Annotated in this window: 81 protein-coding genes and 1 riboswitch (2 of these 82 cut by a window edge); of the genes, 34 read left to right on the top strand and 47 right to left on the bottom strand. The window is 38.9% G+C overall.

Annotation, left to right across the window (positions count from 1 at the left end; translation table 11 throughout):
* Positions 1-2,642, bottom strand: the 5' portion of a protein-coding gene (gene ligD / locus R2Q70_RS12015; protein ID WP_316807822.1) for a DNA ligase D. 58 nt of this gene lie to the left of the window's left edge; 2,642 of the gene's 2,700 nt are visible here — the first part of the coding sequence; it begins with the start codon at positions 2,640-2,642; the stop codon falls past the left edge of the window.
* Positions 2,643-2,652: 10 nt separating this feature from the next.
* Positions 2,653-2,826: a DUF3606 domain-containing protein gene (locus R2Q70_RS12010; protein WP_316807821.1), complete on the bottom strand. Its 174-nt coding sequence runs from the start codon at positions 2,824-2,826 to the stop codon at positions 2,653-2,655.
* A 646-nt stretch (positions 2,827-3,472) separates the two neighbouring features.
* Between R2Q70_RS12010 and R2Q70_RS12005 the strand changes: the two genes are divergently transcribed.
* Positions 3,473-3,694: a DUF3606 domain-containing protein gene (locus R2Q70_RS12005; RefSeq protein WP_316807820.1), complete on the top strand. Its 222-nt coding sequence runs from the start codon at positions 3,473-3,475 to the stop codon at positions 3,692-3,694.
* An 8-nt stretch (positions 3,695-3,702) separates the two neighbouring features.
* Positions 3,703-3,903: a hypothetical protein gene (locus tag R2Q70_RS12000; RefSeq protein ID WP_316807819.1), complete on the top strand. Its 201-nt coding sequence runs from the start codon at positions 3,703-3,705 to the stop codon at positions 3,901-3,903.
* A gap of 40 nt (positions 3,904-3,943) precedes the next feature.
* On the opposite strand, the gene glgX is transcribed toward R2Q70_RS12000, so the two are convergent.
* The 3 genes from glgX to R2Q70_RS11985 all read right to left on the bottom strand — a co-directional run bounded on the left by glgX (position 3,944) and on the right by R2Q70_RS11985 (position 7,814).
* On the bottom strand, positions 3,944-6,070 hold the full coding sequence (gene glgX, locus R2Q70_RS11995) for a glycogen debranching protein GlgX (protein WP_316807818.1): 2,127 nt from the start codon (positions 6,068-6,070) through the stop codon (positions 3,944-3,946).
* Between the two features lie 127 nt (positions 6,071-6,197).
* Positions 6,198-7,328: a serine hydrolase domain-containing protein gene (locus R2Q70_RS11990; RefSeq protein ID WP_316807817.1), complete on the bottom strand. Its 1,131-nt coding sequence runs from the start codon at positions 7,326-7,328 to the stop codon at positions 6,198-6,200.
* 39 nt (positions 7,329-7,367) lie between these two features.
* A complete protein-coding gene (locus R2Q70_RS11985; protein ID WP_316807816.1) occupies positions 7,368-7,814 on the bottom strand; it encodes a VOC family protein in 447 nt (148 codons plus the stop codon).
* Between the two features lie 170 nt (positions 7,815-7,984).
* Here R2Q70_RS11985 and R2Q70_RS11980 point away from each other — a divergent pair, with 170 nt between their 5' ends.
* A complete protein-coding gene (locus R2Q70_RS11980) occupies positions 7,985-8,956 on the top strand; it encodes a hypothetical protein (protein WP_316807815.1) in 972 nt (323 codons plus the stop codon).
* Here the strand turns inward: R2Q70_RS11980 and R2Q70_RS11975 are convergent.
* The 4 genes from R2Q70_RS11975 to R2Q70_RS11960 all read right to left on the bottom strand — a co-directional run bounded on the left by R2Q70_RS11975 (position 8,953) and on the right by R2Q70_RS11960 (position 13,007).
* Positions 8,953-10,680 carry a serine protease gene (locus R2Q70_RS11975; RefSeq protein WP_316807814.1) on the bottom strand — a complete coding sequence of 576 codons (1,728 nt, stop codon included), beginning with the start codon at positions 10,678-10,680 and terminating at the stop codon, positions 8,953-8,955. The genes R2Q70_RS11980 and R2Q70_RS11975 overlap by 4 nt on opposite strands.
* Before the next feature lie 10 nt (positions 10,681-10,690).
* Entirely contained in the window at positions 10,691-11,638 is a 948-nt protein-coding gene (locus R2Q70_RS11970; protein ID WP_316807813.1) for a hypothetical protein, read from the bottom strand.
* A 297-nt stretch (positions 11,639-11,935) separates the two neighbouring features.
* A complete protein-coding gene (locus R2Q70_RS11965) occupies positions 11,936-12,682 on the bottom strand; it encodes a competence protein CoiA (RefSeq protein ID WP_316807812.1) in 747 nt (248 codons plus the stop codon).
* A 10-nt stretch (positions 12,683-12,692) separates the two neighbouring features.
* Positions 12,693-13,007, bottom strand: coding sequence for a hypothetical protein (locus R2Q70_RS11960; RefSeq protein WP_316807811.1), 315 nt, complete (start codon positions 13,005-13,007; stop codon positions 12,693-12,695).
* A 361-nt stretch (positions 13,008-13,368) separates the two neighbouring features.
* Between R2Q70_RS11960 and R2Q70_RS11955 the strand changes: the two genes are divergently transcribed.
* Entirely contained in the window at positions 13,369-15,498 is a 2,130-nt protein-coding gene (locus R2Q70_RS11955; RefSeq protein WP_316807810.1) for an HRDC domain-containing protein, read from the top strand.
* Positions 15,499-15,517: 19 nt separating this feature from the next.
* Here the strand turns inward: R2Q70_RS11955 and R2Q70_RS11950 are convergent, their stop codons facing one another.
* Positions 15,518-15,973 carry a hypothetical protein gene (locus tag R2Q70_RS11950; protein WP_316807809.1) on the bottom strand — a complete coding sequence of 152 codons (456 nt, stop codon included), beginning with the start codon at positions 15,971-15,973 and terminating at the stop codon, positions 15,518-15,520.
* Positions 15,974-16,199: 226 nt separating this feature from the next.
* Here R2Q70_RS11950 and R2Q70_RS11945 point away from each other — a divergent pair, with 226 nt between their 5' ends.
* The 6 genes from R2Q70_RS11945 to R2Q70_RS11920 all read left to right on the top strand — a co-directional run bounded on the left by R2Q70_RS11945 (position 16,200) and on the right by R2Q70_RS11920 (position 22,260).
* Complete coding sequence (locus R2Q70_RS11945; RefSeq protein WP_316807808.1) at positions 16,200-16,541, top strand: hypothetical protein; 342 nt, start codon at positions 16,200-16,202, stop codon at positions 16,539-16,541.
* 358 nt (positions 16,542-16,899) lie between these two features.
* Complete coding sequence (locus R2Q70_RS11940) at positions 16,900-17,244, top strand: hypothetical protein (protein WP_316807807.1); 345 nt, start codon at positions 16,900-16,902, stop codon at positions 17,242-17,244.
* Between the two features lie 116 nt (positions 17,245-17,360).
* Positions 17,361-19,754 carry a TonB-dependent receptor gene (locus tag R2Q70_RS11935; RefSeq protein ID WP_316807806.1) on the top strand — a complete coding sequence of 798 codons (2,394 nt, stop codon included), beginning with the start codon at positions 17,361-17,363 and terminating at the stop codon, positions 19,752-19,754.
* A gap of 38 nt (positions 19,755-19,792) precedes the next feature.
* On the top strand, positions 19,793-20,503 hold the full coding sequence (locus tag R2Q70_RS11930) for a DUF4625 domain-containing protein (RefSeq protein ID WP_316807805.1): 711 nt from the start codon (positions 19,793-19,795) through the stop codon (positions 20,501-20,503).
* A gap of 10 nt (positions 20,504-20,513) precedes the next feature.
* Positions 20,514-21,002 (top strand): DUF4625 domain-containing protein, encoded by a 489-nt coding sequence (locus R2Q70_RS11925; RefSeq protein WP_316807804.1) that lies wholly within the window; start codon positions 20,514-20,516, stop codon positions 21,000-21,002.
* 19 nt (positions 21,003-21,021) lie between these two features.
* On the top strand, positions 21,022-22,260 hold the full coding sequence (locus R2Q70_RS11920; RefSeq protein WP_316807803.1) for a hypothetical protein: 1,239 nt from the start codon (positions 21,022-21,024) through the stop codon (positions 22,258-22,260).
* 39 nt (positions 22,261-22,299) lie between these two features.
* On the opposite strand, the gene R2Q70_RS11915 is transcribed toward R2Q70_RS11920, so the two are convergent.
* Positions 22,300-22,986, bottom strand: coding sequence for a DUF4142 domain-containing protein (locus R2Q70_RS11915; RefSeq protein WP_316807802.1), 687 nt, complete (start codon positions 22,984-22,986; stop codon positions 22,300-22,302).
* Between the two features lie 162 nt (positions 22,987-23,148).
* Here R2Q70_RS11915 and R2Q70_RS11910 point away from each other — a divergent pair, with 162 nt between their 5' ends.
* Positions 23,149-23,514 (top strand): response regulator transcription factor, encoded by a 366-nt coding sequence (locus R2Q70_RS11910; protein WP_316807801.1) that lies wholly within the window; start codon positions 23,149-23,151, stop codon positions 23,512-23,514.
* A gap of 31 nt (positions 23,515-23,545) precedes the next feature.
* Here the strand turns inward: R2Q70_RS11910 and R2Q70_RS11905 are convergent, their stop codons facing one another.
* From R2Q70_RS11905 to R2Q70_RS11895, 3 genes are all read right to left on the bottom strand, one after another.
* Positions 23,546-23,800: a hypothetical protein gene (locus R2Q70_RS11905; protein WP_316807800.1), complete on the bottom strand. Its 255-nt coding sequence runs from the start codon at positions 23,798-23,800 to the stop codon at positions 23,546-23,548.
* A gap of 203 nt (positions 23,801-24,003) precedes the next feature.
* Complete coding sequence (locus R2Q70_RS11900; protein ID WP_316807799.1) at positions 24,004-25,437, bottom strand: SusD/RagB family nutrient-binding outer membrane lipoprotein; 1,434 nt, start codon at positions 25,435-25,437, stop codon at positions 24,004-24,006.
* A gap of 10 nt (positions 25,438-25,447) precedes the next feature.
* Positions 25,448-28,621, bottom strand: coding sequence for a SusC/RagA family TonB-linked outer membrane protein (locus tag R2Q70_RS11895; protein ID WP_316807798.1), 3,174 nt, complete (start codon positions 28,619-28,621; stop codon positions 25,448-25,450).
* Positions 28,622-28,952: 331 nt separating this feature from the next.
* A riboswitch (SAM riboswitch) is annotated at positions 28,953-29,055 on the bottom strand.
* 126 nt (positions 29,056-29,181) lie between these two features.
* Here R2Q70_RS11895 and R2Q70_RS11890 point away from each other — a divergent pair.
* The 3 genes from R2Q70_RS11890 to R2Q70_RS11880 all read left to right on the top strand — a co-directional run bounded on the left by R2Q70_RS11890 (position 29,182) and on the right by R2Q70_RS11880 (position 34,147).
* Positions 29,182-30,453: a TlpA disulfide reductase family protein gene (locus R2Q70_RS11890; RefSeq protein ID WP_316807797.1), complete on the top strand. Its 1,272-nt coding sequence runs from the start codon at positions 29,182-29,184 to the stop codon at positions 30,451-30,453.
* A gap of 330 nt (positions 30,454-30,783) precedes the next feature.
* Entirely contained in the window at positions 30,784-33,498 is a 2,715-nt protein-coding gene (locus R2Q70_RS11885) for an outer membrane beta-barrel protein (RefSeq protein WP_316807796.1), read from the top strand.
* A gap of 295 nt (positions 33,499-33,793) precedes the next feature.
* Entirely contained in the window at positions 33,794-34,147 is a 354-nt protein-coding gene (locus tag R2Q70_RS11880; protein ID WP_316807795.1) for a response regulator, read from the top strand.
* A gap of 78 nt (positions 34,148-34,225) precedes the next feature.
* Here R2Q70_RS11880 and R2Q70_RS11875 read toward each other — a convergent pair whose 3' ends face one another.
* Entirely contained in the window at positions 34,226-36,715 is a 2,490-nt protein-coding gene (locus R2Q70_RS11875; RefSeq protein ID WP_316807794.1) for a PAS domain S-box protein, read from the bottom strand.
* A 102-nt stretch (positions 36,716-36,817) separates the two neighbouring features.
* Positions 36,818-37,312, bottom strand: coding sequence for a hypothetical protein (locus R2Q70_RS11870; protein ID WP_316807793.1), 495 nt, complete (start codon positions 37,310-37,312; stop codon positions 36,818-36,820).
* Between the two features lie 286 nt (positions 37,313-37,598).
* Between R2Q70_RS11870 and R2Q70_RS11865 the strand changes: the two genes are divergently transcribed.
* The gene (locus R2Q70_RS11865; protein WP_316807792.1) at positions 37,599-37,769 is read left to right on the top strand and encodes a hypothetical protein; all 171 of its coding nucleotides are present in this window, start codon (positions 37,599-37,601) and stop codon (positions 37,767-37,769) included.
* Positions 37,770-37,814: 45 nt separating this feature from the next.
* Here R2Q70_RS11865 and R2Q70_RS11860 read toward each other — a convergent pair whose 3' ends face one another.
* Together R2Q70_RS11860 and R2Q70_RS11855 are read right to left on the bottom strand one after the other, a co-directional pair.
* On the bottom strand, positions 37,815-38,891 hold the full coding sequence (locus R2Q70_RS11860; RefSeq protein WP_316807791.1) for an ionic transporter y4hA: 1,077 nt from the start codon (positions 38,889-38,891) through the stop codon (positions 37,815-37,817).
* Positions 38,892-38,919: 28 nt separating this feature from the next.
* Positions 38,920-41,268, bottom strand: a complete 2,349-nt coding sequence (locus tag R2Q70_RS11855; RefSeq protein WP_316807790.1) for a mechanosensitive ion channel family protein — start codon at positions 41,266-41,268, stop codon at positions 38,920-38,922.
* A 281-nt stretch (positions 41,269-41,549) separates the two neighbouring features.
* Here R2Q70_RS11855 and R2Q70_RS11850 point away from each other — a divergent pair, with 281 nt between their 5' ends.
* The 3 genes from R2Q70_RS11850 (at position 41,550) to R2Q70_RS11840 (ending at position 44,207) form a co-directional block, all read left to right on the top strand.
* Entirely contained in the window at positions 41,550-41,909 is a 360-nt protein-coding gene (locus tag R2Q70_RS11850; RefSeq protein WP_316807789.1) for a response regulator, read from the top strand.
* 147 nt (positions 41,910-42,056) lie between these two features.
* Positions 42,057-43,691 carry an ArnT family glycosyltransferase gene (locus R2Q70_RS11845; protein WP_316807788.1) on the top strand — a complete coding sequence of 545 codons (1,635 nt, stop codon included), beginning with the start codon at positions 42,057-42,059 and terminating at the stop codon, positions 43,689-43,691.
* A gap of 96 nt (positions 43,692-43,787) precedes the next feature.
* A complete protein-coding gene (locus tag R2Q70_RS11840) occupies positions 43,788-44,207 on the top strand; it encodes a response regulator (RefSeq protein WP_316807787.1) in 420 nt (139 codons plus the stop codon).
* A gap of 65 nt (positions 44,208-44,272) precedes the next feature.
* Here the strand turns inward: R2Q70_RS11840 and R2Q70_RS11835 are convergent, their stop codons facing one another.
* Positions 44,273-44,779, bottom strand: coding sequence for an RNA polymerase sigma factor (locus R2Q70_RS11835; RefSeq protein ID WP_316807786.1), 507 nt, complete (start codon positions 44,777-44,779; stop codon positions 44,273-44,275).
* Between the two features lie 287 nt (positions 44,780-45,066).
* Positions 45,067-45,261: a cold shock domain-containing protein gene (locus R2Q70_RS11830; RefSeq protein ID WP_316807785.1), complete on the bottom strand. Its 195-nt coding sequence runs from the start codon at positions 45,259-45,261 to the stop codon at positions 45,067-45,069.
* A 233-nt stretch (positions 45,262-45,494) separates the two neighbouring features.
* On the opposite strand from R2Q70_RS11830, the gene R2Q70_RS11825 reads away from it, so the two are divergent.
* The gene (locus R2Q70_RS11825; RefSeq protein ID WP_316807784.1) at positions 45,495-45,758 is read left to right on the top strand and encodes a DUF3072 domain-containing protein; all 264 of its coding nucleotides are present in this window, start codon (positions 45,495-45,497) and stop codon (positions 45,756-45,758) included.
* Between the two features lie 163 nt (positions 45,759-45,921).
* Here the strand turns inward: R2Q70_RS11825 and R2Q70_RS11820 are convergent, their stop codons facing one another.
* From R2Q70_RS11820 to R2Q70_RS11790, 7 genes are all read right to left on the bottom strand, one after another.
* Entirely contained in the window at positions 45,922-46,515 is a 594-nt protein-coding gene (locus R2Q70_RS11820; RefSeq protein WP_316807783.1) for a sigma-70 family RNA polymerase sigma factor, read from the bottom strand.
* A gap of 167 nt (positions 46,516-46,682) precedes the next feature.
* A complete protein-coding gene (locus R2Q70_RS11815; RefSeq protein ID WP_316807782.1) occupies positions 46,683-47,426 on the bottom strand; it encodes a hypothetical protein in 744 nt (247 codons plus the stop codon).
* A 111-nt stretch (positions 47,427-47,537) separates the two neighbouring features.
* A complete protein-coding gene (locus R2Q70_RS11810; RefSeq protein ID WP_316807781.1) occupies positions 47,538-48,434 on the bottom strand; it encodes a metallophosphoesterase family protein in 897 nt (298 codons plus the stop codon).
* Positions 48,431-48,703, bottom strand: a complete 273-nt coding sequence (locus R2Q70_RS11805) for a CBU_0592 family membrane protein (protein ID WP_316807780.1) — start codon at positions 48,701-48,703, stop codon at positions 48,431-48,433. The genes R2Q70_RS11810 and R2Q70_RS11805 overlap by 4 nt, the downstream gene beginning before the upstream one ends.
* Positions 48,704-48,714: 11 nt before the next feature.
* A complete protein-coding gene (locus R2Q70_RS11800) occupies positions 48,715-49,950 on the bottom strand; it encodes an alkaline phosphatase family protein (RefSeq protein WP_316807779.1) in 1,236 nt (411 codons plus the stop codon).
* Between the two features lie 12 nt (positions 49,951-49,962).
* Positions 49,963-51,762, bottom strand: a complete 1,800-nt coding sequence (locus tag R2Q70_RS11795) for a RagB/SusD family nutrient uptake outer membrane protein (protein WP_316807778.1) — start codon at positions 51,760-51,762, stop codon at positions 49,963-49,965.
* A gap of 10 nt (positions 51,763-51,772) precedes the next feature.
* Positions 51,773-55,009 carry a TonB-dependent receptor gene (locus R2Q70_RS11790; protein WP_316807777.1) on the bottom strand — a complete coding sequence of 1,079 codons (3,237 nt, stop codon included), beginning with the start codon at positions 55,007-55,009 and terminating at the stop codon, positions 51,773-51,775.
* Positions 55,010-55,143: 134 nt separating this feature from the next.
* Here R2Q70_RS11790 and R2Q70_RS11785 point away from each other — a divergent pair, with 134 nt between their 5' ends.
* The 3 genes from R2Q70_RS11785 to R2Q70_RS11775 all read left to right on the top strand — a co-directional run bounded on the left by R2Q70_RS11785 (position 55,144) and on the right by R2Q70_RS11775 (position 57,542).
* Complete coding sequence (locus R2Q70_RS11785; protein ID WP_316807776.1) at positions 55,144-55,740, top strand: TetR family transcriptional regulator; 597 nt, start codon at positions 55,144-55,146, stop codon at positions 55,738-55,740.
* Between the two features lie 26 nt (positions 55,741-55,766).
* Entirely contained in the window at positions 55,767-56,603 is an 837-nt protein-coding gene (locus R2Q70_RS11780; RefSeq protein WP_316807775.1) for an AraC family transcriptional regulator, read from the top strand.
* A gap of 147 nt (positions 56,604-56,750) precedes the next feature.
* Positions 56,751-57,542 carry a glucose 1-dehydrogenase gene (locus R2Q70_RS11775; RefSeq protein ID WP_316807774.1) on the top strand — a complete coding sequence of 264 codons (792 nt, stop codon included), beginning with the start codon at positions 56,751-56,753 and terminating at the stop codon, positions 57,540-57,542.
* Positions 57,543-57,714: 172 nt separating this feature from the next.
* Here R2Q70_RS11775 and R2Q70_RS11770 read toward each other — a convergent pair whose 3' ends face one another.
* Complete coding sequence (locus tag R2Q70_RS11770) at positions 57,715-58,434, bottom strand: DUF92 domain-containing protein (RefSeq protein WP_316807773.1); 720 nt, start codon at positions 58,432-58,434, stop codon at positions 57,715-57,717.
* Between the two features lie 240 nt (positions 58,435-58,674).
* Here R2Q70_RS11770 and R2Q70_RS11765 point away from each other — a divergent pair, with 240 nt between their 5' ends.
* From R2Q70_RS11765 to R2Q70_RS11710, 12 genes are all read left to right on the top strand, one after another.
* On the top strand, positions 58,675-59,052 hold the full coding sequence (locus R2Q70_RS11765) for a nuclear transport factor 2 family protein (RefSeq protein WP_316807772.1): 378 nt from the start codon (positions 58,675-58,677) through the stop codon (positions 59,050-59,052).
* Positions 59,053-59,227: 175 nt separating this feature from the next.
* Entirely contained in the window at positions 59,228-59,671 is a 444-nt protein-coding gene (locus tag R2Q70_RS11760) for an SRPBCC family protein (protein ID WP_316807771.1), read from the top strand.
* Positions 59,672-60,285: 614 nt separating this feature from the next.
* Positions 60,286-63,498, top strand: a complete 3,213-nt coding sequence (locus R2Q70_RS11755; protein WP_316807770.1) for a TonB-dependent receptor — start codon at positions 60,286-60,288, stop codon at positions 63,496-63,498.
* A gap of 68 nt (positions 63,499-63,566) precedes the next feature.
* A complete protein-coding gene (locus R2Q70_RS11750) occupies positions 63,567-65,534 on the top strand; it encodes a RagB/SusD family nutrient uptake outer membrane protein (protein ID WP_316807769.1) in 1,968 nt (655 codons plus the stop codon).
* 289 nt (positions 65,535-65,823) lie between these two features.
* Complete coding sequence (locus R2Q70_RS11745) at positions 65,824-66,822, top strand: family 43 glycosylhydrolase (RefSeq protein ID WP_316807768.1); 999 nt, start codon at positions 65,824-65,826, stop codon at positions 66,820-66,822.
* A gap of 9 nt (positions 66,823-66,831) precedes the next feature.
* Positions 66,832-69,786, top strand: coding sequence for a glycoside hydrolase family 2 protein (locus R2Q70_RS11740; protein WP_316807767.1), 2,955 nt, complete (start codon positions 66,832-66,834; stop codon positions 69,784-69,786).
* A gap of 29 nt (positions 69,787-69,815) precedes the next feature.
* A complete protein-coding gene (locus R2Q70_RS11735; protein ID WP_316807766.1) occupies positions 69,816-71,483 on the top strand; it encodes a GH39 family glycosyl hydrolase in 1,668 nt (555 codons plus the stop codon).
* Positions 71,480-73,081 (top strand): family 43 glycosylhydrolase, encoded by a 1,602-nt coding sequence (locus R2Q70_RS11730; RefSeq protein ID WP_316807765.1) that lies wholly within the window; start codon positions 71,480-71,482, stop codon positions 73,079-73,081. Before R2Q70_RS11735 ends, R2Q70_RS11730 begins: the two co-directional genes overlap by 4 nt.
* The gene (locus tag R2Q70_RS11725) at positions 73,081-74,496 is read left to right on the top strand and encodes a family 43 glycosylhydrolase (protein WP_316807764.1); all 1,416 of its coding nucleotides are present in this window, start codon (positions 73,081-73,083) and stop codon (positions 74,494-74,496) included. The genes R2Q70_RS11730 and R2Q70_RS11725 overlap by 1 nt, the downstream gene beginning before the upstream one ends.
* Positions 74,497-74,502: 6 nt before the next feature.
* Positions 74,503-76,878, top strand: a complete 2,376-nt coding sequence (locus R2Q70_RS11720) for a glycosyl hydrolase 115 family protein (protein WP_316807763.1) — start codon at positions 74,503-74,505, stop codon at positions 76,876-76,878.
* Between the two features lie 14 nt (positions 76,879-76,892).
* Positions 76,893-78,491 carry a glycoside hydrolase family 43 protein gene (locus R2Q70_RS11715; RefSeq protein ID WP_316807762.1) on the top strand — a complete coding sequence of 533 codons (1,599 nt, stop codon included), beginning with the start codon at positions 76,893-76,895 and terminating at the stop codon, positions 78,489-78,491.
* 14 nt (positions 78,492-78,505) lie between these two features.
* Positions 78,506-79,495 (top strand): polysaccharide deacetylase family protein, encoded by a 990-nt coding sequence (locus R2Q70_RS11710; RefSeq protein WP_316807761.1) that lies wholly within the window; start codon positions 78,506-78,508, stop codon positions 79,493-79,495.
* Between the two features lie 143 nt (positions 79,496-79,638).
* On the opposite strand, the gene R2Q70_RS11705 is transcribed toward R2Q70_RS11710, so the two are convergent.
* From R2Q70_RS11705 to R2Q70_RS11615, 19 genes are all read right to left on the bottom strand, one after another.
* A complete protein-coding gene (locus tag R2Q70_RS11705) occupies positions 79,639-80,481 on the bottom strand; it encodes an alpha/beta hydrolase (protein WP_316807760.1) in 843 nt (280 codons plus the stop codon).
* Between the two features lie 8 nt (positions 80,482-80,489).
* Entirely contained in the window at positions 80,490-81,743 is a 1,254-nt protein-coding gene (locus R2Q70_RS11700) for a glycoside hydrolase family 28 protein (RefSeq protein ID WP_316807759.1), read from the bottom strand.
* A 675-nt stretch (positions 81,744-82,418) separates the two neighbouring features.
* Positions 82,419-84,164 (bottom strand): RagB/SusD family nutrient uptake outer membrane protein, encoded by a 1,746-nt coding sequence (locus R2Q70_RS11695; RefSeq protein WP_316807758.1) that lies wholly within the window; start codon positions 84,162-84,164, stop codon positions 82,419-82,421.
* A gap of 24 nt (positions 84,165-84,188) precedes the next feature.
* Positions 84,189-87,449: a SusC/RagA family TonB-linked outer membrane protein gene (locus R2Q70_RS11690; RefSeq protein WP_316807757.1), complete on the bottom strand. Its 3,261-nt coding sequence runs from the start codon at positions 87,447-87,449 to the stop codon at positions 84,189-84,191.
* A gap of 28 nt (positions 87,450-87,477) precedes the next feature.
* The gene (locus R2Q70_RS11685) at positions 87,478-88,920 is read right to left on the bottom strand and encodes a fasciclin domain-containing protein (RefSeq protein WP_316807756.1); all 1,443 of its coding nucleotides are present in this window, start codon (positions 88,918-88,920) and stop codon (positions 87,478-87,480) included.
* A 60-nt stretch (positions 88,921-88,980) separates the two neighbouring features.
* A complete protein-coding gene (locus R2Q70_RS11680) occupies positions 88,981-90,792 on the bottom strand; it encodes a fasciclin domain-containing protein (protein ID WP_316807755.1) in 1,812 nt (603 codons plus the stop codon).
* A gap of 4 nt (positions 90,793-90,796) precedes the next feature.
* Entirely contained in the window at positions 90,797-92,272 is a 1,476-nt protein-coding gene (locus tag R2Q70_RS11675) for a RagB/SusD family nutrient uptake outer membrane protein (protein ID WP_316807754.1), read from the bottom strand.
* Positions 92,273-92,283: 11 nt separating this feature from the next.
* Positions 92,284-95,562 (bottom strand): SusC/RagA family TonB-linked outer membrane protein, encoded by a 3,279-nt coding sequence (locus tag R2Q70_RS11670; protein WP_316807753.1) that lies wholly within the window; start codon positions 95,560-95,562, stop codon positions 92,284-92,286.
* Between the two features lie 5 nt (positions 95,563-95,567).
* A complete protein-coding gene (locus R2Q70_RS11665; RefSeq protein ID WP_316807752.1) occupies positions 95,568-97,793 on the bottom strand; it encodes a fasciclin domain-containing protein in 2,226 nt (741 codons plus the stop codon).
* A gap of 356 nt (positions 97,794-98,149) precedes the next feature.
* Positions 98,150-100,921, bottom strand: coding sequence for a glycosyl hydrolase (locus R2Q70_RS11660; RefSeq protein ID WP_316807751.1), 2,772 nt, complete (start codon positions 100,919-100,921; stop codon positions 98,150-98,152).
* Between the two features lie 5 nt (positions 100,922-100,926).
* Positions 100,927-101,235: an L-rhamnose mutarotase gene (gene rhaM / locus R2Q70_RS11655; protein ID WP_316807750.1), complete on the bottom strand. Its 309-nt coding sequence runs from the start codon at positions 101,233-101,235 to the stop codon at positions 100,927-100,929.
* 210 nt (positions 101,236-101,445) lie between these two features.
* Positions 101,446-103,893 (bottom strand): glycoside hydrolase family 31 protein, encoded by a 2,448-nt coding sequence (locus tag R2Q70_RS11650; protein WP_316807749.1) that lies wholly within the window; start codon positions 103,891-103,893, stop codon positions 101,446-101,448.
* 20 nt (positions 103,894-103,913) lie between these two features.
* On the bottom strand, positions 103,914-105,041 hold the full coding sequence (locus tag R2Q70_RS11645) for a glycoside hydrolase family 88 protein (RefSeq protein ID WP_316807748.1): 1,128 nt from the start codon (positions 105,039-105,041) through the stop codon (positions 103,914-103,916).
* Positions 105,042-105,083: 42 nt separating this feature from the next.
* Entirely contained in the window at positions 105,084-107,990 is a 2,907-nt protein-coding gene (locus tag R2Q70_RS11640; RefSeq protein ID WP_316807747.1) for a sugar-binding domain-containing protein, read from the bottom strand.
* A 155-nt stretch (positions 107,991-108,145) separates the two neighbouring features.
* The gene (locus R2Q70_RS11635) at positions 108,146-108,940 is read right to left on the bottom strand and encodes a rhamnogalacturonan acetylesterase (protein WP_316807746.1); all 795 of its coding nucleotides are present in this window, start codon (positions 108,938-108,940) and stop codon (positions 108,146-108,148) included.
* A gap of 98 nt (positions 108,941-109,038) precedes the next feature.
* Positions 109,039-109,806, bottom strand: a complete 768-nt coding sequence (locus R2Q70_RS11630; RefSeq protein WP_316807745.1) for a rhamnogalacturonan acetylesterase — start codon at positions 109,804-109,806, stop codon at positions 109,039-109,041.
* Between the two features lie 20 nt (positions 109,807-109,826).
* Positions 109,827-112,163, bottom strand: coding sequence for a glycoside hydrolase family 2 TIM barrel-domain containing protein (locus R2Q70_RS11625; protein ID WP_316807744.1), 2,337 nt, complete (start codon positions 112,161-112,163; stop codon positions 109,827-109,829).
* Positions 112,164-112,172: 9 nt separating this feature from the next.
* Entirely contained in the window at positions 112,173-114,029 is a 1,857-nt protein-coding gene (locus R2Q70_RS11620; protein ID WP_316807743.1) for a rhamnogalacturonan lyase, read from the bottom strand.
* 28 nt (positions 114,030-114,057) lie between these two features.
* Positions 114,058-115,343, bottom strand: the 3' portion of a protein-coding gene (locus R2Q70_RS11615; RefSeq protein WP_316807742.1) for an MG2 domain-containing protein. The gene runs 1,138 nt beyond the window's last position; the window shows 1,286 of its 2,424 coding nt (coding positions 1,139-2,424); its start codon lies off the right edge, out of view — the gene reads right to left on this strand; the stop codon is at positions 114,058-114,060.

The raw sequence follows: 115,343 nt of genomic DNA, 5'->3' as shown, positions 1-115,343 counted from the left end.
AAAACCCCTTTAAAAAGATCGCCTTCAACTTTTAACCGGTTAATGGCATTAAAAATATTAAAATCTATCATTTTTAACCCGGGTTTTACCTCATCCCAGTGTAAGGGCATGGATACTGTTGCCCCAATTTTTGGCCTTAAAGAGTATGGTCCGGCAATGGTTGCGCCCGGCCTGTTTTGTAAAAAATCGAGGTACATTTTACCTTTTCTGGCAGAAATCATTCTTTCAAGCGACGTGTATTCAGGTATTTGCTCATGAACCAGATTCACCACAATTTTAGCGAACATCTGACTTTGTTCATAACTGTATTTTGCGTTTAATGGAATGTAAATATGCATTCCCGTTGATCCCGATGTTTTGCAAAAACTAGGTACCTCAATGGCATCGAGCACCTTTTTGGTTTCGAGTGCAGCTTCCACTACCTGATCAAAGGTATGTTTGTCAGGATCCAGATCAATGACACAATAATCCGGATTATCAGGGCTTTGCACCCTGCTAAACCAGGGGTTCATTTCTATGCAGCCCAAACCTGCCATCCATAGTAATGAAGCTTCATCGGTACCAACCAGATATTCCTTTTTTTCACCCTCACCATTTTCATAAGGGAAAGTTTTTGCCCAATCTGGCGCTTTTCCTTTTACATCCTTTTGATAAAAGCTTGGTCCGTGAATGCCGCCGGGAAAACGGTTTAGCGATTGCGGCCGGTCTTTTAGATAAGGAAGTATATATTCGGCCACCTGATAATAATAGTTAAACATATCACGCTTTGTAACTTTATCTTCTGGCCAGTAAACCTTACTCAGGTTGGTAAATTTGAGCTCGTGCCCTTTAATTTTCCGAACCTGTGTTTCGTCTTTCGGGTTTAATAATGTTTTCTTGCCTTTTTCAGCAGGTGGTTTAATCGCCTTGGTATGTTTATCGTCAGTCTTGGTTACTTTATCTACCACGGCCTCTGTTGCGATCTCCTTTTCTCTTTTCACATCTTTAGCCTTTTTATCATCACGCATCCCTTGAAATGAAGGGTGGCGGAATACACCATCATCGGTAACTTCGGTAAATGCTACTTCGCAAACCAGTTCTGGTTTTAGCCATGTGGCTTTCGCCTTCGGCGGATTGGGTCTAAATCTTGAAGGTTTATTAACATCAGGCAGCTCATCAAAAGGGCTTTTATCAATCACCAAAGGCTCAAATTGTTTTACCATTTCTTTCTGCATTTTGTCAGAAAAACCCGTTCCAACTTTACCAACATACTGTAGTTTGCCTTTCTCATACACGCCCAATAACAGTGAGCTGAAAGATTTTGAGGTATCTTCATTTTTGGTGTAGCCCGCAATTACCACTTCCTGCCGCTTGTGCACTTTAATTTTCAACCATTCTTTTGATCGGCGATCTGTAGCATAGGTACTGTTAATTTTCTTGGCAATAATTCCTTCGAGCCCCATCTTTTCGGCAGCTGCAAAAAAATCAATACCACTGGCGTTGAATACCTTTCCCAACCGAACACGATCATCATCGGTAGGAAGAATGCTGTTCAAAATTGCCTGACGCTGCACAAGTGGAAGATCCATCAGGTTTTTACCTTCATACCAAAGCAAATCAAAAACATAAAACACCAGCTCTCCATCTGCTTCGCTGCGCCAATTTTGTAAAGCGCCAAAGTTAGAAATGCCTTTCTCGTTTAAAACAAGAATTTCACCATCGAGTACAGCATTAATTTTCCATTCCTTTATCAGGTCATAGATTGGATAAAATTTCTCGTTGAAAGATTTATTGTTTCGTGAAAGTAGGTCTATCTTTTGCTTATTGATGAAAGCCAGGGCCCGATAACCATCCCATTTTACCTCATACTGCCATTCATCATCATCAAAAGGCTCGTTAACCAAAGTAGCGGGCATGGGCTTTATGTTTTTTGGAATAGTAGATTTTGGCGCTTTTTTAAGGATTTCCTTCGGATCAATTTCAGTCTCCCCACCTACTTCACTAACTCCCTTTTCTTTACTTTTTACCGGACTTTTTTTTTCAGGCTTTATTTTTTTGGCCTTCCCATCCTCCCACACTTTCTCAGAAGTTTTGGCCATCGCTGCAATGGTTTTACCCGAGAGAACAGATTTTTCTTCTTTGGTGATATCTTTTAGAGAAGCGTAATCATCTTTATGTTTAATTAATAACCATCCATTTTCTCCCATTCCGTGGGTTTTCACCAAGGCAAATTCTCCGTTCAGTTTCTCACCATGGAGTTTAATTTTTAGTGAACCATCTTTCAGTTGTTTGAGTAAATGCTTTTCCTGGGCGGCTTTACCTTTAATGTCTTCAATTGGTTCATAGGTTCCTTCGTCCCAAACAATTACGGTACCACCTCCGTATTCTCCCTCCGGGATAATTCCCTCAAAATTGCGGTAGTCGAAAGGATGATCTTCCACCATCATCGCCAGGCGTTTGGTTTTCGGATCTGTAGACGGACCTTTTGGAACAGCCCAACTTTTCAAAACCCCTTCCATTTCAAGTCTGAAATCATAATGTAAACGAGATGCATCGTGTTTTTGTATCACGAACATCAACTTAGTTTTACTCTTGCTTCTTCCGGCTTTCGGCTCAGAAGTTTTAGAGAAATCGCGTTTAGAAGCATATTTTTCCAGACCCATAAATCAGCTATTACTTTTTTAAAAATTCTTCAACTTCAGCAACAGACGTGCCTACCGTTTGCACAGCAGCTTTTAGTTTATCTTTGCTTACGCCAAATTTGTTTGCCCAATAATCTACCTCATAACTTTCATTGATGTTGATTTTACTCCGATCAGCACCGCCAGTTTTTGTTTTATCATCCATAATATGATTTGATTAGATATTCGTTAAACAGCTTAAAAACAAAAAAGGTTTTGATAACTATAGGTACATCAAAACCTGTAAATGAGGGTATAAGCCATTGTTAAGCGGTAAACGTTATTACATCTTTTTTTTAAGAATTTATATCCTAGGTGTGTGGACAGTTACAGCCTCCTGAGCAACACAAAAAACAATACAGGGAGCAGGCCATTTTCAGCTAAGCGATTTCCTTGATGTCTAAACAAACAATAGCTGATAAGCCAACAGCGGTACAATCATTAAATTTTAATGAGTAGGGTTATGAAGAACTTAGGATAATTATTTTTCTGTACGTAATAATTTTATTACAAAAAATTGCACCTCTTAAGAGTTTCTGGGGAAATGCATTTAAAAATAATGCTTACTCAACTTCTATTCAATATTGATAATGCACTCAAGGTCAGTAAATTAAATTTTAAAATCACAAATTAAGACCTATCAAAATCAAATAGGTCTCTAAGGCGAACTTTAAGCCTAACAGTAAAATATTTATCTACGATTGGTTGAATATTTAGATGGAAATTAACTTTTGATAAAAATTATTAAAAATATCAAAACCAAATGATTTGAATAAGTGTTTTTATCTTATTTGTAACCAAAATATAAACCGATGGAATACCAAAACATTTCGACAACAGCAAGAAAAGAGGTAGTTGAGATTGCCGACGAACAGGATCGCAATTACTGGGCAACACGATTGGGAGTAAGCAGTGAAAAGTTGAAATCTGCAATAAAGGCAGTTCAAAGCATGGAATTTTCCAAATTGAAGGATTATATCAGTATGGAAAGAATTAAATCTGCCAGTACTTACCAGCGTTTTGCAAATCAATAATTATTTATATGAGCAATGAAATTGTGAACGAAGAGAATAAATTAAATGCTGAGCATACAATCATAGACTGTGCGCATTTAATAGACATACCTGCATCTGAAAATACTTTTTCACATAAAATTAAAGGTAGTGTGATCAGTAACCCAAAGGCAACCATTAAAATATTATCCGTTATTTACCCGAAGAATGGGTTAGCCAATTTACTTTAATTGATTCAAAAAGCTCGGTTTTAAAACACACGAGCTTTTTTTATTCCTCAGATTTTAAGACCAGCACCGACCTTCCTGCCACGCTAATATCCTGGGCGGCTTCATAAACCTCTAGTTCATTTTTTGATATCTCTCCACTAGCTGTATCTAAAATTTTCCGCCATCTTTTACTATAATCCGATTTCGGAAGTTTATAGGCCAATGCTTCGTAATGCGCATTGAAAATGATAAAAAAGTGGTTATCTAAGATATCTTCTCCCATGGGCCCTTTGCTCTGTATCCCTTCACCATGGAAATAAATTCCGATGGACCGGGCAAAGTCTTTCTCCCAGTTATGACCTTTCATTGGATTGCCATCGGGTGTGAACCAGGCAATATCCTTTACGCCATCGCCAACGTCCAAACCATTAAACCATTTTCTACGCCTTAAGCTAGGATGGTTTAAACGCAAGCGAATTAACTCTTTTGTAAAGTGCAATAGAGCGTGGTCTGCATTTTCCCAGTCAATCCACGAGAGTTCATTATCCTGACAGTAGGTATTGTTATTTCCATGTTGTGTTTTACCAATTTCATCGCCCGAAACCAGCATTGGAATACCCTGAGACAGAAACAGCGTAGCCAGGAAATTTCTTTTTTGCTGCATTCTTAAACTGACAATTTCTTTATTATCGGTTTCTCCTTCTATACCACAATTCCATGATTTGTTATGATCTTCGCCATCATTGTTGTCATCCAGATTGGCTTCGTTATGCTTATGGTTATAGGAAACTAAATCATGAAGGCTAAAACCATCATGTGCGGTAATGAAATTAATACTTGCTGTTGGCCGTCGGTAATCGCCCTCATACAAATCCGGACTTCCCAAAAAGCGTTGCGCAAATTCGCCGAGCATATTCGGATTTCCACGCCAGTAATCACGCATTACATCGCGGTACATCCCATTCCATTCAGCCCAATCTGGCGGAAACTTGCCTACCTGGTAACCGCCTTCCCCAACATCCCAGGGTTCGGCAATTAACTTCACCTGCGATATTACCGGATCCTGATGGATGATATCAAAAAAAGCGCTTAACCGGTTAACCTCATGTAACTCTCGGGCCAAGGTTGAAGCTAAATCGAACCGGAATCCATCAACATGCATTTCTAAAATCCAGTATCGCAAACTATCCATGATAAAACGGAGCACATTGGGCAGCCTCGAATTTAGCGTATTTCCGGTACCGGTATAATCCGTATAATAACGCTTGTTCTCTTCTAAACGGTAATAAGAACTGTTATCGATGCCTTTGAAAGATAATGTTGGACCAAGCTGGTTACCTTCGCCAGTATGGTTGTATACCACATCCAGAATCACTTCGATGCCGGCTTTATGCAAAGCCTTAACCATATCTTTAAATTCCCGCACTTGTTCTCCACGAATATCAGATGAGGCATAGCGGGAATCGGGTGCAAAAAAGCCAATGGTATTATAGCCCCAATAGTTAGTTAGCCCTTTTTCTTCCAGGTGATGATCTGAAATGAACTGGTGAACCGGCATCAGTTCTACTGCAGTAACGCCTAAAGTCTTTAAGTAATCTATAGCAACAGGATGCGCTAAACCTGCATAAGTACCTCGGATATTTTCAGGAATGTCGGGATGAGTTTTGGTAAACCCTTTAACATGCATCTCATAAATAACTGTCTGATTGTAATTAATTTTCGGATGCTCATCGTGTTCCCAATCATAAGCAGGATCTATCACTACTGATTTCGGAATAAAAGCAGCATTATCTGCCTCATTAAAACTTAAATCAAGCTCATCTGAGCCTAATTGATAGCCAAAAAGTGCTTCGTTCCACCTAATGTTTCCGGCAATTGCCTTTGCATAGGGATCCAATAAAACCTTATTTCCATTAAAGCGATGGCCATGGTTTGGACGGTAAGGCCCATAAACACGATAGCCATATAATTGTCCGGGCTTTATTTCGGGAATGTAGGCATGCCAGATTTGATGCGACCTTTCCTGAATATTAATTCTGATGGTTTCAGTTTCTGCATGTTCATGATCAAACAAACATAAATCTACAGCGGTAGCATTTTCTGCATATAAGGCAAAATTAACGCCTGCTCCATCCCATGTGGCTCCCAACGGATATGCTTCTCCAGGAAATTGTAAATATTCAGGCATTCTATAAGGGTTGAACGTGAGTTTAATCGTTATTTCCGTGTTGCCTTATAAATCATTTAGCGGTGCAAAAGTTTTAAAAAAGAAAAAATGAATGCTTTTCAAGAGAAAACCACCTGTTTAAAAATCATTACTTCCCGATGAAATCCTGATATAAGCTATTAATCGCTGCCCTGCTGAAATCGGGGAAATCATCTGTATAGGTAGCATTTATGCCGTTGGTAATAATAACTATCCCAAATTTTTCTTTTGGATTAAAAAACATGGTGCTGTACAGGCCATAAGCAGAGCCAGTGTGACCTTTTAGCGCTACGCCTGGTATCAAGGTGTTCGAACTCCTAATGGCTAAACCATATCCTTCGTCATCTGTTAGGGCAGTTTGCATTAATCTGGCACTTTTTTTCGAGATGATCCTCACGCCATTTGATGCACCAAAATTCATGTGCATGATCATATATTTGGCCAAATCAGTAGCTGAAATTTTCATTCCACCTGTTGGAGAAAAAATTGGTGTACTGTAACCCATTACATAATTTTGAATTTCGGTTCTTCGTGGCGCATAGGCCATAGTAGCAAGTGCAAATGTTTTATCCGTAGCATTATATTCATAAAGTTTGGCGAACCTCGTGCTATCAAGCGAATCTACACAATAGCCCCCGTAAAGCCCCAAAGGCTTTAGCACATGGTTTTTTACATAGTTATCAAACCTTTCACCCGATTTTTTTTCGATGATGGTACCAATAATGTTAAAATTTAAATTGCAGTAATTAAATTTTGTTCCGGGTGCATAGTTATTATAACATTTTGCCCAATTGGGGTTTTTATCCGGATTAATCAGGTCGAGGTTAAGGTAACCTTGAGAATCATTTAAACTGGAAGTATGGGAAAGTGCCATCTTCAACGTAATTTTTTGATCTGGAAACTTTGGATTTCGGATTTTGAACCCAATTAAATCTCCAAAATCATCATCTAAAGATATTTTACCTGCCTCTACCAATTGCATAATCGAAGTTGCAGAAAACGACTTTGAAATAGATGCAATCCTAAAAATATCCTGATTAGATAATTCAGTTTTATTTTCTAAATCTTTTAAACCAAATGAATGTGTGTAAACGATTTTTCCTTTTTTAACTACTGCAACCGAGGCACCTACGGCATTGTACTTTTGCATGATAGCTTTAAAATCAGTTTCAGCTTTTTCATTCTGTGCAAAAACATTTGAGCCTATAAGCAATAATGCGATGAGTATATTTTTTTTCATAATGGGATAATTAATAAATACAAGCTTGAACTGTTGTTACTATTTTGCATCATTTACTTCCAGCCAGTGTCCATCAGGATCTCTGAAATAAATTTGCTTCACGCCATCAACACGCAAATTTATTGCGCCTACTTTTCCAGCCCAGTCTTCAAACGGAACATTTCTGCTTTGCAGAAGCTTAATAAACTCATCAATAGAAGAAACGCTAAAACATAAATGATCGTTCCGATCGAAAGTTTGATTGGTTTTTGCACCCTCTATTAAATGAAGTGCACCCGCTTTACCTATGTTAAACCAGGTATGTTTCCCATCCTTAAATGGCTCAGGGATAATTTTCAGACTAAAAACATTTTGATAAAATGAGGTCGATTTACTTAAATCGCTAACGTATACAGCGATGTGATTTAATACAGCAGGGCTTTGTGCCATAGATTTTTGAAGAATGAATATGGAGAACAAAAAGGTAACAATAACTATTTTTTTCATCTTTAAATATCATCAAATATGTTTAACAAGCAGCAAAACCAGAAGATTTATTCTGCAACAAAGTTATAACGCAACCTAAAACAAGAAACACTGAAATTAATTCAATTTACTAACTATTAAGTATTTACAATCAAATCGAAAATCATTATTTTTATTAAAAACCAAATCTTATGGGAGTCTTTACCACCAGCAACAATCAGCTTTTTAACCAGGCCGAATGGGAAAGCGCAGTAACAACTGAAGAGAACACCAAAAGTATTTTCGAAAATGCCGGAACTGACATTGCTGACCCGACGCAATTCATCTTGCTACAGCTTGCAGATGGAGATAAGCGGGTATTAAATACCAGTGAAGTTGCGCCAAGTTTAACCGGAACCTCAGAACGACCTGACATTAATATGCTGCTTGATTTTGAAGGATTCAAAATTGGCAGCAACGAAGATATTGATCGGGATACGAAAGCGACCTTACAGCTCCAAATTGGTCAGGAACAGAAAATTGGTGCATTAGAGAAACTTTTCTATTGTATTAATGGTGGGCTTGATTTATACAATGAGATAAAAAGTGCCAAATCTCAATCAAAAGATTTTAAAAAAAGTACGGAACAGGCTTTAGGGAACAAACCCATTTCTTTACCTGGTGGCATTGGGCAAATTTCATTAAAAGTGGTAAAACATGAAAAACCACGCTGGTGGAACCAAGTATTTTCTTTTGCAAAAACCGATGCGGCAAAAGAACTTTTTTCCTTAATTGGATTTCCAGGTATCACAGAAACAGCGGTAAACTGCATTAGCGGCATGTTAGATAATTTATTTGACCGGGCGCCCGAAGTACTTTTTCAAAGCCAGCCCGTTAAGCTTGGTTTTACACAAGCTGCCAAAACTGAGCTAGGCGGTGGCTTGAACACCAATTTTGTGAGCTGCCTGAATCCCGGATTTTGGTTAATGGTTAGAAAATCTGATTACAACACCATTATCAATGCCAAGCCGATTTATTATGGTGGATATGGCATTTTAGCGCCAGATGGAATGAATGAAATCGATGCTGTAAGAGATGCGCCTAATAACCTATTTTCTCAAATCACTTACGCAGTAATTCGGGCGAGGATGAAAGAAGTAGATTTAAAACAAGGTTTATTTTAATTATTTGGCTGATCGGCCCTGGTTTCTAAAAATTTTGAAAATGCTCTTTTGATGGATTCTATCCAAATCCCTTCATTGGCCTCATATTCTCCCGGTTTGTTATTTAAACAACGCATTTCAGAACTTCCAGCATGATGTAATCCAATTAAATCCCATTGTTGGTTAAATACCGGACTGCCCGAACTTCCCCCTTCGGTGGGTGTGCGATAATGAATTTTGGGATCTTCATGATCGAGCAGAATATTATCTTGAAAAGAAAGTTGCAACGTACCTCCGAAAGGGTGACCTATGATATAAATTCTTTGCGAATCACTCTCAGGATCGATCACTGGTAAATATTGCGAAACAGGGTAAATTTCTACTTTTCGGGTGAGTTTTTTCAGGCGTTGCTGTTCTGCCGGGCTAAAACGCAAAATACTTACATCTAATGCGGTGCTCGGCGACGACCAGATAATCTCAAGTGGCTTAAATTCTTTATCCCGGTCTAAAGCTTCGAAAATCACAACAGCCTCTTCAGGGCGAAGTGCCTTCTCTGCCGGATCATTGCTGATGACATGAGCGTTTGTGAGCAATACCAACTCATCGCCCAAAGACTCATGTAAGGCTTTCCCCTTTAACAAAAAGCCTGTACCGAAACCCTTCGAACTGTCGCGTCCTAACCTCGCCACTGCCAAACACCGGTCTGATCCTTTTGCGTACCACCTATATGTTCTGAATGAATCTTCGCCGAAAACCTTCTCTAGGTGAATGTTAGATTTGCTGCTTTGCGTATTCTTTTTAAACTCCTTATACTTTTGAAGAATATTTTTAGCTTCATTTTTTTGGTTCATCAAATTGGCGGCATCAATGATCATGCTTCCACCCTCTTTTTCTACAAATTTCGAACGCAAAAGTGGCAGTAAAAGTAATCCGGCTTCCGAATCGAGTGTTAAACGCCATACCTGTTCCAATTGCCTTAATGAGCTGCCCAACTGAAATGAGGTAACGTAAGGCATACGAACATATCCGCTCATCCATTCCAGCGCATCCTGAGGTTTATTTAATGCAATACAAGCTTCGGCAGCAGTAGAAAAATCCCAGGCATTGGCATTTTGGCTGTCGTATTGCGCTTCTATGATCGTTAAAATATCTTCTGCCAATGCATGTTCATCTGGAAAACCAGCAAAGTTTAATCCATCTGCCTTTGCACGGGTAAGTAAGCTTACCACATTTATGGCATGGTACGTATTCTCATTCGGATTAACAAGATAGCCATCGTAGTAATACTGGATTGCTGTTTTAAGGAAATTTTGATTTTGCAGTTTTTTAGGATTATCGGCATTAACGTAAACCTGTTTGTAAACACGGCCCAGTAATCCTTTACATTCCAGGTTAATGCTTTGATTACTTCCGATGGCGTAATCCTGCGTTTCAAACTCAAGGTCTTTTAAAATGCTAATGGCCGAAATCAGGTTATTCTGATCAATCAAAGCCTGCGCATATTGCGATTTGATTCTGTTCGATGACCGCTCTGTTTGAATCAGTGCATTGCCAACGTGTTGCAAAAGGGCAAACAAACGGTTATCTCTTAATTCCTGGATAATCTTTTCTAAATCTGCAATATCAAAAACATCGTCGGTTTTATACAAAACCATCACTAAATCATTACAGATTTTATCCACTGCTTTTAAATCGTAGGTTTTTAAAGCTTTTTTTATCTGAACATAATACGCCGCAGGCTCCATAATTTTAAGGTTATATTTTTAACATCAATTTAAGTGCAGCCCGCAATTTTGGCCCGCTTAAATAATTGGTAATGTCATGTCGCCAGGCACCCCAGTTTTGTTCATTAATTACTTGGATAACTTCTGTTCCATTCTGTTTATAATCATTGGCAATATCTCCATCAAAACCTGCCACTGGGTCTAGAGAATCATAAATATTAATCCATGGTCCTTTGATTTTTTCCGCAAATCCATTCTCGCGGTTCCACTCAGGCGCAAATTTATCTTGTACCTCATCTATTCCCAGCGGACTACCAATAGTCATCAAGCCATCAATTGCCGGGCAATCGGCCACCCTTTTTAAACAATCGTAAATGATCACAGTGCCCATGCTGTGGCTGATCACAATGTGCAAATCGGTTTTTACATCGTTTAATTTGTTTAGTACCCGATTGCGGATCTCATCCTGAACGACAAAGCTTTCCCCCACTCTCGGACTGAATGTTTTGTTGAATAGATAATGATGGACATCTTTTAACAACCATTTCATTAACCTGCGTTTAACAAACCAAGGCAAAGGAATCCTTTCCAATGTTTTAGCCATCTCTACTTCTGTAGGAACGGCATCATCATTCATCAATACATCAAATGAGAGTTTTGCAGCCAGAGAATCAACCAGCTTTTTTTCCTCACCGCTAAGTCCTTCCCTCCAGGCCATATCAGGATCTTTCGCTGCTTCAGAGATTACCGCCTCACTACTTTCATCATCACGTATACTTTCAAAAACCTCATCTTCTGCTGGCTTATCATATAAAACATCCGCCCAGTAAATCATCGATGATGTTATTCCAATTGCACCAAGATCAATGGCGTCATCATTATTCAGCAGATCATTTGCCAGTGCATCGAGCCAGATTTTTTTCAGCTTTTTTTCGTCTGGTTTGTTGGCTATTCCATGAATGAAGGTTACGTGTGGCATTTTAAAGTAAAAGTTTAGTTAAAAGATATTTTCCTATTTTCAGAAAAGAAAAATCTCCTTTGGCCAACAAGCCGCAGGGCAATTAGGAGAATGGCTAGAAAGCATTTATACTTTCGAGGGGTATGATCTTGATTGGCTACCCAATAATAAGAAAAGCAGTTTCAGTTTAAAATACTTAATACTAGGTATTTAAATATAGATGTAAACAAGAAACAAACCTATAGGAGGTGATGAAAACAATGATATTAATGGAAAATTAAGTATATTAAATGAGATAAAATTAAGATGAATGCCGATCTACTTCCCGTTATACTTTTTAATAAAATCCTTCTTATTTACAAGTTGTAAATAGCTATAATTTGAGGAAATTTGATGTCGTTTTCTTAAGCGATATAAGAAATGGCCGCCCAGATCAATGAAAACTGGACATGAAGCATTTAACCAGGCTTGATGTGGATTTCGCCAGCTGAAAGAATAAAATGCGGTGGAGAAAGCAATGTTTTTCAGTTCCTCATGATGAAATGTAAGCATTTCGGGATGGAGTTTCTCAGCCAAAATATCGTTTTTGCGAATTAGCGACAAATGCTCTGAAATGCAGAACTCATAGTTTTGCATTAAAGGATCGAGCGGATTTGGAATAGATTTAACAATCTTAAAACCTTTAAACTTTAACCCGTTTACTACCCAGATAAGCTTTGGATAAAAGCGTTCTCTCGACTGAAGTTCATCGCTATTCATCGAAGAATTCTGAAATTCTATGGTGATTCCATTGCTTGTATGTATATCTGCCCGATGAAATTCCTGCCTTGTATCGTCAAAGAAGCTAACTTCACGACATTCGGCGGCGAAATTTCTTTTCCATTCGCGATGCCACAAAGTTTCGCTTTCCCACCACGAATCGCATTGATTGAGCGAAACATGCGCCCAATGGTGAATTTTTACTGAGCCACATTTAGCAATAACTTTTTGCCCACAGCCAATACAAGTTCCAATTCCTCTCTTTACTGCTTGCTTTCGTTCTCCATTAAACAATGCATACTGCATAACGGGCAGTCTATTCGTTTCCCTTAAAAACGTTCATAACAGCAGTTTTCCACTGAATGTAACCTAAATCACCGCAGACTTTGGCTACAAAACCCTCCACATCATGAGGTACATCATTCACAATACGCCACCTGATTTTATATTTCGGATTATAGCTAATATAAACAACAACATCATCAGTGCGTTGCCCAACAGTTTCCAGGGCTTGCAAATGTATATCTCTTAAATCGTCAGCGGCAACTTTCAATCTTTCATTCATAATTTTACCTAAAGAAAGATCCGGTTTAAAATCTGTTTCTAATATTGCTAAAACTGTAACAGTCATATCACTCCTCTTCGTTTGAAAGCTTAAAACAAGCTCTCCTGCTTAATTATTTAATGTTTCGCACATTGCGAACAAAACAAATTTATACTAAAATAATTAGCAACCAAAAATTAATACTGTTATTTTTGTCGTGAAAGAACTAATACATTTGAACATATTGATAACCAGAACTATAAAATATGCATAAAAAACCGCACAATAAAAAAGAGATTAAGTTTTACATTAATCTTTTTGACTGTTAATCTAAATGCCTAATAAACTTTCCAAATAATATCATTTTAAAATGTGCATAAATCAGGTTTAATTTAAGGCATTGTTTAGGCGCTTTCTGCGCATCTTTGCACGACATATTGAAGATTTAATGCAAGATTTACCGAATAAGATGAACCCAACCAGCCCTACCGATCAAGATAATCAACTTATTCTCGACTTTATTAAATTCACCAATCAACCTATTTTTTTAACGGGCAAAGCGGGAACAGGAAAAACCACCCTTTTGCGAAAGATTAAGGAAACAACACAGAAAAACTTTGCAGTTGTAGCGCCCACTGCGGTAGCGGCAATTAATGCCGGCGGTGTTACCATCCATTCTTTTTTCCAAATGCCTTTTGGACCAATTATTCCGGTTACTGGCGATCAGCAGTTTAAAGAAGTAAAATATAACGAAGAAAAAACCAAGCTTTTAAAATGCCTTGAATTATTAATAATTGATGAGATTAGTATGGTTCGGGCAGATATGATCGATTTTATTGATCAATCGCTGAAAAAGGTAAAAGGATCTAACATGCCATTTGGCGGCGTACAGGTATTGATGATTGGTGATTTGTACCAGCTCTCACCCATTGCGCATGATGCCTGGCACATTTTGAAAGCGTACTACCTCAGTCCCTATTTTTTTGATAGCCAAATTTTAAAATCAATTTCGCTCATCACTTTTGAGTTAAAAAAGGTTTTCCGGCAATCAGATCCATTATTTCTTGATATTTTAAACCGGATAAGAGAAAATTGCTTAACTCCAGCGTTGCTGGATAAATTAAACGAACACTTCGATGCGAGCTTAAATGAGGTTTGGAAAGATGAATACATTACATTAACCACGCACAATAACCTGGTTACGCAAATCAATCAGGATTGCCTTGATAAACTGGATGGTGAACTTCATGCTTTTACGGCCAAAGTTATGGGCGATTTTCCGAAAGATGCTTACCCTGTTGATGAAGTTTTACAGCTTAAAGTTGGTGCCCAGGTGATGTTCATTAAAAATGATTCATCTGGCAAAAAACAATATTATAACGGTAAGGCGGCGAAAATTGTAAGCATTGCGAATGATCGGGTGAGTGTTCAGTTTTTAGATGATGCAGTACATTTTGAAGTGGAGCGAGAAGAATGGCAAAACCTTAAATACAATCTCGATCAGCAAGAAAATAAAATTGAGGAAGTAAATACAGGATCTTTTTCACAGTATCCGTTTAAACTGGCCTGGGCAATTACCATACATAAAAGTCAGGGTTTAACTTTCGAAAAAGCCATTGTAGACATCAGCTCATCATTCACACACGGGCAAGCCTATGTTGCCTTAAGCCGTTGCAAAACGCTGGCAGGCCTGATACTTAAATCTCCGGTGAAAATGGAAAATATCATCACCGATAAACGCATTATCGGATTTACTGCTCAGGCTGTAAGTCAAATTCCAACGTCCGAAAGCCTTGCTCAATATAAAAAAGAATATGCCTGGAACTTGATCGATGATTTATTTGATTTTACATCATTAAAAGCAAGCTGGATAAGTATCGGGCAAGCTAAATTTAGTGCATTCGATGAAAATGCAGCCTTCCAAGCCATGCTTGACCTTAACACAAACATCCTGAACAAAGATTTAATTCATGTGGCTTTAAAATTCAGGACTCAGGAAGTGGCTAAAATTTCTAAAGATGCGCTCCTGGCTGACGAAAAATTTCTTGAGCGTTTAGGCAAGGCATCAACCTATTTCAACCCGAAAATAATGATGGTGATTTCAGAAATCTCAAAGTTTACTGCTCTGAAATTATTAGCCGATGAAAATTCAGAAAAAACCCTGGCCCTATTAATTTCAACTTTAAATACCTTAAATGTGAAACTGGCTTTATTTAATTTCGATTGGAAAAACTTCTCCATTGAGGAATATACACGCACTTACTTAGCGGCCAGTAATAAATACGAATTAACACAAAGAAAAAACTTCACGAGTAAAATAGAACTTCCAAAAGAAATCGTGAATCAAAAACTGTATCAAAGCCTGGTTAACTGGAGAAACAGCGTAAGCAAAAAAAGAAATGTGCCAGAACATACTGTTCTTTCGGATGTAGCTTTATTAAATATTGCGGCTAAACCACCAAAAACTACAGATCAACTGGCCGCAATTAGGGGTGTAGGGATTGGGAATGCAGTAGATTTAGGGGGAGAAATTATGCCAATTGTGAACAGTTTTATGGGCGCCAGCACTTTATTTTAATTGCCTAATGCTACAAAAGCTAATGAATAAAAATAAAATAAGAGGCTGTGAGGATAATTCCAAGCAATAGAAAGCCGATACGGGCCAGCCATGTATTTAATATATTTTTCCCTTGTTCTGTAATACTTTGCTCGAGGTTTTTTAGCAGCTTTTCCTGTTTCTCTAACTTTTCCTTGAGGTCGAGGTTTTCGTTTTTTAAATCGAAGATACTTTTCCCGGTATCTTCTTCTAACTTATTTAACGCATAACGCCTTTTAAAACCGCCCTCACTAATAAACATATCCACACCGGCTTGTTTACCAACCATGGCCGGCAATGGTACGCCATCAACCTGGCCTACCAAAATTACGAGGTTCATCTGAACCAAAAGATCCAGGTAATCTGATGCAAGCGTACCATTTCCTCTGAATATTTTGAGTACTCGATCAGATTTGATGTAAACTTCTTCATCAAACTCATTGAGTATATTGTCCAAAAGCTCACATTTAGCTGGAGTTAAACTTATGGAAAGATTTTTCATTTAGGCGAACGTGAATTATTCGGCAAGAAAGCAAAAATAAATCTAACCTAAAAGTTTTATCGAAAAATAACAGCTAATTAACATTACAATGTTGTAAACGCTTTTAATATTTGATGTCTTTATAATTCTTTTTAAAAAACTTATTCCTGATCGATGATGTTGTAAAATTAAAAATCATACTATGAAAAATCCAGATCAAGAACCACAAGAAAACGAAGAAATTCAGAATATTGAGCAATTTCAAATTGACCGTTCTGGCGCAAAATCAGCTGAAGGTTATGCAGAAACAGAAGAAGACGATACGTTTTCTGCCACAGCAGCACCTGATCCATTAGATGAAGATGAAGACTTGGAAAACGGCGATGAAAGCTACACAGAAGAACCTGATGAGCTAGATGAAGAATTGGAAAGCGACGATGAAGGCTATACCGAAGAAGAAATTCCCTTTGCCGACGGCGAAGGTACCCAGCTCGATGAAGCCATTGATGAGCAAGACGAATCAGAAGAAGATGAAGAAATTTAAAATGAAAAAAGAGCGTTCAATTATTGAACGCTCTATCAATGTTAATCTAAATCGTCCCGTTGATTTAATTCTAACATTTCAAACTTGTTACTTTTTCATTACTTAGTCAATACGTATCAGGGTGTAATTTTTATTTGTACCATACTGTCTGCTAAATTAGTATACAGTAAAACTTAAAGCGTTACCTATCAGTTAAATAACCAATTAATAACGTAAAATTTCGCTTCATTATGTTAAAAACTTCTTGTATAAATTAAACGATTATTAAGTCTGCCGAATAAAACTTCAACAACATTTTCATTTTTTTTTAAAAACCGCTATTGTATTTTAAAGAATTAAATGCAACTTTGTGGCGTAAATGAGAATTAACAAATCAAATTGGGTAACGGCATGGGTAAAAGCAATCAGCTTTTTATTGGTGTTTACTTTTTTGTTTATTTCTTTTGTTCAAATCATCCATGCGCATAGCAAAAATGAGATTGAGCATGTTTTTGATCAAAAAGAAAACATTTCTTTCTCAGAAAAATGTTCCGTTTGTGATTACATTTTTCATAAACATGGAAAAGACATCGTGCTTCCACTACCCTTTTCTATTTCATTTCCTCTTCCAAAAGGAAACATTTGCAATACCGGCGTATTTGTAGGCAATTACAAATTTACACTTCAAGGCTTTACCAATAAAGGCCCACCTGTAATCGCTTAACAATTGCGATTGGCATTTTGCCATCTTTCTATACCACTTTCTTCAATTTTTAATGCGATGAGTTACAATTAATCTGATTGTGCTGATCATTTAGCCATTGGCTTCGGCCATTTGTAATGCGTAAAATTCTTTTCTTATTTCTTTGCCTTATTGGGTTTAAACAGTTGTATGCCCAACAATTTCAACTTAGCGGTGTCGTTTTAAATGGCCAAACACCGGTAAAACACACCACAGTTTATATTGAAAATACTTCGTACAATACCATAACTGATGATGGTGGCAAATTCAATTTTGCGGCATTGCCTAAAGGCACCTATAAGTTAATAGCAAGTGCAGTTGGGTTTAGCAAAACCATCATCAAAGTTGAAATCAAAGATCAGCAGGTAATTAAAAACATATTGCTGAACAAAGAAATCAGACAACTGAATGATGTTACCATAAAAGATGAGCATGTTGAGGATCGCCGGAAAGCAGAATCGATGAACATCGAAGTTCTAAATCAGGATTTTATTCAAAGAAACCTTGGTGGTAGCCTGATGAAAAGCCTGGAACGCCTCCCGGGAATTAAAATCATTGGCATTGGTTCGGGTCAGTCGAAACCATTGATAAGAGGTTTAGGCTTTAACCGGGTGGTAGTGGTTGATAAAGGTGTTAAACACGAAGGACAGCAATGGGGTGCCGATCATGGGCTGGAAATCGACCAGTTCGCTACCGGCGAAATTGAATTGATTAAGGGCTCTGCCTCATTTATTTATGGCTCTGATGCCATTGGTGGAGTTATTGATATTCTTCCGGTATCCATCCCTACTGTAAACAGCATGGGCGGCTCAGTCGATTTAATTGCGAAAAGCAATAACAATCTTTACGGCACATCGACCAACTTTTATGGCCGAAACAAAAAATGGTTTTTCGATTCGCGGTTTACCTACCAGAACTACGGCGATTATCGTGTACCCACAGACCAGGTTTTTGTATACGATTATGCCGTAAAATTATATCAAAATCATTTGCGGAATACCGCAGGGCGTGAAACGGGATTTCATTTCAATACGGGCTACATTGGTGAAAAATTCCGATCCATATTTTACCTCAGCAATACTTTTGCCAAAAGCGGCTTCTTTGCCAATGCGCATGGGCTTGAACCCCGACGTGTAAATGAAGATCTTCACGACGGTTCAAACAGAGATATTTTACATCCTTATCAGTCGGTTAATCATTTTAAATTAATCAACAAGTCAAGCTATCAGTTGCCGAATCAGAAAATCGAACTTGAATTAGGTTATCAGAAAAACTTCAGGCAGGAATTTAGCCAGTATGTAAATCATGGTTTTATGCCTTCAAATTATCCCGCTACTTTACAAATCCCCAGCGATTTGGAGCGGGAATTTAACAAAGTAGTTTATTCAGGAAATTTAAGAGATAGGATAACCATAGATGCGCATGAATTATCTGTTGGAATAAATGCTGAGGTTCAAACCAACGATATTAATGGGTGGAGTTTTCTAGTTCCGGCATTTAAGCAAAAAACAATTGGAGCCTTCGTTTATGATAAATTTAAGATCAATGAAAATTTATTATTGCATGGTGCATTACGCTATGATCGCGGACAAATCGAAATGTTTCAGTACAACGACTGGTTTCCGTCAGACCTCACAATAAACGGATCGGTAACACAGCAAAACCTGCAACGTGCCGCCAATTTAAACCGAACCTTTAACAGTTTGGTATGGTCTGCCGGGTTAAACTACAACCTTGAAAAATTCAGTTTAAAGTTTAACTTGGGCAAAAGTTTCAGGATGCCAATTGCGAAAGAACTTGGTGCAAATGGCGTAAATTATCACTATTTCAGTTACGAAAAAGGAAATCCAAATTTATCGCCTGAAAAATCGTATCAGGCCGATTTAAGTCTGGCGTGGAATGATGAACGTTGGTCTGTTCAGTTAAGTCCGTTTTACAATTATTTCCCTAACTACATCTATTTAAACCCGACTTCCGGACACGACTATGCTTATGGTGCAGGCAATCAAATTTTCGAATACGCACAAAGTAGCGTACAGCGGTTTGGTGGAGAGCTTCAGCTTAAATATGAAATTTTTAAAAACTTAAGCACTCAGTTTCTAGGAGAAATTTTACAGGCTAAACAATTATCTGGAGAGAAAAAAGGCTTTACCTTACCATTTTCTCCACCCGCTTCTGCCCTGATAAATTTAACCTACTCTCCTCAAATAGGCAGGCAGTTATCAAATACTTATTTCTCCATCGATTATCGCTTGACAAGTAAGCAGGATAACATTGTTCCACCAGAAAAGAAAACTCCGGGTTACCAGGTAGTGAACATACAAGCCGGAACAAAACTTTTCCTTTACGGTAATCCGCTCCAGTTAAGCCTGCAAGTTCAAAATCTGTTTGATACAAAATATTTAAACCATACCAGTTTCTACCGTCTTATCGAACTTCCTGAAGCAGGAAGAAATCTAGTGCTTTCATTAAAAATCCCTTTTGGAAAATAATACAATTCAAATATACCCATCAACAAAAAACATCCACAATGAACAAAATTACAAAACCCTTTTTAGCCCTGCTGATTATTGCAGCAACATTTACGGCCTGTAAAAAAGATGAAGTTATTACAGATCTACCAACGATTACGAATCTGGAGGTAGGCACTAACAACAACAAAACTGCCTATCCGGGAACAGACATTCATTTCGAAGCCGATCTTTTTGCTGCAAGTAACTTGGCTAGCGTTGATTTAAGTATTAAACCAAAAACAGGTACCGGATGGAATTTCAACCAAAAATATACTGAAGGTTTTGCAAATGTAAAAAATGCAAATTTTCATAAACATATTGATGTACCAACAACTGCTGCACTCGGCAATTACATCGTAACGATTAAAGTGACTGATCTGTTGGGGAGAACAACTGAAATTACCAGCGATTTGGAAATTAAATACGACCCAACAATGCCCAATGCCACCGGATTTGAGGTTGGCTTAAATACAGCTGGAAATGATCTGCATGTTGAAGCTACAGTTGCTGCGATTAACAAAATTGCCAGAATTGAGGTGGAAGTTCATGGCGCTGCATGGGAAAAAGATTTCCTGTTTACCGATGCTGCTATGGTTGGCTTAACCAGCTATAATTTCCATAAACACCTTGATGTTACCGCAGCGCCTAAAGGCCACTATCATGTGCACCTCAAAATTGTAGATCAGTTAGGTAAGGAAAATGAGTTTGAAGAACATTTTGACAAGTAAATCGATAATTATGAAAAATAAATTCAATCCAGTTAAAACAGGTTTTATTGGCTTATGTGCTTTATCCGTTTTATTGCTGAGCAATTGTAAAAAGGAAACGGAAGATATTGACACCACTTACCCTGAAATTATTTCAAATGCTACTTCTTTTCCGCAGCAATGTAGTGTAATTAAACGTGGAGAAACATTTACGTTTAAAACACAGGTAAGCGACAATGTAGAATTAGGATCAATGAGCATCGATATCCATCACAATTTTGATCATCATTCTCACAGTACTGAAGTAAACAGTTGCAATATGGAGGCCATTAAAACTCCCGTAAAGCCCTTTCTGCTTATCAGAGAGGTAAGTATTCCCGCAGGGCAAAAAAAATATGAAGCCACGGCATCAGTAAATGTGCCTGCAGATATTGATCCAGGCGATTATCATTTTTTAATCAGAATAACTGATAAAGCAGGCTGGCAAACCATTAAAGGAATTAGTATAAAAATTAATTAATCAATAAAAATCAAACCTAATGTTATCTAAAAACAATTTTAAAAAAGCAGCAATGATTGTTGCTGTTGCTGCTGTATTTGCAGCCTGTAAAAAAGACAGCGCACAACCTGAGGAAACACCGACAACAGCTGCAAAAGAATTTAAGTATGTAAGGTTGCTTACTTCAGATGAAACCTCGAACAAACTTACTTTGGTAGATCCATCAACAGCGGCAATAACTGCTTTCGATGCTAAATTTCCTTTAGCTAATCTTTACGCAACCTCATCAGGTAGATACGCTACGGTGCTTTATGGTGCCCAAAATTTAGTGGAAGTTTTTGATAGTGGCCTTGCTTCTCACGTAGATCATGTAGATGTGCTAAACAGTCCGAAATGGGCAAGCATTACTGCAACAGGTATCAAGCCAACGCATTTTAAAACCAAAGCCAATGAAAGTTTAATTTTTAACGATGGTGATGGAACGTTGAGCCGGGCTGTAGAGAGCGATTTTAATACAGCCGGAGCAAAATTTGCTACGGTTAACGCAGGTTTGTTGCCGCATCACGGAGCAATGGCACAATTTACAAACGGAACTTATGCAGTAACATCAACAGCTGTTTCCGGAGCATCTCCAAATCGTGTGCTTGTAATTGATAAAACAGGTAAAACAGTTTATGCTTCTACGCTTGAAATCGGCGCCATTCATGGAAACGCAAGCGATGGAACAAACGCTGTTTTCGGTGGTTTTAGCAGCTCTGCAGCAACTGCGGGAGGTGTTTTAGTAGTTAAATCTACAGGCGAACAAAGGTTAATTCCGAATCCTGATGGTTTTGGTGCATTTAGATTGGCCAGCATCTATTACGCAGAATCGGCGAAAAAGTTTATCGGTTATGTGGCAACAAAAGGTGCTTACCTGATCGATATTGCAACAGATAAAATTACACCCATTTACAGCGGAGCTGACGCCTTTCAATGCAAGGTTGATTTTGCAGGAAAAAATTTATTGGTTTTAACTTTAGACGGAAAATTGAGAGTATATGATTTAACAACAGGTACGTTGAAAAAAGAAGGATCGGTGATTGCTGCAACCTCAAGTACAGATACCTATAAACCTGTACTTGAAGCAACTGGTAAATTTGCTTATATCGCAATGCCAGCTTTGGGCGAGGTACACCAAATCAATCTATCAACTTTTGCTGTTACAGCAAAACATAAAGTTTCTGCTAAGCCAGTACGTTTAGCAATTTTTGGTTTTGAAAGCGATGCTTCTCATAACTAATTTTTAATCATCAAGGCAGTTGATTGAGCTGCCTTGATGTTATTTTGCCTTTAACATTGCATTTAGCTGCGTTAAATGTGTTTTAAATTTAGGAAGATATTTTTTCGCATATTTCTTTACCGCCGCATCGGTTGATTTTGAACCTGCTTCGAAAAGGACAATTAAATTCTGGTGATCCTGAATACTGGAAGTAATATATGCCTGATCAAAATCCTGCCCTTTGACATCCTTTAATTTATTTACCGATTGCTGAAGATCAGCATTTCGAAGCATTGCAAATCCATTTAACATTACACCTTTCGGCTGCCCCGTATTTCCAGCTTCTCCCTGATTTTGGTTTCTAGAAGTATCCTGCAATGTTGTTGGAGCCGAATCAACTCTACCATCTGGTCTTTGCCCTTCTTCATTTTTACTTGCTGTTAAAGTGATGTTTTTACTTTTGGCTAACGCTAAAAGTTCTGTATTGGCCTGAGCATGTGCATCGAGTATCGTTTGAGCAAAACCCTTCACTTTCTGACTTCCATTTTGCGCTGCTATGCCGCTCATTTGCGTCGCCTTTAATCCATAAAGCAAAGCTTGATTCATAAATACTTCCGGTGGTAAAACCTCTTGTATCATGCCCGATTCAGGCTGCCTGGGCATATCTCCTAAAATATCGTGTGCATATAAATTATTGCCTAAAGAGATTGTTAAAAGAATTGCAAAAGCTGTTTTTATGTTTTTCATGGCTGTAATAAATGATGTTATTAATCAACCACAAAAGCATCACAAAAGTTTGCTGTAATTCCATTTGATTTTTTAAAAGGTTGATAACTCTTGTGATGTGAAAAACTAAGCTAAACATCTGATAACGATGACCGTTAAGCCTATATACAAAACATAAAGCTTATGAAAAAGTGCATATATGTTGTAGAAGATAATCCAGGTATCAGAGAGATTATCGAGTTCTTACTTACTGAAGAATTGTATGAAGTAAAGGCTTGCCGAAACACCAGCGATTTTTGGCAACAAATGCGGCAATGCATTCCAGACATGGTCATTCTAGATATTATGCTGCCTGACGGAAATGGCATCGATATCTGCACACAGCTCAAAACGAATATCAAAACACATGATATCCCCGTAATGATGATGTCGGCAAATAATCATTTAAACGCTGTGAAGGCCAAATGTACCGCTGAAGATTTTATCAATAAACCTTTTGATTTGAATGATTTCGCAAGCCGGGTAGAACGCTATCTACCCGCCAGTTAAACCATTTTAAATTTGTTAAGCGAAAAATGATCTAAGCATTTTTTGAAGCAATCACTTTTTTTAAGGAATTGAAATTGAGTAATAAGGGAAGTAATGTTAATGGAGATAAACATACTGGAATAAGTGCAATTGAAACTTTACTTAAGCCTTTTGTAACCGCAAGATAGACCAGGATACCAAATGCGACAAGGTATACAATACCCAAACCCAACATCACTCCTCTTAACAAGTCTTTTCTTTTGATTAGTACTTCAATACTTTCTGGTTGTTTTAAATTTTGCTCCATTGATACGTTGGTTTGGTCTGATTAATTAGTTGTGATTTGCAAAAAGGTGCTAGTCACTTCCATTGATTTAGGATTTTCCTGCAATTTGCAATTTTTTAGGATCATCATCAAAAAATTAAGCATTTTCAAAGCGATATCATAAAAAAAACGCCCCTGAAAATAAATTTTCAGGGGCGTTTTTAGCTAATGTTTTTTATTCATCGTTAATTTACATCAAACCAAAGCTTTGTAGTTAACAAGTCAGCACCCTGACTAGCCACCGCGTTTTTATAACTTTGTCCGTTTAACGATTGCTCCGTTCCAGGGTAAATGAAACGTACCGGAATCTGGCCATTTAATACTGTATTTACTGACGCCGTAAGTTGCGGATAATCTAAACGGCGACGCTCTGCCCAGGCCTCTAAACCCTGACCAAACAGCGCCAGCCACTTTTGCTCACCAATTGATTTTTTATAATTTGTGGCATCATATTGAACCGATGCCTGCGCAAGATAGCTTGTCGCGGCAGCATCTGATAAGCCAAACTGTTTTATTGAAGCCGTTATGCCTTGTTTATAAAGATCAGCAGCATTTTCTGTGGTCAAACCCCTTGCCGCCGCCTCTGCCCTGTCGAACAATAATTCTGCATAGCTGAAAATTACAGCTGGAGATTGCGGTGCCAAAAAATAGGTTCCTGGTTTCGAGGTTCTTGCAAAACCAAGATTACTGGCTTCCGAATTGGTTAATCCATTTGGTAAGCCAACATACTCCTGAGGGGTTGCAGTTTGTGTTTTACTGGCATAAACCGGCAAACGTGGATCATTCAGTAAGAATAATTTATCAACAATTGTTTTACTAATGCGATAATCATCACGTGTATCGAATTGTGCACTTACTGGATTTTGTTGTGGAGAAATTTGATATATCAGCTGCGCTATATCGGCATTATCACTAATATATAAATCGCCGTCAGCCTTAATCTCATCTAATACTTGTTTTGCTTTTGCAGGCTCTCTGTCTGCAATTCTTAAAGCAATTCTCAGTCTTAAGGCATTGGCAAACTTTTTCCATTTGGTGATATTTCCACTGTAGATAATATCACCTGCAATGGCTTTCCCGGCAGGATCGAGTGCATTTTTAGCCGTTTTTAAATCTTCCAGCAGACCGAAATAAACATCTTTTTGTTTATCATAAGCTGGGGTAATAAATTCATTCAGTTTTCCTGCCTGACTATATGGAATATCGCCATAAGCATCTGTAAGCAAAAGAAACGACCACGATCTTAAAGTTAAAGCTACCCCACGGTAATTCGGGTTTGCAGTGGTATTTCCAATTTCGATGATTTTATTGAAACCGGTGATACTTTGCGAATACAGTGTAGACCACAAAGATGTAAAACTGCTGTTTGAATAAATAAAGCGGTCTTCTTCGGTGTATTGAACCTTTGCCCAATGCTGCACAAAAAGCAGGCTGGAGTTCATATTATTGGTGGTTCCCCAATATGCATCGGCCGTATTTTTAATTGCAGCGGTAAGTAAATAATCGGGTTGTGCATTCTCTGTTGCGTTCGGATTGATGTTTACTTCATCAAGTTCTTTACTGCAAGATGCTGCTAATAGCGAAACAAAAGCAATGATATATAGAAATTTCTTTTTCATGGGGATAGGATTAAAATCTGATATTTAAGTTGATACCATAAGTGCGGGTCGTTGGATTCGATAGGCTTTCTAAACCCTGACCGTTGCCAGTGTTGAAGGCTACTTCCGGATCGATATCGTCTACGTTGCGGTGCAGGATGGCCAGGTTTCTACCTACCAGCGACACCGACACGCCCTGCAAACTTAAAGGGCGAGTCCATTTTGCAGGAAGATTATAACTCAACTTAATCTCACGGAGTTTTACGTATGAAGCGTCGAATATATTGGCCTCATCAATGGTACGAAACGATTTATAATAGGTTTGTGCAGGAAGTATTTTTTCATTGCGTTTTCCATCGGTCGTTACGCCATCGAATATGATACCATCATCGTAAACAGTTACACCCGCCGGCGCTGCAGCACCATCAGCCAGTCTCACTGTTCCGTTCGCTTTCACATTTCCGGGATAATAATAGGAAATGCCACCAAATTCTGCAGCCCTGCCTGGCAACGTTGATGCCAGAACACCTGTGTAAGTTCCTGTTGCGTAGGTACCATTGTAAATCGAGCCACCAAAGCTGGCATCAATTAAAACACCTAAACTCACGCCTTTATAGCTGAAGGTATTCGATATACCACCAATCCAATCTGGTGTATATTTACCTAAAACCCTTTTGGTAGGATCGGTTTGTGGTGCACCAGTTGCATTTACTACGATATTTCCGTTGCCATCTCTTAGAAATGCATTTCCGAAAAGCGTTCCGTAAGGTTGGCCAACAGCTGCAATTACCTGTGCAGAGTTAGTTGCAACAACATAATTTTGCAGCAAACCTGCTTTATCCAGCTCAATTACCTTACTTCTGTTTGCCGCATAGTTGACATCAATATCCCAGGTAAGTTGTTTTTTAACGGGAGTAACACCCAATTGAACCTCTATACCTTTGTTGTTGATTTTTCCGGCGTTCAGCAATTTCGACCTGAATCCCGTACTTTGGCTTACATCAACACTCAAAATCTGATCATAACTGTTTGTATTATATAAACTCACATCAAAACGAAGGCGTTTGTTAAATAGAACTGCCTCTGCCCCCAACTCGGATGATGTAGTGGTTTCTGGTTTTAAATCAGGATTCAGATCTGTAGTAGATGCCGTAAGTTGAGGATTACTTCCAAACGGTGCGCTGAACGAAAAGGTGTTAATCAAACGATAAGGATCAGCATCCTTACCAACTTTAGACCAACCCCCACGAATTTTGGCATAATCCAACACCTCACTTTTGATATCAAAGGCTTCCGTCAACACCAAACTTCCGTTAAATGATGGGTAGAAATAAGATCTGTTTTGTGCCGGCAATGTCGACGACCAGTCGTTACGGGCGGTTATGTTTGCAAAAAGGTAATTTCTAAATCCAATTTGTGCCGATGCGTAACCACTGTATGATTTTAGTTTACTGTAATTGTTAGAGGAAGTCAATGGATCTCTCGAATTACTCAAGGTATATAAACCTGCAACGGCAAGTCGTGGCGCACTCTGATCATTTTGTTCGATATATCTCGATCGGATATTCGTTCCAAGTAAAGCCTCAATACTGAAATCATCATTAAGCTGTTTAGTATAATTTAATGTTGCATCGGTATTATTTTCGTTTACAGTAAACGCACTTTCGCTATAAGATCCAAATGGGGTTCCGTTGGTGCCATAAGCAATTCTGATTTTACGACGATCATTGTAATAATCTGTTCCTGAACGGAAGTTGAAATTTAGCCCATCAGTAATTTTATAATTCAAACCAATATTTCCAATAATTCTGTTCCGGTTTTGCGATACTGTATTTTCATAAGCCACCCAGTAAGGATTACTGTAATAGCTGTTGTTCCAGTTAAAAGTGTTCCCGTTTTCGTCGAGATAGTTTTTCAGTTGGTTGATATCTACCTGTCTTCCAAACCAGGTAAACTGAAGCATGGTACTCGTCGACCTTGAACCACCCGTTCCAGGTAAATTATCTGACCCAAGTTTACTGTAATTTGCGTTGGCGGTAAGGGTTAATTTCGGTGTAATTCTTAAAGTAGTGTTCAACGCGAATGAATTTTTGTCTTGCCCGGAGTTTGGCACCACGCCTACCTGCTTTAAGTTATTGTAAGATAAGCGATAATCGAATTTCTCTCCAGCATCTTCAACAGCAATACCATTAGAAAGTGAATAACCGGTTTCAAAAAAATCACGTACATTATCAGGGTTGGCTACAAATGGAACAGCTACTCCTTTCGAAAAAAACTGAGGAATTAATCTCCCATCCATTCTTGGTCCCCAACTTTCATCCACACCATCATTTGTGCCGGCGCCCTTGCCGTCTACATAGCTAAATTTACCTTCAGATCCCTGGCCAAAAACATCCTGATATTTCGGAAGGGTAAGTAAACTTTCAATTACTCCGTTAGAATTGAAGGTAACCCCTAAACCTTTTTTAGATTTACCTGATTTGGTTTTGATAATGATTACACCAGCCGCCGCTCTCGATCCATACAATGCAGCTGCATTTGGTCCTTTAAGCACACTGATCGATTCGATGTCATTTGGGTTGATATCAGAAATCGTATTGGCGTAATCTCTTGCGCCGGCAGAATTAAGTTGCGAGTTATCTACTGGAATACCATCCACCACAAAAAGCGGCTGGTTATTACCTGATATGGAAGTTTCTCCACGGATGACTACTCTTGACGATCCCATATCGCCCTGGCTATTGGTTACACGAACACCGGCAACCTTACCCGCCAGTGCATTTACTAAATTACTTTCTCTGGCTTCGGTCAAGCTCTCACCTTTAAGTTCCTGAACGGCGTAACCTAAAGATTTTTTTTGCCGGGATATGCCCAAAGCAGTAACCACTACTTCATCTAATGCATTATCGCCATCGTTTAAGATCACATCCAGCACTTTGCTGTTTTCAGATACCTCGACCTCTTTTGTAGCAAAACCAATATAAGAGAATACCAAGGTACTTTTGCCGGCAACAGTAATGGAGAAACTACCTGTTCCATTACTGGTTACAGCCTGCTTGGTACCTTTTACAAATATAGAAACGCCAGGAAGTGTTTCTCCTGATGAACTTTTTACCGTGCCTGAGATAGATAGATTTTGTGCACGTACAAATGGGGAAAGCAAAAGCAAAAACAATATTGCCGGTAGCTTAATTTTTTTGAACATAATAGGAATTGATGATTAGTTAAAAACTGATGTGAAAAATATAGGCAAAGCGATTCCACCCCGCTTTTAGCGATTATTTTTTCACACCCTGATATTAAAATTTTAGTTGGAGATGGTATTTGCTGAAATTACTTCAAACAGATACCCTAACACATTCGGCCCCGCCAATACATGTTAAAATTGTTAAACTGAGTAGATTCTTGCTCGTTAGTTTTTTTCATTTTTTTTCTAATAGATCTATACTTATCAATTGTGGAAATCTGCCTATAAAAAAAGCACCCCCGTAAATCAGGAGTGCGCTCATATATTATTAATGATTTGGCCTTCAACTGACTTAACTACCCCAAACAATTTTGGGATGGAATTAGCACCATACCTTAAGGCTGGTTGCTAAGGTTTCACAGGGCCATTCCCTCCACCTTTCTTGATAAGTATTTAAAATAACTGGCGCAAAGATAATATAAAAATCATATTGTCTAGTAATTCTATAGATTTTATTGAAATATTTTTTTCTTCACACAAATCATGGTTACATTTGTCGCATCAGTTGATATCATCCCATGAAAATAAAATATATCGCAATAGTTGTGGCCACATTGTTAACACAGCAAGTTGCAGCGCAAACAAAAATTAAAACATACACGAAAAACGTAAAGCTCCAAAATTCCTTCCAGGCGAATGGAATTTGGCGAGGTGTTTTTAACATCAGGCCTGGCGTTGAGGTTCCGTTTAATTTTGAGATTAAAAATCGAACTGGCAATCAGCCCTATCTCAGTTTTTTAAATGCCGATGAACATTTCGATGGCGGATTTGTGAAACAGAAAGGCGATTCATTATTGATTAACCTCGATCAGTTTGATAATGTGCTGGCTTTCAAAATCCAGGGTGATTCACTTGTTGGTGTGTTAAAAAAGCAAGATGAATCTAGCAAAGCATTGTCGCTATCAGCGAGCAAGGCAAATCAATACCGCTTCAAAACGAGTGGTCAAAAACCAGATGCAGATTTTTCAGGAAAGTATGATGTCGTATTTAAATCGTCAGATGGCAAAAATGAAAACGCCGTTGGAGTTTTTAAGCAGGCAGGAAACAAAATTACAGGCACATTTCTCCGCATAACCGGCGATTCCCGCTATCTTGAAGGCAGCGTAGATGGCAATCAATTTTACCTTTCGGGCTTTATAGGTTCCAGTCCTTCTTACTACAGAGGCACATTTTTGAAAGATGGAACAATTGTAGGTGAAGTAGTGAGTGCCAGAGGAAATACGCCATTTACCGGAAAACAAAATGAAAATGCGGCCCTTCCCGATGCTACCAAATTAACTTTTTTGAAAGATGGATACAAAACCCTAAACTTTTCTCTTCCGGATGTAAACGGCAGGAAAATTTCATTGAGTGACGAGAAATTTAAGAATAAAGTAGTCATTTTAACCATTACCGGTACCTGGTGCCCTAATTGTGTAGATGAAGCATCGTTCATCTCGCCATGGTATAAAGAGAACCGCAAGCGTGGCGTTGAGGTTGTAGGTATCCACTACGAGCGTCAGCTTGATTCCGCTTATGTAAAAAAGGCGCTGGGCAGATTTCGTGATAAGTTCGACATTCAATATGATCAGGTAATTGCAGGTAAACCTGATAAAAAACAAGTTGCCGAGTCGCTTCCGGGTCTCAATAATTTCCTGTCATTCCCTACGATGATCATCATCAATAAAAAAGGTGAGGTTGCTCAAATCCATACCGGTTACAGCGGACCGGCAACCGGAAAATATTATACTGATTTTGTACACGCATTCAATGAGGAAATTGATGGGTTGCTTAAACAAACCAATTTGTAGCGCAGCGCTATTTCCTCGTCAATGCCATCAACAATAACTAATCTGTAATATCATCCCGATCGAATCTTGAAGATCGGGATGATCATTTCTGTTTTACAATCCAAAAAAAAGCCTGTTTGCTAACTGATTTTTCCAGGTGTAGCTAATTTATTCTTGTAACAAACATTTTTCATTGCAATCTCATACCTGAGGAGCGTTATTTAATATTTTACTTATCTTGGTAAATCGTTTTAACATCACTTAACATCCGGTATCCAATTGGAAATGGTGTTTCGCTGTTGACACATTATTTATTTAACCAACAAACCCCTCAACTCTCATCACATCTAAATGCTCAAATCAATTTTCTCGCTGCTCCTCGCATTCATTTCTCTGCAAGCTTTGGCGCAAAACAAAACAACTGTTAAAGGAATTGTTGCCGATTCTGCATCAAAAGCGCCAATGGAATTTGCAACAGTCGCCATTGTTAACGCAAAAGACACCTCATTAATATCTTACACTTTAACCGATAAAACCGGAGGCTTTAAGCTTGCTGGTATTGCGGTTGACAAGCCTGTTAAAATTATCATTTCATTTGTTGGTTATAATACCATCCGCCAAAATCTGCACTTGCAGAAAGAATTACTAACGGATTTAAAAACCATTTATTTAACTGGCAATAATTTATTGGATGTAGTCATCACGGGTGAAAGATCGCCGGTAACCATTAAAAAGGATACTGTAGAATTTAACACTGAAGCTTTTAAAACCAGGCCGAATGCAGTAGTTGAAGAGCTATTGAAAAAACTTCCTGGCGTTCAGGTAAATGTTGATGGTTCGATTCTGGTTAATGGAAAACCGATAAGTAAACTTTTAATTGACGGGAAGCAATTTTTTGGCGACGATCCGAAAGTGGCTACAAAAAACCTGGATGCGGATTTGGTTGCTAAAATTCAGGTTTACGATGACCGGGAAAACGATCCTGATCACCTGGTGAGCAATTCTGAAGTTAGCAAAATCATTAACCTGAAACTTAAAAGCAAGATTAAAAAAAGTACTTTGGGCAAAATTTATGCTGGTGGCGGAAGCAGAGATCGTTATGAAGCGGGAGGCATTTTAAGTAATTTCAGAGATACGCTCCAGGTAAGTTTAATTGGCCTGGCGAATAATTTAAACCGCACTGGTTTTTCAGGTCAGGAATTATATACAATGGGCGGTTTCGACAGGTCTGGCGGTGGCGGACAAATTTACGATGGCACTTTTGGGGGCCGGGGTTATGGCGGCATTGAAAGCGTAGCTTCGGGTGGCATAAATGTTAATAATAACTATGGTAAAAAACTTAAGCTTAATCTCACCTATTTTTTCACCCACAGCGACAACCTTTACAATGGCACAAATTACATTGAGCAAACTGTAGCGAATACCACCTTAATTAATAACTCCAGAAATGTTAGCAATAATAAAAACAATAAACATGCTATTGGCGGATTGGTAGAATGGGTTCCGGATACAATGAGGCGCTTGAGGTATGAACCCAGGCTAAACCTATCTTACCAAGATAACAGAAACGAAAATAGCAATAGCAGTTCCAACTCCTTGCTGCCCCGTTTAAGTGAAAGCGCCGGATTAAATACCTCAAATGCGAATAACAGTGGTTTCTCACATAACTTTATGTACTACCGAAGGCTAAAGAAAAAAGGAGAATCGATTAACATCACCCATTCGCTCCAATTGAACAGCAACAATAATGACGATTTTAACAAATACCGGCTCGAATCTTTTTCTGCGGAAGTGAGATCAGAAATTCAGGATCGTTATCGGGAAAGCTGGAATAAATCAAACTCCGGAGATTTATCAGTAACGTACAATTATCCCCTGGGTAAAAAGCTTACGCTCGAACTGAATTCCGGAACGCGTTTTTCGAGCAATATAGATCTGGCAAGTACTTTCGAATACAATCAATCGACAATGCTTTACGATTTTTTCCTGACCAACCTAAGTAATGATTTGCAGCGTAACGTTTTCATTCAAAGCCTTCGTCCGCAGTTTTTTTATAAAATCACTAAAGATTATAGTTTAAGGGTATCGGTTAAGGGGGAATATCAGGATGTACGTAACGAATTTAATTTCGGTTATGAAGATATCAACCGAAAATATTATAATTTTTATCCATCCTTCAGGTTTGATGCACCAAGTTTTTCACTGAGTTATGATGAGCGTTTGGATCTTCCCGGAATTTCCCAGATGCAACCCATTGCCCGCCAATTCAATCAGTTATACACCACTATAGGAAATCCCGATCTGAAGGCAAACCTGGTACGTACAGTCAATCTGAACGTTTATAAATATAGCCACGCCAAGCAAATCAATTTCAATTTATACTCTGGTTTCAACTTTAGCAATAATGGTGTTTTGCAACGCAGCAATGTAAATAGTTCTGGTGCTACCATAGCAAGTTTTGTTACACGTGGTGGTTACCGATATGGTTATTTGGGTATGAATATCGGTAAGCAATTTAAAAAATCGCAAAAATGGCAAGTTGGTTTGAATACCTCTGCAAGAACAAACATCAACCAAAGGCCATTTATCCTTAACGCCGACGAAGGCTTTCAAAATTCGCTGGATATTGGTTTTGGAGAAAACATCAACCTGAACTATGGCGATTTGCTGAGCCTGAATGCCAAGTATGATTTCTATAAACAAATGACTCGTTACAAAGATGTTGATTTCGCCAAAGTAAATACTTACACCCACTCTGCCGGTGGAGATTTTAGCCTGAGGTGGCCAAAAAGAATAATTGTAGATGCTAACTATACATTTTTTTACAATCCTCAAATTGGGCAGGGTTTTCAACGCAGTTCGCACCAACTCAACCTTGCACTTTCCATTCAAATGCTAAAAAAAGATCGCGGGCAGCTCAAACTTTCAGTTTACGATTTATTTGATCAAAACATTTCGATTAACCGTTACGCCTTTAATAATGCTATAGGCATTTCCGATCGGAATATTCTAAGACGTTATTTTCTGGCTACCTACCAATATAAGTTGAATGTGTACAAAAAATAACAAAAAGCTGTTTACTTTACTGGGATCATTTTCCCTTGAACAACAGTAATTTACAAAGCGAAAAATGCGTTCATCATATAAATTTATGCAGATTTTTTTAATCCAAAAACCAAAATAAAAAACAGGTGTTTATACCTATAAATTTAAAATCCTCATCACTAAAATAACAGTTAGAACCGAATGGAGAACAGACTATATTGGTTGATTACCTACCAATATGACCTTCTATATTTTAGCTGATTTGAAGGAGATACCTCATATAAAAATAAGATAACAAAAAAATCAGTCCCAAAACATGCGTAAAGTTCTAATTATTGAAGATGACATTGACATTTTGAACGTAATGACCACAATTTTAAAAGATAATTATCAGGTACTTCCCATTTCTTCTCCACGCCAGTGGAAAAACGATGTCGAAGAATTTCAGCCAGATATTGCAATCATTGATGTGCACCTGGGAGACGAAGATGGAATTAATATCTGCAGGGAACTAAAATCAGATTCAAAAACTTCACACATCAAACTTGTAGTAACAAGTGCTTTAGTAATTCAGCCTGAGCGTTTAAAAGAATACTGTGATGCTTATCTAGAGAAACCTTTTGAAATCGATAATTTTACGGAGATTATTGAAGATGTACAGTTAAAATGATTTGATCAGCATGATTTTGCAATCATCGCAGTGATGAATACCTAAAAATTTCCCTGGAAATATTGGGTGGTGCATTGCTCAGGAGTGGAGTGGTAAGGACACATAAAACGTTGAACCTATGCCGCGTACACTTTCTACCCAAATTTTTCCGGAATGACTTTTAATGATTTCTGCCGAAAGATAAAGCCCAATTCCAAATCCTGCAATATTTCGGGTATCCAGGTTTTGAACCCTGTAATATCTATCGAATAAATGCGGAATGTCTTCTTCAGGAATACCCTCACCCTGATCTTTCACACTGAAAATGAGTGTATTGTTAGCTGTTGTACAAGACAGTAATATTTCGGAACGGATGGGTGAATATTTTACCGCATTGCTGAGCAGATTATTTACCACGTGTCCAATTTTATCGCGGTCGCCATTTAAAATAATTTCTGTTGAAGGGCTGAATTGAATATGGTGCGTAGAAACAATGTGCCTGTATTCATCTTCAATATCAGCTAGTAGATCAGAAAAATTAAAAAGCTGGCGATCGAGGTGAATTTTTCCAGATTCCAGTCGGGAAACATTCAGAAATCCGTTAATCATGGTAGTCATTTTAGTTAACTGCCGTCCCATTTTATCAAGCACTGAACCCGTAAAATCATCTTCGGTATTTTTGAATAATCGTTGCAGCACCTGCAAATAACCTGTAATTGATGTTACCGGTGTTTTTAGTTCATGACTTACCATGGCAATGAAATCATTTTTCCTTTGTTCATCCTCTTTTTGAGGCGTAACATCCATTACTACCGCATACACACTTTCATTTACGCCATCAATATCCTGATTTACTTTACCTACCACCCGCATCCATCTGCGTTCACCGCTGGTTAAATGACGGATAGCGTAAGTACTATCAACCGGAGTACCGAATTTTATTGCATTCTCTAACACTTTATTTACCTCGGGTATAAATTCTGGCTCAACAGATTCCAGTACCATTTCCCAGGTAATTTCACCATTTATGGGAAGGCCGTAAAGTGACCGGTACCTGCTCGACATGTCTGCAATACCGGTTTTTAAGTCTAAACTGCAACTCCCTAGTTCTCCGGCATTAAATGCCGATTGCAAATTTTCTTCGCTAAGCTTTAGCTTAATATTAGCTTGCTGCAACTTTTCATTTATGAGGAATTGACTTTCGTTAGCTTCGATCAATGCTTTATTAACAGATTGAATTTCTAACAGATATTGTTTCTCTTCCGTTACATCTAAACTCGAGCAAATAAATCCATCAAAATTCCCTTCTCCGTCAAAAATTGGATTTCCTTTAATTCGTAACCAACGATATTCCCCTGTTTTGTTTAGAATTCTAAATTCATTAAAAAATGAGGAATGCGCTATTAGTGCATTTGCAAAAATTCCTTCAACTTCAGCTCGTTCATCTGGATGAACGAATGACGACCAGGGAAAATTTTCCAAATCTTTGGTATGCCATCCCGTAAGGTTTACCCAGGCATGATTCAGATAATTCAGATTTCCTTTAGCGTCATTTGTTGATATTAAAATATCACTGGCCTCGGCCATGGTACGGAAACGCTGCTCACTTGCCGCAAGCGATCGTTGTGAACTTACCTGATGGGTAACATCGAGTGCAATACCCAAAACGCCAGATATTTTACCCAGCTCATATACAGGTCGATATATTACGTCGTAAAAACCGGCAACTTTCTTGCCATCATGTTCCAAAATCACCTCTTCTGCCATAAGTTCAAATGGAGCGCCGGTGCGATAGACATTATACAAAACATCAACAATTGGCTGGCCAACAATCTCTGGTACGCCTTCGAACAGTGGTTTACCAATAATATCTGGTCCTTTGCCTAAAAAGGCTAACATTGCTTCATTAACAACCTCCAAAACCATATCTTCTCCTCGAAAAACCTGCATCGCAACCGGACTTTGTTCAATCAGGTTGCGGTATTTTTCTTCGCTAAGCTTTAATGAATCCGTACGGCGTTTAACCTTTTCTTCCAGATAGAGATTTGTTTCTTTAAGCTCATCTAATGTTCTGGTCAGCTTTTTATCCATCAGCTCCCGCTCATCATTAAGCTGTTCAATTTCAACTAGGTTTTTCTGCTGATCTATCTTTTGCTGCTTTACTAAGTTACTTTCTAACACCAGCTGAGTAACTTCTTTTACCAACTGTATAATGTAGCTCAGTTGCCCTTCTGCATCAAAAACCGGTGTGTGGCTAATGCTCCAATATCGCTCAACAAACTGATGAGTATGCAAATCTTCGAGATCATACCGAAGTATGGGCATGGTATTCGGGGAGTTCGTTTGAACTACATCAACTAACGCTGTCCTTAATATTTCAATTGCTCCAAATCCGGCATCATCAGGATTATCCGGAAAGATGTCGAAGACATATTTACCTTCAATTGCAATTCTGGATCGATAGGTTGAAGATAAATAAAGATCACTTGCGGTGAGGATATGAAAACTTGGTGATAAAACCAGGTACATTTCAGGTAAAGCGTGGAAAGTATTTAAGGTTTCTGCAGACGGTGGGGAATAAATTTTCATTGAAATACCTGGTTATAAGCCAAACAAAATTAAATATTAAATACCAGGTATGAAGTGGTTTTTTCACAACTAATCGTGGTTAAAAATGACATACTGATCAATTTAAAATACACGAACCACAAAATCTTCATTAAAACCGGCGTCATATACTTTAAATTCTATGGGCCACTCATCTTCCACCATATGCCCAATATACTCAGAGAAAAATTTTTTGAAACCTGAAAAATTAATATCCGGAGCGGTAACGATAAGGTATTCACTATCACTTTTAACCACTACTTCGGCTACAAACTCTTCCCAATGTTGTTTTATTTTGGCAGGCAAGCGGTTAAAATGCTGCTGATCGATAAAACTGCCTATTTTCAGTATACTCTCGATATCAATAGCAGCACCACCAAGCGCATCCCATTTACCATCAGTTTTGAAGAGGACGGCAATAAGCAAGCCACTTGAGATTACCTGCCAGGCGCCACCTTCAGCATGCCTAATAAGTTGGTAAGCCGTTAACTGGTCTTCCTGATTAAACAGATAGTCGAGCATCATCATGTTTGACCCTGCCACCAACTCACCATTATAAGCATGCTTATTTTCCTCCATAATTAATTATCCATCAATACCATTTCCAAATATGATATTACCGAATTCATAACCAATTATGACACTTTATGGTTTTACTAATAGGTAAAAACTCGTAATTTTTTTTAGGAAATCCGTATTTTATTCCCGCTGCCATTCTGGTCTTTCGTATGATATATCAAATAACAAGAAAACCATAATACTGACTTTTTTAGTTGAAATGTCAGCTTAAAGAAATATTGATTGTTAAATCGATTTTCACATTGAAACTGGATTAATTTTTGACCTGTGTTATAAAAATCATCCCATGAAAAAGTTTATCCCATTTCTATTTGCTACCGGAATCTCTATTATTGCTGTCCTCTCCTCTTTTACGCTAAATGATCCTGAACTAGGTGTGTCTACAGCAGTACTGAGCTGGATCGCCTGCTTATGGCTTGTTTCAGGAAATAAGGATTGCGAAGGCTGTTTGTCTTAAGCTTCAAAAAGAATTAATACTTGTAAATAAATCTGGTTGCACCTATTAAGGCACAACCGTGTAAAAAAGATAAGAGGCAAATATTACCAGTAACACCACGCCTTGTTGCACATTGGTTTTCCCTGTAGCCAGCGAAAACATTATCGTAATCATTGAAAGCAACAGCAGAACCGTAGAACTCATATCAATTCCTAGTGTAATGGGCATTTCGAAAATGATCGAAACCGCAGCGACAGCCGGAATCGTTAACCCGATACTGGCCAATGCCGAACCTAAAGCCAGGTTTAAACTGGTTTGTAACCGATCAGATTTTGCTGCCCGATAAGCGGCCATGCCTTCTGGTAGCAGCACAATGGCCGCGATAATTACACCAACCACCGATTGAGGTGCACCTAAATCGATTACCATCACCTCGATATCTTTAGAAAGCAACTTAGCCAATACCACTACTGCAAATAAGCTTATCAGTAACAATACCAAACTGGCAATTGCTGTTAGTTTAGTGGGCGCCTCCATGTGATCATCTTCAGAACTCGAATTTTTTGGCAAGAAATAATCCCTGTGCCGAACCGTTTGCATAAAAATAAAACCACCGTATAAAACAAGAGAAACCAGCGAAACAAAAATGAGCTGGCTGACGGTATACTCACCTATTTTCGCACTTAATGTATAATTTGGAAGTATCAGTGTAAGTACCAAAATGGATGCAAGGGTAATTAAAGCCGCATTTACGCCCTGAAGTTTATAGAGTTGCTCTTTAAACTTAATTCCACCCCGGAGCAAACAAATGCCAACAATTGCGGTGAGAATAATCATCACCGCAGCAAATACGGTATCTCTGGCCAGTTCGCGGGTATTTTCCCCACCAGCTAACATAAGCGATACGATTAAACCCACCTCAATGGTGGTAATGGCCAAGGCAAGAATAATGGTACCAAAAGGTTCTCCAACCTTATGCGCAATTACCTCAGCATGATGTACAGAAGCTAAAACACTACCAACCAATAAGGCGGCCAGAATAACCTTTACAACCACTCCAGAATCAACACCTGTAAAAAAATAGGCTACTGCACTTATTAGAGGAAGTGCAATGGTCCACTTCGGTAAGTCAAGATTTTTCATATTTATTAATTTTCCACAATTTAAAAACTTATATTAATTTAATACCTGCTTGTTGAAAAGCAGTCATTAGGCGTAGTAACGTATCGCTTTTAAAAGCGGCTTCTACATAAACATTATTAATCCATACCAGGATTTTGAGCTCAATACTATCCGCAGCTAAATTATTAACCAGTATCTCTGGCTGAAGATTGGTTACAACGTGTGCCGATTCCTTTATTACCGATGTGATAATTTGTTGTACTTGCTGCATATCAGCAGAAGAACCGATTTTGAAAAGCAGCTCCGATTTAAGATAATCATTACTCAAGGTCCAGTTTACCAATCTGCCTGAAAGTAAATCCCCGTTGGGAATGATCACCTCCGAACCCTGGGGCGTTAACAATTTGCTCGACCTGATGCCTATATCCTGAACTTTGCCTTTTTTATCTGCAAGCTCTACGTAGTCTCCAATCCTGAATGGTTTTTCAAAAATTAAAATAATGCCCGAAACAAAGTTGTTGACAATATTTTGCATACCTAAACCGATACCCACGCCAAGCGCCCCTAAAACAACAGTAAGCTTATCCATCGGAAGTCCGGATGCGGTAAAGGCGAGCAGCAGCCCAATTACAATAATAATTAACCGAAACAACGCAACTTTTGAACCCTTGTGGTCGCTTGCACCATCGAAACTAACTCGTTGCTCGCCAAAAAGTATGGGAACATGTTTTTGCAGTTTATTGGAAATGTAAATGATGACCACGAAAAACAGCACATTGCCCAAAGAGAAATGAATACTGCCAAAGGTACGCTCTTTGGAAAGTAACGCATTCAGCAAACTGGTTATGCCGGAAGTCATGCCCAGATTATTAAACAAAACCATTACCCAAATGATAAAACTAAATACCGCGAGTACTTTTTTAAATTTAGATTTTAAGGTGTCAGGATTGAGCCTGGAGAAAAAACCTTTTTTAACCGAGCTGATTTTGATTTGAAGTTCCAGTGCATCGATCAGGATCTGTACAAAAACTGCCAGCGAAATAATTTGCGTTAAACTGATCACTCCTGCCAGTCCGAAAACTTTGGCTAGACTAATTCTTCCAAAAATGTTCAGGATGATGGCGAGGCCAGTCATAAACACCAAAGCTGCAATTGCAACTTTAAAAAATCTTTTTGGAAACTGTGGAATTTTTACAGAACGATACATTTTGATACCAAGCAACAGGAAAAGCAGGTGAATGCTCAACAAAAAGATGCGTGGCAAGAACGCTTCACTAATCAGGCTGGAAGAGAAAATCAAAAAAATGAATCCGGCAAGCATTAAGAACCAAGTTTTTAAAGCGCTGTTTGATAACGTTTTTCTCAAATGGATGGTAATCACCACCACTAAAACTAATTGTACCAGTTCAATATATATAGATGGCGCATCGGGCTGAAACACCGGCATTACGCAAAGTAAAACAATTGTGCTGGCCATCACCGGATAAGCACGCAGATAGTCGAATTTAAGTTCTCCGATTTTTCTTTTGACAGACAAACGGCCCGCGGTGATGAAATTGCGGTGAACCCATACAAAGAAAATCGCGATAAATATCAGCACCATTAATGCCGTATCCCAGGTTGAATTTAAAAAGTATTGCAGAATTTCTCCCTGACCCAGGAAAGCATCTGACAACCTTAAGCTGAGCTGGCTAAAGTCGAAGAAATTCCAGGGTGCGGCCCAAATGTAGGGCACCTCACGGTTGGCGGCAATTTTACCAGACTTTTCCAGCTGCTCATCTAGCGCAACCTGCAAATCGTTAACCTCAATACCCATAGCGGAAGATTTTGCCAAAAGCTCCCCTACCTGCGAGAGATTTCTCCCCGTAACCTCGCCTACTTTTTGTAATCGCAGTTTAATTTGCAACAATTGAGGCTTATACAACGCTTTCTGCGCATCCTGATCATTTATGAGTAGCAGTGAGTCGGAACTGAGTTCAACCACTTGCTGCGACATCCGCTGCAAATCAGCATTACCTTTCATCATTCGGGTGGAAAGTGATGACAGTTCGGTTTGTATGTCTTTAAGGATTAATTTATAGCTTACCAGGCTTCTGTTTTCGGCACTCTCTTTTCCGGTGTTAAAATCTCGTTTTACCGAAGCAATACTTGATGCAAGTACCTTTAATCTTTCTTTCGTTTCACTAACTCCATAGCCTTTTTTGTTGGCTGCATTAATCTCTGTAATGGCTGCCTGTGCCGTTTGTATCCTAAAAAGTAAGGTATCTGGAATCACCTGGATGGAATCTTTAACTCTTTTTAAAGAATCTTGTGATTTTACCGTACCGGAAAAAACCAATATAGAAAGAGCGAGGATAAAAAGCGTACGTACGTGAAGCAAAGGCAAAAAATTATACATATTTATAAACCGATTTAATTTAAACCCATTTGCTGCCATATGGGTTGTAGTTGATTCGAGCTTTTAAGGTTACCTGTGTTTAACACATAGATGGTCGATTGGTTTAAATATTTGTTCATTAATCTATAAACAAGTCCTGCTGAAAAACTTCATTTAAATTTATTGTACTGCTTTATCGTTTTAAAACACTACTTTTTGAGTTTCATCATATCAATTATGAAATAAAAAATAAAACATTCAGGCTAAATTATGGCTTGTTCAGATACACACAAATGATAGTTATGGCAAAAAGAGTATTTTTATTAGAAGACGACGAAGGCATTAGACAAGTGATTGAGCTAATCCTAAATTTAGAGAATTATGAAGTGACCAGCTTTGAAAATGTAGAAAAATTTATGGCAGCCAATACCAATGACGTTCCCGACCTTTTTATATTAGATGTTATGTTACCTGATGGTAATGGGATCGAAGTTTGTAAAGAGCTGAATGCGTTACAACAAAACGTTCCGATACTTATGATGAGTGCCCATTTTACTTCTGCCGATGTTGCCTTATCCTGTTCAGATGCATCCTTTATTCCAAAACCCTTTGACCTAAATACCTTAATTGATACGGTTAAGCGACTCATTGGCGACAATTAACCTAATAAATACTTATTTTCGTATTACAATATCTAAATCAATTTACCCACATTTTTGTTGAATAGATTTAATTACCATGGCCGGATATGCGCATAAATTATACAGTCCGAAAAAATCTAATCCTATAATTATAATTAGCTGCATTTGATGAACCATATTCGCTTCACAGAACTTGAATCAGCAGATCAGCGTCCGCTCCATTTCATTATCCTGGGTTTTGGATTAATAAAAATGCTGATTCATATTTTTACCCTGGAGGGATATGGATTGCATGCAGACGAACTTTATTACATTGAGTTAAGCCGGCACCTTTCCTGGGGCTACCTCGACATTTCACCATTTGTAACCTGGGTTGCTTGGATGTCAGAATTGTTTTTCGGCAACGCCACATTTAGTTTCCGACTTATTCCCTGTCTCTCTTCGTCGGCAACAGTAATATTAACTGGTTATCTTACCACACTTTTGGGTGGAAAGAAGTTGGCAATCACTATTGCCTGTTCAGCGCTAATTTGCTCTCCATCATTTCTCGCAACTTCATATCTGTTACAACCAGCTGTTTTTGATCAATTTTTCTGGACACTGCTTATTTTCGCAATTGTGGCCTATCAGCAGTATAAAAAAACATCCTACTTGTATCTTGCTGCAATATCACTGGGTTTCGGAATGCTTAACAAGTACAGCATATTGTTATTGGCTGCATCGGTTTTAATTTCCATCCTGATTATTTCACCAAAATCAATAAGCCGCAACATTAAAAAGCTTTCAGGCCCCGCTGTTTTATGTTTTCTCATCATTATGCCAAACCTCATCTGGCAATGGTTTCATGGCTTACCTATTTTTCACTACACCGCTAGCGTAGGTAAAAGCAATTTTAACATAGATTTCGGGGACTATTTGCTGCAGCTCTTTTTCTTCCATGGAGCCAGTGTTGCCATCTGGACAGCTGGACTAATTTATTTATGGTTGGAGCAAAAAGATACTAAACAATTAAGATACTGGCCAATTACATTTCTAATCATCATTATTTCCCTCACTTTTTTAAAGGGAAAGCTTTACTACGGGCTGGGAGTTTTTCCATTATTATTTGCAGCGGGCGGTTACTGTTGGGCGCAAATGTTGATTCAAAAACGACTCGCTACAAGGATGTTTTTTATCGGAATGATTTATTTTTTCGCTATACTCAGTCTGCCTATTGTTATACCCATTTTCTCGACGGATGTGTGCAGGGCTTACAGTAAAAAAATGATTGCGTTAACCAACTTCTCCAGGCCACTACGTTATGAAGACGGTAAACAAGGTAGCATTCCTCAATTTTTTGCTGATATGACTGGATGGAAGGAATTAACCGCCAAAGTTAACAGTCTTGCCGGCACTCAATACGTTCAAAATGATCGAGAAATTTCCATCCTGACAAATAATTATGCCATTGCCGGCGCACTAAAATTCTACGGACAACCAAATATTCCGCAAGTGATTTCTCCGGATAATAGTTTTTTGCTGTATTCTCCTGATCAATTAAACATGCACATCATAATTTATCTGTCCAAAGATTCGCCCTTAAAGGTTCAGAGATTGGCAAAAGATGTAAAACTTCTTGGAAAATTTGATACGGAGAATTCTCATATCAATGGGTTGTATATTTATAAATTAAGCGTTCCTTCGATAGCCATGAAACAGAAATATGTGATGGACAGAAACAAATTTTATCCTAACTATGGAAAAAACATTGACTTTTTGCATAACATATCAACATCAGGGTCATCACCTGTTCTCACAAATTAGTCAACAAGACATTACCTCAATAAAATCAAAATTAGCTGATTTGGCTAATCTATGAGGTCAAAACAAATGTAAACATCGTACTATTATCGAAACATAATGCCCAGGAAGAAAATCATAATAATAGAAGATGATCTGGTATTACTTGAAACCATTCAGGAAATACTTTCTTCTGAAGGATATGAATGCCTGGCTCTGTCTGGAACAGGGCATGTATTTAGCAAGATAGAGGCATTCATGCCTGATCTTTTTTTAATTGACTACATGCTTACAGATTGGAATGGCGGAGAATTAAGCGGTGCCATCCGTGAATTAGATAAATTTAAAAAAACACCCATAATTCTGATGTCTGCCTATGTGAAAATCATTTCTTCTATGGATGAGTTTGGCTGCAATGCCATACTGGAAAAACCATTTGACATTAACTCGCTATCCAGGCTAATCAAATCGCTCCTGAATGAACCAATACGTAAAAGTGGTTTATTTCCAAAAATCAAAACCATAATAAGGAAGCGTTAGTAGCAAAATACGCCCACCCTTTTCAGGTACGGACGTACAATTTTACCCTATGAAGGTAGTTTAAGTTAATCGCGATATTGTTTCAAACATTTTTTGAGGCTTATCCTCGCCTGATGGATATGGGTTTTAACTGTTCCGAGGGGAATATCCAGTTCTTGTGCAATTTCTTCATACTTATAGCCCTCAAAATATAGCTGAAAAGGCACCCGGTATTCATCTCTAATCGAGTTCATTGCGCTAGCAATATCTTCCATGGCAAAATTATGCTCGCAACCATTACGCGTTGAGCTTTGTACAAGTTGGGCACTACTAAGTTCTTCTTCAACGCTGATTACATCTTTCTTCTTTCTGGTCCTATTAAAATCATTAATAAATGTATTGCGCATGATCACAAAAAGCCATCCTTTTAAATTTGTTCCGCTATCAAATTTCCCACAGAAACGAATGCCCTTGATTAGTGTTTCCTGAAGCAAATCTTTCGCATCATCCTCATCCCTGGTAAAATTAAGCGCATGAGTTAATAACTGTTTAGCATGTACATTAATAGCTGCCGCAAATTCGGTGTGTTCCATAAGATAATTAGGTTAGACAATTTCAGTTAATCGCTGTAATTATCCACCTAACAGGCAAAAAAAATATTGGTTTCTGGTAAGTTTAAAACAGGTACAAACCTCCAATCGGGTTAGGTAATTAACCTCAATAGTTAATATTCTACTGATGAATATAACGAATCGCCGGGGGTAGCGAACGCTTTTTTTTGATGTAAATCCTTATTGTGGTGCGATTTGCACCGTGACTGTTTGCTTTATGGCAATGATCGAAAATGTGGCCAACAAACCTGACCACATTTAGCATTTAATTAGTCGACAGCGATTCTAACATCAACCGCATTTATACCTTTTTTGCCTTCTTTAGTTTCGAAAGTTACTTCATCACCCTCTTTGATATTGTGTACCAAACCAGAGGCGTGAACAAAGATTTCCTCACCTGTGCTTGACTTGATGAAACCAAAACCTTTAGTTTCATTAAAAAATTTTACTGTTCCTTTTTGCATTATTTTTTTTTCGCTAAAATAATATTTTATAGAATACTGCGAAACTGAATATTTTATAAAAAATTAAAACTTTTAGTAAGTATAGATACGATTTTCGCACTGCGATCCCAGCCCATTTAAGGGCATCTAATAAGAAGGAAATACATCAAATCTTCCAAATCAACTCTTAAAAAGAATAAAGTTAAACATGATTGATTTTGAACTGTTGCTATAATGGAATAAATACAAAGGACATGACAAATAATCAAGACGACAATGCGCCACAACAGCAGCCTTCAGGTGTAGCGGGCGAAAACGAATTAAAGGGTTCTAATACGGTAAAAAATCCAGATGACTGGACCACTGGCGACGAGCCGATGACTGGGGCTCAAAGTTCTTATTTAAAAACTTTGTCTGATGAAGCCGGAGAGCCTTTTGATGAGCATTTATCAAAAGCGGATGCTTCAAAAAGAATTGATGAATTGCAGCATAAGACTGGTCGCGGATTAGATACTTAAGCATAATACACAATCTGGAATTGAGAAATTCTTCAATTCTAGATTGCATTTCAATTGATCGAATGTTTCTCCAGAAATGGTCGCTTAAGTTTGTTAGGAATTTGAGCGATATCGTACCAATGGCTGATCTTGTAGCCAACTGTATTACATTAAAAATTTACGGCTAACACTCCCCAAATATCACCCTCAGGCTTATAATTGCCTGGCGTAGAGAGGTTTTTACGCTTCCAACCGGCATGCTTAGCCGCTCTGCAATTTCTTCATGGGTATAACCTTGATAATAGGCAAGATCGAGCACAAGTTTTTGTTTTGGAGATAATTGTTCCAGGAGTTTTTTAATTCCTATTGCATCGGTATTCATAGAAAACGTATGCGCTTCTAGTTCGATAGTAACATCTTCAAAAAAAACATTCGTTTTCTCTTGCCTGTAAGACTTTTTGCGTAAGTGATCAAGTGCTGTATTACGGGTGATATTAAGCATCCAGGTGAAAAGACGAGATTTTTTCTCATCGTATGTATGCAATGATTTTCTAATTTTCAAAAATACTTCCTGAAGCAAATCCTCGGCTGTTTCCTGTTGATTAACAATTTTCATGATCACACCCATGAGGTTTGGTGCGTACATTTTATAAAATTTATTAAAAGCTGAGAGGTCATTTTTTAATAAATCGTTAACCAATAAATGCTCTGCCGTAACAATAGATGGCACATCAATTATTGATTTACTATTAGGCTTGGTTAGTATAAATGCAATCATAAAATTTTGATTCAAACCAATAACATTAGCTGCACCAATATGTTTACGATATTCCGTAAAGCTATCGCTTTATTTATTTTCAGTTTTTTTTATTAACCGAAACCTTAACTTGTTGAATTGTCGAGTATAGATTTGCTGTATAGCTAAATTTTACGCAACATTAATCGCTATTCTAAGAGCGTCATTTCCATTTTCCGATTGCCTGCAGAAATTTCCTGTTTATAGAGTTGACGGGTCAATTTGTCAATATAATAAAAACTTGTTGCGCCATTTGCACCACCAATTTCATCTTTAACTTCTACAATCCACGCCGATCGCTTTCCTATCTTTTTGCTTTGGTAAACGCCCTCAGCAACACTCAATATGCTGGCTTTCATTAGTCCAGTTTTACCGTTTGGATTATAGTCAAAAATGGCGATATCAGTTTTTAAAGATAGATTGAGCGGCAGCCAGTTGATTAGCATAGGATAAAAGTTGCTATCAAAATAACCGGGCGCTACCTGTTCCGAAATCTGTTTCTTTTCCCCTGTCTTCTTATCATGATAATATCCGGTAATTGTTTTTCCGAAATAAATAATCATGTCTCGCTGCGCATTGAAAGACGAATGATAAACCGGTGAAAGATCTGTTTTTTTAACAATGGTAGAGTCTATCCAACCAGCTGTTGCTCCTTTCAAATGAACCGCAGTAACAACCAGGATATCTTTTTTCGAAACGATAACGTTGGTTTTAACGGTTCCTATGTCTAATCTGTTGGTATCGCGAAGCATGGTCCATTTCATCTCATAATTTGTATTATGAATCCACTTTGATTCAACAATATTATTTTTTGGGACAATACTTTGCTGGCTATAGTTTTTCAAAGCTATAAAACAGAAAATCAGGGTAAAAACAAGGCGGTTTGGATTCATGATTTTGGATTTCTGCTTGTTTGATAACCGTAAATAATATTTGTTACAATCGCGGTAAAATCCCTCCAGCCTTAATCTCTATTTGAAAGACGAAAATGAAGCTAAGCCTTCTTATAACTTTTCCAGGGCGATGTATTGATTTTCTACGCTTCCATTAGCATAAAGATTTAGGAGGGCATAACCCGGCGGCGTTTCCTGATAATAATATTTGCCTGCCGACTCTTTATCGCCTTCACCCCACCAAAAACCACTCAATGAACCATTACAAAAGTAGGAAGTGCCATTATAACTTACCTCATCTGCCAAGTGCTGGTGACCACTAAGGCAAACTTTTACTTTGTCTTTATGTTGAAAAAAAAGCGACTTTAATTCCTTGTAATCTCCATGCTGGCCGCCACTCCAGGCGCATGTTGAAGAAAGAATAGGATAATGAGACATGATCAGAACCGGTGTGTTTGCGGGTAATTTAGCTAAATCATTTTTGAGCCAATCCATCTGAATAACATCCAACCTGGTACCTTTTTGATTACCGTCCAGAATAATAAAGTGCCAGCCTTTTTGATCAAAGCTATAATAGCGGTATGGCATTTTTAATCGTTTTGCTGCATAATCAAGTCCATACATTGCATCCGATTCAGATGGTGCTTTCCACCAGGGATCATGGTTTCCAATGCAACTATAGACCTTTAAATTCGTATTGCTGATAAACTCGTCCCAAACTGCCCACTGCTCGGTAACCATTTCTCGGGTAACATTTTCATACGATGCATCAAAAATTGCATCTCCCCCATTTAAAATAAAATCAACATTATTAGCGGATAAAGCTTTTTTTAAATATTGAGCTGCTCTTGCAGGTATGCTGTCGCTAGCTTTAATATGTACGTCGGTAATGTGGGCAATTCTCAAAACCGGCATTTGCTTCTCAACTTTACCTACATTAACTTTTGTAAGCATTCCACCTATCCCAAGAGACAGTGCGTTCTGAATGAAACCCCTCCTTTTCATCATGATTTGAGTTTATTATTTTTTATTTGATCGTTGTACATGCCATAACCTGCAATAATTGCCCAGGCAAGGTTAACGAATGTTGCAGGATAGGAAGCATCATAAAGTGTGCTCGCACTTAATAAAACACCTCCCAATATATTACAAAGGTGAAAAGCAAAAGAGGTAGCTAACCAGCGTTTGCTAATGAGCAGAAAATAAGAAATCAGGAAAAGCAATGCACCAATCCATCCTATGGTATCAAAAATTAAATCTAAAGTGAATTGATGCATGGCTTATAAAATTATTTTTTATTAATGATCCAACGGTTTACCGTGTTGTGTGTTCCCTCAATGATAACCTTATAAATATCGGATTTAGGATATTGGCTTAAATCAATATCAAAACTACCCTTATTTACAGGCACTTCTGCCAATAAAGTATAGGCATCAGCTTTTCCCGTCTGTTTATAATTATTGGTATGCGCTAGCGATATTTTCACCTTTCCAGTATCTTCTCCAATTAACCATCTCAAATTTACCTTATCATCTGTTCGTTTAGCCTCGACATTGTAAAGCGAAACTTTTCCCAGCAGACTTACCCCATCCAATTCACGTTTTTGATCATCTGAAAGCGAGATACCTAAATGAGTTGCCAGGGTTGGCAGAATATCAACAACACTGGCTTTTCCTTTTTGGGCATAAACATTTAAAGGCTTGGCATCAGTTGCAATCCAGGAAGAACGTTCCCGATCAGACTGGCCACCGTGACCACGACCGGTTTTTGGATCACGGCCATGATCAGTAGTCACTATAATAATCCAATCTTCATTAAACTGCTTTTCACGTTGCTTTACAGCTGCCCAAATTTGCCCAATTCGCTTATCGGCAGCGACAACGGCATCATTATACTGTTGGCTGTCGCCAAAAGCATGCCCCATATCATCCGTAAATTCTAAATAAACCCATGATAAGTCTGGCGCCTGCTCACGAATGCGGCGAGCAGCTTCATCCGTTACTGCCTGATCTATTTTAGCCATAAACTGGCGGGCCTTATCATGTGGGTATTTAACGGTATCAAGTTCCAAACCATCAAACTTATAATCTACCTTTATATTACCAGTTTGCGTTAAACCATCGCCAACAAGTTTAGTCCGGTTATCTTCCCAGCTGGAAAAAATACCAACTGTTTTATCAGGATATTGGGTTTTAAAAAAACGAAATATGGTTGGATAGTAATAGTTCGGAGCTTTAATGCTGTTATCAGGAACGTTATGTTTGTTAAACCAAACCCCTGTAAGCACATTGTTGTAACCCGGAGCGGAAATAGTTGGTGTTTGATTATACTCGCCACGTTCTCCTCCCTGGTAAGCGCTAATTAATGTTCCTTCTTTGGCAATCGCGTGAATGTTTGGCGTTGCCAGCTTCTCGATCACATCTTTTCCTACCCCATCAATGATGATGAATACCGCTTTCTTTTTTTGAGCATTTACACTTAGTGCTACACTTGCAAAAAGTGCTATTAAAATTGATTTTCTCATATAATGAATCGTTTACCAGCCGAATATTTGTTTTAAATTAGGATTTAGCAATACCTGACTTTGAGGAATTGGTCTGTAATAATATTTTGGCTCCAGGAAAGTACCATTATCGGCAATGGTTTGCACCGTTCCTGAAGTTCCGTTTTTCAAAAATACTCCAGCGTCCTGTCCAATGGTTCCGGTGCGGTAATAAATAAAATCTTTACCTAATGCATTTTTTTCCTTAACAGCGGGAATAGACTCATTATTCGCCAGTAAAATAATATCAGGAACATTATCACCAGTTAAATCATGTTTGCCCAAGCCGGAGAAATATATCCCTTCCTGTTCTTTTTCCAACAATTTTCCTGCATTCCAACGCATTAAATCATCAAAGCGGTAACCTTCTAAAGCCATTTCAATTCTGCGTTCTCTGCGTATCTCTAAAATAGCAGCTTTTTGTGCCCCAGAAACATTCGGATATCGGCTATTTTGTACCGGATCGATCGTTGGGTTCAAAGACATTGCCGGCATGCCTGCACGGGTGCGGATTAAATTGATACTTTGATCAAGGTCTGATTGAGTCAATTCACCAAGTTCTGCTTTCGATTCAGCAAAGGTTAACAAAATCTCTGCATATCGAAGAATTGGCACATCTACGGTTTGCATGGCAGCCGTTGTAGGGTCATTTACAAAGCCTTTTACCTGATGGTAGCCTGTAAAGTTTTTAGCCAGTTGTTGCACATACAAACCACCACCTTGCGAGTAAGTACGCACATTTGCAAGGTTAAAACCCGGATAAGCGTAGGTTTGGCTTAACCGAGGATCGCGGTTTTGAAACTCCTGTACAAATGAAAAGGTAGCATAACCGGCTTGATTGGTATAGTAAGTTCCATCTTTCATCAGGTAATCCTGCAATAAGTCTTTTGCCGGAGAAACCTCGTAATTACCAAATACTGTTTCGCTCCAGCCACTGTTGCGAATGCCGCTTTCGTTATAAACAGCCAGTAAAACTTCAGGATTGTTGAGTAAACTGGGTTGGATAAACAGGTTCAGATAATCCTGAGCTGGATTGCCGGTACTGTATAGTCTATACTTGGCGCTTGTCATGATGTCGCGTGATACATCCCTGGCAACCTGGAGAAATTGTGGTGCAGTGCTGGCCAGGTTCAACTCGCTATGATAACGTCTGTATGTTCCCTCATAAAGTGCAAATTTAGCTCGGTAAGCTTTCACAATGGCACGGTTTATGGCGCCGGTTTCAGCTGTTTCTCTCACATATTGCGCTGCAAAGGCATAATCTTCCATGATTTTATCCACAACCGTTGCACGGGGATCCCGACCTTTCATCAACAAGTCGTTATCATTGGTAGCTATTGTTTTATCATAAAAAGGGATATCTGAATAACGTTTTAATTTTGCCACATAAAATTGTGCCCTGAAAAACCTGGCCAATCCTTCGTAATGATTCAGCACTTCAGCACTTAAGGGCGCTTTTCTGAAATTATCCAGAAAGTCGTTGGCACTTCGCAATTGCCCCCAATCCCATCCGGCTGTTATGGTTGATGGACCAGGATTCCCGACCATCATGGTTTTAATTTCCACATTACCGGTTGTGGCCGCATTGTCTGTTGCCCGGTCATCATTAAAGATGCCCACGCCTGCAAAGTTGTATAAATTAGTAATGTATAGCTTCAAATCCTGCTCATTGTTAAAAAAGTTATCGCTACCGATTGAAGTTTGTGGTTGTCTGTCTAAAAAGTCTTTTTTACAGCCACTTAAGCTCAGCGTTGCCAAAGCAACACTAACAATATATTTATTAAAGTTTTTCATTTTGCTTTGTTTAAAAGTTAAGATTTAAACCCACTGAGAATCTTCTTTGCCATGGATAAGCATAGCCATTTCCAGCACGGTTGGTGTTTGTTGCCTGTGGGTTGAGTACATCATTTACATTGATCGATTCAGGATCGTAGAACTTTTTAAGTGCAGACCATTCATAAATATTTTCTCCACTAACATAAAATCTCAGGTTCGAAATGTGCCATTTTTTGGTAATGGAAGCTGGAATGGTATATCCAATAGTCACGTTTTTCAAACGCAGGTAAGAACCATTAAGCATGTAGCCTGTTTGCGGAATAGCGAGTCCTTTAGCATCGCGAATGTTTGTACCTAAGTTCACGTCCGCAAGCCACGACTGCAAAATCGGATATCGGGCGTTAAGATTCTGATTGGCCAGGCCTGCATTGATGTAAGCCTGCGAATGTTTCGCCATATCCACAGCACTGTCATTGTTCGGGCGATAGAAATCCAGCAAATGTGCATATCCTCCCGCATATGGCTGCTGATAGAATCCCCAGTAAAGGTAATCCAGCGGATAATAATCTCTCTTTGCAACCCCTTGGAAAAATGCCCTTACATCAAATCCTTTCCAGCTGGCGTTAAGGTCTAGTCCAAAACGGAACCGAGGTGCAGAGTTACCAATGATTGATAAATCTTTTGCTGCATCAGCAGTTAAACCTGTTTCAATTTTTCCGTTTCCGTCCTGATCGATATACTTCGGCCATCCCGGCACAATAGAAAGCGCACCCCAGGGAATAATGGAAGACTGATCTAAAGCATTAATTTCTGCCTGGTTTTGGAACAAGCCATTACTTTGCAATCCCCAGATTTCTCCAAGTTCCATCCCTTCGCGATATTGCGTTAAACTCTGGTTTGGGTTTTCAAATCTGGTGATATATGATCTGCTGTCAGACAATAAGAACCGGGCATTGAAATCAATGGGATCTTTAGCGGTTTTAAAACTTGTTTGGTAAGCGAGCGACAATTCCCAACCACGGTTGCGTAAATCGGCAGCATTTTCTCGGGGTTCTGTTGCGCCAAGTACATCTGGTAAATCTCGTCCATTTGCGAGCATGCCTTTGGTATTACGCTCATAGATATCGAAGGTTAGATTCACCTTATTGTTGAACAAACCAATGTCAGTACCAAGGTTTGCCGTATTTACCTTTTCCCAGGTATAATCTGGACTTACCAGGCCTGGTGTAGTAACCGTTAATGGAAGGGAACCACCGATGAGGTATCCGGAGCGTACAGGGTTGAAGGTAGAAATGTAGCCGTAGTTTGATGCAGCCTGATTACCTAAAGAACCATATGAAGCACGCAATTTGAGATTACTGATTACAGGGCGTAAACTTTGCATAAACGCTTCCTGATCTATACGCCAGGCAGCAGAAGCAGAAGGAAAGAAACCCCATCTTTTATCAGTTGGGAAACGCGAACTTCCATCATAACGGCCATTAAGCTCTAAGATATACTTATCATTAAAGATGTAATTCAAGCGAAAGAATAAACCTTGTACTGCCCAATCATTAATTGATTGCGTGGCAGAAAGTTCACCTGTAGCCAGGCCTATTGTTGGATACGATGCGGAAATCAAATTCGTTCTCCTGGTATCATTTTCCTCTTCGCGGAAGTACTCCTGGTTGTAACCTAGCAAGGCAGTAAAATCATGCTTTTGCCAACGCTTGTTGAACGTTACATAAGCATTCAGTACGGTATAGTCTTCAAAACCTGTCCATTTACGGGCATAACTATTTCCTTCTTCTCTTACATCATCAGGACCAAAGCCGATTTTATAAGGCACCGTATTTTCGTCATAGTTCGTAGCTCCCCTACGATAAGTGAAATCTGTATTAAATTTCAACATGTTTTTAAATAATGAAGCTTCGGCATTGAACTGGGTTTGAAGACTAAAATATTTATCACTGGCTTTTCCGCCATTTGTAAGTTGTGCGCCAGTGCGGCCTACAGCATTATTTGCCCATGTTCCATCTGGATTTTTATCATAATCAGTAGGAAAAAGATTATAAATACCTGTGATGGAATATTGGCTGGGATTTTCCCGCTGTGTTTTGGTTAAAAAAGTATTGTTTCCAAAACTCAGCCAAGGTGTAACCTGATAATTTACTTTGCTACGCAGATTATAGCGGTCAAAATAATCATCAGCAATTTTCAGCATCCCGTTTTGCTTATTATAATTTCCAGAGATGTAGTACTGTGCCTTTTCAGATTTTCCGCTTACCGATAAGGCATGGTCATGCGAATAGGTTTGGTCGTTTAAAAAATAACGTGTCCAATCCTGGTTACCCATATATTCCCAAAGTTTATTGTCACTGGGATTGATCCGCACTCCCGGAAGATCAGGATTATCTGACCTTTCTTTGGCATATTGGTAAAACTGGTCGCTATAATTTACATTATCCCATGGGGTATTATTGGTTGAAAGTTCTAATAAACGCGAATAGATATAAGGGTCAGTAACCTTATCAGGAATAACGGTCGGTTTATTTAACGAGACAAAATTACTGTAGCTAACGGTTACGCCGTCTTGAGTGCCGGTTTTGGTTTTAATTAGAATTACCCCAAAGGCTGCCCTTGCACCATAAATCGCAGAAGCAGATGCATCTTTAATCACCGAAATGTTCTCGATGTCTTGCGTTGCCAAACGATTGAGTTCTGCTGCATCAGAAGGCACATTGTCAATCAGGATGAGCGGATCTCCCCCATTGATGGATGTTATACCGCGAATATTAATTTTTGCCGTAGCGCCAGGTGCTCCGGAACCAAAATCGATGTTTAAGTTTGGCACTAAACCTTGCAAACCCTGAGCTACGTTTGCAATTGGCCGGCTGGCTAATGTTTTGGCATTGACTTGATCTACAGCACCAGATAGATTTACTTTTTTCTGTGTTCCATAACCTACCACAACCACTTCGCTCAGATCAGCGTCGTTTTTCTTTAAAATTACATCAACAGATTTACGGCTTCCAATCGCAACCTCCTGTTTAATGTAACCGATGTAGGTGAAAATTAATACCGCATCAGGATTACTTACGGTTAATGTGTAATGTCCGTCTACATCTGTCTGTGTACCGTTTGGTTTTCCTTTTTCTTGTATGGAAGCACCAACCAGCGTTTCACCAAGGTCATCTTTTACCGTTCCACTTACTTTTTGCTGTGCAAAAACGTTAACAGAGCCAAGTAAAAAACATACTAATAGGGATAAGTAAATTTTTTTCATGTTGTTTGATTTATGCTGCAAAGGAACCATCGGAATGTTAAGGCATCATAAAATATTTATTAAATAAATTGACCATTCAGTAAATCTATTTTAAAACATGTTAATTCGCAGAAAATTTATAGTTTAGAATTTGTATGGGAAGAAAAAGCTTAAAGGAAGGCCAGCAGAAAAAAATTATACAGGCCTTTTATGACATTGCCCGAATAGAAGGAATTGAAAATGTTTCTTTTGGTAAAATTGCCAAAGAGCTTGATATGCACCAGAGCTTAGTGGTACACTATTTTTCTAATAAAGATGAAATGTTGCTGGGCCTGATTGACTTTATCTTAACTGGTTACCAAAATGTATACGAACCTCAGGATGAGTATCAGGATCCGCTAAGCAAACTAAAAGCAGTGTTGGAAAATATCTTTTCGAGAAAGTGGAACAGCTATGTAGACGATAGTATTTTTTACAACTGCTTTGCACTTATTTTCAGAAATGAGAAGATTCGGGATCACTTTCGAGACCTACATGTATTGTTAAGAAAGTGGCTCGAAAAATTAATACAAAATTGTATTGATCAGAAACTGATTATTACCCAGGATGCAGAAGAAGCAGCGGATATTATCTTTGTGATTTCTGACGGTGCATATTATTACCTTAGTATGATTGCTGATCAGGACCTTTATAACAAGCATTTGGAACGGTACAAACGTGAGGCTTTCAAAGTGCTGGGTTTTTCATCATAACCAAAAGCATCAAATTTAAAAGAACCATGAAGGAAAAAGAATTGCTACCCGTACATGTTCTTCCCGATACCCCATTTATGGTATCAGAAGAGAAGGTGGCATTTGGTCAACATTTTCTTCACCACCGCATTCATTTTTATGCAATCATCTGGTTTACAGAAGATCAGGACATACACTACATTGACTTCGAACCTTACCCGATTAAAAAAAACACCATTTACCTTCTGGCAAAAAATCAGGTACACGCCATTCCCTCGCAAAGCCTGCCAAACGCCAGGGTAATCGTTTTTTCCAATGATTTTTTTCACGCCATAACCGAAACGGCGATCAACCAACTCTTCCTGCCGTTTGAAAATAATGGAATTGTGGTTCCACCAGACAAACTAACTGAACTGAACCATTTGTTTTTACTGTTACAATCCGAATTTCAGGGAGAATCTGACATGAAGTTACTGGAAATGTATACCAAAGCTTTCCTGCTAATCCTTCACCGATTCTCTAATGCACTACCCCTCAGCTTTTCTCATAAAGATGAAAGAATAATTCGTTTGCTGCAACTGATAGAATCAAATTTCAAGACACAGCAGCCAGTAACATTTTATGCTGCTCAAGTTGGATTGTCACCAAAAAGGATGAATGAAATACTTAAGGAAAGTCTTGGGTTTACCCTAAATCAACTTTGCAATCAATTGTTGTTACTGGAAAGCAAGCGTTCCTTACAGGAACCCGGGCAGTCGATTAAACAAATCGCTTATCAATTGGGATTCTCTGATCAGTCCTATTTTTCCCGTTACTTCCGCAAACATGCCAATATGAGTCCAGAGCAGTTCAGGGCTAATACAACACAAAACACTTCATTGTAAAAAATTGCCGTAAGTGTTCAAATAATGCTTACAAAAGTCCCGAAAGTGCTAATTATACCAGCTCAGTTTCTCCAACTTTGCTAATCAAGGATTGTTAATATCCTTACAACTGGAGAATGCCTGTCACATTCCCTTAAGTACAATCATATGGAAAAGTTAAAGAATAAAGTAATTATTATTACCGGTGCCGCAATGGGACTCGGACTTGCAAGTGCATTAGAAGCAGCCAAAAATGGCGCCTTATTGTCTCTGATAGATTTTAATCCCGAATCATTGGAAAATGCAAAAAATGAAATTAAGTCTGGTTATCCAGACACTCAAATACTGACCACCGTAGCTGATGTTTCAAATGAGGAATCAGTTAAAAGTTTCGTGGAAGATACCCTTAAGGCGTTTGGACGCATTGATGGTTTTTACAATAATGCCGGCATAGAAGGAAGACAGGCACCCTTGGTTGATTATGACCTGGAAGTATTCAAAAAAGTGGTTGATATTAATCTGATGGGTGTTTATTTCGGACTCAAATACATTATTCCTGTGATGCAAAAACAAGAATATGGCCGTATTGTAAATGTCGCATCGGTGGGCGGAATAAGAGGCGTGATGAACCAGACACCTTATGTTGCAACCAAACACGCTGTAGCTGGCATAACCAAAACGACGGCATTGGAGTATGGAAAATTTGGTATCCTTGCAAATGCCATTGCACCCGGAGCAATCTTAACGCCAATGGTGGCAGAAGCTTTTAAACAGGTTAATCCAAGTAATCCGCAGGCAGCCGAAGACGAATACGCAAAGGCTAATCCAACAAAAAGACTTGGCAGACCAGAAGAAGTTGCTAAACTGGTTGTCTTCTTGCTCAGCGACGATTGCAGCTACGTTAACGGACAGGTAATCGCCATTGATGGTGGACAATCAAATGCCTACGGAAATGTTTAATCACTGAGCGATTAAGCTCAAATAGCCTGAGTCATTTTCCTGCGTTGGTTATTGTCGCAGATCTGAATGAAGATCAAAATAAACGATGGCTTAATCCCATTCTAAATTTTGTGATTTGAATGGGGTTAAGCCATTGACGCTTGCTGGATGATAATTTTAAACACCGATTAGCTCAAATTACTGCGCCCAAAAGCAGTGCGATTAGTCCCGCTGATAGGGTGCTAAGAAAGTTGACGGCGTTGTTACCTATCAACCCTTTCCGTTCAAAAACAGCGCCCAAAATCGAATCCAACAGATTACCAAATGTTCCTGCAAGCACAATCCAAAAAAAGCTCAAATGAAAGCCGTAACCTATTGCATGTACCAATGCAATCAGGCAGCTGCCAATAAAACCGATTACCGAACCTTCCAAACTGATCACCCCATCCCTGCCGCACTCATCAGCTCTAAACGTTTTGATGTTGAAAAATCTGGTACCATAAACCATTCCGAGCTCAGATGACAAAGTATCTGCTGTGGCAGAAGCGAAAGCAGCCGCCATCGCCAGCAAAAGTAAATCAGTTTGCCGGGGATAAAAAAGAATTAATAGCCCAGCTAAAGCGGAAACACCCGCATTGGCCAAAACTTGAGAAACTTTTCTACCGGTTTTGTTTTCAGGGGTATCGACAAATTTATTTTTAAGTTCCTGTTTCCAGGATGTGGCCAGCGAGCCCAACAGGAAAAAGGCAGTCATCATCGCTACACCAGTTAGTCCGGCAGCCATAAATATGGTGATGGCCAATAAGCCTCCAATACAAGCGGCAGGCACGGTTAATTTTTTCGCTACAATACTATAGGCCATACCACCAATGATGATGATAGGCACTAGCATCATTTCAATTACACCTCCCATAAAGCATTAACATTCATTCCCCAAATCTAGCTTTTTCAACGTCAGGATAAAGATTAAATCATTTGATATCTAGAAACATTTGCATTAACCGATACATTGAGCGAAAACTTTGAAATTGAAAATATTACGACCTGTTTACACTGATGATCGATTCTTTATCATTCAGCACATTTATTTCCTAATTTCACCATATTAGAATGGGAAGCGGATTATAATTTGTAAACATTTAATTTTTGCATCATGAATAATATTTCGATCACAAAAACAAACATCTTAGCTCATGAAGAGCAGCTGTACACTGCCATGAAAAATGGTGATATCAATGTGCTGGACGAGCTCTTGCACGATGATTTATTGTTTATTATTCCTAGTGGAGATGTAATCACGAAAGCAATTGATATGGATACCTACCGAGAAGGAAAATTAAGAATTAAAGAACTCTTCCCTAAAATTGAAAACTTGAACATAATCCATGACACTGCTATAGTAACCGTAATCATTGAGATAAAAGGAGAATATAACGAACAAAAATTTGAAGCAAAATATCGCTACATCCGATTCTGGAAACAATTTGATGATGGCATTAAAGTGATAGGTGGAAGTGGAATGGCCATTTGATTAACTCAAGAGCCGACCAACAATTAGGGAAAAGTGATCTAAATTCTGAAAAATAACGTTTTGAAGATATCAACATTGAGCATCGAGCGATCAGACAATTAGCAGATTGATTACCAGAGAAAAAAGGGAACCTTTTAACTTGAATGCTGTTGTATTTATAAATCCCTATCATATTATGAAAAATGAACCTATCACCATCACCAAAAATTTTAAGGTTAGTGCAGCTGAACTTTTTAAAGCCTGGACGGAAGCGTCTGCACTGAAAGCCTGGTGGAAACCAGCCGGCCGAACCTTGACTACCTTAGAGAATGAGATTGAAGACAGCGGTAAAATACTTTACAAATTTGAAGACGAATCGCAGGAAGGGCAACTTACTATTGAGGGAGAATATCAAAGTGTGTTACCTGAAGAAAAATTAGTGTATACCTGGAATTGGATTATGGACAACCAGGCGCTGGAAAATGGAAACTATCTTTTAACCGTCGAATTCAAAGATGCAGAAGATGGGTCGCAGCTCATCGTCACACAAGAAAATCAGAGCGAGCATGAAGGAATACATCCCCACCAGGAAGGCTGGGAAGATGCGTTAAATTCTCTTAAAAGTTACCTGGAAGATTAGCCTAAATCTGTTAACTATCTTTTTAAATATTGCATTGGTCGCTAAAAAACTGGCCAATGCAATTATTGCGTTTTTAGCGCCACTGCTAAATGCCCACCGTTTTTTTATTGTCTTCGTTTTATTGCCGAATAAAAATTCTCCCAATTCCTCGAAAACATCTTCTCTTAGCTGAGCAGTATCAGCTTTTATAATCAATTCTAGAACTTCCAAATCATAACATTTTCAATGAATCAGGGAAGTTAATCTCACCACAAGCTTGTCAGAATTTTTGAACCAAATTGCTCTAATCTGATCTTTTTGTGAGCCTCATTCTAACCTCAGGTATTAGCCTCCATAATCTTTCAAAGAAATTTAAATATATGCTATTTTGAATGCCCTGAGAAAATTTAAACACCTTTTACAGGATAGAACAGGATGGAATAATTATTTAAATCCGCTAATCTCGTATAAAATTCAACCAAATATATAAACGGTATCAGTGACTAACTTCGAGCTTATCGTAAGTAATGCGCTTATTTAATTACAAAAGCACCAAGTTTAAGCGCTAAGTATGTAATAGATATGCCACTCATTGATTCCAAAACACTAACCGAATATTAATTAAAATCATAACCATGTATTTGAATTTCCAATCAAAATCAAATCATCGGCTAAATGCGTCGAGCAGAAAAAAGTTCCTCATTATGGGTGCCTCTGCTTTGTCATTTATGCTCATGAGCACAACCGTTTTTGCGGCAACAGATGCCGAAAATGTAAACGTGTTTTTCGAAAAGAATAGCAAGAAGCTTGATGTAACTTTAAAAGGAAAAATTACCGACGATAAAGGAGAAACCCTCGTTGGCGTAGTGATCAAAGTGAAAGGAACTTCCGTGGTTACTACAACTGATGCGAATGGTGCTTTTTCAATCAACATTCCATCAACAGTTACTGATCCGATATTAGTGGTAACTTATGTTGGCTACGTTACTCAAGAGGTTCCCGTTAGCGGAAAAACCACCATCGCCGTTCAATTAAAAAGTTCCATTAATGATCTTGATGAAGTTGTAATCGTGGGGTACAACGCTGTAAAGAAAAGTGATTTAACGGGATCAGTAGTAAGTGTTGGTGCGGAGGAGATTAGATCAAGACCGGTAACAAATGCATTGCAGGCTATTCAGGGTAAGGCAGCAGGTGTTGATATCACTTCAAATGAGCGCCCGGGCCAATTAGGAAGTATATTAATTCGTGGAGTAAGATCAATCAACGCAAGTAATGCGCCCTTATATGTTGTAGATGGTATTCCCTTGCAATTTGGCGGAATAGATGCGATTAATCCAAATGACATAGAAAACATTGACATTTTAAAAGATGCATCTGCAACAGCGATATATGGATCACGCGGTGCAAATGGCGTAATTCTGGTTTCGACAAAAAAGGGTAAAACAGGTCGTTTAACCATGGACTATGTAGGTACAGCAACAATTGAAACCCTGCAGGATAGAATGGAAATGATGAACTCAGAACAATATGTTCAGTTCAGAAGGGATGCCTACCGACGTGTTGGGTTTTTAAATCCTAATGCAGCAGCAAACTCTACCTATCCAATAGTACCAACATTGGCTGATGACAGAAGAATTTTCGCAGGCGATAACTATACGCTTGAGAATATACAGAAAGGTTGGGCAAATGGTACTTATGATGGAAGCTTAATTCCAACCACTGATTGGGGCGATTTGGTAACGCGAACAGGTGTTACTCAAGATCATGTATTAAGCGTAAGCGGTGGTACAGATAAAATTAAGGCCTATGGTTCATTTGGTTATTTAAATCAAACAGGAACCCAATTAGGGCAGGATTTTGAAAGATATAGTGGGAAACTAAGTGTTGAAATTAACCCAGTAAAATGGTTTAAAATGGGACTAAATTTGAATGCAACCTATGGACTGCAGAATTACGGTTTCCAGGCAGCGAGCGCATCTGGCGCTGGCAATATTTACGCTGCAGCTCGTGGAATGTTACCTTTGGCCATTCCATTTGATCCTAATGGAAATAGAATTAACCTGCCCGGAGGTGATATCAATATTCAGAATCCTGTTTTAGAAGCAGATTACAATATCAATTTGCGTAAAACACTTAGAACTTTAGGCTCTGCTTTCGCTGAAATCAACCTGATGAAAGGTTTAAAATACCGTATTAATTTCGGACCTGACTTTTCAAACTTTTACAATGGTAGGTATCAGGATGCCCGTTCTGTAAATAGAGATGCCGGCGTACCTGGATCTAATAACAACTATGCTCAACTAGATCAGAGTAATAAATTTGCCTATACATTAGATCATTTAGTATATTATGATAAAACTATAGGCAAGCATAATTTCGGGGCAACATTATTACAAAGTTCGTCATATAATAAAGATGAGTCTTCCTCAATGCGAGGTAGCCGAATCAATCTGGCAGCACCACTTTGGTATGGATTGAGAAGTGCCAACATTACTGCTTTGGATGGTTTTGATACTAACCTTTCAGAAACCAATCTCGAATCTTACATGGGAAGGATTAATTATACCTTTGATAATAAGTATTTGTTAACCGCATCTGGCCGTTGGGATGGTGCCTCACAATTGGCAGCTGGTAATAAATGGGATTTCTTCCCTTCTGCTGCATTTGCGTGGCGTATAGATCAGGAAGATTTCATGAAAGATATTAAGTGGGTTAATTCACTTAAAGTTAGGTTAGGTGTGGGTAGCACCGGTAACTCATCAGTACAAATCGGTAGTACACTCGGTTTATTACAACCCCTCACCTATACTTTTGGTAGTGCTGCTCAGGTAGGATATGTTGCTTCTGATGCTTCATTAGCGAATCCTATTTCTTTCCCAAATAAGCTACTTAGCTGGGAAAAAACTTTGCAATATAATTTAGGTTTTGACTTTGGATTATTAGGCGGCCGAATTTCTGGTTCCTTGGATATTTATAAATCAAGAACTACTGGCCTGATTTTATTAAAAGACATTCCGATTATCAATGGTTATGGAACTTCTTTCGATAACATAGCCGAAACTAAAAACAGAGGTTTGGATTTAACTTTAAACACGATCAACCTGAAAACGAAAGATTTCACTTGGGAATCAACATTGAATTTTTCAGTAAGTAAAGATGAAATTGTAAAACTGAATACTGGAGACATTATTGCAAATCGTTTATTCCTTGGCCAAAGAAATGGTGTAGCGTACGACTTTGTAAAAGAAGGCATTTGGCAAAATACGACAGAAGATTTAGCCGAAATGGCAAAGTTTAGAGCTAATGGCGCCAATTTTAATCCAGGAGACATTAGAGTAAGAGATTTAAATGGTGATTATAGAATCGATGCAAATAATGACCGTCAGGTAATTGGCCACTATAACCCAAGTTGGACTGGGGGATTAACCAACACATTTGGTTACAAAAATTTTGATTTATCGATTTTCATCGTAGCCCGATATAATTTCTTAATAGAAACTGGTGCAGAAGCATTACAGGGTCGTTTTGCGCAGCGAGTTTTAGATTATTGGACACCTACTAATCCTACAAATGACTACCCATCACCAAATTACGCCAGCGCAGCTGGAGACCAGTACAAGAGCTCTATGAATTATCAGGATGGATCTTTCATTAAAATCAGAAACATATCATTGGGTTATAACTTTGCAGAAAATATCGCGAAGAAATTAACTTTATCCAGATTAAGAATTTATGCACAAGCAGTTAATCCAGGTTTAATTTATTCCAATATCAAATGGATTGATCCTGATTTAGGAGGTTCTACTTTTAACAGAGGTGTAGTATTTGGCGTTAATGCAAGTTTCTAACCTATAAATTGATTTTAAAGTTTACGTAATCTAATTATGTAAGCTTCACTTCATAAAAAAATATTCATATGAAAAAGATTATAAAACTAATATCAGGTGCTGCATTAATTGGAGGCATAATGGTTTTGCCTACTGCCTGCAAAAAAAGTTTCCTTGATGAAAATATCATTAATGCCAGAACAACTGCTGATTTCAAAACCACGGGTGGTCTTGAAGATTTGGTTGTAGGAATGTATCAATCCTTAAAATTTCACTTCAATTATACTTGGGCTTACACTACAACCAATTATGGTGTTGATGAGTTTACAGTTGGCGGAGATAGAACCGAACAAATGTGGAACTCCTATGATGGAACCTTAAATTCTTTTAATAGTGATGTACGGGCCATCTTCGATAATATGTATGCCAATATCAATTCGGCAAACATCGTAATCAAGAATGTTCCAGTTTACTACGAAGGTGCAAATAAAAATGCCCGTTTAGGTGAAGGCTATTTTATGCGTGCGTTCGATTACTTTAAGTTAGTAAAGCAATTTGGCGGGGTGCCACTACAGCTTGAATCTGCAGAAATAATTCAAGAGGAATTTCCCAGGAATTCAGCTAAGGAAGTTTACGACCAGGTAATTAAAGATTTTACTCAAGCTTATGATTTACTGCCTGCCACACCAGGCCAAAGTGGAAGAATTACCAAATGGGCAGCTGCACACTTTTTAGCCAAAGCTTATTTGTTCCGTGCCAGCGAACTTTATAATGATTGGAATAGTGATACAAAAACTGTAGATCTTCAAAATGCTATTAAATATGCTGACTTAGTGATCAATAGTGGCGCACACACGTTAGCAACTAACTATAGCGATCTTTGGAATTTCACTACCGTTGATGGCCCGAATGAAACCAATAGAGAAATTATTTTAGCAGCACAGTTCTCTAATAATACAGCTACGCAAGGTCGTTATGGTAATCAGGTACACTTATACTACCCATCAATTTATCAAACTCAACCAGGCATGGTACGTGATATCGCTGGTGGACGTGAGTTTCAAAGAATGAAGACAACTGATTACGCAATTGATGTTTTTGACCGCGTAAACGACTCAAGATTCTGGAAAAGTTTTAAAACAAGGTATATCGCTAATAATGCCAATAATTTGCCTAAATGGACCGCTGCTAACGCACCAACGCCGGCTTTGGTAAATCAAAATAAGTTTAATGTTGGTCAGGAATCGATTCTTTATATTGTTAATGATGCCGGCGACACCCGTTATACCAGTACGAACATTGGCTTAAGAGCGCCAACCATGTTTGTAAGATATTTTTCAGGACAGGCGCAAAGCTATTTAAACGCTCATGGAAATTATGGTGTGAGCCAATACGTAGCTTTATCTAAGTTTATGGATGGTTCCAGAAATTTGGTGGCTTCACAATTTGGTCAGCGTGATGGTATTTTGGCAAGATTGGGCGAAACTTATTTAATTGCTGCCGAAGCTGCTGGGCGACAAGGTTTATATGCTCAGGCAATTGGGTATATCAATAAAGTTCGAGACCGTGCCGCTTATAAAGATGGTGAAGATCGTGCTGCCTATGTTGATGGTGGTGTATCTTACAAAACCAATCCCGCGGTTACTAACCTGAACACCTCTTATTCAGATAGAAATACTTATTTCGAGTCGAACAATATTGCTGTTACAACAACGAATACTTTAACCACAATGCACTTAAATAGCGAAGCTGATATCTTTAATTCAAATAAAGATTTTTACGATAAAATTGGTGCAACATCAAATGCTGATAAATTCACTGCTTTTATCTTAAACGAACGCTCGAGAGAACTAATGGGAGAACTAGTAAGATGGGAAGACCTTGCCCGTACTAAAACATTAGTTGCAAGAACAACCGCATTTAACTTAGAGGCTAAACCGCTGGAAAACAAACATTATTTGCGACCACTCCCTCAATCCTACCTGGATGTAATCAAAATCAATGGAGCCGCATTAACACCTGCACAAAAGCAAACGATGCAAAATCCTAATTGGTAGGTTTTACCTTTCATAATCTTCAGGGGCAATTAACTTTTTGTTAATTGCCCTTTTTTTACCCATTTTTCAGCTCAGGAGTTGATATTTTTTTTTCAAACGATTGAAATGAAAATCAATACCTTATTAAACCACTTAAACGCATATTTGACAGGATAGAACAGGATGGTTTACCAGCCAAAAAACCGTAAAATCGTATAAGCATTTAACCAAATATATCTCAGTTTTAAGATCAGTTTTTCGCCCTTTGTAATGGCATCAAACACCTTAATCTTGTACTAGCCAACTATCGATGAAACGAATTATCCTTGCCTGTTTACTTTTTACATCACTAATTAGTTTTGCTCAACAAAAAAACAAACTGCTAATTGATAAGCCACTTTTCAGAGATCCGGTTTATGATGGTGCGGCTGATCCGGTGGTAATCTGGAACAAAGGAGAGAAAAAATGGTTCATGTTTTACACCAACAGAAGGGCCAATGAGAAAAATTTAGATGGCGTAAGCTGGGTTCACGCCACCAGAATTGGCATTGCAGAATCAAAAGATGGCGTGAAGTGGAAATACCGCGATACCTGCGATATCCAATACCGCTTAACGGATTATACCCATTGGGCTCCAGAGGTTATCGAAAACAAAGGTATCTATCACATGTACCTTACCTACGTACCCGGCGTGTTCAAAGATTGGCGTCATCCCCGGTACATCGTTCACTTAACCAGCAAAAACCTCATCAACTGGAAATTCGAATCGAAATTAGAATTAGCTTCTGATCGATGTATCGATGCCTGCGTATTCAAACTTCCCAATAACCAGGGTTGGCGAATGTATTACAACAATGAAATGGCTGGAAAATCTATTTTTTATGCTGATAGTAAAGATTTATACCATTGGGAAGATAGCGGAAAACGCATCGTCGGCGACAGGGGTTGCGAGGGTCCGAAGGTTTTTTACTGGAAAAACACCTACTGGATGATTGTGGATAATTGGAAAGGCCTTGGTGTTTACGCTTCTACAGATTTACTAAACTGGAAACGACAGGAGAAAAACATTCTGCAGGAACCTGGCAAAGGTACAGACGATGGTGTAATGGGTGGACATTGCGACGTACTGGTAAACAATGGAAAAGCTTATGTTTATTATTTTACCCATCCTGGAAAAACACCCGAAAACAAAGGAATTGATAATTATACAACCAGAAGAAGTTCTATCCAAATGGCCGAACTGAAATACAACAACGGCGAAATTTCATGCGATAGAGATGAGCCGCTTTATGTAAAATTGACCCACTAACCAAATACAATGAAATACTTCTTCCTTTTTATTTTTTGCAGCTTGATCGCAGCAAACCTCCAGGCACAGAACACCCGTAAAACATACAATTTTAATCCTGGCTGGAAACTTTTTGTTGGCGACAATGAAAATGCTTCTGCTACCGATTTCGATGATCAAACCTGGAAAACCATTACCCTTCCTCATGCCTGGAATGAAGACGAGGCTTTTAAAAAATCGATTGAGCAATTATCTACAGGAATAGCCTGGTACCGCAAACATTTCAAAGTGGCTGATGCAAAAGATCAAAAAGTATTTCTCGAATTTGAAGGCATCAGGCAAGCCGGAGAATTTTATTTGAATGGCAAATTTATTGGTCGTCATGAAAACGGAGTTACCGCTTTTGGTTTTGATATCAGCGATTTGATTGACCCGAAAAAAGACAACGTATTGGCCGTTAGAATAGACAATGCCTGGAATTATAAAGAAAAAGCAACCAATTCGGGCTACCAATGGAGCGATAAAAATTTTAACGCCAATTACGGCGGCATCTCAAAAAATGTTCGTTTACATGTAACAGGCAAACTTTATCAAACGCTACCCTTAAACGCCCTGTTAAAAACGACTGGGAATTACATCTACGCCAAAGATTTCAATATCACCGGTAAAAGTGCCATTGTGGTTGCTGAATCGGAAGTTAAAAATGAAACCGGTGAAACTAAAAAAGTTCAATATGAGGTAGAAATTGTTGATGCAGATGGCAAAAGCATTAAAACATACAGTTCATCTATTCAGGATATTGCACCTGGTAACATCATAACCTTAAAGGCAGAATCATTAGTGAATGGTTTAAACTTCTGGAGCTGGGGTTATGGTTATCTCTACACGGTGATTTCGCGTTTAAAAGTAAGTGGCATTGCAGTGGATGAGTTAAAAACCAAAACTGGTTTTAGAAAAGGAGAATTTAAAAACGGGATGGTTTATTTGAATGATCGCGTTTTGATGATGAAGGGTTATGCACAACGCACCAGTAATGAATGGCCGGCAATAGGTTTATCTGTACCGGCATGGTTAAGCGATTACAGCAACGGTTTAATGGTGGAAAGCAATGCAAATTTGGTTCGCTGGATGCATATTTCGCCATGGAAACAAGACGTTGAGTCTTGCGACCGTGTGGGTCTAATTCAGGCGATGCCAGCTGGCGATGCGGAAAAAGATGTTACGGGAACCCGTTGGGATCAGCGTAAATCGGTAATGACCGATGCCATTATCTACAACAGAAATAACCCCAGTATTTTATTTTACGAATGTGGAAACGAATCCATCAGCGCCGCACACATGGACGAAATGAAAGCCATTCGCGATCAATATGATCCTAACGGCGGAAGGGCAATCGGATCGAGGGAAATGTTGGATATTCCTGCTGCAGAATATGGTGGTGAAATGCTTTACATTAATAAAAGTGCATCAAAACCTTTATGGTCGATGGAATACTCGAGAGATGAGGGGTTACGTAAATATTGGGATGAGTTCTCTCCTCCTTTTCATAAAGACGGTGCCGGACCATTGTACAAAGGTGCTGATGCAAGTACCTACAATAGAAACCAGGATACGCATGCCATTGAAAATGTGGTGAGGTGGAACGAATATTATAAAGAACGACCAGGAACTGGCACCAGGGTAAGCTCGGGCGGTGTAAACATAATTTTTTCTGATTCTAATACGCATTACCGAGGCGAAGAAAATTACCGCCGCAGCGGAGAAGTTGATCCAATGAGGATTCCAAAAGATGGTTTTTTTGCGCACAAAGTAATGTGGGATGGTTGGGTTGATGCCAAAAAAACAGGCATTCATATCGTTGGTCATTGGAATTACAAAGCCGGAACGAAGAAAAACGTTTATGTAATTGCTTCAGGCGATAAAGCCCAGTTGTTCCTTAACGGGAAATCGCTTGGTTTTGGAACCAAAAGAGATGGATTTTTGTTCACCTTCAAAGATGTAAATTTTCAAGCAGGGGTTTTAAAAGCTGTTTCTTACGACAATAAAGGCCTTAAACTTGCAGAAACACAACTAAAAACTTCCGGAGAACCTGCGGCCATAAAATTAACTAAAATGCATCATCCAACAGGCTTTAAGGCTGATGGTGCTGATTTGGCTTTAGTGCAAGTTGAAGTAGTAGATGCAACAGGTAATCGCTGTCCAATTGCTTTAAATATGATTGATTTCGAAATTGCTGGTCCTGCTGAATGGCGTGGTGGTTTGGCACAAGGCCCAGACAACTATATCTTATCAAAACAATTACCTGTAGAAGGCGGTGTCAATCGTATTTTGATCAGATCAACAACCGAAGCAGGGAAAATCAAGATCACAGCAAAATCAGCTGGTTTAAAATCGGGAATGATCGAATTGACAACACTTCCGGTAACCGTTCAAAATGGTTTAGCTTCTCAGTTTCCTGCAGATGGTTTGAAGCCAAGTTTAAAGAGAGGTGCGACACCAGCAGCACAAACCTATCAAATCAGTAGAAAAACGGTGAAAATAATTGCGGCTACTGCCGGCGCTAACGCTGATAAAGCCAATTTAAGTTATGATGATAATGAACTGAGCGACTGGGTTAACGATGGTAATTTGAATACTGCCTGGATAAAATATAATCTGGAAAAAGAAACCACGGTAACACAAGTAGAACTTAAAGTAAACGGCTTCAGAACCAAGGCTTATCCCATCAGAATTCTGGTTGATGATAAAGAAGTTTTCAAAGGAACTACCATCCCTAGCCTGGGTTATTTTACGGCCATTTGCAAGCCAGCCAAAGGGAAAACCGTGACCATCCAATTATTAGGCTCAGGTAAAGAAACTGTTGAAAGTGGTAAAATTGGTGTAGAAGTAAATGGAAAAAAATTAGATGATGGAATCGAGCGGGCAGAAACTAAATCAAAAGGTGGTTTGAGCATCATTGAAACTGAAATTTACGAGGCCAAATAATAATTAAAACACAAATAAAACTTTCTACCATGGGTGTCAGGTTCAAGCTAAGTTTCGTTTTCCTGTTTTATTGCATTTTTCATTTGCCTGTCAACGCACAAAACAAGGCTGATGTTACTGTAAACTTCGATAAAAAGATTTCAGAAATGAAACCCATTTGGGCATGGTTTGGCTATGATGAACCGAACTATACCTATATGAAGGATGGCCAGAAGCTGTTGACTGACATTTCGAAACTGAGCCCTGTTCCTGTTTATGTAAGGACACATAACCTGCTCACTTCGGGCGATGGGACACCAGCGTTAAAATGGGGATCGACCAATGTTTACACCGAAGATGAAAAAGGAAACCCGGTTTATAACTGGACCATCGTCGACCGCATATTCGACACCTACATCAAACGAGGAATGAAACCTTTGGCTCAAATTGGTTTTATGCCAGAAGCATTATCTACCAAACCCCAGCCCTACCAACATAAATGGAAACCGGGAACTCGCTATGAAGAAATTTTAACCGGATGGGCTTATCCGCCAAAAGATTATACAAAATGGGCCAACCTGGCCTATGAATGGGTGAAACATTGTGTGGAGAGATATGGTAAAAAGGAAGTGGAGAGCTGGTATTGGGAAGTTTGGAATGAAGCCGATGGCGCCTATTGGAAAGGTACACAGGCAGAATTTTTCAAATTATATGACTACGCAGCAGATGGCGTAAAAAGGGCATTGCCTGCGGCCAGAATTGGTGGTGCCAATGTAACGGGTGGCGGAAGCAGGTATTTAGACGCATTTATCAAACACTGTTTACTTGATACAAATTATGCAACAGGCAAAATCGGATCGCCCTTAGATGCTGTTTTATTTCATGCCAAAGGTTCGCCAAAAGTAGTTAATGGAACGGTAGTGATGAATCTGCGTACCGAGCTTCGCAATGTAGAAGCCAACTACAAAGTCATCAATAAATATCCTCAACTAAAAAACATCCCGGTGATCATTGGAGAGTTCGACCCCGAAGGTTGTGCAGCCTGCGGAATGGCAACCAACCCGGAAAACGCTTACCGTAATGGTACCATGTATTCGAGCTACACTGCAGCTTCTTTTGCCAGACTTTATCAATTGACAGATCAATACAACATCAATTTACTCGGCGCAGTAAGCTGGTCTTTTGAGTTTGAAAACCAGCCCTGGTTTGCAGGATTTAGAGATTTGGCAACAAATGGCGTTAACAAACCCGTTTTAAACGTATTTAAAATGTTCGGTATGATGAGCGGCAATCGCGTTGAAGCCACCAGCAACCAAATGTACCCTTTACAAACCGTGTTAGATTCCAGCATTAGAAAACCGGTATCTGACATTGGTGTGCTGGCAGCAAAATCACAAAATGCTGCTACCGTAATGATTTGGAATTATCATGATGAAGACAAGAAAGGAAATATCGACCAGGTAAGCATCTCCCTGAAAGGTTTAGATAAAAAATCAGTAATTATCACGCGATATTTAATTGATGATGAAAACAGCAATTCTTATGAGGCCTGGAAAAAAATGGGTTCGCCGCAATCGCCAACAGCATCGCAAATCCTTGAGTTGGAAAAATCCAGTGAGCTGAAATCTGTTGGTAAACCCATCAAATTTAATCTGGATCAGGGTCCATTTCAGTTTGAATTAAGCAGGCAGGGTGTTACATTATTAAGTATAAAATGAAGGAAAAAATCAAATCTATCACCAGGCTTTTATTGATTGTTATTTTTTGTCAGCATCTAAATCAGGCAAAAGCACAGACAAATAATATTAAAAACGATTCGTTCTGGAAAACACAAAAAGGTGAGCCGATCTACAGCCAGGGAGGCGGGATTTTCCAGTTCATCGATGCTAAATCTGGCATTAAGAAATATTTTTGGTATGGTGTAAAATACACGGAGGCGGAGCTTTATCGTAAGGATCCTTCCATAACTTATCCAAATGCTACATTTGAATCGGTAACATGTTACAGCTCAACCGACTTAACAAACTGGGCTAGCGAAGGTGATGTTTTAACCAAAACTGAAATCAGCAGAGTGCCCAAAACCTGGGTTGGTCGTTTAGGCGTTGCGTATATCAAAGAACTAAAGAAGTATGCGATGTTCGTTCAGCATGGCAATCAGGTATTAATTACTACTGCAGATACTCCTGTTGGACCATTTACATGGCACCAGAGAATTAATATGGAGCCTATCATTGGGACTTCCAATACAGGTGACCAAACAATTTTCACAGATGAAGACACCGGAAAATCCTATCTGGTTTATTCATATGGCAGGGGGCGCAACAAAATTTATGTATCTGAAATTGGGGTTAAAGACGGGAAAGTAAACCTTCTGGATTGTACGGAGATTTTTAAAGGCGAAAGCCGCGAGGGGAATTGCATGTTTAAATACAAAGGCAAATATTACATGTACGCCTCCAACATATATGGTTGGGATGGTTCACTGGCGTATTATTTAGTTGCAGATGATGTTAGAGGCCCCTATTTACCCACAAATAAAATGCTCGTAACGGATGGAAGTGAAAATGATTATGCACATGTTTCGCAAACCGGTTTTTTTGTAAATGTTAAAGGAACGGAAACAGAAACCGTTATTTTTTGTGGCGATCGCTGGTCTGATTTTGCCGGCAACGGTTTAGGCTACAACCAGTGGTGCCCAATGTCGTTTAATGGAAGTACTCCCTATTTCAATTCACTTCATTCATGGAATTTGGATGCAAAAACAGGCAACTGGAACGTTGCTTTAGACAATGATTATGTTAAAAACGGAAGTTTTGAAGCAGACAGGAGAAGAATCCCTAGTGAGGTAAAACCCTTACAATTGGTACTTACCGGCTGGGATACGCAAATTATAGCTGGTAATCAGGTGAGTTTAGATAGTTTAACATCGCCCAACCTGAACCATTTCAACACCGCCACTGAGCGAAAAATTGTTATCGGCGAAAAGAGTTTAAACATCAGTGATAAAATAGATTTCAAACGAAAAGTTTCACAATTGATTGCCTCATCAGGTCAGGTAAAATTAACCGACGGGCTTTATACCTTGACCGCAAAAGTGAAAAACAGCGCTGGTTTCAATAACCTGGAAATTTATGCCCTTAGCGATAACAAAAAACTTAGTCATCATTTTGAAAAGGAGAATAAAGATTGGATAAACGTTGTGCTAAAGAATATTAACGTATCAAAAGGAAAACTAGAAATTGGGTTTATGGCGGATGGAAATGCAAATGCATTCTGTTTAGCTGATGACGTTTCATTGGTAAAATCAACTAATTAATGAAAAAGCACAGGTTAACCATCTTTATTTTTGCCCTGATGCTGTTGCAATGCGCAAACATTTTTGCGCAACAAGCCGGAAAAACAGATGCTATTTATTCCGGATTGCCATGGTATGATCAAAATGGAAAGGTAGTAAGCGCTCATGGAGCCAATATCGTTCAGGAAAACGGTAAATTTTATTTATTTGGAGAAGCACATAGCGATACCAGCAATGCATTTGCGGGCTTCAATTGTTATTCATCGAAAGATTTATACAATTGGAAATTCGAGAGCGTTGCACTTCCTGTTCAAAAGAATGGAAAGCTAGGAGCTAATCGCGTTGGGGAAAGGGTAAAAGTAATGAAAAACCCCTTTTCTGGTGAGTTTATCATGTTGATGCATGTAGATACCCTGGGCTATAAAGATCAGTTTGTAGGTTACGCTACCGCTAAAAATATTGCCGGCCCCTATCAGTTTAAAGGCCCGTTACTTTTTAAAGGGAAGCCGATCAAAAAATGGGATATGGGCACTTTTCAGGATGATGATGGAACGGGATATTTACTCACTCACGGTGGCATGATTCATCAGTTGAGTAAGGATTTCAAATCTATTATTGCAGAAATCAACCCCGCAATAACCACAGGATTTGAGTCTCCTACCCTTTTCCGTAAAAACAACACCTATTATTTCATTGGTTCACACCTTACTTCCTGGGAGAAAAACGACAATTATTATTATACTGCAAAGTCGCTTTACGGCCCATGGACTGCCCGTGGATTACTGGCACCAAAAGATAAACTGACCTGGAATTCGCAAGCTACATTTGTATTGAAAATTAGCGGAACGAAAGATACTACGTTTATGTTCATGGGCGATAGATGGTCTTTCCCGAAACAATTATCTTCAGCTACGTATGTTTGGCAACCCATCACGTTTAAGGGTGATTCTATCTCCATTCCTCAATATTTAAACGCCTGGACGATAAACTTAAATACTGGCACAGCAAATCCAAAATCAATTATTCGCAAAACAATTTTACCTGGTGACCAAACAATTAGTTTAACTGGAAACTGGAAATATTCAACAATCGATTCCATTTCCATCATCAGATCTGACGAAACGAAAGCATCGCTATCTTTTAAGTTCAATGGTAAACAGATTGGTTTGTATGCTGTTCTTCTACCGGATAATGGTTATGCTAAAGTTGAAATACGCGATAAGAAAGGAAAAACCATCATGAGTAATATCATTGATCTCTACTCAAAATCACCAATGCTTCAGCTTGCGTTTCTAAGTCCAGTGCTTCCGAAATCGGATTATAATTTAACCGTGTCGGTTTTGGGCGAAAGGCCAAACTGGTCTGATAAACGAAAATCTTTATACGGAAGCACAGGCAATAACATTACGATCGCTAAATTAATTATTCAAGAATAAACATAAATGGATTTAAAGAAAACCATCACCATAATCATTTTTGCTTTCATTACTCCTTACCAGGTTTTTGCCGATTTTATTTTTCGCAAAGGAGAAAACATAAATGTATCGGTATCAAAAGATGAAGCAGCGGTTGTACATACTGCACTTGATATTTTTGGAAGGGATTATCATGCGGTGTTCGGTGGCAATTTATCCAAAGGGATGAACTCCCAAATTTTTGTGGCGACCACTGGAAATGGAACCGCTGCAGAAAAAGAAATTGATCAAAAATCCCTTGCTGAATTAAAATCTCATCCGGAGGGATATCTGCTATTGGTTAAAAACAATAAAATATATGTTGTTGGTAGCGATAAAAGAGGTACTGCTTATGGCATTCTCGAATTATCCCGTCGCATAGGCGTTTCACCATGGGAATGGTGGGCAGATTCATCAATCGCTAAACAAAATTCAATATCGCTTAAAAATGGCTTCCGCTTATTCGAATATCCTTCGGTTGCACATAGAGGAATTTTTATTAATGATGAAGATTGGGGACTGACGCCATGGAGTTATAAAACACATGAACCGTCGAAAATTAAAGGACAAATCGGTCCGAAAACCCATGCCCGCATTTTCGAATTGCTCTTGCGTTTAAGGGCGAATGCTTTCTGGCCGGCCATGCATGATGTTTCAGTTGCTTTTTTTCAAACCCCAGGGAACAAAGAAATGGCAGATAAATATGGGATTATTGTAGGCGCATCGCATTGCGAACCCATGATGCGCAGTGCCAATACGGAATGGAAAATTGATGGTAAAGGGAATTACGATTATGTACACAATAGGGAAAATGTGCTCAATTTCTGGGAAAGCCGGTTAAAAGAACTTAAAAATTCAGATAACATTTATACGCTTGGCATTCGTGGTGTGCATGATGGTAAAATGCAGGGTGCAAATACACTTCAGGAACAATTTGATGCGATTACATCACTTTTTAAAGATCAGCGGGAATTGATCAGAAAAAACCTGAACGCTGATGTGACTAAGGTTCCGCAGGTTTTTATTCCCTATAAAGAAGTATTGGAAGTTTATGATATGGGATTAAAAGTTCCCGAGGATGTTACTTTGATGTGGACGGATGATAATTATGGGTATATCCGCCACTTCCCCACTGAGGCGGAGCGAAACCGCAAAGGAGGAAACGGAATTTATTACCACATTTCTTATTGGGGCCGGCCGCATGATTACCTGTGGCTATCAACCAACCATCCTGCTCAAATTTATACCCAAATGAAGCTGGCTTATGATAAAGGCGCTAAAGACATGTGGATTTTAAATGTCGGCGATATTAAGCCTGGAGAATATTTAACAGAACTTTTTCTGGATATGGCCTGGAACATCAACGCCATTGCAGATAATAAGGCAGGTCTGGATCAACATTTGCAAACCTGGCTGGCAAGGGAATTCGGAGCGCAAAAATCAGCAGCATTAACAGACATTATGAATGAATACTATCGCCTGGCTTACATCCGCAAACCGGAATTCATGGGCAATAGCCGAACCGAAGAAAAAGATCCGAAATTTAAAGAAGTGTCTGATCTGCCGTGGAGTGAACAGGAAATCAAAAAGCGCATTGCTGAATACGATAAAATTGCAGAAAAAGTAATCCAACTTTCAAAATCTATTCCGGTTGAAAAGCAAAATGCCTGGTTTGAACTAGTTGAATATCCGGTACGTGGTGCCGCAGAAATGAATAAGAAAATTTTGTATGGGCAACTGGCCAGACATGGTCTCGCAAAATGGTCTGACAGTGATGCCGCATTCAATACCATTGAAAAACTCACAGCAAAATACAATGCATTGGCCAATGGAAAATGGAAAAACATGATGGATGACAAGCCGAGAAATCTGGCGGTTTTTCAGAAATTACCACAAGTAAAATCCGTTACTCCATTAATTCAATTTAAAACTCCGTTTGCAACAATCGATGGAAATCAGTTTACAACATTTGATGGTGATAAGCCGGTTGCACATGGTTTGGGATATGAAAGTGCGGCTGTAACCGTCAAAAAAGGAAATGTTGCGAATTATCAATTTAAAACCACCAATACTGATTCTGTTTACGTCCAAGTGGCGATGGCACCAAATCATCCCGTAGAAGGCAGACTGATCCGCTATGAAATCACCATTGATGATGAAAAACCAGAAATTGTAGATTTCCATACCTATGATCGAAATGAAGAATGGAAAGTAAATGTATTGACTAATCAGGCTGTTCGTATAAGTAAAGTCAAATTAAAAAAGGGCAATGGCGAACATAAACTCTCCATTAAAGCGATTGATGAAGGTGTGGTATTAGATCAGATTAAAGTTTATAATGAACCAATAAATTTACTTAGGTAATGGTGTTAAAGCGAATGAATGGGCTGAATTTGAGGATAGCTATACTTTTTATTTGCTGTGCATCTTTAGCAAAAGCACAAACTTCTCCCTCAACATTTCGCAATCCAATTTTAGCTGGCTTCAGTCCTGATCCAACAATTTGTAGAGTTGGCGACAATTATTATTTAGCCAATTCATCCTTTATATGGTTTCCGGCAATACCAATTTACCATAGTAAAGATTTAGTAAATTGGAAACTGGTTGGTCATGGAATTAGCAATCCAAATTTATTGAAATTTGAAGGCTTAAGGGACAGAGCTGGCATTTGGGCCGTGACTATGCGTTATCACGATGGCCTATTTTATCTGATCACAACTGCTTCAGAAAGTGGAGGCAACTTTTACATTACGGCTAAAAAACCTGAAGGACCCTGGTCTGATCCCATATGGTTGAAAGATGCACCAGGCATTGATCCTTCCCTATTTTGGGACGATGATGGTAAATGTTATTATACCGGAAATAGCTGGGATTTCAAAAAATCATGGCCAGGACAATGTGCCATTTGGATCCAGGAGCTCAATCTGCAACAGAAAAAACTTGTTGGCGAACGTAAAATATTAACTTATGGGCATGCCAATAATGCAGCCTACGCAGAAGGGCCACATTTGTATAAAATTAAAGGAAGATATCTTTTACTTAGTTCGGAAGGTGGTACCGATCAGTTTCATGCCATTACCGCCCATCATAGCAAAACGATTTGGGGTCCTTACCTATCCGATAAAACAAATCCCGTACTTTCTCACCGTCAGTTTGGATCTAAATATCCACTACAAGCCATTGGGCATGGAGATTTGGTAGAAACACAAAATGGCGAATGGTGGGCAACAGTTTTAGGCAAAAGATTGGTAAATGGAGAGGTGCCGCTTTCTAGAGAAACCTTTTTAACCAAAGTTGAATTCGAAGATGGAACGCCGATATTTAACCCAGGATTTGGTAAAGTTCTATTTACCCAAGAACGGCCTAATTTACCTTGGTCGCCGTTTCCTGAACAAACTACCAAAGATCAGTTTGAAACATCAACATTAGACCCAATTTGGCATACTGTACGAAGCCCAAAAGTTCGACCATACCAACTAATAAATGGGCATTTCAATTTGAAAATACAGCCCCAAATAGTAGATAGTTTAGTGAATGCTGCGCTCTATATTCAGAAAATTAAACACCATCAGTTCTATGCCAGTACCAAAATGGATTTTACAACCACAAAAGACAATGAGCAGGCTGGCTTAATTATTTATAGAACTAATGAAAATTACTACAGCTTACTTAAAGAAAAGGCGAAGCTTGTATTAATTAAAAAGTTTAATGGCAAAAAAGAAGTGATTGCTACCATCCCTTATACAAAAAGCATTGTTCATTTTGCTGCAAAAGGCAATAATTTGGATGTAGAATTTAGCTTTGGCGAAACAATAGAAAAGATGATGCCAATTGGCATTAAACAGAGCTTAGTAGTTATTGCAGAAAGTAATTTAAATAAATTCAATGGTCCTGGTATTGGGATGTATGCCACCAGCAATGGACAATCAAGTACCAACAAAGCGAAGTATGATTGGTTTGAGTACAAAAAAATTTAATATACTAACACTTCATGAAATCTATCAACTTATTTTACCTTAAAGTATATGTAGAACTAATCTTCCTATCATTTTTAGGATTAAGCAACACAATATGTTTTGCTCAAAACCCTATCAGCATTGCAAAATTTAAAGACAATAAAACAGCTGCCATTAGTTACACTTTTGATGATGGCTTGAAAGAACATTATACTTTGGTTACGCCTTGGTTAAAACGGCTAGGTTTGAAAGCAACCTTTGTGGTGAATGGCAGCAATATCAATAAAGACAATAAGAACATTAAAGATAGTACCAGAGTGACATGGCAAGATGTGAAAGAAATGGCGGCTCAGGGTCAGGAGATTTCTAATCATGGTTGGGCACACAAAAACTTTGGGAGGTTTCCAATGGCAGAGATAAAAGAAGACATCCTTAAAAATGACAGTGCAATTCTTGCCAATACCGGTATCATACCACGTACTTTTGCCTACCCGAATAATACCAAATCTAAAGATGGCGTACAATTTGCGTCGCAAAATCGAGTGGGTACAAGGTTATTTCAACGTTCAATTGGAGGCAAATCAACTCATCAAAACTTGGAAGAATGGGTAAACAAATTAATTGCCGACAAAGATTGGGGTGTAGGCATGACACATGGGATTACCTATGGATACGATCATTTCTCTAAACCTGATATCCTTTGGGAACACCTTAAAAAAGTGCAAGGTAGACAAAATGAAATCTGGGTGGGCACTTTTAAAGAGGTAATGGCTTATGTAACCGAACGCGATTCTACTATTTTACAAATTCAACAATTACAAAATGGAAATTATCGCATCACTCCTATTTGCAAGTTAGATCAAACCATATATACTGAACCCTTAACTGCAATCCTGATGATTAATGAAGGCAAAAAAGTAAAGATTAAACAGGCAAATAAGATCTTGAAAATCACGATAAATGCTGATCATGTGCTTTTTAATTTTGATGCATTTGGAGGAGTAATTGAAGTTATTGTAAAGTAGATTTTGTATAACATGGGCGACCACCAATTGGCAATGGAGCTTTGGGATACCAAACAGTTTTTTACTCGACAATTAGCCATTCTCATTATACGTTAAAGAAGAAAGGCACGAGATGTAGATCAATTTCCTGATTGATGTTAAAATTAATCTTTGTTCAAATATTTCGATAAAAACGCAATCATCACACTATCCATTTTAGGTGTTTCCACATCTCCGAAATTACCATGTTTACCGCCTTTCACAATATAAAGTTGTGTAGGCGAACCTTCGCTTTTCAACAATTGATAAAGTTTTTCTGATTGTTGTATCGGCACCGTTTGATCCTGATCGCCATGAATGAATAATACCGGAATTCTGTTTTTGGAAACATAATTCACCGGCGATAATGATTTTACAAAAGCAGTATCATTCTTTCTTGCCGCCAGCCAGGCCGAAGAAGCACTTCCTTGCGCTGTAGCAGGTTTCCAGGTCAGCAAATCTGTCGGACCATATTTACTGATGATGGCAGCCACCTTAAACTTTTGTTTATTAAAAATTTTATGCTGCGCTTGTAAACCTGCAAGCAAAGCCAGGTGCGCACCGGCAGAGCCTCCCATTAAAACCAATTTATTTGTATCAAAATTTAGCGTCTGAGAATTTTTCAAAAGGTAATTAATCGCCTCATTTACATCTTTAATTGCAGCAGGAGCGGGCGCCTGGTTGGCCAACCTGTATTCTATATTGGCCACCGAGTAGCCATTTTCGATAAACACCTTAATTTTATCGTATTCTGCATCCTTGTTACCATGAACCCAGCCACCGCCATGAATATATATCACCAAAGGTGTTTTCTTCTTCGTAGTTTGCTGGTAGTAATCAAGCTTACCTTCCCACCCATTATTTACCGTATAAACGAGGTTTAGCTTTTGCAAAACACCTGCAGGCACCTGAGCAAAAACGGTGTTAAACCACAGAAATAAGACAACGATGAAAGCATTTGTTTTCATAAGGAAAATCATTTTTTTACCACCAGCGGTTCTCCGTTTACCACAACGTTATCAAATTTAACGTCGTCATATCTGTTTTTAAGTACCGGATTTTTCGTAGCAACCTCAAGGTTTTTGAAAGTGAACTCCGAAAGTTTATCCAAAGGATTTCCATTCATCTCCCCAAATTTATTGGCTTCGACTTTAATGTTCGTCATTTTGATATTCCTGATGGTACCAAATGGCTTTTCTGTACTTCCGGCTAAATCAAAAAATTGTTTCCAGGGGTTTAAACTGATCACCGATCCACATTTACCCTTAATGTTATCAATAGTGATATTTTCGTAAAGCTGAAAAGTATCTCCTCTCATTTTAAGGTTTAAAATTGGGCAGTTGTTATCTACCACGCAGTTACGTAGCGTAATATTATTGGCATGTACGCACTCGCTGCCCAATGTTAATACGGCATGGGCCACTCCAAAAGTGCAATTTTCAATTAAAACATCTTCTACAACACCATTCTCCGGCAATTTATGGGCGGTTGGTCCTTTCCCTCCTTTAATGGCAATCGCATCATCATTAACAGAAATGTAACAGTTTCTGATGATCACCTTTTTGCACACATCAAGATCAATACCATCTGTACTTGGCGCCGGAATGGGCAAATATGGTGAACGGATATCCGTATTTTCGACTAATATGTTGTTGCACTGGTAAAAATGTGTGGTCCAGAAACCTGCGTTGCGCAATTTTACATTTTGGATTTTTACGTTATCGCTTCCCCAGATAAAAATTAATCTAGGCCGGCTCACTTCCAGATTGGTACTTTCTTTACCAATTTTTCTAAGCGAATCACGATGTGACCAGAAGGTTTTCCAAAATTTAGATCCATTACCATTAATGGTTCCCGGCCCTTCAATACTGAAATCGTTTACCTGATAAGCATTAATGAGTGCTGCAAAATATTTCAAACTTCTGCCTTCCATCCTCGATGCGATAAAAGGATAATTTTTGATATCATCAGATCCTTTTAAAACCGCTCCTTCTCTTAAAACGAGTTTGGTTTTTTTCTTAAAAAATAAAGCGCCGCTTAAAAAAGTACCTTTCGGGATTACAATTGCGCCACCACCTTTGGCTGCAGCACGATCAATTACCTTTTGTATCGCCTGAGTTTGAATGATGTTACTATCAGCCTTTACGCCGAATTTGGCAATATCGTATTCCTGAGCATTAAGCTTTGAAAATAGCAATAGCGAAAAAATTGAGATCAATAAGTATTTCATATCTGGTTAGGTAGCAGGCTAGTGATCGCCTGTATCAAATATCCACAATGCCATAACGAAATGCATCCTGTAGCATCCTGTTGCTTTGCAAAGCTATTCGAAATTAAAAGTTTAATTAATGCTTGTCATCGAATATATATATTTTAAAAATCGCTAAAAATAAGAAAGGACAATCCATCCGGAATTGTCCTTTTTTCTAACCAAATATATACCTGTTATGAGCCAGATAATTTTTTTAATGATCAGCCTTTGCTGAACAATGAATTTCTTTATGTAATGATATATTGCTTTAAGGCAAATGACCAGCAACTTATTAAGGTGTTTGAATAATTATAGATTGAACTCATCAATGAACAATTCATTTTTTGATTTACCTTTTAAAGCAATCAAAAAATAAAACCGACGACTAAATAACTTGATATGGGTTATTACTACTCTAATATCTGGTTAAAAAGCCTTTGATGAACCGGATGCTACACGCTAAATCATCTTAACTTCAATGCTTGAACAAATTTAAATCATACATTGAGCTATACCGTTATGCACTGTCTTGTATTTACTAATAAAAACGATATTTATATAAAAATAATTTTAACCACTCCTTTTTTACCAGTTCAAATAAATAATAATTAAAAAGGCTTCTACTCTTAAGGAGTAAAAGCCTTTCCAATTTTATTATTTCCATTCAAACGGTAAATACCAATTTGCAGGGTTTAAAAGTTTTGCTCTGGCTGCACTTGCTGTCGGATCGCCATCCTTTAACAGTTTTTGATAAACCCGATCAGCTAAAAATGCCGGGTTATTCTGGCGACGGGCAATGCGAAGCAAATCTGGCCAGCGGTTACCTTCAAAAGCCAGTTCTAAGGCACCTTCATCAATTAACTTTCCTTCTAATCCAAGCATATCGCTTTGCAGGCTGATATCTAATGCAGTAATACCCGCACGATTTCGGATACCGGTATTGCGGTACCACGGACTTTTGTAATCAGCGTTGTTTCTTGCATCTAGATAATAAGGTGCAGGGTAAGGTGTTTGCATGGTATTAATCTCATCAAATGAAGCGGGTGTTGGTGAACCTGAAGATGATCGTGTACCCGTGTAAAACGTATTTGCAACACCTATATTTAATAAAGCCCAGCCTAATTTGGTTTTACCATCACGGTTAGCTGCTTCAGAATAACGTAAGTGTAACAAGGCCGCACGATAAATTCCCCATTTTCCACCCTTATTTAAGTTGCTTACTGGAATTACATTATCTGTTAATTTAGTGATAGCGGGGCCTGAAGCAGTTGTTTCATACGACAATTTTCCTCTGGCATCATAAGGAATACCGCTGTTTTGTCTTTGTGCATTCCAATTATCTATTGCTGCCTGAGATGGTTTAATTAAATATTTACCGTACAAAGGAGAGCAAAATTCGATCATTGGGTTGCCTGGTTTAAAGCTTGAGCTGTAAGGAATACCCCAGAAAAATTCAGAGTTCCATACGTTATTGGTATTTTGAGCGCTAAACATGGTTTTCCACCCCTGATCATATAACAAACTGTTTTCATCCTGATACCTGGCATAACGTACAGCCTGATCATTATACGCAGAACCTCCCGAATAAACTACTTTGTAAGCATCAAAAGCAATGTTGATATTGGTATTGTTGTTTTCAATATTTAAGATCTTGCTGTAATTTTCAGCAGCTTTAAGATAATTGTTGTTCCATAAATACAAATCGCCCAAAACAAAAGGTTTACAAATAAAGATTTTTTGCGTATTGTTCCCATCAATAGTGATCACTAAAGGGTTTCCTGTAGGATAAGCATAAACCTCCTTGTATGGCAATTTTTCAGTAAAATCAATCAGCCTGGTTAAAAGTTCTTCAAATGAAATGCGGGGGAAAGCAGATAAGTTTTTAATGTCATCAACATTTTCAACCGGATCTGTAATGTAAGGAATGCTACCGTATTGAATACCCAGCTGCAAGTAAATCCAGCTTCGTAATGCACCAATATCCGAATAATGCTTATTGTAATCATCTACACTCATACGGAAATCATCACGCATCAGCTGAAAGTTCTTCAAAGCATCATTACAATTTAGTATCACTTTGTAATACGGTCTTGGATCGATGTATGGATTGTCTTTTGTGATGCTGTGATTAGCCAGCTGCTTCAAATAAGGATCGGCATTTGCCGTTACATTCACTAAATCGGCCCTCAATTCATTTTGAAGGATATATGTTTTCTGTAAGCCTAAAAATTGCCCGTAAATTCCAATAACAGCAGCATCAGCATCTGTTGAGTTTCGGTAAGCGTTTGATATATCCAGTGTTGACTCAGGAGCTTCATCAATTATTTTTTTGCAAGACCATGAACCTGTTGCAAGCATGGCTACTGCTAAAAGGGCAATAACTTTTTTATTAAAATCCATCTTCATCTTTTTATCAATTATCAATTATAAACCAATTCTAACGCCCAATTGAACCGATCTGAACTGTGGCTCTAAAGTCGTATCTACACCTTGCGTAAAAATGCTGCTGGTTGCACTAAACTCCGGATCATACCCCAAATATTTTGTTAAGGTGATCAAATTATTACCGGTAGCATATATTCTTGCATATTTGATGGCCTTGATTTTCAAAGGCACATTGTATGTTAAGTTAACAGAACGTAAGCGCAAGTAAGAACCGTCTTCAATCCAACGATCGGAAAACTGTGCATTACCCATCGGATCGCCAAAACTTGCTTTTGGTACATTGGTTACCTGTCCCTCGCCTCTCCAGCGGTTTCTCATAATTTCCGACTGATTGTAATAAGCGTTTCCAGATTCTAATACCGAACGGGTATAATTGTAAATATCATTCCCTAACACAAAGGAAACCAGTACATCCAGCGTCCAGTTTTTGTAGGCAAAAGTGTTGTTGAAACTTCCAAATAGATCTGGATTTGGGTTACCAATTACCACCCGATCTGCACCGTTGATAATCTTATCTCCGTTGGTATCAATAAAGCGCATATCGCCACCTTTAAACGGCACCGTAACACCAGCACTGTTCACTATTGCCAAACCAGCAGCAGCAGCTTCCGCATCAGTAGCATAAACTCCGTTTGTGCGTTGCCCGTAGAATAAATTGGCAGCCTGGCCAACTCTGGTTAAATAAGTACCATTGGCATAAGTGGTAACGATATCATTTCCACCTGCCAAACTTTGAATCTTATTTCGGTACAAGCCAAGGTTTACACCCAGATCCCACTTAAATTTTTTATTTAACACACGGGCGTTCAAGCCAAAATCAAAACCATTGGTTTGCATGCCGCCCTGGTTATCAATGTAAGAATCAATCCCGCCAACAGAAGTAACTGGTATGTAGTTTAGCATTTTGGTAGTGGTATGTACATAATAATCGAAACTCATGCTTAAACGCTCATTAAAAAAAGAAGCATCTATACCGGCATTAAACTTGGCAACACGTTCCCATTGAATATTTGGATTTGCCAAATTGCCACGAACCAACCCCTGTAAACCCAACAAATTCTGAGAAACGTAATACTGCCTGTTGTTATAATTACCGATGTCGTCATTTCCTACAATACCATAACTGGCCCGCAGTTTTAACAAATCTACTTGTTTATAACCCTGCATAAAATCTTCTGAAGAAACAATCCATGCGCCGCTAAGTGCTGGAAGTAATGCTGTTTTTCCGCCAAAAAGGTTTAATCCATAACCTTCTGTACTTGCTGAAGATGAACCGTTTTTTCTGCCAAAACGCGATGACGCATCTGCTGCTACCACAAGACTTAGAAAATATTTGTCTTTGAAGCTATAATCGGTTGTAAAATATGTATTTAACGAGTTCCATTTACCAATATCTCCGCCAAAAAACCTTAATGCTGCATTACTATTGTTAATGCTGATTAACACATCTGTTGCAGAATTGTAACCAATGGCAAAATCCTGCTCGCTTGAGTTTTGCGAATATCTGGTACCTAAACTCAAATTAAGATTGTGATCTTTAGCAAATGTTTTATTGAATGCAAAGCGTAAATCGTTAAATACGTTCGAATAACGAATCACCTGTGAGCCCAGTTTGCTATCGCCAACGGTATTTTCTAATACTTCATTGGTTACACCTTTGCGTGGAATAAATAAAGTTTCCTGCGTTTTATCGTAGGTAAGACCTGTTAAATTCGATACTTTAAAGTTTTTATTAAATTCATAAACGAAATTGATATTTCCAAAGAAGCGATAGGCTTTCTTTTGGTTCAGACCTTTTTCGATGAGTGCACGGGGATTACTTACGCCTAACGTATCTGATTCTGCAAGATTTGGTGATACCGCACCCGTTGAGCTAATTTCGTTCTTCGCCAGAAACGGCGCTTTAACCAATGATAGAAAAATAGGATTTGTGCGTGGCGCAATGCCCTGATCTTTTAAACTTTGCTCTGTATAACTGAAAGATAAATTGGTATTAGCCTGCAGTTTTTTGGTTAAATTCAGGTCACTATTAAAACGCATGTGGTAATTCGTATTATTTGTAGAATCGATTACACTTTTATTTTTTGAATAACCTGCTGAAAGCGCATATTTCGCGATATTATCTCCTCCGCTAACTTTTAAGAAATAATTTTGATTAAAACTGCGTTTGAAAACCTCTTTTTGCCAATCGGTATTTTGATGATACATGGCGTAAGTTGGATTTGTGGTTTGATTGGGATCATCGTTCATATAAGGCAACGCTGCTATTGCGCTGCTACTTAAACCCCGACTTTGCAATACATCAGAAAGGTATGTTCTGAAATCGCCACTATTCATTACCGAAAGCTGGCGGGGAACAAAGTTCGCACTGCTGTAAGCTGCAAAATCAATCTGTGTGGCTAAATCTTTAGCATGATTGGTGGTAATAAGCATTACACCATTTGCTGCCTTTGTGCCGTAAACCGCAGCGGCTGCAGCATCTTTAATTAAACTAATGCTTTCAATATCGTGAACATCGATAAATTGTAAAGGATTATTGCGGTGCCCGCTTGTGAGCGACATTCCGTATGAATTGGCATCGTAAATCATCCCATCAACCACATACAAGGGTTGATTGGTAGCATACAGTGATGAAAATCCCCGAACAAAAAGATCTGCACCAATGCCTGGCGTTCCTGATCTTCTGATGGAGTTTACACCTGCCATTCTACCCTGCAGGTAACTATCCGGCGTTTCGGCATTGGTTGTCCATCCACCAAAAGGACTGGCAAAATCGACTGCGGATAATGTTCTTGCAAGATTTTTTGTACCTGAAGGCAAAACGATTTCGGTAAATACCGAGGCATAGCTGTTCGGATAAATTTTAATTGTTGCCAATTTCCCTTTGTGCACTGCCAACAATTTAGTATGGTAGCCCGTGTTGCTAATGATCACCGTAGCATTATAATCAGGTACGATAATGGAAAACCGACCTTTATCATCGGTTAAAGCCCCAGAGAAATCAGTAACGGTTAATTTAACGCCGTTTACCGGTTTATTTGTAAAGCCATCTACCACGATACCCGTAATTTTTTGCCCGACAAGTTTTTTCTGTTTAACCTTAACAGTTGTGGTATCTGTGCTATACTTACTGGTATCTGTGGTGGTGGTATCTGTTTGCTGCGCAAAACCCGCAACGGTAAACAATAGCCCAAACAGCGCCAGCGAAATTCCTTTTTTTATGATGGTAAAATTATACATAGTCAATTATTAATTCAGAAGTATTTGATTAAGGAAGGATAGGTTCAAATCTCAAATAATCCAATATGAGTGTACTAACGCCTTTCGTAGTGCTCGCTGCACTGGTTAATCTCAGATCGAGTAAACCAAATTGTTTTGGAGTATATTCTCCCAGGTAAACCTCATCATAATTTAAGAGCGTAACATTATGGGTAGCAAAAAGATCATAAACCGATGCTGTAGGCGTTGATGTTAATGAATTATAGATGAAGTAGCGCTGTGTAAATGCTGAAACCTGGGCGTCGCCCGCTGCACCAGCTACGGCTCTGGCATAAACTTTATATTTAACCATAGGAACACTGCTTTTCACATATCTAATGTAATATTCCGATATGCTATGATCATACACTTCGATATCTTTATACAGGATGCCTTTATTGTCTAATTTTGTTCTGTAAAAAGTATTTCCGGTTCTGTCTGCTCTGAAGCTGAACGGCAATTCGCCTTCAATTTTAAACGTTGGCACTTTATCCTTAATTCTAAATGGCAATGCACTCACAACGTGAACAATTCCATTGCTGGCACGGTAAGATTTCACAACGGCTGCTTTGGTTAGTGGAATTTTAACGCCACGTGTAGAAAGTAACGTATCCGGCAATTTATCAACCGGATAAAGACCTTTTACCGTGAAATCACTTACCAGGCCTAACTTATCGTTAGCAGCATAGTATGGTGTAAGTTTCGCGGTTTCGCTGCTAAAAGCAGCATCCTGCAACATGAAAAATGTATACTGTTGATTTTCTGTTCGAAGATCCGCGACGCTTGTCCAGTATAAGTTTCTGGAAACCATTGGCGGGTTTGGTGCATAAATCGGAGCACCAGAGTTATTGTATCCAATGATGGTAGCATTGGCGCTATCAATAACCATTGTAGAAATATTGCTGATGTAATTGCTTTGTAAGGGTGCATCAGTACTGCTTAACATAAACTCCCAAACATTTAACTTGGTTGGCACTGGCTTATCAATGGTGTAAATTGCGCCATTTTTAACAAATTGCCCATTACCGGTAACCCCTGCTTCTTCGAAAGTTTTACCAATCAGCGTTGCAAATTTTTTGTTTAAAAGTTGAACCTTTAAGGTATCAGCAGACGACTTAGGAGCAGCAATGGTAGTTAAAGCAATATGATTTGCTACAAAATCTTTAAGTTTTGCAGGATCAGCGGATATAGATGCATCCAAAGTTGCCAGCGCTTCATTTGTAGGTGCCCAAACCGTATAGTTTTGCGATGACACCAGTAGTTTATCATAGCCTGTGCTTCTGATGTAATCGCTGAACTTACTTAAATTAGGCTGGGCTGCTAACTTTTGGAAAACATCAATCGTATTATCAGCATTTATAATTTCGGTATGCTCATCCAACACATCTTTGCAGGCACTTAGCCAAAACATGGCGCTTAGCAGCAGTAAGGTGTAGTATATATTTTTTTTCATTGGGGTATTCTTTTTGGTTAGAATGATGTGCCGGAGTTTTAACACTCCGGCTTTTATATTTTATGGGCGATTAAACACGGTCCCGAAGGTTGAGAAACGAGGGTAGTTCTGATCTGCGTCTACAGGAATGAAATGTATCATATCCAGGTAGGTTGCGTTGTTACTTCCTGCATTACTCACTACGGTAAGCCTTACCCAATGCCTGTCTGTTGTCTGAATGTCAGCTGTACCCGCCAAACGTCCAACAAGCTGATCCCAGCCGGTCCCATTTACCGAAACTTCTCCCCTCGCCGTTCCTTGATAATCAGCTGTAGTCGCCATATAGCGTTTATAGCCATTGGTTAACATAAGGGCATCTGCAGATGGTAATGTAGCCGTAGTTGAGGTAATACCCGACGAGCCCAGATATTGTCTGAAATCGACGAGGTTTGGCAGGATCTGCTCCCCTGGACGACCTACATCCACCCCAACCTGAAACAAATTGGAACTTCCATTCTGGGCATAACAGATCCAGATTTTATATTTTCCCTTTACCAGCATTGGCGTTCTGATATCGATGTATTGAATCCTTGCTGTACTTGCACCCATCGATAAATTAAAGAAATCGTTATAGGCGTATTTTCTTGTCGCATTGGGCACAATAACACGTTCATAATTATTTGGCTGACTTACTTTTGAAAGATCATTTCCGAACATTAACCCGTTTACCGTACTTAATCCATTCGCGTTCAATGGTATCGTACCTGCTGCGGCTCCTCTCCATTTTGGGTTTATTCTTAAATCAGCGTGATCGGAAACATCAAAATATACAGCTGTTTGAACACGTACTTTGATGGCGAAAGGTTTTTTGACCTCATGCGCTACACCATTTGAAGCCGTAACGTCACTGTAGGTTCTATTAATCTCTACACCTGGCTCTACTACGCCATTAAATTCATCTTCATTGAGCAAAATTCTCTGACCGGCGAATTTTGTGGTGATGATTTCTTTTGGTGCCAACGTATAAATTGCTGGTGAGGTAATGATATCCGGCGTGTAAGAAGGTCCGGTAGAGATGTGATAGGCCATGTATAACCATAAACTATCAGCGTGATTTTTTGGATCTCCTGTTTTTGAATACCTGTTTTTAAAGCTGGCATAATTAGAGTAGCCTGCAGCTTTTAGTGCGGAGTCAGATTCTAAGATGAGTGTTTGAAATCTTCTTGTGGTATCCTTTGCAGCAGCACCATCGATATTTAGCGAGTCATAAAAACCGGTTTCTTTTAAGGCTTGTGTAAAATAGCTGTAACGTGAATTTGCTTCGATGCTTTTAGCCAGCGTTAAGGTAGCTGGACTTAATACATGATCCAATACGTGAATAATGCCATTGCCTACCCTGATATTTGATTTTATTACTTTCGCTAATTTATTTACCACATAGCTACTTACCCCACCCTGGTTTACCGCACCTGTTTGAAGGTACTGACCATACAAAGTAATTTGCGGCAATTTTCCATCTGTAAATCTGTTTGTAGCTACGGTATCAGGAAGCAGGTGAAATTTAATCATATCCCTGGCTTCATCAACTGTCAAATCTGCAACGGCAGATTTTCCTTTAGCTTTTAGCCATGCAGTTATCGCAGTATTATCTGGTGTAAATAAGGTGTATTTTCCATAAGCACCTAAAAACCCCGTTGTTGCCGAACGATCCATAATTTGTTTCATCATCGAAAACTGTTCAGGATAGCGATCCAGATAACCGGTGATGTTTACGTCATCAGTAGTTGTTAACGTTAAAGACTCTCTTTTACAAGCATTTATAAATACAAATGTAAAAACGACAACAATCATGGTGATGATTGTATTGCGGACATTTAGTTTATTTTTCATCATGCTATTATTTAGTATAAAATGGATTTTGAACAAGTTGAGGATCAGCAAAAAGTTCTGCCTCATGAATAGGGAAATAGTGGCTGTCCACATCTCTGAATTTGGTAATCGCCGATTGCTGCACTGCTGGATTAACCGTTTGCGCCACTACGTTTAACAAAATATCTAACCTGCGGTAATTTTCGCGTTTGGCAACACGGAGAAGATCAAACCACCGTTTTCCTTCAAAAGCAAACTCGCGGGAACGTTCAGCCAAAATATAGTCACAAATCGCATCTTTGTCGCCTTGATCTGGTGTTTGGGCGGTAGCGGCTACTGCACCTCTTTTTAACCTGATTTCTTCAATTAAAGCAATCGCATCTGCGCCTTTTTCTGTCATCGCCAGAGCTTCTGCCTTCATTAGCATGATATCAGAAATTCTATAAACCTGCCAGTTAATGTATGATACAGCATCATTACCCCATTTGGTAATGGCTAAATCCGAACCACGATAAAATGCTTCTTCCCTGATATCGAATAACCTGGTCGGGTCAACATCATCCGGTATAAATACATCGCTTGCAAGATATGAAGAAGCTAAAAACCTTTTTGGCGAGCGCACCAACGATAGATATAGCGGCGCATTTGCGGATGATGTATTATTGAACTCAAAAACTGTTTCAGTAGAACTTCCGTTAAAGAATACATTGAAATACCAGGATGAAGATGCATTTTGAAGTGCAAATCGTTGAGAGTTGATCACCTTGTTACATTCAGTGATACAGCCCTGGTAATTATCCATCCATAAGTAAACATCAGCCAAAAGGGAGTTTACTGTATATTTTGTCACGCGTCCTTTATCCATTACGGTTGTACCGTAAGTGGTTACTGCTCCGCTCTCTGCTCGTTTCAGGTCATTCACGATCTGATTAAGAATAACATTTCCTGAAGTTTTAGGGAGGTCCTGCAGATCAGTATCTTTTGTAGTTGCAGTAAGCTTCAAAGGCACATCTCTATAACTTTTTACCAGATAGAAATACATCATACTGCGTAAGGTTAATACCTCGCTTAAATAAGCATTCAACTGCGCTTCAGTTAAAGTTGGGTCTAATTGCCTAACTGCCGGTGCATTATCGAGCACCGTATTGCAAAAATTAATGGTGCGGTAAAATGCAGACCAACGACTAAGTGCATTACTCTGAGTAATATTTACATTAAAAATATCAGTTTCATCGTTAACCGCACCAGGGCCCGGATCAATCATATCTGCTCTGATTTCGCCGAATACAAAAATATATTCGATTAACGATCGCTCATTTATACCTGGAGGCGAAGCCAGTAAAGAGGCATAGCAACCAGAAACTGCCGCCTGAATATCTTCTTTGGTTTTCCAGAAGCTTTGTTTGGTAATGCCATCGCGTGGTTGTGTATCCAACCATTTTTTACAAGAGCTACTCATGATCAGCACCATGATTACAGCTATACTATTTATAATTTTTTTCATTTTATTGCTGATTAAAAGTTTGCTGTTAAACCTAGTGTGATCGTTTTAATTGGTGGAGTGGTTGAGTTATCAATTACCGTAGAAAAAGTTGACAGCTTTACCGGAACCTCAGGATCTTGCCCGGTATATCGAGTAAAGGTTAATATATTTTCCATCATGATATTTGCACTTAAACCTTTGAGCCCAAAGCGTTTTAACAGGTTCCTGTTGAAATCGTATTTCAGGGTAATACTTCTTAAGCGCAAATAAGAACCATCTTCTACATAACGGTCAGAACCTAAGAAGTTAAAACCTGTGGCATAAGTAGCACGTGGCATATCTGTGATATCGCCTTCGGCTCTCCACCTCCGTAAAACCGCTGTACTCTGGTTATTAAAACCGTACATACTGGTGGTATTAATTTTGGTTCCGTTAATAATCTGGTAACCGGTTCTGTAGGTAAAATTGGCGCCGAAGCGAAGATTACCATTGAAAGTAATTGCGGTACCAAATCCACCCGTTAAGTTCGGATTACCGTTACCCAAATACACAATATCCTTATAATCAATGTTCCCATCGTGGTTGATATCTTCATACATGGCATCACCAGGTTGGAAAACATAATCAATAGATGGGTAAGCGAAGCGCATAAAGATTTGCTGACCATTCGGACCTACAATTTGATTTCCGTTTTCATCCAACGCAATCGTGGCGTTTTTATCAGCATACACACCTTTAAATTTAAATCCGTAGAATGAACCGAATGGATTGTTTTCTTGCAGGTAAACTTTAAATGCATTATTGGTAGTGATTCTGGCATTATTTTCTCTCGGAACTAATGGAGAAATTTCACGAATCATGTTTTCATTATGTGAGATATTGAAATTCACATCCACACGGAATTTTTTCGATTTTACCGGCGTGTAGAAAAAGCTGAACTCCCAACCCTGGTTATCCATCGTACCAACATTCATATCCACGCCAGAATAGCCGTTGTAAGTAGGTATGGCAAGCCCGTTGTAAAACAAATCGGTAGTACGTTTGCGGTACACATCAATATCCATATTCAGTGAGTTTTTCAATAAAACCACTGTTAAACCTACGTTGGATTGGGTTACTTTCTCCCATCTTAAATCTGACAGTTCGATATTTGAAGGATAAACACCTGATGAACCTAAATAACTGAAACCATAATTCTGGTAAGTATTGAAGTATGAATAATCGTTACGAGGAGCATTACCAACCACACCATAACTAGCCCTTAACGCTAAGTTATCAATGTATTTTGTGGTATTTTTCATAAATGGCTCTCCAGAAATTCTCCAAAGCACCGATGCTGAAGGAAACAATCCGTAACGGTTGTTTGGTCCGAATTTCGAGTTTCCATCTCCCCTAACACCACCATTGATGATATAGCGATCTAAAAACTTATACTGTGCATTTAATAATAAACCTACTGAACGGCTTTGTGAAAATGAGGAATAAGCAGATCCAGATTGGTTTGTTCTCCCATCGATAGACGGATCGGCTAAATAAGAAGAAGCAGTATTGGTGGCAAACATGCCCTGTCCGGTCCTTCTGCTATCGTTACTATCAAATCTGGCGAAAGCAATCAAATCATGTTTTTCTCCCAGTTTAGGCGTATAGGCTAAAGTTATGTTGGTGGCCATGGTAAACGAATCGCCATCAGAATCACCGGCATAATTTACAACCGGCTCAGAAAACGGCCTTCCTGTAGCAATTTGAGGCAAAAAGGTCTTCACTTTCGTGTTGTTTATATCGGCCTGGAAATTTGCATTTAATCTTAACCGATCAGGAACAATCTGGTATTGCAAACTAAATTTTGGTATCACACGTTCACCTAACTGCTGGTTGCTGGCTGCCATCGCCATTGCTAAAGGGTTGTAGGTTCCTGTAATTCTGGAATTTGTAAAATTGTAAGCAAAACCACCCTGTGCAGTACTTGCCGGACTAAAATAGTTAGAGGTAAGGTTACCATATTCATCATATTCATACACCGCCTGATTTGGCATTTTAGTGTAGGCAACATCTCTAACGCCGTTTGTATACAGGTTTTGATTGTCGATATGCGTATAGGCGATATCGGCACTGAAGCGGATTTTGGTTGAAACGGTGTAATCTAAATTTACCCTTGCACTCAAACGCCCAAGACTTGTTCCAACTGTAGTTCCGTTCTGGTTAAAATAATTTACGGATGCACGATACTTGGCTTTTTCACCACCACCTGATATCGAAAGGTTATGATCTTGTAAATAACCAATTCTGGTAATGCTTTCTAACCAGTTGGTATTGTTGCTGTAGTTATAGTAATTGTATGGATCATTCCGATCGTACTGAAATTGTTTGGCAAAATCAGAAGTGGCGAACTGTCTGCCGGCATTATAAAACTCTTCCGAAATCAATGATGAATATTGATTACCGGTTAACATCGGAATCGCACTAGGCTGTTTAGAATAAGAGCCTTTAAAGTTATATGAAATATTTGGCGGCCCCATTACCCCTCTTTTCGTATTGATAACTAAAACGCCGTTTGCCGCTCTCGAACCCCAAATTGCTGTCGCAGCAGCATCTTTCAATACGCTGATATCTTTAATATCTGATGGTGCAATGTTTAATAATTGTCCATAGTTATTTTCATCAGATGTGGCAAAGTTAAAGTCAGAAGGAATGGTAATGTCGTATGGCATACCATCTACCACGATCAATGGGTCTACGGCTCCGTTGATGGAAGACGTACCACGGATCCGGATCTGCATTGGCGCACCAGGATCACCACTACTTGCTGCAATATCCAAACCAGCTAACCTCCCCTGTAAAGCCTGATCAATTGAAGCAGCCTGCATGTCTTCCAGCTCTTTCGCGTTAATGGTTCCAACCGCTGATGTTTGATCGCGTTTATCAATGCTCATTCCACTGCCGTTATCTGTTTTGGCCCGCGATACAATCTGAACCTCATCCATTTGGTTATCGGCAGATTCTAACTGAAAATTGATTACGGGTTTATCAATAGCCAATGGTGCAGTAGATTTATAGCCGATGTAAGAAACCGTAATTCTGTAAGTTCTATCGTTAACAGGAAGTGAGTAGTTACCATCAATATCGGTAGAAACCCCTTTCATTACCCTTCGATCTTTATCAACGATGGTAACCGAAGCACCAATAATCGGCTGCCTGTCCTTCTTATCGATTACTTTTCCCTTCACATAATTAATTTGCTGTGCTTGCGTAACAGAAGACAATAGCAAACAGCATAGTAAAATGAAAATACTATAGGTATATTTTTTAGTCATGTTGGTTAGAATTGATATTTTAGATAAGAATTGATCTGATGGATAACGGTTCTGTTGGATAGTACGTTACTCCTATCGTTAGTACCCAATAACACATTTACGGTTGCGCCCGTCACATCACGAAGCGAAAGTGTTGTTGTGGTATTTGTTATCACATTGATTTTTGATGCATCACCAGAATCACTTTTGAGAAGCGTTTCGAACTCGCCAACTTTTTGTCCATCACTCACCACGGTACTTTTGTTGATGATATGGTATTGAATAAATTTATTGATTAAAGTTACCGAAGCCCCATCTGTAGTTGTAAAATTTGGAACACCCGTAGTTATATTTCCTGGTAACAAACCCGCTTTCACTGCGTTTACAATTGCAGCATTTGTTGGAATAAAAACCGTATAACTTACACCATCTGTTAGCCCTGATATCGCTCCGGTAGTTCTGTTGTAAAGCGTTGTATTATTTGCTAAAAACTGAAAGAAATTATAATACGGATCTGTTGGAAGTGTACCATATTTTTCAATGTGTTTACCCACATTTAAAGCAGTGTAGGTTAATGCTTCTTTTCCATAAACCGCTGCGCCGTTTACCGGTGTTGTGCTGATCGAATCAACCGGGATGGTTTGTTTAGCAACCACTAAACTATCCTGAGTACCTGCAGAAAGCAATGTTCCCCTGTTGTATTTAATATATTCTCCGTTTGAAGTCTCTAAAATTCCGGCTCCACCTCTAAAATCAGGAATGGCCCTGTTTCCCAGTGGGATGATATGGGTTTGTAAAATCCGTCTTAATGCCTGTAAGTCACCACGGATAGGTTGACTAACAAAAAATGGCTCGTAAGAAAATCCCATCTTTTTCAAAGTTACATCAGGAATAGGAATGATGACGTAGCGGATGGATTGTGTTTTAAGCGGAATGGTTAAGTTGAAATACAACAGAGCCTGTTTCATGATGATATAATCAGGATCTAGATTCACGTTGCCGTAAATAGTAGAAAACACACTTGCATCCTGACTTTTATTAGAGCCATAAAAGAAACCATTACTTAATACCTGCTTATCGGTAATATCAGAGGTGGTTTGTTTAGTCACATCACCCAAAACGTTTTGTGTAATCGAAAATTTGCTTGGCCAAACAGTAGTATTATAAAGATGAGAGTTGATATAATCTCTGATTAAATCAGGCGCAACAACATAAAGTTCATCTAAAGTTCTCACGCCCTTTTTTCTCCAATACTTAAGCAATACAGCTTTTGCATAAGCATCAACAGCGGCATTTGAAGGCGCAATAATGCTATACGAGCCTTGTTGTGCATCGTTGGCATCTACCTTTAAAAAGTTTTCATTGTTTGGCGAAAAACCCAATAATGAGCTATAGCTTTTCACATACACGTTAGCCGCTTTGCCCGTTAATACCTCGTAACGGTGTGAGATATCAGTGTTTAAGCCATAAGTTACAAACTTATCCAGCAGGCTTTTGAACGTGCTGTATTCTGGCTTCGAAGTAAGGTATTGATCGATACTTAATGGAGGCGTTAAAACCCTGTCGATTACATGGATAATTCCATTTTCTGCAATAATATTTTGCTGATTTGGTAGAATATGAGCAGCACCAATATTTGCGCCATTGTACGCAATGTTTGGATAAAAGAAATTATAATCGGCTGCGGTTAAGCCAGAAAAAGCCATGAAAGGCGCTAAAAAGTAGGTTACACTTTTATTGTTAAAATCGCCGGCAAAATAATTCCCGTTACGGTTTGTTGCAATTGCTTTAATCGGATTACCGTTATTATCTTTTTCATCGTATACGAAATCGTAATAAACTGATCTTCTTCTAAAAGCTGTATTTTTTATAAATCCTTTTACGGAGAAAAAATCGCTGAGCTTCTCTGTTTTTTCACCATCGTAAATCATTGAATAACGTACAATTTTCGAGGCCAGATCTGCACTGATTTCTGTAAGTGAATTTTCCTGCAAATAGGTTTTGAAAGCATCATCTGTAGGTGCAAAAACCGTCCATGAACCAGCAGTACTAAGGGTTTCCTTATAACCTGCCTTATCGATGCATTCCAGAAACCTGCTGAAATTACCTTTGGTCTGGAGTTGTTGATAAATCGGGTCACCTAAATTTTCCGGGCGACCATAAAATTCATCAAATTCCTTTTTCCTGCAACTGCTCAGGAAAACAATAACTGTCAAAATGACGATTAAAAATTTTGGTAAAATTTTACTCATAGTAATTTTATTGGATGCGAACGGCCATAAAACTAAAATGCAAAAATTAACTACGAATGGATCGGGGAAATTATGTGAAAGCGGCTAAAAAAACGTGTAGATTTTTATTGCATAAATTCGGTTAACGAACGTTGTTTAAAAATATTTGGTTAAAGATTATTTGGTTAGTAAACTTTACTAAAGATATATACCGTACATATTTTTCCCATCCTGTACCATCCTGTCATTATTATAAAATATTATCATAAAAAACAATGACAAGGCTGAATGCTGATATAAATCGATTTACCTTATCCTAGGAAATTTTAAAAACAGGTATTAATTCGCTAAAATTTCTGAAAATAAAACTGAAAATATTACAAATAAGGCGTTATCGTTACCGGACCAACTAGCCCAGATGGCATCACAGACCACTTAGCGGCATCAAAATCTTTGTAATTAATATTCACGAAATTGATTTCATGATATTTCCTCCACTCAATTTTTTTAATATCCATATCGCGGATACGGTTTGCCATCAAATTTACGACTTCGATTTTTATGGTATTATTTCCTTGCTTTAAGTATTTTCCAATACGGGCCTGAAATGGAATACTCCATAAAATACCTACCTCCTGGCCATTGATCCAGACACGTGCACTTTCATCTACCTGGTGTAAATTGAGAACATATTCTTTGGCAGTTTTTGCTTTTAGATTAAACTGAGAAGTATACACGCCAGTACCCGAAAAAGCCGCTACATTAGGATCTTCTAAGGCTGTCCAGGAAACCAGTTGATCTAATTTCTGATCGCCTGGAAGTTCTGGTCCACCTGCAGTAAAATGTAACAGCCATGGCTCAGTAAGGGCAAAGGGTTGACTCGGTTTATCTAAATACTGCCACGCAATATTTTGCGGTTGATTTTTAGAAATATTTAAAAACAGTGCCTCGCCGGATTTGATCTGAACACGAACATTTTTACCCTGCATCGCTGCTGAACCTATCAATCCACTTTGTGGATCCAGGATAACTGCTTTACCATCGGCATTGACAGGAATTTGTGTGTCGATATTTTTTGAGCTATGGTTTACTAAATAATAATAGGTATCGTTGTTTATTTTTCTTCTGATAAATTGCAAACCCGAATCTGTTAAAGCTTCTCTTTTGATGGAATTTTGAACAAGTGCAGCTTGTACATCAGCGGCAATAATGACTTTCCCCTTCCCTATCTCATTAATGTTAATTCCGTTTTGGGAATTGATATTCTTTAAAATGGACAAACTACTTTTGAGTTTTTTTCTTCTGGCTTCCAGATTATTTAATCCTGGAACATCTTGAGGTAGGCTTTGGAAAATAACGGTTGAACCACTGTTGGCCAATTGTAGGATATTATCCAAGGTTTCGGGATTCATCAAATTGCAGGAAGGTACCACTAAAACTTTGTATGGAGATGCACTGGCTGCAGTAAGAATTGCTCTGTTCTGAGCTTTGGTTTTAGCCAATAACCGATCAGAAGCAAAATCAAATGAGTAACCGGATTTTGCCAGATCTTTTGACAATTTGTAAAAAGCAGTGGGATGCAACCAATCATCAACATCATGCACTTTCAAAGCCATATCCAATCCTTTCGCTTTGTTCCATACATCATAAACCGGCCAATAAATCAGCAATTCGTTATCAGCGTTTCCAGCTTGCAAAATGGATTGGCAACGGGCGATGTATTGGTTTAATCCCTGTGCATGTGGCCATAAACTGTTGTTTGGATTCATTTCAACTGAGGCATAAAATAGCCAGCCTGGCCAGGGTACATTCTCTGGTGAATTTGTAGTACCATGATAAAAAATATGGTTCACACCAGATAGAAATAATTGTTCTGCCTCCGGTTTGCATTGCGAATATGAAGTTTTAAAGTGTTCAGTAAGCCAGGTAAAAGTTTCAGATGAGACCAGTTTCTTACCACCAGTATGAGCCGCCGAAGATGCAAACTTACTCATCATTGGATCAGGATCTACATTTCGGATATCGGCAGGATCTCTTCTTAAACCTGGAATGTCAAATGCACTTGAGCCAAAGGTTTCTGTTTCCGGAATATCTACAGCGCCATAAAGGTCAAGTAAATTTCCAGGCGAACCATGTGATTGATTTTTAGTTAACGATTTTAAGCCATGTGCCCAGTTTGTCCAGTTATTGGTGAAATTATCCAGCAACAATTCATCCATTGTTTCGCGATAATCAGATTTCAAGCGGGCGATATTTCCATCTGTTGAGTCTTTGCTTACCAAATCCTTCAAATGTTTAGATAAATCGTATCCCCTATGTTTTTTAAATTGGGCAAAAAAACTCGGCGTCCAGGTGGCGCCATAAACTTCGTAACTATCATTAAAAAATGATCTTACACCTTGTGGCTTGTTTCTAAACGAGTCTGTAAATCTTTTCAGGTAAACATCCACCGAAGGTTTATCGAGGTGATCAAGCGTAAAACCTTCGCCACCTGGGGCAGCACGTTTCACCATTTGGCGGGTTTTACCTGCAAATGCTGCATAAATTTGCCAAACACCCGATTTTGGCGACCAGCTTAAACTTCCATCCTGTTTTACAGATGCCGTTAAGTCTTCTGTTTCGCCATTTGGCCCGTAAGCCGTTACTGCCTGAAGTCTGGCAAAATCTTGCTTAGCTTCTTTAACCTTTATAGCTTCCGTAAGCTTATCACCAGCATTTAGTTTGTAATCCTGAATAATTAATTTTGTTGCTGCATTTTCTGGCTTAATCTGTGGTCCGCCGAAAGGCCAGCCAGTACCAGTATTCATGTCAACACCCATACCAAGCGCATTGGCCCGCTTTACGGTATAATTTAATGCATCAATCCATTGAGGCGAAAGAAATGACAGGTATTGTTTTTCGTAACCCACAGCACCGTAAATGGGTGTAATTTCTACTCCACCTAATCCTGCAGCAGCATATTTTTGCAAAACGATGTTCAGGTTTTTTTCATCTACTGCATTTCCCATCCACCACCACCTGGTCCATGGTTTCATCTGGCTTTCTACCTTTGGCCAGGTTACAGCCTTTTTTGCCTGAACTTGGGCATTAGAGATGTGGTAAAATGAAATGCCAATAAAAAGCAGCGAGAAAAATCGTTTTGTATACATGTTCGTTAATCTAAATGAAATACCTGTTTTAAGGGAATGGAGATGGGCGATTGATCAGCATTCGTTTCCATAATATCGGCCATGTAAGCCCACCATTTCTGAACAATTTCAGTGCTGCCCAGATCTTGCGAAGAACTTCCGTTTTGCTGTTGAACAGCAAACAAGGTATCGGTTTCTTCATCTAAAAAAATAGAATAATCACTGATGCCATTTTCTTTAAGCAATGCAGCCAATTCTGGCCAAATTGCATCGTGACGAGTTTTATATTCAGCCTTAAAGCCAGGTTTGAGTTTCATTTTAAATGCAATTTTCATTTGTTTCTTTTGTTTAAATCCCTCGCTGTATGCTGAGGAACGAAGCATCGTTTACCTATTAATTACTGCTATTGCGCTATTACTTCCCATTCGGTAGCAGTTTATCACCGTTTATTCTTTATCGCTTGCAGATCCTTCGTGTCTCAGGATGACAACACGCTCGCTGTCATGCTGAGGAACGAAGCATCCTTCACCTATTCATCCTCCACATTAATTCACCTTCAAACTGACACTATTACCATTATCACCAACAGACTTTATCCAAATGACATGACTTTTCTCCTCATAAAACCAGCCTGGTTTTTGATTCAATTGCTCAACTGCATTTACCAGATTTACCTTATTGCCGTTCTCTAAAATTGATTTTGGTGCGGCCTTACCATTCCAGTGAATTTTGACTAAATAACGATGTTTACTGGATTTGAACAAACCTTCTGGCTTTGCAATATTTAACTCCAGTGCATTCTCTTTCAGTGAAGAAGTAATTTTCGTAACCGCAAATTTTCCTGTTTTGTAATCTGCACTCAGGTTATCATCCTCATAAAGCTCATACTTAGAATCACCAAATGGAAATACATCCAGTGTGATCACGTCAACAGGTTTTTCACCAGTATAAATCATCTCAGGTTGCATCGGGATGATACTTCCAGCCTTAACAAAGAGTGGAATAGTTTCTAACGGGGCTACGACATGATGATAACTTTTACCGGCAAACTTCTCTCCAGTGTAATAATTGAACCAGGTTCCTTCCGGCAGATAAATGGAGCGGGTAATAGCCCCTTTTGTAGTTACGGGAGCCACCATAAAGTTATCGCCAAACATATATTGATCACCAATTTCGTATACATTTTCATCATCCTGATAATTTAAGACCAAAGCCCGCATCATCGGTGTACCAGTTTCGTACTGCTGATGCATGCTGGTATAGAGGTAAGGGAATAAACGATAACGTAACAAATCGTATTTTCTGAAATTCTGCAAGGCCTGGTCACCATAATTCCAGGGTTCTTTATAACCTGGATGATCCATTCCAAAAACAAGCGCAATGGGACTAAACATGCCAAACTGAACCCAGCGGATGTATAATTCCGGATCGGCCTGGTGTTCGAAACCACCCATGCAATGTGCCCATGAACCCACACCAGAAAGGCCAACATTCAAACCTGCCTTAATTACAGGCGCAAAATATTGCCACTCACTCGGCCAGTCGCCGGCAAAAATATAAGGATAACGTTGAATACCTGAATAACCTTCGCGGGTTTGGTTTAAACCGCGAAAGCCATTAAACTTTTCAAATTCGAGGAACGGGGCTTTTGCATAGGCTACCGGAAACAGGTTATGTAAACGTTCTGCGTCCTTCCCGGTTGGACCAACTTTTTCACTCTCATTTGCTAACGCACCAAAAGCACTTCCTTCATCAGTTTTTAGAAATTTAGCGCCCAGTTTGGCCACCCGCATCACACCGTTTTCCCACCACCATTGTGTAGCCTTTTCATCAAAAAAGTTCACAAATTCTCCGGGTTTACCGTTTTCAGGATAAGTAAATCCTTTCTGTTGTGCCTGATCTAACAGGTTTAATTTTTTTGCGTTATCAAACCTCGGGCGCAAGTGTAAACCCACCATTTTATAATTCATGGCGTAAATGCTATCAAACATGCCTTTCGGGTTTTTAAAGCTTTCCCTCCATTCGAAAGAAGTGGCACCCTTGCCTCCTTTTTCGCCAAATAATCTCCAGGTAGAATCAAGCCAAAGTAAATCTACCGGAATACCAAGTGATCTATATTTCCTGGCCAATTCCACCACATATTGATCTGAGGTTTTCTCCTCATATCCCCAGGTTCCGCCACTGTAAGTACCGGCATGTAAACCCAGCGCAAACTGAGGCAACATGGGCGATTTGCCTGTAACAGCAGTATATGAATTTAAGATTGCTGGAAAGGTTGGACCATAAATAAAGTAATAATCCAATTCACCATCAGCTGCTTTAAAACTATACTGGTCTTTATTCGATGAGCCCATATCCCACTCTGTAGCAAAAGAATTATGGAAGAAAATGCCATAACCTTTTGTACTCATAAAAAAAGGAACCGGACAGTAATTGGCTTCTAATATATTGTAAGCGCCAATAGCATGTGGCAAACCTTTTCCGCGACCAACATTTAAAGTCACTTTTTTAAACCGGCGATCCATAAAATCCATCCGTTCGCCAAAACCAAAAAAATGTTCATCGGCCTGAAGCTTTTTAGTTACGCCAACTTTAGTTTCCGATTTGCTAATGGCACCGTTATTTTCAGCAGATAAAAGCTTTCCTTTTAAATCAAATACATTAATTTTAAAAGGCATTTTATCTATTTTGATTAAAATTTTTGCAGTGCTGATGATAAACTGATCTTTTTTTTCCTCCACTTTTGCAGTAACATTTGGCCAGTTGTATTTAATCACCATCAAATTTTCATTGGCTTCAAACTTTCCGCTCCAGCTCGATCTGATCCGAAACATTTCAGAAGTACAAAAATCTAGCTTTACTTCGCCTCGAGTGGTTGAAAATGATAAAGCATTTCCGTCTCTTTTGAAACCATTTTTATAGTCGCCAATGGTTTGCGAGGAAGCTGTAAACGTTACCAGAAAAAAGGCAAAAGCGAGATATTTTTTAAACATATTCTTTGTAATAGTTGTGGCTATTTTTTCAATTTGTATACCTCAGTGCCTGCTAATAAAAAGCAACCTAAGCCATAATCTTCAAAATCGGGCTTACTGGTGTACGTTACCGGCTGCCCATCTTTTGGCTCTTTACCCGTTCCTTGCGTAAAACCTAAAAAGCCATTTTTTTGAACGGATTCTTTTGCCATCCCGTTCCAGGCTTTTATAATGATGGGCAAATATGTTTTTTTATCTAATATGCCTTGATTTACACCCCAGGCCATTCCATAAACAAACAATGCAGTTCCCGATGTTTCTTTTCCACCAAAATGATTGGGATCATGCAAACTTACATTCCAAAAACCATCAGTGCGCTGCAAAGGAACCAAAGCTTTAATCATTTCATGGTAGGTTTTTAAATATTCATCATAACCTGCAGCATCTTTTGGCATGGTTTCTAACACACGCACAAAAGCCGCCACTACCCATCCATTTCCTCTAGACCAATAACAATCTTCACCGTTAGGCTCTTTATATGGCGGAACAAAATCTTTATCTCTCCACCAAAGTCCATCTTTAGCATTGTACAATCCGCCACCCTGAACATTTTTGCTGTGCAAATACATTTTGTACATGTAATCATAATAGCTATTATCATTAAACAGTTTCCCTAATTTGGCAAAAACCGGCATAGCCATTTGCAAGGCATCAATCCAGGTCCAATCATCAACCTTGCCTGATTTTACCATTGCATCCATCGAAGCTTTGATGGCTGTGATCCGCTCTGGTTTTTGATCAATATTGTACAAATCAATATAGGTTTGTCCGCAAGCCTGATTGTCCGCATCACGGGTTTTCACACCATCTCTTAAGCCCCATTTGTGCTTCTCTCCCCACTGAACCGCGTAATCATAATATTCCTTTTCCGGATGAATCTGGTGTAAAGCCATTAATCCTTCGTAATAAACAGCCCTGGTCCAAAGGTTACTTGGTCTTTCCTTATTGGTGATAATCGATTTTCCGGCATCTGGCCACTTATTCATAAAATAAGTATTGGTTAGTTTTAAAGCTTTCAAAACCTCCTTTTTATTTGGAAGTTTTTGAGCGAAAAGCAACTGACTTGATAAGCCAATTAACAAGGCGGAACTGTATATAAATTTCTTCATTGCAATGAATGGTTTGATTCTGTGCTGATATTTCTCGGGTGACTAATTCGTTTTTGGTTTCGGTTTTAATTCATCAGGACTATCTTTCGTAAAAGTGTCGAACTGGATTTTAGATGGACTTTCAAAAATATCTTTAACAGTATTGTATGCCACTTCATATTTTGGATTGAACTGATCAGACATCATATAATTTTGCAAACTAAAATAAAGCTGCTGTGCCGCTGGTGAGTCTTTCAAATCGGGATTTAAATTAGCACTTGATACGATTAATTTTCCTTTGCCCACTTTTGCTTCTAAAACCAAAGCCAGTTTACGATTTAAAAACCAGGTATCAATCGGTTGAATAATGGGTTTAAAGCCTTTTGGAAAATCCTCGAGATTCATCACCTGAGCTTTATTTACAATTTCCCACCATTGCATATCGCTGTGATTCTCGGTTGGGAATTGAGCCAATGCAGGATTTTTTGGATCGCAAAGAATGCCCAAAGTATGCGGTGGGCGCATTTTAAACCATGAGGTATTCCAGAAAACCGGCAAAAATGTTTGTACTACTTCTTTTCCTTTGATCACCTTCCCTGCAGCGTTTAAAAAGACATTTCCGCCTTCATCCAATACTTTTTTAGCCTTTTCATCGAGTTGATCGGTATAATAGAAACTGGCGTTAACTTTTGGAAGTGCTGAAGGATATACCCAGAAATTCCAGTCGTTAGCAAATTCGGTACCTTCGATGGTTACTTCAATATTTAATTTAGTTGCTTTTTGTATGGTGTTCAGATTAAAACTGATATCTCCGATATTAATTCCATTTGCAACCGGCACACGTTGTTGAATGAAATTTCCATTCGCAAACACCGCTCCTGATTCATCTTTTATCGTCCACAAAAATTTGGCGTTAGTTAAAGGTGTTTTACCAAAGTGCGCCACTTCGATGTTAGCCGCAAATGTTTCATTATTGGTGTAAACAAATTTTGGAACCTTTAACAAAGGAACTGTACTGTTAGAAAAACGTTTAAATTCCTTTGCCGTGATGTAACCTTTTTCATCCCAAAAAGCATCTAAAACGCCAACCAAAGCAGTTCCTTGCCCGGGATAATCGTTTAAAGAAAGCAACTGGTAACCGTTATAATTTGGTGTTCTTAAGGCTTTTTCTATTTCATTTTTATAACAAAGCGCCTGAAGTTTTCCTGAAGCCATTAAAAAATCTTTGGCCTGATCGGCCATGTCGTGATCTGCCAGATCTTCCTGAAACATTTCAAAATTTTTAGGTTTGTAAACGCCAGTGTATTTTTTCATTTCCCCGAAATTTGGAAATGCACAATATTGTCCCATTTCGTGTGCGACAAAGGGAACTGTAAACTGTTCAATCTGCTTCGCATAAGTTGAAATGCTTTCGGGTTTTTTACCCCAGTCTAAACCCCTTGCTCCTGCACGCACCATAAATTCGTTATTCGGAATAACGGGCCAACTTCCACCAACAGATGCACCGGTATACAGTCTCCGCGAATCTTTCGCTTTCCAATAATTATTAAATTTGGTTAAATATTCTACTTGCCTGCCGCGTGGCTCGTTACCGTAAGCCATCATGCAAAACGATGCATAATTCCCGTAATTTTTGGTCATGCGATTGGTTTCATCATAAATAAACTGGTCGATGGGTTTTCCATCGCCAATGGATGAACCGTGGTTGGCCCAACTTGGTCCTTCGGGTTGCAAATAAAATCCGGTTAAATCTGCAGCAATAAATGCTGCTTCTGGCGGGCACCAGGAGTGAAAACGAATGTGGTTTAAACCGTGTGCTTTAGAAATTTTGAATATTCGTTCCCAGGCCTGAACGTCCATTGCCGGATAACCCGTTAACGGAAACTCACAGTTATTTACCGTTCCCCGTAAAAAAACCGGCCGGCCATTAATTTCAAAACTTCTGCCCACTGCTTTAAATTCACGCATCCCAAACTGCACCTGTTTGCTATCTTTTTTACCATCTTTAGCAATTAAAGAAGCTGTCAAACGGTATAAAGCAGGGTTAAATTCATCCCAGGTTACTATTTTTGCGCCCATTGGCAAATTGATTTCCAGCTTAGCCTTTCCGTTTTTAATTTGATAAGGAACCGTGATTGGCTTTACATCAACAATATCTTTCGTATTAAAACTTTTTGCCGACAAGGTAATTTTTCCACTGGAAGCAACACCGGTTCCTGCTTTCAGTTCAATTTTTACCGTTGCTGATTTTTTCTTCAAATCAGGATAAACCTGGATATCTTCAAAATATACGGGCGAGCCGGCCTTTAAAAACATCTTACCGACTACGCCATTCCAGTTTCCCTGTGTGTGATCTGTTAAACTATGCGAATCTTGCCCCACGTTGATGGCTTTGATTCTATTATCAATTAGTAAAGTAATGGTATGCTTTCCGGGTTTTAAGTTTGCCGGAAGTTCAAAATTTTGTGCCACCACGAATGTGAATTGTGTGCCAATTTCTACATCATCAATCCAAACCCGGGTTTCAGAATGTGGGTACTCTAAAGATAAAACGACACGTTGGCCCTTCCAATTTGCTGGAATTTCTACATCTTTTTGGTACCAGGCGGCACCCGTATAATGTTTTGCAGGCGTTAACCAAAAAGGGATTTTTAAATTTCCGGGTTTACGGTATTTTTCCAATCGGGGATGATAAAAATAGGAACTGTCGTAAATGCTTCCGGTCCATTTTGTTTTAAGTGTAATATCATCACCTTTCAAATTCTCGGCCATCGAGCCTGGCAAATTGATGGTTTCAGGTAAGGAAGTTGAATACCATCTGGCTTTGACACCTTCATCTGCCGCATCTGTTTTAAATCTCCATTTTCCTTTCAAAGAGATGCTCTGCCCTACAGCAGGGGTGGAAAATAGGACAATGAAACAAATAGCTGTGGCTATCCATTTGGTAAACGATAATACCTTTATCTGCATAATTTTATTCAAATTGAATGCCAAAGCATTCTGTATATCTGGTTAAAGGCACTATAATAGGGTTAAAAATGGTTTTGGGCAACCTGTAGTGTCCTGCAAAAATGCTATTTCCTTTCAAGGAAAGAACTTATAAACCGCGGTTGATAAATAAATCTTTATTTCAAATAGGCTTTTAACTTGTTTTTTTTCAATGACTTTAAGCCTTCAACCACCAAGTTTGCATTTACTTTTGCACCTGCCTCATTGGTATGCGTATGGTCTTTTTCTGTGAAATAGCTTTTAACTTCATCAGCGGTTGATACTGCGTATTTGTCTTTAATTAACTGATTCAATGGAATGAAATCTACCTTTTCTGCCTTGGCAACTTCTTGTGCCCAGCTGGCGTAGCTGTCGTTAACCAAAACTACTTTACCTTCTTTAACAGGATTTCTTGGAATGGAAGAACAGACAATTGCGGTTGCGCCTTTTGCTTTAATATCGTTGATGAACTTACGCATGTACCAACCATAAGTATAAACTATTTCCTGTTTCTTTTTGATGGGATTATAAGTATCCTTGCTTTCCATTCCGATGCCTTTTATGGTTCCACGGGCACGGGCAGTATCATCCAGCGGACTGCTGTCATTATGTCCAAACTGCATCATTACGAAATCACCCTTTTTAACCTTTGCCAAAACTGCATCCCATAAACCATTTGTTTGAAAAGTTCTGCTGCTTGTTCCACCTAAGGCATTATTCTCCACATTGATTTTATCTGTATTAAAAAAGTTTTCAATGAAGCTTCCCCAGCCCCATAATGAACCATCTCCTTTGCCTTTTCCGTTTTTCACGGTAGAATCGCCGATTAAAAATAAGGTTGGTTTCTCCTTTTGCTTCAAAATAATAAAGGATGAAAAGATGGTAAAGGCACCTAATAAGATCAGGCTTAAATATTTTCTGTTTGATTTCATGAATTTATTATTTTTTGGGCTAGATGATATAGATCTTCAAACTGGGCGATGTTATGATCTTCGGACAACAATCTTCATCTCACACAGCCAATTTAACTCTATAATAGATATTTTTTCAGTTTACAGTTTTTCAACTTTTTAATGCCTTCTACAACTGATTGGGCATTTAGTTTCGCTCCTTCTAAATTGGTATGTGTATGGTCGCCGGGGAAAAATGCTTTTACTTTTTCTGGCCCCATGGCATCATACTTATCTCCGGTAATTTTATTTAAATCGACAAAAAAAGACTGTTCCTGCTGTGCCACTTCAGCAGCCCATTTTCCAAAACTTTGATCAGCACGAAGCACTTTACCATCTTTAAACTGATTTCTGGGAATCATGGAAACCACAATTGGCGTTGCGCCTTTTGCCTTGGTATCGCGAACGAATTTGCGAATATACCAGCCATAGGTATGTACGGTTTCCACTTTTCCATCAGGCCAGGTCAGTACTTTTGTTTCTTCTCCGGTTCCCTTCAACACGCCACGTCTGCCTGCTTTTGTGGTATCGGGCTCACTGCCATCGTTATGACCAAACTGCATGGTTACAAAATCGCCTGGCTTTAATGTTTCTAAAACTTTATCCCATCTTCCTTCTGAAAGAAATGTTCTGGTACTTCTTCCGGCCATGGCGTTATTTTCTACATGAATTTTGGTGGTATCAAAAAGTGCGGCGATGGGTGTGCCCCAGCCCCAGGTTTCTTTGTTTGAATTGCGCACCGTAGAATCGCCGATGGTATGAAGTGCCGGTTTTTCGGGTTTAATAAAGGCTGAAGCGATAATAAGTATCGCCGCAGCTGCCCATAGTTTTATTGATGTTGATTTCATTTTGATATTTAACTCAGATTTTATTTGTTGATCACTTCCAGTTTTATTGCTCCACCTTCTAATCCTTCTGCTGATGCTTTTACTTCAATATTTCCAGCTGCATTTCCTTTGATGTTCGCCATAACCACACCATGATAGGCATGTCTTTGTTGTGCTTTATACATTTCATGGCTCGCGATATTTCCATTATCAACTGCATCAATCACGCCTGTACCTGAAATGGTGAACTTAATCAGTTGATCGGCATTAGGGCAAAAATTTCCTTTCTCATCATAAATTTTTGCCGTTACAAAAGCCACATCATCCCAGGTATTTTTGATTTTAGTTTTATCAACTGTTAACACAATTTTAGCGGGTGGCCCAGCAGTTTTCAATTCTTCTGAAGCAACTTCTTTACCTTTATTTCTGCCTACCGCTTTTATCGTTCCCTTTTCAAAAGTAACATCAAATAATCGCGGAGAATCATCAGCAGGTTTGGGTTTGCTGCCGAGTGATTTGCCGTTCAAAAACAGTTCAACCTCATCGCAATTGCTGTAAATGGCAACTTTCGCATCATCATAGGTATCAAAATCAGTCGGTGTCCAGTTGCCAATCCAATCGCCGGCTCCTGCATTATCTTCCTTCCTAACAATATGCACTGTTGGCTTTTCCGACCACCAGCTTTGACGTTGCAAACTTTGCTGTTTCCAGTTACCAATGCGATCAAACAATCCCTGGCCATTGGTAATTTGCGGCCAATCTGCTTCACCCAAATAATCAAAGCCTGTCCATAAAAACTGACCCGCCATGAAAGGGTTATCCCGAAGGGCTAAATATTGCTGAATAACATGTGTATTTTCCGTTCCGATTACCTTTAAATTAGGTTTTTGGTTATGCAAAGCAACCAATTCATTTTCACGGTAATTCTGACCAACAACATCCATTGTTTCGGCAAAGCCATTGGTATAAACTTTTGAATTTGCAGGTCGGAAAAGCGCCATGGTAACTGGCCTGCTCGGATCTAGCTGATGCACTAAATCCTGCTGATCTTTATATTTTTTAAATCCTTCGGGATTATCTAAATTATCGTGAATTTCATTACCTACGCTGTAAATTACAATGGAAGGATGATTGCGGTCCCTCAACACCATATCTCTGGTATCCCGCTCCCACCATTCTTTCCAAAAGCGGTTGTAACCTTTTTCGCCATTATTTTTAGCCGATGTCCAGGTATCAAAAGTTTCATCCATCACCAAAAAGCCCATTTGATCGCATAAATCGAGAAATTCTGGAGCCACTGGATTGTGAGCCGTACGAATGGCATTTACTCCAGCTTCCTGTAGTTTTTTCAAACGAAATTCCCAAACACTTAACGGAACGGCAGCACCTACTGCGCCTCCATCGTGATGTAAACAAGCGCCTTTTAATTTAAAGTTTTTGCCATTTAGCCAAAACCCGGTAGCCGCATCAAACTTAAAAGTCCGGATTCCGAATGAGTTACGCTGATCATCAATAACCTTTCCTCCCATAATCACTTTTGTAAGTGTTTGATATAGGGTTGGCGTTTCCACATTCCAAAGTTTCGGATTACTTAGCTCAATAGACTGATCGAGTTTGATGGATTGATTTGCCGCGATTGATTGTTTAGACTGAACCATTTTAACCACTTTTCCAGTGCCATCCAACACAGAAGTTTCTACCGTAATTTGCGCAGCTTTGGCAGACTCGTTTGAAACTGCGGTTTGCACTTTTACCGTAGCTTTTTGCGCAGAAGCTTCTGGCGTGGTAATGAAAACGCCCCAGTTATCAATATGGATTGGATCGGTAGCCACCAGACGAACATGCCGGTAAATGCCAGCACCTGTATAGTAACGTGATGCAGGCTGAACCGTATTATCGGCCTTTACGGCAATGATGTTGGTTTTGCCTTTCCCGAAATTGAGGTGCTTGCTCAAGTCGTAGTTGAAGCTGATGTATCCGTACGGACGTTTCCCTAAGTGAAAACCATTGATCCAGACGTCGCTGTTTGCCATTACACCATCAAACTCAATTGCGATTTTCTTGCCCGACAAACTTTCATCCAGACTAAAGCTTTTCCGGTACCAACCTATGCCGGAGGGAAGATATCCGCCGCCACGGGCAGTGAGATTCGCTTTATCATAGGCGCCTTCAATGCTCCAATCATGTGGCACATTAAGTTTTCTCCATTTGGAAGCATCATAATCCGTTTTCTCTGCACCATTAGCATCTTCCTGAATAAATGCCCAATCGTGATCAAAATTATTGATGACCCTTACTTGCTTAGCTGTTTGGGCAAACACAGCATATTGCAGGAATAATAAAGCTATAGAAAAGGTTATTTTTAGAGATTTAATCATCAGGTATAATTATTTACGAGGTTCTACAAGTGTGATATTTGGTTTCGGCGCTTTCTTCATTCCATGGCCAAAATAAAAGCCAGTGTGAGGCGGTTGATTGTAGCCCACATTTTGCCAGGCAATACTTAAACGATATTGCGGATCATGCATTAAGGTGTAGTTCCGGTGTTCGGTTGGAATAGTTGTGGTATAAATCCTTAAACTTTGGTTATCATAAGAACGGAGTATAAGTTCTTCACGCCAATCGCCAAAAATATCGGCACTTAAGGCCGGGGTAGATTTTGTCCAGTTATTAGCGATTGCTCCGTTGGCTGTTAAAAGTCTTCCACCATTGTACTTATCGATATGATTTCCATCCAAAAGTTCGCGAGAGAGATCGCCATCCCAATAAATCAAAAAGTTGGTAGAGCGGGGTTGCTCGCCAATTCTGTTGCCTTTGATATCAAACAAACCATTTGAGCCCGACCACCACATTTGCGCACCAACACGGGTATTGTCGATATTATCGGCAACGCCCCTACCCACATCCTCATCATCCGATCCATGCCAAAGAATTTCGCCGGTTTTGGCATCGTAAACTGCAGCACCCGGTCCTTTAGTTCCTTCTTCTATTTCATGAACGCCAAATACTTCCAGCCCTGGCCTTTCCGGATCAAGATCTGAAACGTGTAAAGCATCACCATGCCTCAAACCCGTAGTGTACAAACCTTTGCCATTATCGTCCACACACATCGAACCGAATATGATTTCATCCTTTCCATCGCCATCCACATCAGCTACGCTTAAGTTGTGGTTGCCCATTCCGGAAAAGGGATTTTTTCCTTCTTTTGAATCGAACACCCAACGGGAAGTGAGTTTCCCATTGCGCCAATCCCATGCGGCTAGAACGGTGCGCCCATAATAACCACGGGCCATGACCACACTCGGATGAATGCCATCCAGGTAGGCGATGCAAGCCGTAAAACGATCGACCCTGTTGCCAGAATTGTCGTTTTTACCGTTGCCACCTCGTCCGCCCCAGGCGCCGATGTCTCCGCGTTCAGGAAGGTAGGCTGTAGTCGCTAAAGCTTCTCCGGTTTTTCCGCTAAAAACAGTGAAAAACTCAGGCCCTTCCAGTATTCTTCCATTTTTATTCCGATAGTCTTTTGTCGAATCGCCGATTACTTTTCCTTTACCATCAACGGTTCCATCAGCCGTTTTGCAGGCAAACTCAGCAATTCCATCCCCATCCAAATCATACACCATAAACTGTGTGTAATGCGCACCTTCGCGAATATTCTTACCTAAATTAATTTCCCATAAAAAAGTTCCGTCAATTTTATAAGCCTGAAAAATAGGTGGATCGGTAATGCCGTTTGATGAATTATCCCGGCTTCGACCAGTTTGATGCAGAACAATGTCGTACTCTCCATCACCATCAAGGTCGCCAACAGAAGCATCATTTGGCGTGTAGCCAGCAGGGGTTTTTAGCGGGATATTAAGGTATTGCTGAACCGGAGTTTTAGCTTTAAGTGTAAACGGTTTGCTTGCTTCCTCCTCCTGATTATGTTTGACTACTTTTACAAAATAACTGTTTTCCACTTCGGGATTAATGCCTACATCCTGAAAATTCGTTCCCTTAGTTATTGGATTTTTATTGAGTTTTAACGCGGCTATGTTGCCGGTTTTACGATAAAGATTAAAGGCAATATCATCGGGTTCTGTTCCTAAAATCCTCCAGCTTACAAAAACAGAATCAGCACCCTGCCGAACAGCAACTACTCCCCTTCCCAACTTTTCCATTTGGCGCTGGGCAAAAGCAGGCAATGATGATATAATTATCAGAAGCAGAAAGCTGAAGTTGAAAACAGCTGGTTTATAAGTCATCAATTGTAGGTTTATTGGTGTTTAAATTTTATTGAACCACATAAGTGCTTTTGGCTGAAATTGCCGTTCCTTTTTCGGTAATGCCATCGGTTTTAATTAAAAAAGTACCTTTATTATCGCCGTTATAAAATATAACATTTGTTTCCCCTTTGGTATTTGTTTCTAATTTGGGCGCCCAAAAAATAGTGGTTCTTAAATCTTTATTCTTGGTTGCCGGGTTGCTGTAATTAGGAGAATAAAAATCTCTTGCGGTATAATAACCAGTTAAGTTTAGGTTTAGGAGATGAAGATTTGTTGCCCCAAGTGCATCGTCTTTCAGGTTTAAGCTAATCAAGAAAACATCTTTATTTTCATTGTCAATTAAATGCTGAATCCTCACCTGGGTAATTTTATCCATCGTTAAGCTATAGTAATCTAATCTATCGCCAACCAATTCTTCTCTATTGTTAATCCTGATCCTTGGGCGGATTTTTTTACCGTTAGAGATAAAAGCAATCCCTTCAGAACTTGCGGGGTCTGCATCATCTAAAGGATAAGCGCCCTGTGCTTTAGTGAGTAAAAAGTGTTCTAACCCATTAAATGAATAATCGGCAGATGTGATATTGAAAACCTGCTCCGGATAACCAAAAGTCATCACCGTTTGATCAAAAAGCACCACCTTTTTAGCTTCCTGCTGCAATTTGATGTTGACATCATTTAGTGTAATCGAATCACCGAATTTATAACTGCGATTATAATCTACCCGTTTACTGATTTCTGCATCGATGTTTTTGGCTAAAGTTTGTAAGCCGTTTTTGAAGGTAATTGATAGTGGTTTCGCTATTGAATCAACCTGAAGCCAGCCACCCTTTTTTCCTTTCTCATCCTGTGAAGAAATTTTTATTGACTGATTGCCATACCACTTTAAACCATCAACACTATAAGTTCCGTTCTGGTCTGTTTTAGTGGTGAAGAGTTTATTGCCAGTAAAGCCAGAGCCAAACAATGTAATATTCATATTTGGAAGTGGGTTGCTGCCAACTTTTTCCCTTACAAAACCTTTTATGCTTAATCCAGGTTCGGGCAAGTATTTCACATTAATTGTGGTATCAGCCAATCTTCGCCATAAATAATTTCTCCAACCCTGCGTTAACAAAAGCAAATCCAATTGTTTTAATCGCGATGGGTTTTTAACATCAAAGTATTGGTCAGGATTTTTGATTTCCCCTTTAATTTCAGATTGCAGTAACAGATAGGAAACAATATTATTTCCATCGTCAGGCATCAAACCATCAACAGCTGCTAAAGAAAAACTCGTTTTTACAGGCAAACCAA

This window comes from Pedobacter agri, assembly GCF_032678665.1.
GTDB classification, from domain to species: Bacteria; Bacteroidota; Bacteroidia; order Sphingobacteriales; family Sphingobacteriaceae; genus Pedobacter; species Pedobacter agri_A.
The sequence above is the reverse complement of the archived record's forward strand: the minus strand, read 5'-3'. Positions and strand labels throughout refer to the sequence as shown.

Coding starts and splice junctions, on each gene's coding strand:
- R2Q70_RS12010 (WP_316807821.1), bottom strand. CDS start 2,826: ATGGATGATAAAACAAAAACTGGCGGTGCTGATCGGAGTAAAATCAAC.
- R2Q70_RS12005 (WP_316807820.1), top strand. CDS start 3,473: ATGGAATACCAAAACATTTCGACAACAGCAAGAAAAGAGGTAGTTGAG.
- R2Q70_RS12000 (WP_316807819.1), top strand. CDS start 3,703: ATGAGCAATGAAATTGTGAACGAAGAGAATAAATTAAATGCTGAGCAT.
- glgX (WP_316807818.1), bottom strand. CDS start 6,070: ATGCCTGAATATTTACAATTTCCTGGAGAAGCATATCCGTTGGGAGCC.
- R2Q70_RS11990 (WP_316807817.1), bottom strand. CDS start 7,328: ATGAAAAAAAATATACTCATCGCATTATTGCTTATAGGCTCAAATGTT.
- R2Q70_RS11985 (WP_316807816.1), bottom strand. CDS start 7,814: ATGAAAAAAATAGTTATTGTTACCTTTTTGTTCTCCATATTCATTCTT.
- R2Q70_RS11980 (WP_316807815.1), top strand. CDS start 7,985: ATGGGAGTCTTTACCACCAGCAACAATCAGCTTTTTAACCAGGCCGAA.
- R2Q70_RS11975 (WP_316807814.1), bottom strand. CDS start 10,680: ATGGAGCCTGCGGCGTATTATGTTCAGATAAAAAAAGCTTTAAAAACC.
- R2Q70_RS11970 (WP_316807813.1), bottom strand. CDS start 11,638: ATGCCACACGTAACCTTCATTCATGGAATAGCCAACAAACCAGACGAA.
- R2Q70_RS11965 (WP_316807812.1), bottom strand. CDS start 12,682: ATGCAGTATGCATTGTTTAATGGAGAACGAAAGCAAGCAGTAAAGAGA.
- R2Q70_RS11960 (WP_316807811.1), bottom strand. CDS start 13,007: ATGACTGTTACAGTTTTAGCAATATTAGAAACAGATTTTAAACCGGAT.
- R2Q70_RS11955 (WP_316807810.1), top strand. CDS start 13,369: ATGCAAGATTTACCGAATAAGATGAACCCAACCAGCCCTACCGATCAA.
- R2Q70_RS11945 (WP_316807808.1), top strand. CDS start 16,200: ATGAAAAATCCAGATCAAGAACCACAAGAAAACGAAGAAATTCAGAAT.
- R2Q70_RS11940 (WP_316807807.1), top strand. CDS start 16,900: ATGAGAATTAACAAATCAAATTGGGTAACGGCATGGGTAAAAGCAATC.
- R2Q70_RS11935 (WP_316807806.1), top strand. CDS start 17,361: ATGCGTAAAATTCTTTTCTTATTTCTTTGCCTTATTGGGTTTAAACAG.
- R2Q70_RS11930 (WP_316807805.1), top strand. CDS start 19,793: ATGAACAAAATTACAAAACCCTTTTTAGCCCTGCTGATTATTGCAGCA.
- R2Q70_RS11925 (WP_316807804.1), top strand. CDS start 20,514: ATGAAAAATAAATTCAATCCAGTTAAAACAGGTTTTATTGGCTTATGT.
- R2Q70_RS11920 (WP_316807803.1), top strand. CDS start 21,022: ATGTTATCTAAAAACAATTTTAAAAAAGCAGCAATGATTGTTGCTGTT.
- R2Q70_RS11915 (WP_316807802.1), bottom strand. CDS start 22,986: ATGAAAAACATAAAAACAGCTTTTGCAATTCTTTTAACAATCTCTTTA.
- R2Q70_RS11910 (WP_316807801.1), top strand. CDS start 23,149: ATGAAAAAGTGCATATATGTTGTAGAAGATAATCCAGGTATCAGAGAG.
- R2Q70_RS11905 (WP_316807800.1), bottom strand. CDS start 23,800: ATGGAGCAAAATTTAAAACAACCAGAAAGTATTGAAGTACTAATCAAA.
- R2Q70_RS11900 (WP_316807799.1), bottom strand. CDS start 25,437: ATGAAAAAGAAATTTCTATATATCATTGCTTTTGTTTCGCTATTAGCA.
- R2Q70_RS11895 (WP_316807798.1), bottom strand. CDS start 28,621: ATGTTCAAAAAAATTAAGCTACCGGCAATATTGTTTTTGCTTTTGCTT.
- R2Q70_RS11890 (WP_316807797.1), top strand. CDS start 29,182: ATGAAAATAAAATATATCGCAATAGTTGTGGCCACATTGTTAACACAG.
- R2Q70_RS11885 (WP_316807796.1), top strand. CDS start 30,784: ATGCTCAAATCAATTTTCTCGCTGCTCCTCGCATTCATTTCTCTGCAA.
- R2Q70_RS11880 (WP_316807795.1), top strand. CDS start 33,794: ATGCGTAAAGTTCTAATTATTGAAGATGACATTGACATTTTGAACGTA.
- R2Q70_RS11875 (WP_316807794.1), bottom strand. CDS start 36,715: ATGAAAATTTATTCCCCACCGTCTGCAGAAACCTTAAATACTTTCCAC.
- R2Q70_RS11870 (WP_316807793.1), bottom strand. CDS start 37,312: ATGGAGGAAAATAAGCATGCTTATAATGGTGAGTTGGTGGCAGGGTCA.
- R2Q70_RS11865 (WP_316807792.1), top strand. CDS start 37,599: ATGAAAAAGTTTATCCCATTTCTATTTGCTACCGGAATCTCTATTATT.
- R2Q70_RS11860 (WP_316807791.1), bottom strand. CDS start 38,891: ATGAAAAATCTTGACTTACCGAAGTGGACCATTGCACTTCCTCTAATA.
- R2Q70_RS11855 (WP_316807790.1), bottom strand. CDS start 41,268: ATGTATAATTTTTTGCCTTTGCTTCACGTACGTACGCTTTTTATCCTC.
- R2Q70_RS11850 (WP_316807789.1), top strand. CDS start 41,550: ATGGCAAAAAGAGTATTTTTATTAGAAGACGACGAAGGCATTAGACAA.
- R2Q70_RS11845 (WP_316807788.1), top strand. CDS start 42,057: ATGAACCATATTCGCTTCACAGAACTTGAATCAGCAGATCAGCGTCCG.
- R2Q70_RS11840 (WP_316807787.1), top strand. CDS start 43,788: ATGCCCAGGAAGAAAATCATAATAATAGAAGATGATCTGGTATTACTT.
- R2Q70_RS11835 (WP_316807786.1), bottom strand. CDS start 44,779: ATGGAACACACCGAATTTGCGGCAGCTATTAATGTACATGCTAAACAG.
- R2Q70_RS11830 (WP_316807785.1), bottom strand. CDS start 45,261: ATGCAAAAAGGAACAGTAAAATTTTTTAATGAAACTAAAGGTTTTGGT.
- R2Q70_RS11825 (WP_316807784.1), top strand. CDS start 45,495: ATGACAAATAATCAAGACGACAATGCGCCACAACAGCAGCCTTCAGGT.
- R2Q70_RS11820 (WP_316807783.1), bottom strand. CDS start 46,515: ATGATTGCATTTATACTAACCAAGCCTAATAGTAAATCAATAATTGAT.
- R2Q70_RS11815 (WP_316807782.1), bottom strand. CDS start 47,426: ATGAATCCAAACCGCCTTGTTTTTACCCTGATTTTCTGTTTTATAGCT.
- R2Q70_RS11810 (WP_316807781.1), bottom strand. CDS start 48,434: ATGATGAAAAGGAGGGGTTTCATTCAGAACGCACTGTCTCTTGGGATA.
- R2Q70_RS11805 (WP_316807780.1), bottom strand. CDS start 48,703: ATGCATCAATTCACTTTAGATTTAATTTTTGATACCATAGGATGGATT.
- R2Q70_RS11800 (WP_316807779.1), bottom strand. CDS start 49,950: ATGAGAAAATCAATTTTAATAGCACTTTTTGCAAGTGTAGCACTAAGT.
- R2Q70_RS11795 (WP_316807778.1), bottom strand. CDS start 51,762: ATGAAAAACTTTAATAAATATATTGTTAGTGTTGCTTTGGCAACGCTG.
- R2Q70_RS11790 (WP_316807777.1), bottom strand. CDS start 55,009: ATGAAAAAAATTTACTTATCCCTATTAGTATGTTTTTTACTTGGCTCT.
- R2Q70_RS11785 (WP_316807776.1), top strand. CDS start 55,144: ATGGGAAGAAAAAGCTTAAAGGAAGGCCAGCAGAAAAAAATTATACAG.
- R2Q70_RS11780 (WP_316807775.1), top strand. CDS start 55,767: ATGAAGGAAAAAGAATTGCTACCCGTACATGTTCTTCCCGATACCCCA.
- R2Q70_RS11775 (WP_316807774.1), top strand. CDS start 56,751: ATGGAAAAGTTAAAGAATAAAGTAATTATTATTACCGGTGCCGCAATG.
- R2Q70_RS11770 (WP_316807773.1), bottom strand. CDS start 58,434: ATGGGAGGTGTAATTGAAATGATGCTAGTGCCTATCATCATCATTGGT.
- R2Q70_RS11765 (WP_316807772.1), top strand. CDS start 58,675: ATGAATAATATTTCGATCACAAAAACAAACATCTTAGCTCATGAAGAG.
- R2Q70_RS11760 (WP_316807771.1), top strand. CDS start 59,228: ATGAAAAATGAACCTATCACCATCACCAAAAATTTTAAGGTTAGTGCA.
- R2Q70_RS11755 (WP_316807770.1), top strand. CDS start 60,286: ATGTATTTGAATTTCCAATCAAAATCAAATCATCGGCTAAATGCGTCG.
- R2Q70_RS11750 (WP_316807769.1), top strand. CDS start 63,567: ATGAAAAAGATTATAAAACTAATATCAGGTGCTGCATTAATTGGAGGC.
- R2Q70_RS11745 (WP_316807768.1), top strand. CDS start 65,824: ATGAAACGAATTATCCTTGCCTGTTTACTTTTTACATCACTAATTAGT.
- R2Q70_RS11740 (WP_316807767.1), top strand. CDS start 66,832: ATGAAATACTTCTTCCTTTTTATTTTTTGCAGCTTGATCGCAGCAAAC.
- R2Q70_RS11735 (WP_316807766.1), top strand. CDS start 69,816: ATGGGTGTCAGGTTCAAGCTAAGTTTCGTTTTCCTGTTTTATTGCATT.
- R2Q70_RS11730 (WP_316807765.1), top strand. CDS start 71,480: ATGAAGGAAAAAATCAAATCTATCACCAGGCTTTTATTGATTGTTATT.
- R2Q70_RS11725 (WP_316807764.1), top strand. CDS start 73,081: ATGAAAAAGCACAGGTTAACCATCTTTATTTTTGCCCTGATGCTGTTG.
- R2Q70_RS11720 (WP_316807763.1), top strand. CDS start 74,503: ATGGATTTAAAGAAAACCATCACCATAATCATTTTTGCTTTCATTACT.
- R2Q70_RS11715 (WP_316807762.1), top strand. CDS start 76,893: ATGAATGGGCTGAATTTGAGGATAGCTATACTTTTTATTTGCTGTGCA.
- R2Q70_RS11710 (WP_316807761.1), top strand. CDS start 78,506: ATGAAATCTATCAACTTATTTTACCTTAAAGTATATGTAGAACTAATC.
- R2Q70_RS11705 (WP_316807760.1), bottom strand. CDS start 80,481: ATGAAAACAAATGCTTTCATCGTTGTCTTATTTCTGTGGTTTAACACC.
- R2Q70_RS11700 (WP_316807759.1), bottom strand. CDS start 81,743: ATGAAATACTTATTGATCTCAATTTTTTCGCTATTGCTATTTTCAAAG.
- R2Q70_RS11695 (WP_316807758.1), bottom strand. CDS start 84,164: ATGGATTTTAATAAAAAAGTTATTGCCCTTTTAGCAGTAGCCATGCTT.
- R2Q70_RS11690 (WP_316807757.1), bottom strand. CDS start 87,449: ATGTATAATTTTACCATCATAAAAAAAGGAATTTCGCTGGCGCTGTTT.
- R2Q70_RS11685 (WP_316807756.1), bottom strand. CDS start 88,920: ATGAAAAAAAATATATACTACACCTTACTGCTGCTAAGCGCCATGTTT.
- R2Q70_RS11680 (WP_316807755.1), bottom strand. CDS start 90,792: ATGATGAAAAATAAACTAAATGTCCGCAATACAATCATCACCATGATT.
- R2Q70_RS11675 (WP_316807754.1), bottom strand. CDS start 92,272: ATGAAAAAAATTATAAATAGTATAGCTGTAATCATGGTGCTGATCATG.
- R2Q70_RS11670 (WP_316807753.1), bottom strand. CDS start 95,562: ATGACTAAAAAATATACCTATAGTATTTTCATTTTACTATGCTGTTTG.
- R2Q70_RS11665 (WP_316807752.1), bottom strand. CDS start 97,793: ATGAGTAAAATTTTACCAAAATTTTTAATCGTCATTTTGACAGTTATT.
- R2Q70_RS11660 (WP_316807751.1), bottom strand. CDS start 100,921: ATGTATACAAAACGATTTTTCTCGCTGCTTTTTATTGGCATTTCATTT.
- rhaM (WP_316807750.1), bottom strand. CDS start 101,235: ATGAAAATTGCATTTAAAATGAAACTCAAACCTGGCTTTAAGGCTGAA.
- R2Q70_RS11650 (WP_316807749.1), bottom strand. CDS start 103,893: ATGTTTAAAAAATATCTCGCTTTTGCCTTTTTTCTGGTAACGTTTACA.
- R2Q70_RS11645 (WP_316807748.1), bottom strand. CDS start 105,041: ATGAAGAAATTTATATACAGTTCCGCCTTGTTAATTGGCTTATCAAGT.
- R2Q70_RS11640 (WP_316807747.1), bottom strand. CDS start 107,990: ATGCAGATAAAGGTATTATCGTTTACCAAATGGATAGCCACAGCTATT.
- R2Q70_RS11635 (WP_316807746.1), bottom strand. CDS start 108,940: ATGAAATCAAACAGAAAATATTTAAGCCTGATCTTATTAGGTGCCTTT.
- R2Q70_RS11630 (WP_316807745.1), bottom strand. CDS start 109,806: ATGAAATCAACATCAATAAAACTATGGGCAGCTGCGGCGATACTTATT.
- R2Q70_RS11625 (WP_316807744.1), bottom strand. CDS start 112,163: ATGATTAAATCTCTAAAAATAACCTTTTCTATAGCTTTATTATTCCTG.
- R2Q70_RS11620 (WP_316807743.1), bottom strand. CDS start 114,029: ATGACTTATAAACCAGCTGTTTTCAACTTCAGCTTTCTGCTTCTGATA.